Below are 110,472 nucleotides of genomic sequence, written 5' to 3' on the forward strand. Positions count from 1 at the left end.
CCTTGACCGGGTAGCCGCGCTTTTTATAGGTCTGCCAGCACTCGCGCTTGGCGGTGAGCACGTCCTGATGCTGGTTGATGATCTCGGCGACTCGCTCGAAGCGCGAGAACCACTCGGGAATGCCTGGTGCGAGGTTGAGCAGCGCCTGCACGGCGAGATCGGGGGAGGGCGGAGTCTGCCAGCCGATGGTCACCGGAATTCGGGTGTCCACCTCGACGCCAGCGGGTTCATCGCCAAGAAGCGCGTGGGGCACATAGGCGTCGGGGCGGAAGGTCCAGAGCCGCTCGTCAAGATCTCGTGCCATGGCCTCATCCTCGGCGTGGAGATGCAAGCGGTAGCCCTTGCGCTGGATGGTCTCGGCCAGCCGGCAGGCGAAGTCGAGGCGCGCCTCCAGGGTAGTATCGGGCAAGACGTAGAAGTCGATCTGAGTCATGGGATGGTGGTTATCCTCCGGCGCCCCTCGAAAGGCGAGGGGCGCGCTGGACGGTGGTTACACCAGCCGGGTCAGCCAGCCATGGGTATCTTCGGTGCGGCCGTACTGTAAATCGAGCAGCTTGGTGCGCAGACGCTTGGCGATGGGATTGCCGCTGTCCGCCTTCAGCCGGATGGCACCGTCCTCGGTGACCAGTTCGCCCACCGGGGTGATGACTGCGGCAGTGCCGCAGGCGAAGACCTCGGTGAGTTCGCCGGAGGCCGCCGCCTCGCGCCACTCGTCGATGCTGATGGGGCGCTCCTCGGGAGAGAGCCCCTCGTCGCGGGCCAGGGTCAGCACCGAGTCGCGGGTGACGCCCTCGAGGATGGTGTCGGTCAGACGCGGGGTAGCGATACGGCCATCCTTGAAGACGAAAAACAGGTTCATGCCGCCCAGTTCCTCGATCCACTTGTTCTCGACGGCATCCAGGAAGGCCACCTGGCCGCAGTCGTGGGCGCTGGCTTCCTTCTGGGCGGCCAGGGAGGCGGCATAGTTGCCGCCGCACTTGGCGAACCCGGTGCCGCCCGGCGCGGCGCGCTTGTAGTGGCTGGAGAGCCAAATGGAGACCGGTTCCACGCCGCCCTTGAAGTAGGCCGCTGCAGGCGAGGCAATCACGTAGTAGTCCACCTCGTGGGCCGGACGCACGCCGAGAAACTTCTCGCTGGCGATCATGAAGGGACGCAGATAGAGACTGCACTCGTCGGCCTCACTCCGCGGCGTGGGCACCCAGGCATGGTCCTGGGCCAGCAGCGCCTTGAGCGAACCGATGAAGTCCGCATCGGAGAGCTCCGGCAAGGCCAGACGGCGGGCACTGCGACGGAAACGCTCGGCATTCTTCTCCGGACGGAAGGTCCACACGGAGCCGTCGGCGTGACGATAGGCCTTGATGCCCTCGAAGATTTCCTGGGCGTAATGCAGCACTGCGGCGGCGGGGTCCAGGGTTAGCGGCCCGTAGGGTCGCACCTCGCGGCCGTGCCAATCCGCGTCTAGCGTCCAGCGAACATGGGCCATGTGGTCGGTAAAATACTGGCCGAAACCGGGGTTGGCGAGGGTGTCTTCACGGACAGAGTCGGCCGTGGGAGTGGAGTTGGGCAGGAGTTCAAAGCTGGCAGTCGACACGGCAAGGGGTCTCCGCTACGCCCGGAGCGTGCCTGCCCCGGGGTGATACAGGAAATTCGGGCCGGCGAGAGCCGGCCCGGGTCGTAGATTTATCGTCAACTCACATGAGAAAGGCGACGCGGGAAAAACGCAAGCCCACGCCGCTATTCCGCCTCGGTTTCTGCTTCTGTCTCCACGGAAGCGTCGCCTTCGCGGTCCAGCAGGTACTGGGTCAGCAGGCCCACCGGGCGTCCGCTGGCGCCCTTTTCCTTGCCGGAGGTCCAGGCGGTGCCGGCGATATCCAGATGCGCCCAGGGGAACGTGTCGGCGAAGCGAGAGAGGAAGCAGGCAGCGGTGATGGTGCCGGCCGGGCGGCCACCGATGTTGGCCAGGTCGGCGAAGTTGGAGTCGAGCTGCTCCTGGTACTCATCCCAAAGCGGCAGGTGCCAGGCGCGGTCCCAGGACGCCTCGCCGGCGTCGAGCAGGTCAAGTGCCAGGTCGTCGTCGTTGGCAAGCAGGGCGGTAGCGTGGTGGCCCAGGGCGATGATGCATGCGCCGGTCAGGGTGGCGATGTCCACCACGCTGGCCGGCTCGAAGCGCTCGGCGTAGGTCAGGGCGTCGCACAGCACCAGGCGTCCCTCGGCGTCGGTGTTGAGCACCTCCACGGAGAGACCCTTGAGGGTCTTGATGATGTCGCCGGGCTTGGTGGCGCGGCCATCGGGCATGTTCTCGGCGGCGGCGACAATAGCGACCAGATTGATCTTGGGTCGGATACCGAGCACCGCCTCGACGGTGCCGAACACGCTGGCCGCTCCGCACATGTCGAACTTCATCTCGTCCATGGCTTCGCCGGGCTTGAGCGAGATGCCGCCGGTGTCGAAGGTGATGCCCTTGCCCACCAGCACATGGGGAGCATCGTCAGGATCCTCGGCGCCCTGATACTTCATCACGATCAGCCGCGAGGGCTGTTCGCTGCCGCGGCCCACCGAAAGAAGGCTGTGGGCGCCCAGCGCTTCCAGGGCCTCCTCGTCGAGGATCTCCACCGTCAGCGCGCCGCGGGAGGCCTTGCCCAGCGCCTCGGCCTGCTCGGCCAGATAGCTCGGGGTGCAGACGTTGCCGGGCAGGTTGCCCAGCGTGCGAGCGGTATTCATGCCCCGGCCCACGGCGTCGCCGATGCGCGCTCCCTCGCGGGCGCTGCCGGCTTCACTGTCCTCGGTGACCAGCAGCGTCACCCGCTCCAGGCGAGGTGCGGGAGCCTTATCGGACTTGAACTGGTCGAAGCGATAGAGAGCGCGATGGGTAGCCTCGGCGACCATGCGCGTCTTCCAGTCGGCGTCCCGCTCGGCCAGGGGCACGTCGGTGAAGGTCACGGCGCAGTCGTCCACCGGCAGGTCTGCCAGGGCAGTAAAGGTGGCGTTCAGGGCCTTGACGAAGGCGCCCTCCTGGCACTTGTCGCGCTTGCCCAGGCCCACCAGCAGCAGCCGCTCGGCGGAGAGTCCTGGCGCAAAGGGGATCATCTGCACCTTGCCCAGCTTGGCGTCGAAATCGCCGCGCTCGATGAGCTGGCCGATGAGTTTCTCGCTGGCGTCGTCGAGGCGTGCAGCGGCGGGCAGCAGGTCGCCGTCCTGGTACACCGGGATGACGAGACAGGCGGTCTCGACCTTGGCGGGGTTACCCGTCTTTACTGGGAATTCCATGGCGTCTCCACAGACAAGCGTGTTGGTTGCAGGCGTTGAGGTTACAAGGGTTAGGGTTACAAGTGCAGGGGGATTCTGGATAATGCCGTCACGTCGCCGTGCCGCACCAGTGTACCCAAGGCATGGCCCCTTTGCATGGCGGGCGCCGTATGATCATCTTCCGTTACCTGACCCGCGAGATCCTGCTGACCATGGCCGCCGTCGCCGGCGTTCTGATGCTGGTGATCATGGGCAGTCGCTTTATTCGCTACTTCAGCAATGCCGCCGAAGGCGACATTCCGGCCAGCATTCTCGGCACCCTGATGCTGTTTCATCTGCCGGGATTCCTTGAGCTGATCCTGCCACTGGCCTTCTTTCTAGGGATCCTGCTCGCCTATGGGCAGTTGTACCTCAACAGCGAGATCACCGTGCTGGTGGCCTGCGGTACCAGTCCCAACCGGCTGCTGCAGGTGAGCCTGGTACCGGCCACTCTGGTGGCGATCCTGGTGGCACTGTGCAGCCTTTGGCTGACGCCTGCCGGCGCCCTGCAAAACGCTGTCATGCTCGAGGAGCAGCGCAGTCGAATCGACTTTTCGGCCCTGGCGCCGGGGCGCTTCCAGGAGTTCGGCAGCGGCCGCACCGCGTACATGGAGGGGATCAGCGATGATGGCAGCGAGATGCGCGGCGTCTTTATCAGCGAGCGCCAGCGCCGCCGAGACGGTACTCCGGATACAGCAACGACCCGTGCCGAGGGAGGGTACCAGACCCTGGATGGGGAGACCGGCAGCCGCTTCCTGGTCCTTGCCAACGGCGAGCGCTATAGCGTGGCACCGGGGCGCTTCGAGGCCGAGCGGCTCGAGTTCGACACTTACGCCGTGCGTCTCTCCCAGGCCGACGACATGCGCGAGCTCGACGCTCCCGAGTACGCCACCACGGCGGCCCTTTTCGGCGACGACTCGGCACGCGCTCAGGCTCAGCTGCAATGGCGGCTGGGCCTGCCGCTGATGGTCTTCATTCTGACTCTGCTGGCAATGCCGCTTTCTCGAGTCAACCCGCGTCAGGGGCGCTTCGCCAAGCTGCTGCCGGCGATCTTCCTTCATGTGGCCTACCTGAGCCTGCTGCTGGCCGCCCTGGACGCCATCGGTCGCGGCAGCCTTCCGGCCATGGTGGGAATGTGGCCGATCCATGGCGCCTTCCTGGCCCTCGGGTTGATCATGATGACGCGAGCCCAGCGCAAGGGGATGAGCGGATGATCGCCGATCGTTTTGACCGATATCTGGCACGCAACGTGCTGGGAGCCATCATCGTGGTGCAGGTGGTGCTGCTGGGCCTGGACCTGGTGATCACTTATATCAACGACCTGGACGATGTCGAGGGCAGCTATGGCGCCTTTCAGGTGCTGCTTTACCTGACGATGCGCCTCCCTTGGCGCTTCTATCAGTATGCCCCGGTGGGCGTGCTTATCGGCGCCCTGATCGGACTGGGCAGTATGGCCTCGAACAACGAGCTCACGGTGATGCGTGCTGCGGGACGCTCCCTGACCCGTATTCTGTGGGGGGCGATGAAACCGATTATTCTGGTGATCGTGCTGCTGCTGCTGGTGGCGGAATACGTTGCCCCGCGTACCGAGCAGTTCGCCAATGCCTGGCGTCTGGAGCGCATCCAGGGAGCCGGGGCTGTGCTCACCGAGCGAGGTGGCTGGCAGCGCGAGGGCGACAGTTTCTATCGATTCGGGGCCATCCGCGCCGACGACACTGTGCTTGATCTGACCCGCTACCGCTTTGAGGGGTCGCGCCTGTTGGAGGCCACCAGCGCCGAACGCGCCGTCTGGCGTAACGACAGCTGGCAGCTGGAGGGGGTAGAGGTCACACGCTTCCACGACGAACGCACCGAAGCCGTGCGGCACGAGGCCCTGCCCTGGGACACCAGCCTGACGCCGGAGCAGCTCAATCGATTGCTGCGGCCCATCGACAGCCAGTCGCCCAGCGAGCTCTTGGCCTATGCCCGCTATCTTCAGGCCCAGGGTCAGGCGGCGACCCAGCCCCTGCTCTATTTCTGGCAGAAGATGCTGATGCCCTTGACCATGGGGTCGCTGGTACTGGTGGCCGCTTCCTTCGTGTTCGGCCCCCTGCGCACCGTGGCGGCCGGTACCCGGGTCTTCTACGGCGTGGTGACCGGCCTGGTTTTCAAATACTTGCAGGACCTGCTGGCACCGGCCTCCATTGTGTTCGGCTTCTCGCCCGCCTGGGCGGTGCTGGCGCCGACCCTGATCTGTGCCGCCGTGGGGCTCTACCTGCTGCGGCGAACCGCTTGAGCAAGGAACTCCCATGCAACGACGTTTCGGCAACCTGGACGACGTCTACCCGGCGGGGCTTGCTCGCCGGCTGGGCGCCATGATCTATGATGCCTTTCTGGTGGCGGCCATTTGGCTACTGGTGGCCGGCTTGCACTTGCTGGCAGGAAGACATCTGCTGGGGATTCCCGCCGAGCAGGTAGGGGATAGCCCGTTCTGGGGGCTGTCGCTGCAGCTGCTGCTGCTGGCGTCGGCCTTCACCTTCTTTGCCTTTTTCTGGATGCGCGGCGGCGTGACGCTCGGTATGCAGGCATGGCGGCTTCGGATGGAGACTCCCGACGGCTATTCCATCAGCCTGGTCCAGGCGGCAGTACGCTTCCTGGTGGCTTGCTTGTCAATTGCCGCTTTCGGTCTGGGCTACCTGTGGATCCTGTTCGATGCCGAGCGGCGCAGCTGGTCGGATATCGTCTCAGGCACTCGAGTGGTCGTGCTGCCCAAGCCATCCAGGTAAGGGGAGAGGAGCAACGACAGTTGACTCTGATCAGGTATTGGTCGTTTCTCGCTTGCAAGAGCCTATGCGAATCATTTACATTTATCCTTGCAGTTGTCAGCGAGGTGATGCCGATGTATGTATGTCTCTGCAAGGGGGTCTCAGACCACCAGATTCGCCGGGCTGTCGAGGACGGGGCTCGCAGCTGGCGCGACGTCCAGCGTGAGACCGGCTGCGGCACCCAGTGCGGCAAGTGTGCCAGTCAAGGCAAGGGCATCACCCGAGACGCAGTGAAAGACGAATTGATGGTAGGCGCCGGAGACCTGGCCTACGCTACCTGATGGAATCTAGATCGTTCTCGCTTTCGTTATCAGGCAATTGATTTCATTGGTTTTTCGTCAGAAGTCGCTAGACTGGTGTGCAACGCTTGGTAATGCCGTCCTTGGCACGCCAGGCTGCAGCGACACTTTCCCGACGATAGCCACAAGGTGAATCCATGAAAGGCGACAGCAAGGTCATCGAGCATCTCAACAAGGCACTGGGCAATGAGCTGGTGGCGATCAACCAGTATTTTCTGCACGCCAAGATCTACAAGGACTGGGGCCTGCAGAAACTGGCCAAATGGGAGTACGGCGAGTCCATCGAGGAGATGCAGCACGCCGACAAGTTGATCGAGCGCATCCTCTTTCTCGAAGGCATGCCCAATCTTCAGGATCTCGGCAAGCTCAACATCGGCCAGAACGTTCGCGAGATGCTCGAGTGCGATCTCAAGATCGAGCACGAAGGGCGCAATGATTACATCGAGGCGATCACCTACTGCGAGCAGGTCAAGGACTACGTGAGCCGCGATCTCTTTCGTGACATCCTCGCCGACGAGGAAGAGCATATCGACCATATCGAGACCGAACTCGGCCTGATCGACAAGGTCGGCATCGAGAACTACATGCTCAAGCAGATGCAGGTCGCCGGCGAAGAGTAAGCCTTCGTCGCCATCTCATTTCGCACTTTCTACCGGCGCCCTTGTGGCGCCGGTTGCGTATCAGAGATCTTGCGCCTCAATTTCCGCTAATGTTCTACGCTGGTGCATAGTCCCCGACGGGGCGTCGGGCATTGCGCCCTCATGGGGCCCATGGGGATAGTGCGGCTGTTCCACCATGGCGCGTCGACCCTTACCGAGGGGTCAGGCGGCCAACCTGGCAGGCTTCCTGCATCGTCACAATTACAACGATCAGCGTGAGGGTATTTCCATGAGTCGTCATCTTTCTTATTCTGCCGGCCTGCTGGGCGGTGTGCTCGGTTTAACCCTTGCCGGCGCCACCCTCGGCAGTGCCGCCCTGGCCGACGAGACCCGTATCCGCTTCCAGCTCGACTGGCGCTTCGAGGGGCCCTCGGCACCCTTCCTGATGGCGGTGGAACGCGGCTATTTCGCCGAGGAAGGCCTCGACGTCCAGGTCGACTCCGGCAGCGGCTCGGCCGGCGCCATCAACCGCGTGGCCTCGGGGGCCTACGAGATGGGTTTCGGGGATCTCAACGCCTTGGTGGAGTTCCTGGCCGAGAACCCCGATGGCCCGGGTATCCAGGGGGTCTATGTGGTCTATGACGGCTCCCCGGCCTCGGTCTTCGCGCGCAAGGATCGCGGTATCGATTCGCCGGCGGACCTCGCAGGCAAGTCGATCGCCGCGCCGGCCTTCGACACCGGCTACCGCGCCTGGGGCATCTTCGCCGCCGCCAATGGCCTCGATGCCGATGACGTCGAGTGGCAGAACGTCGATCCGACCCTTCGCGAGACCCTGCTGGTGCGCGGCGACGTGGACGCTATCACCGGCTTCTACTTCACCAGCCTGCTCAATCTCGAGGGACGCGGTATGGGTGAGGAAGACCTGACCATCATGCCCTTCCCGGATTTCGGGGTGCCGCTCTACGGGAACGCCATCATTGCCAGCGAGTCCTTCGCCGAGGAGAACCCTGAGGCGGTAGCAGGCTTCCTGCGCGCCTTCAATCGCGCGCTGGCCGAGACATTGGCTGACCCCGAGGGGGCCATCGACTATGTAGTGGCCCGCGACGGCCTCATCGACGTGGCGATGGAGACCCGGCGGCTCAAGCTGGCCATCGAGAGCGTGATCGATACCGAAGAGGCCCGCGCCCACGGCGCCGGTGCGGTGGACGAGACGCGCCTGACGAACGCCATACAGCTGGTGGCCGACGCCTATGACTTGCCCGAGGTGCCCTCGGCGGAGCGGGTCTTCACCTCCCGCTTCCTGCCCGAGCAGGGCGAGCGCATGATCTTCCCGGGTCAGGGAGACTGAGCATGACGGCAACCGCCACGCTGGATCGAAACACCGCTGCCCCGCCCGGGGCAGCGACGCCTTTCGTGGCCTTCGACCGGGTGAGCCTGGCCTACGACGACAGCGGCAATGCCATCGAGGAGATCTCGCTCGCCATCGATGAGGGCGAGTTTGTGGCTTTCGTGGGGCCATCGGGCTGCGGCAAGTCCACTTTCATGAAGCTGTGCACCGGCCTGAACGCACCTTCCGCGGGCAGTGTGCGAGTCGACGGGGAGCCGGTAAGTGGGCCGCTGAAGATCTGCGGCATGGCTTTCCAGAGCTCCAACCTGCTGCCGTGGCGCACGACCCTGGACAACGTGTTACTGCCTCTGGAGATCGTCAAACCCTATCGCTCGCAGTTTCGCCGCCGTCGCGCCGAGTTCGAGGGCTGGGCTCGGGAGCTGTTGAGCACCGTGGGCCTGGCAGGCTACGAGGACCAGTACCCCTGGCAGCTCTCTGGGGGGATGCAGCAGCGTGCCTCCATCTGCCGGGCGCTGATCCACCGGCCGCGGCTACTGATGCTCGACGAGCCCTTCGCGGCCCTGGACGCCTTCACCCGGGAGGAGCTGTGGTGCGTGCTGCGCGACCTCTGGGAGGCCCAGCGCTTCACCGTGGTACTGGTGACCCACGACCTGCGTGAGGCGGCCTTCCTGGCCGATACCGTCTACGTGATGAGCCGTCGCCCCGGGCGGATCCTTGAGCGGCGGCGGATTGATTTCCCGCGCCCGCGGGACCTGGGAATGACCTTTGAGACGCCCTTCACCACCCTGGTGCAGGAGCTTCGCTCTCGGATCGGCGAGATCCACGGCAGCTGAGGAGTCACCATGTCCAAGCACAACCGGCTGCTCGAACGCCTGGCTCCGTGGATCGCCGTGGCGGTCCTGATCGTGATCTGGGAGGTCACGGTGCGCGCCTTCGACGTGCCGCCCTTCATCTTTCCCAGCGCCTCGGCCACCGCCCAGGCCCTGGTCACCTTTGCCGGCCCTATCGGCATGCACTCCTGGCAGACCTTCTGGACCACCATGGCGGGCTTTGGCCTGGGAGTCGCAGTGGGTCTGGTGCTGGGCTTTATTGTCGGCTCATCACGCTTTCTCTACCACGCCTGCTATCCGCTGCTGGTGGGTTTCAACGCCATCCCCAAGGTGGCCTTCGTACCGATCCTGGTGGTGTGGTTCGGCATCGGCTCGGTGCCGGCGATTCTCACCGCCTTCCTGATCTGCTTCTTTCCCATCGTGGTCAACGTGGCCACCGGCCTGGCGACCCTGGAGCCGGAACTGGAGGACGTGCTGAGGGTGCTGGGGGCGAAACGACTCGACGTGCTGCTCAAGGTGGGCCTGCCGCGCTCGCTGCCCTATTTCTTCGCCTCTCTGAAGATCGCCATCACGCTGGCCTTCGTGGGTACCGTGGTCTCGGAGACCGTGGCCTCCAACCAGGGCATCGGCTACCTGATGATGAGCGCCGGCTCCCAGATGCGCATGTCGCTGGTGTTTGCCGGGCTGATCGTGATCAGCGCCATGGCCATGGTGATGTACGAGCTGTTCGCGCTGCTGGAGAAGCGGATGACCGGATGGGCCCACCGAGGCCAGCGCTAAGGGGCGTCAGAATAAGGGCCTTAGAACGCCTTCTCGAGCTCGAAGCGTGGCACCGGCTCTTCTCGCACTTCCACCAGTTCGGTGAAGTTGTCCAGGGGGCGAACCCACAGGCCGTATTCACCGTAGAGGGCGCGGTAGACCACCAGGGGCTCCTCGGTCTCGCTGTGGTGGGCCAAGCCCAGCACCTCGTAGCGGTTGCCCTTGTAGTGGGCGTAGATGCCTGGGACGGGAAGCGGACGGGGCATGGCAGACTCCATGGGCATGATGTCAGGGGCTGAGGTCAGGGAATTGAAGAGCGAACTCAGGGCGACGAGATGTTATCGGCGGCAGCCATCGCGGCCCGTTTCGCCAGCCGGGCCAGCACCCGGGAGGCGGCGGTAAAGCCGAAGCTGCCGGTAAGGAAGGTGGCGGCGCCGAAGCCGGAGGCGCAGTCCAGACGCGTGGACTCGCCGCTGCCGGGCTTCTGTAGGCAAACTTCGCCGTCGCTGGCCGGGTAGACCAGCTGTTCGTCGGAGTAGACGCACTCCACCGAAAAGCGCCGCTTCGGGTTGCGCGAGAAGCCGAACTCGCGGCGCAGCTGGGCGCGCACCTTGGCCAGCAGGGGATCGTGCTCGGTGCGGGCCAGGTCCCCAACTCGGATGCGGGTGGGGTCGATCTGGCCGCCGGCGGCACCGGTGACGGTGATCGGCAGTTTGCGTCGCTTGCACCAGGCGATCAGCGCCACCTTGGCCACCACGCTGTCGATGGCGTCCACCACATGATCGGCATCCTCGGGGATGCGTTCGGCCAGGTTGGCGGGGGTGACGAAGGCGGTGTCGGCCACCACCTCGATGCCCGGCTGGATGGCCCGGCAGCGCTCGGCCAGCACGTCGACCTTGGGCCGGCCGATGGTGCCGTCCAGGGCATGGAGCTGACGATTGACGTTGGAGACGCAGACGTCGTCAAGATCGATCAGGGTGAGCCGACCGATGCCGGAGCGGGCCAGCGCCTCCACCGTCCAACTGCCTACGCCGCCCACGCCCACCACCACCACGTGGGCAGAGCGGAAGTGCTCGAAGGCGCGGGTGCCGTAGAGTCGGCGGATGCCGCCGAAGCGCAGGGCGTAGTCGTCCGTGTCGACGGAGTCCTGGGGGGGAATGGCAGAAGAGGCGAAGGGCAGATTGGTCATGGTGGCGTGTCGGTCAGTCGGTGGCGGCGGGTTGATGATGGGACGGGCCCTCCTGCACTGTGTCCACCGGCAGGTGGCCGGACCAGCCGAATCGCTGGAAGAGCGCCGTCATGGTGGCGTCAAGTGCGCAGTTCAAACGCAGTGGCTGCCCGGTCACCGGATGCGCGAAGGCGAGCCCGGTGGCAGCCAGCAGTAGCCGCGGGGCGTCCAGCCGCTCGGCGAAAAATCGGTTGTGGTTGCCTTTGCCGTGCTTGGCATCGCCGATGATCGGGTAGCCGCGCTGGGACAGATGGCGGCGGATCTGGTGGCGCCGACCGGTGAGTGGGCGGGCCTCCATCAGGGAATAGCGGCTGTGCGGATAGCGATCCACCTGTACCGGCAATTCTACGCTGTCCAGGCGCCTTATCTCGGTGACCGCGTCCATGGCGGGCATCTCGGCTTTGGGGCGGCTGCCATCCTCCTCGCGCAGCGGGTACTCGAGCCGATCCGCTACGGGACCGATGCCGCGCACCACCGCCAGGTAGCGTTTGGCCACCAGGCGCTCGGTGAAGGCCTCGCTGAGCCGCTTGGCGATCTCCGGCGTGAGGGCGAACAGCATCACCCCTGAGGTGGGGCGATCCAGTCGATGCACGGGATAGACCCGCCGACCGAGCTGGTCGCGCAGCCGCTGCAGCAGGAATTCGCACTCGCCCCGGGCCAGGGCGGTGCGGTGGACCAGCAGTCCCGCCGGCTTGTGAACGGCTACCAGGTGCTCGTCGAGATGCAGGATGTGCAGAAGGTTGCTCATGCCGGGGAACCGCCGAGTCAGTAGGTGGCGTCACAAAGTGGCCGGCCATTGTCACCGCCGGAAGCGACGATGTCACCCACGAGCAGACGTGACCCTGGCCGTCAGCCGTCAGCCGGCGGCAGAGGGCAGCGGCGCCAGGCGGCGAATCTCCACGTGGGAGAACCAGTCGAGGTCTGCGGCAGCGGCCTTAAGCCGGCGAGCTGTCTGCTGGCTCTCCAGCGGTGAGTGCTCGTCGAGGCAGGCCACCACCGTGACACGACCCTCCAGGTAGTGCAGCTCCAGGTCGCGCAGCTCAGGCCAGTCGGGGAGGGTGGACCAGCGCTGCTCCAGCGCCGCCTCCACCTCGTGACGCAACGGCAGGCCGGGCAGTCGGCTCGGGTCTCCCGCGCCGGCGTCATCCTCTGGGTCGATGTGGAAGGTCAGGTCGGTCAGCGCAGGAAAGGCATGACGCATTCGGCGGCTCACCTCGTTGCCGATCTCGTGGCCCTCGGAAACGCTGATGCGCGGCGATACCACCACGTGAAGATCCAGCATGGTGCGTCCTGCCGACTGGCGAGTGCGCAGATCGTGGATGCCCTCCACTCCCGGCACGTTTAGTGCCACGTCGCGCATCGCCTCCTGCTGTGACACCGGCAGGGCGGTATCCACCAGCTCCCGGCCCGCCTCCCACAGCAGGTCCCAACCTACCTTGCCGACCAGCAGTCCCACGACCACTGCGGCTAGCGTATCCAGCCAGCCGTGGCCGAACTGGGTGCCCACCAGGCCCACCAGCACCACCCCGGTGGAGAGCACGTCCGAGCGGGAGTGCCAGGCGTTGGCCGCCAGCAGCTTGGAGTCCAGGCGGCGTGCCACGCGCATGGTGATCTGGAACAAGGCCTCCTTGGCAAGCAGGGCGGCCAAGGCAATCAGCATGGCCCAGATGCCTGGCGGCGGTATCTGGGCGCCGGAGAATAGCCGTTCCATGCTCGACCAGGCGATGGCGCCTGCCACGAAGATCAGTACGCTGCCCAGGAATAGCGTGGCCAAGGTCTCGATGCGACCATGTCCATAGGGATGATCATGATCCGGCCCCTGGCTGCCATAGTGGGTGGCGGCCAGTACGAAGCCATCGGTGATCAGGTCCGAAAAGGAGTGAATGCCGTCGGCGATCAGCGCCGCCGAGCCTACCAGGGCACCGGTGATCACCTTGACCAGGCCGACGATGCCGTCGACCCAGATGGCAAGCACAGTAACGCGTCGGGTGTCGCGGGTCCTCTGCTGGTGGCTGATCTCTGGGTCGGTGTTCTGCATGGTAGCCAGGCCTTGGGCGACGCGGTTGGTGCGCACTTGACGCACTCCGGTCATGGATGTTTTGAACGATTAAATAGTACCGAAAAGGTCCTCTTTCGTGCAATGGGCCGACTTGATGTCGGCGCCTTGCTGCGCCACTGTCGTGTTGTTCACCTATTAACGAGGAGTTGTTATGCCGTCTACCGTACTGATCACCGGCGCCAATCGCGGCGTCGGTCTCGCCCTGGCGAGCCGCTACCGCGATGCCGGCTGGGAGGTGATCGGCGTCTGCCGCAGCAGCGGTGACGATACCGCCGAGCTTCGGCAGGTGGCCGGCAGGGTTATCGAGGGCGTCGATGTGACCCTTGACGAAGACGTCGCCCGCCTGGCCGTTGAGCTGGAGGGCCAGCGGCTCGACCTGCTGATCAACAACGCTGGCCTGCTCAAGGACGAGCGCCTGGGCGAGCTCGACTTCGATTCCATTCGCGAGCAAATGGAGGTCAATGCTTACGCGCCGCTGCGAGTGACCGAGGCGCTGCTCGGCTGCCTGGGAGAAGGCAGCAAGGTGGCCAACATCACCAGCCGCATGGGCTCCATCGCCGACAACGACTCCGGCGGGCGCTACGGCTATCGCGCCTCCAAGGCGGCGCTCAACGCCTTCGGCAAATCGCTGGCCATGGACCTCAAGCCCCGCGGCATCGCGGTGGTTCAGCTTCATCCCGGCTATGTGCAGACCCGCATGGTCGACTTCGGTGGCATGATCACACCGGAAGAAGCCGCTGCCGGTATCGCCGAGCGCATCGAGGCGCTCAGCCTGGCAACGACCGGCAGCTTCTGGCACAGCAACGGCGAGCCGCTGCCCTGGTAGCCTGAACTAGCGACGAACGCTGCCTTCGCTAATAGCGTTGGCGGTGGGTGAAAAATTGTGTGTAGGCTAACGGTCTTTCCCTGGATCGGAGCCATCATGTCTGAGCCTTCCTCTGCCTTCTCGTCGGCTCGACATGAAGGCTGGCGCGTGCTGGCGGCCACCACCTGGGTGCAGGTGCTGTGCAGCGGCGGCATGCTGCTGGTGCCGACCTTGGCGCCCCAGGTGGCGGCGGCTTTCGGCGTGCCGACCGGCTGGGTGGGGCTGCAGGTCAGCCTGCTCTACGGGGTGGCGATGCTCACCTCGCTGCAGTCGGCCGTGCTGGCTCGGCGCCTGGGCGGCTGTCGAGCCAGCCAGTTGGCCATAGCGCTGGTCATGGTCGGCTGTGCGCTGGCCCTGATCGGTTCGCCGCTGGCGCTGCTGGCCACCACCCTCATGCTGGGTCTCGCCTACGGGATCACCAGTCCCGCGGCCGCGGAGCTGCTCACTCGCTTCACGCCCCCTGAACGCCGCAATCTCGTATTCTCCATCAAGCAGACCGGCGTCCCCCTGGGCGGCGTGCTGGCTGGGCTCCTGGCGCCGCCGCTGGCCGCCTACTGGAACTGGCAGGCGGCCTTCCTGGCGGTGGGCGGTGCCAGCCTGGCCACGCTGCTGCTGCTTCAGCCGCGGCGCGCCCGTTGGGACGCCACCCGCGATGCCGAGGTTCGCATGCAGCGCGCCGGCAGCCTGGACGTGCTGCGGCGCGACCGAGCCATGCGCTGGCTGGGCGCCACCGGCTTTTGCCTTTCGGCGGCGCAGCTCTCGCTATTGAGCTTCGCGGTGGCCTTTATGGTCGAGGAGCTGCTGCTGACTCTGGTGATGGCTGGGGCGATCGTTTCGCTGGTGCATGTGGCCGGAGTGTCCGGCCGCTTGGCCTGGGGCGCGTTGGCCGATCGCCTGGGAGGCAGCCTGCAGGTGTTGTTCGGGTTGGCCGGTATGATCGCCACGGTATTCCTGCTGCTCGCCCTCCTTGGTACCCGGGTGCCCACCTGGCTGACGATCACACTGATGGTGGTCGCCGGCGCAACGGCGGTGGGCTGGAACGGGGTCTACCTGGCCGAGGTGGCCCGGCGCTGCCGGCCCGGAGAGGTGGGCGAGGCTACCGCCGCCGTGCTGGTGCTCACCTACATGGGAGTGCTGGTGGGGCCGGCGCTGTTCAGCCTGATCGTCTGGCTGACCGGCAGCTATGCGGTGGGCTTCCTGCTGCCGACAATGACAGGCGCCTTGGCCGTCTTCTGTCTGCTGAACTGCGTGCGCGCCGATAAGGCTTCCCAGCCCGTCTGAGTGGCCTTATGGGACGATCGAATCCTTGGTGCCTAGCGAATGCCGGAGCGCAGGAAGGACTGCACGAACTGGCGCTGGAAGAGGAGGAAGGCGATCAGCAGCGGGGCGATGCTGAGCAGCGTCGCAGCGCTGACCGTAGCCCAGTTGACGCCGGTTTCCGGCGCCGAAAAGACCCCCAGCCCGACGGTGAGCGGGCGGCTCTCCACCGAGTTGGTGACGACCAGGGGCCACAGGAAGTTGTTCCAGTGGTGGCTGATCGACACCAGCCCGTAGGCCAGGTAGGTGGGCTTGGCCAGGGGCACATAGACCTTGAGCAGGATCGCCATCCAGCCGCAGCCCTCGATTCGCGCGGCATCCTCCAGCTCGCGGGGGATGGTCTTGAAGGTCTGGCGCAGCAGGAAGATGCCGAAGGCGCTGGCCACATAGGGCAGCCCGATGCCGGTGATGGTGTCGACCAGCCCGAGAGAGCTGGCGATGCGATAGTTCTCGACGATCAGTACCTCGGGGAAGACGAACAGCTGAATCAGCACCAGCATGAACAGGAAGTCCTTGCCGGGAATCGGGAAGCGCGCAAAGGCGAAGCCGGCCAGGGTGCAGACCACGAACTGGGCGAACACGACCCCGGTGACCAGCAGGAAGGTATTGAGGTAGTAGCGGGCAAAGGGAGCCTGTGCCCAGGCGTTGGCGAAATTGTCCAGGGTCAGCGGGGCGAGCAGATCGAATCTCACCATGAAGGCCGGTGGATGGAAGGCCGCCCAGACGGCGTAGAGCAGCGGGAAGATCCAGATCAACGCCAGCAGCCAGGCGGCGATGGTCTCCAGGCCGGGAAGGCGCAGGGGCATCGGCCTGACGGCGGTCTTGGCGGTGCTGAGCTGACTCATTGGTAGTGTGTCCTGCGGTCGAGGATGGCGAACTTCACCGTAGCCACGATCGCCAGTACCAGAAGGATCACCACGGTGATGGTGGCGGCATAGGTGCGGTCGAAGAACGAGAAGGCGTTCTCGTAGACGTAGTAGAGCAGCAGGTTGGTGGCGTTGTTGGGCCCGCCCTTGGTGAGGATAAAGAGGTGGTCTACCACTCGCACCGCGTTGATCAACGCGTTGATCAGCACGAACAGCGTGGTCGGCATCAGCAGAGGAAAGGTGACCCGCCAGAAGAAGCTCCAGCGGCTGGTGCCTTCCAGGTCGGCGGCTTCCTTGAGCTCGGGCGCCATGCCCTGCAGCGCGGCGAGATAGAAGATCATGAAGAAACCAGCTTCTTTCCACACCGTCATCACGATCACCGAGGTGAGCGCGACGCCGGGGTCGCCCAGCCAGTTGACGCCTGAAAGGCCCAGGGCACCGAGCAGCTTGTTGAACAGCCCGATCTGCGGGGCGTAGAAGAACATCCAGATGTTCGCCGCGGCGATCATCGGCAAGATGGTCGGTGTGAAATAGGCCATGCGCACGACGCCGCGTCCCGGCAGGCGGGCGTTGACGAACAGCGCCATGGCCAGCGCCAGGGCAATGGAGGTGGGAATCGTCCCCAGCGCATAGATCAGGTTGTTGCGTGCCACCCGCCAGAAGGTACTGTCCTCGATCAGCAGCCGATAGTTGTCGAGCCCGACGAATTCCGTCGGCGCGCCGCGAAAGCCGGGCAGGAACAGGCTGTTGATCAGGGTCGCGATGGTCGGCAGGTAGGCAAAGGTGGAGAGCAGCACGGCGGCCGGTAGCAGCAGAAGGGCGCCATAGAGCTGCATGCGGCGATGGGCAGTCATTTCGACCATGTCGGCCATCCGTTGTCATTGGGCGCCCCGAGGCGGCAGCCGCCGCCCCGAGGGTTTGGTCATTTTTCTGGTCTCATCGCGTCAGCGGGAATAGCGCCGCAGAGCCGCTTCGGCTTCTCTCTGGGCCTGTGCCAGTGCCTCGGCGGGCGTCATCTGCCCGGTCAGGGCCGCCTGGACGGCGTTGTCCAGCGCCCGACGTATCCGGCCACCCTGATAGGTGGAGAGCTCGGCGGTACCGTGCTCCAGCTGGTCCCGGGCCACTGCAGCCGGCGGGAACTGCTCGATGTAATCGCGCAGCGCCTCGGTCTCATAGGAGGCCGGGCTAACGCCCATGTAGCCGGTCTCGATAGACCAGGCGGCGGCTCGTTCCGGGTCGGTCATCCAGCGGATGAAGGTCATGGCGGCACGCTGTTCTTCCTCGCTGGCATCCTTGAAGAGGTAGAAGTTGCCGCCCCCGGTGGGGCTGCCCCGCTGGGTCTTCATCGGCAGCATGGCGACCCCGAAATCGAAGTCGGCCTCGTTACGCACCGCGGTGAGGTTGCCGGTGGTGTGCCAGATCATCGCCGTGGACTGCTCGATGAAGTTCTGGCGTAGGGTGCCCCATTCGATGGTGCCGTCGGGCATGGCGTTGTGCTCGGTGGCCAGCGAGACCCAGTATTCCAGCGCCTCGATGGCGGCCGGATCGTCGAAATAGACCTCGGTACCATTCTCGTTCATCAGCCGGTGGCCGTTCTGGAAAGCGAAAGCCTGGAACATCCAGTAGGGGTAGCCGGTGGAGGGAACCATCACGCCCCACTGCTCGCCATTCGATGCCTCGCGCACTGCGGCCGCCATTCGCGCCATGTCGTCCCAGGTCTCCGGTGGCGTCTCCGGGTCGAGGCCAGCTTCCTCGAAGGCGTCTTTGTTCCAGTAGAGCACGATGGTCGACCGCTGGAAGGGAATGCCGTACGTCATGCCGTCCAACTGGCCATTTTCCATCAGACCGGGATAGAAGCCCTCGAGCCACTCGCGTTCCTCGTTGGTCTCGATGACCTCATCGAAGGCGATGATGGCGTCCTGCTCCAGCAGCTCGTAAAGGTCGATGGAGAAGAGCACCGAGAGCTGCGGTGCGTCACCGGCCTCGATGGCCGACATGGCGCGCACCCGGGTGTCATCGTAATTGCCGGCGTAGATGGCATCCACGACGATCTCGGAGTGCTCGGCCTCGAACTGGTCGACCAGACCGTCGATGACGTCGGTGAGGGCTCCCCCCACGGCAATGGGGTAGTACATGGTCAGCTCGACCGGGTTGTCGGCGAGGGTGGGGCCGGCAGCAAGCAGGCCCGCGGCCATGGCCGTCAGGGGGAAGGAGAGACTCGCACGCATGGGATGACTCCTGTTTTCACGAGTGAATGCCCGGGATAATGCCGGAGTGCGTAGGCGACGCGCCTTGCTCGCCTTCGCCCGAAGTGCGGCCTAAGGCCGCGGAAACTGTCAGGGGAGTGAGATCATCCCGGCGCACGCCGTCGTCACCGAACAGGTGGGCCGCTGACGGGGCCCAGCCGAGACGACAGCGCTGGCCATCGGCCAGCGTCTGCTTGCCGGGAAGACGAGCGCGCAGTACCTGGTTGCCAACGGCCAGGCGCAGAATGGTATCGGCGCCGAGATACTCGCCGTCGATCACCCTGGCAGGTAGTCCGGGTTCGTGGGGGCCCAGCACTAAGATATCCTCGGGTCGCAAGCCCAGTTGACCGTGGCTCGCCTCGGCGGGCGCGACGGCAACGCTCGGTTCGCCGTCGATCACGGCTGCGCCCCTCGCCGCTTCCAGACTCACCAGATTCATCGCCGGGCTGCCGATAAAGCTCGCGGCAAAGGCGGTGGCGGGGCGGTTGTAGAGGTCATCCGGGCTGTCGTCCTGGATGATGACGCCGTCTTGCATGAGGATCACCCGATCACCCATGCTCATCGCCTCGACCTGATCATGGGTGACATAGACCACGGTCATGCCCAGCCTGGATTGCAGCGCCTTGATCTCGCGCCGCATCTCCCCACGCAGGCGGGCATCGAGATTGGAAAGCGGTTCGTCCATCAGACAGATGGGGTGCTCGGAGATGATCGCCCTGGCCAGTGCCACCCGCTGGCGCTGGCCGCCGGAGAGCTGTGCCGGCTTGCGATCCAGGTAGGCGCCGAGATCGACCAGTTCGGCCACTCGCTGCAGGCGTTCTCGTCGCTCTGCCCTGGGCACCTTGCGACTGCGCAGGCCGAAGACGATATTGTCGGCGACATTGAGGTGGGGGAAGAGCGCATAGGACTGGAATACCATGCTGAGGCCGCGATCCCCCGGCGGAAGCCGGGTCACATCGCGCTCGCCGATGTGGATGCACCCCTTCGTGGCCTGTTCGAGGCCCGCGATCATGCGCAGCGTCGTTGACTTACCGCACCCCGAGGGGCCGAGCAGGATCACGAACTGACCGGGGTGGACATCGAACGAGATGCCATCGACGGCGCGGCTATTACCCCAATGCTTGGCAACCCCTTCAAGGCGAATGCCCTTTTCACTGTCGTGGCTCATGGAAAATCCCGAGACGGGTACAAGTTTTAAAATAAGTGGTTGCACCGGCACAATCGCTGGCAATCAATCGATTGATATATGCTCTCTCGGTCAGGTTAATGCTCGTTGACGATATTGTGTCAATTTTATTGCAGCTATTTTTTGCTGATGTCATTGTTATGTCATCTAGGCTACATAAGTTATTTGCTCGGCTTTGCCATGGTGGTAGGCATAGATTTTATGTTTGCGAAATACGGTTTTTGATAATTTCATTAGGTTCAAAAATCTGTCAGCAGTATGAAATATTATCCTGTTACGCTCTTTTCGAAATAAGAATGAAATGTACGTATAGAAGCTTCTAAATTCCAAGGATTATTCAAGGGGAAAACATGAAAAAGACACTGATGACTGCCGCCGTGGCAGCCGCTATGGCCGCAAGTGCCGCCGGTAACGCCGCCGTGGTTTATGACCAGGATGGCACCAAGCTGGACCTCTATGCCCGTATCGCCATGGGTATCGAGGGCGGTGGTCTGGAAACGCCGACTTCTGACAATGGGGAAGAGTTCGTCAATGTGGGCTCTCGCTTTCAGATTACCGGCAGCCACCAGATTACCTCGGACCTGAGTGCCTTCGCTCGCGTGCAGTGGCGCTTCAACGGTGACGAGCGCGATACCGACTCCGGATTCAGCGAGGTTCGCAACAGCTACCTGGGCCTGAAGAGCGAGCAGTTCGGTACCTTCATGGCCGGCAACTACGACAGCTTCTACAGCGACTATGTTGCCGGTCCGTTCGACGTCTACATCAACGAAGGCTTCGAGATCGGCGGCGGTGGGCTCCAGGCGCGCGGCGACTCCCTGGGCTATATCTCTCCCAACCTGGAGGGGTTCCAGGCCTTCATCTCCGCCAAGCACTACAGCAAGCGCGGTGAAGCTCCCGATGCCCCCTCCTCGGAAGTTGTCACCCAGGGTGGCATCAGCTACGAAGTCGATGGCCTGCGTTTGGCGCTAGGCTATGTGGATGACGAGGATGGCCGGGCAGGCGGGCAGGGCGAGAACATCTATGGTGCCACGGTGGCTTACGACATCAATGATGCGTTCTCGGCTCGCCTCGCCTACGAGACCCAGGATGACAACTACGATACTGTGGGCCTTGGCATGACTTATGCTATAGATTCCTGGAAGTTTCATGCCGATTATTACAACATCGATATCGAAAATGCCGGCGATCGTAATGCCTGGGCGGCAGCGGCTCATTACAAGCTTTCGAAAAGCTTCGATATGTTCCTTGAGCTGAACGATGCCGACAGTGACTACGATGCTCCCGTCGATAGCGGTATCAATGATGACCTCTACTATATCGTCGGTGCCCGCTATCATTTCTGATCAATGATGGCAGCATAGTTCCATTTGTTCGGCTTTACTGAATCGATCATTGTGCCGACAACCTCACAGGTTGTCGGCTTTTTGATGTCTGTAGGCAGCTATTTATTTCATCATGCGGCGATGTGGCGATGTCCTACCGTTTGCTGACCGGTACTAAGCCACCCTTTTGGCTCAGCGGCCGATCCACTCCACTAAACTGGTCTCTCCCAGGGCATGGCACTCATGGCGGATGCGGCAGGTGGCGGCGTAGGGCAAGTCGAAGGTCAGCAGGCGCGAGAGCGGCTGCTCGAGGACCTGGTGCAGCACGGCGTTGGTGACGAACAAGTGACAGACCACCAGCAGGTGGTGTCCGGGCGGTTCCGCCAAAAGCCCCTGCCAGGCATCGCCGACCCGGGCGTCGAAGGCCTCCATGTCTTCGCCCCCGGGCGGTGAGGTTCGGCTGGGGTCGCTCCAGAGTGCCGCCTGACGGTCCAGCTCATCGCCTTCCGCTTCGCGCACCTCGGCATGGGTCTTGCCTTCCCAGTCGCCCAGGCTCATCTCTGCCAGCCCGGGCTCGATGGTCACCGGCAGATCGTGATATTCCCCCAGCCATAGGGCGAACTCCTGGCAGCGGGCGAGCGGCGAGGTAACGATGGCGTCCCAGGGCGGCTCACCGTCCGCCATCATCTGGCTGACGGCGTTCAGCATTTGTTGCCAGCCTCGCTCGCTCAGCGGGTGGTTGATAGTGCCACGCAGCATCCGGCCGCCCACCGGCTCGCCGTGGCGCATCAGGTCCAGGGTGGTTACCTTGGCATCGGGGAAACGCATGAACAGGCTCCTGCTGGAAGGGGCTCAGATGACGGCATGCCGTACCCGTGCCGAAATCCACTCTGACGCCAGCACGGTAACGAAGATCATCAAGAAGATCACGCTGACCTGGTTCCAGGCCAGGCTGTTGATGGCGGCGTTGAGCTGCAGGCCGATGCCGCCGGCCCCCACTAGCCCCAGCACGGTGGATTCGCGGATATTGATGTCCCAGCGGTAGACGCTGATGCCGGCGAAGGCAGGCAGCACCTGGGGCAGTACCCCGTAGCTCATTACCTGCATGCGACTGGCGCCGGTCGCGCTGATCGCTTCCACCGGGGTTGGATGGATCTCCTCGATGGCTTCATACAGTAGCTTGCCGACGAAGCCGATGGAGCGAAGGGCGATGGCGATGATGCCGGCCAGCACGCCGGGCCCAAGGATGGTCACCAGCAGCATCGCCCAGATCAGAGAATTGATGGAACGCGAAGAGACGATGATCAGCAGCGCGGCACTGCGCAACAGCGGATGTGGTGAGGTGTTGCGTGCCGCGAGGAAGGCCACCGGAAACGCCATGACGATGCCCAGCAGGGTACCCAGGGTGGCGATGTTCATGGTGTCCCACATCGGTTTCCACAGGCGGTGGGCGTAGGTCCACTCCGGGGGCAACATGCGGCTGATCAGGTCGCCGCCCTGGCGACCGGCGTCCTCGACGAAGACCCACATGGTGTTGTCGGAGATCAGCTTCCAGCACAGCAGGAACAGGCATATACCGGCCAGCCAGGCCAGATAGCTCAGCCATTGGGCGCGGGGCGTGCGCAGGCGCCAGATCGGCGTGCCCTGCGTCGTCATTGAAACGGGCATGATGAGGCTCTCCGAGGCTTACTGGGTCCAGCGGCGGACGTGGCTCGAGCTGTATTCGCAGAGCAGCACGATGGCGATGATGATCAGCAGGATCGCCGCCGAGGTGTCGTACTCGTAACGGCTGATGGAGGTGTTGAGGGTGGCACCGATGCCGCCGGCCCCCACGATGCCGATCACTGCGGATTCGCGGAAGTTGATGTCCAGGCGGTACATCGAGAGCCCGATCAGCCGCGGCATTACCTGGGGCTGAACGGCGTGGTTCATGGTCTGCCACCAGCTCGCTCCGGTGGCGCGAACGGCTTCCACCTGGCGCCAGTCCAGGTCCTCGATGTCCTCGGCCAGCAGCTTGGCCATGAAGCCGATGGTGGCGAAGGCCAGGGTGACCATGCCGGCAAGGGGGCCGAAGCCGAACATCACCACGAACAGGATGGCGATAATGATCTCCTGGAAGGTGCGCGATACGGTAATGATGCCTCGGCATAAATAGTAGATGGGCCAGGGGGAAATGTTGCGCGCCGCCCCGAGTCCCACCGGAATCGCCAGGGCCACGCCAATCACCGTTGAGGTGAGCGTCATGGTCAGACTCTCCAGGATGCCGTCGATGATGTCGTCGTGGCGGCTGACGAAGTCCGGCTGAGTGAAGGCAGCCAGGAAGTTGAGGCCACGGCTGGCACCCTCTGCCACCCGTGCCCAGTTGACGTCAATGGTGGAGAGCGCCAGCAGCAGATAGACAAGAGCGCCGAGTGCCAGTCCCCAGCGTAGCCTCGGGTCCCGGATCATCGGCTGCCGTCGCCACTCTCCGCGCCGGGCCAGCGTCTGTTGGCTCATGATGCCCCTCCGCTGGCCAACGTCAGACGTGCGGCCGGCCCGTGGCCATGTGCGGTCTCTTCATCATCGGCCTGCTCTTGGGCACCCCATTCTTCTTCGCCATAAATGGTGGTAAGAGTCTCGGCATCCAGTGCTTCGGGCCGCCCGTCGAAGACGATCTCGCCGGCGCGCAGGCCGACGATGCGGTCGGCGAACTGTCGGGCCAGGGCCACGTCATGGATGTTGATGATGGCGCCAAGATCGCGCTCGGCACACAGCTCGCGGATCAGCCGCATGATTTGCCGCGAGGTCTTGGGGTCCAGACTGGCTGTGGGCTCGTCGACCAAGAGCAGCTGTGGGTCCTGCAGCAGCGCCCTGGCGATGCCAACCCGCTGGCGCTGACCGCCGGAGAGAGCGTCGGCGCGCTTGTCGATGGCATGGGGCAGGCCGACCCGTTCCAACAGGCGAAAGGCCTCGATCACGGCATCGGCAGGATAGCGGCGAAGAAAGCTGCGCCAGAAGCCTACCTGGCCCAACCGGCCTGAGAGCACGTTCTCCATCACCGTCAGGCGATCCACCAGGGCGAACTCCTGGAAGATCATGCCCATGGCGCGGCGCGCTCGGCGCAGCTCGCGGCCGGAAAGCCGAGTCAGCTCGGTGTCGCCCAGGCGGATGCTGCCCGACGTGGGCTCTACCAGGCGGTTCACGCAGCGAATCAGGGTGCTCTTGCCGGCCCCCGAGGGGCCGATCAGCGCCATCACCTGGCCCCGCGGCAGGGTCAGCTCGATGTCGGTCAGAGCGCGGTCCCCGGTGGGGTAGCGCTTGTTGACCTTGGATAGCGTCAGCATGGTGTGTCTTCCTTCACGCATACGGCCAGGAGAGTGTTGCCCTCCTGGCCGATCATTCCCATGAGTCGGTTTCGATGATGAAACAGAACCCGTGTTTACGGCACTCAGTTACAGTCGTAGGTCACGCCGTTCGCCTCATCGATGGTGCGGATTACCGCCCAGTGCTCATTGAAGGTGATGGGGATGAACTGGGATTCGCCGGAGTTGGCGAATTCGGCCTGCAGAGCGCTATCTTCCCAGTCGTAGCTGAAGAAGGCGTCCTGAACCTTTTCGACGAGCTCGGGATGCAGATTGTAGACGTGCCCGTAACTGGTAGTGGGGAAGGTCTGAGAGGTGTAGATGACGTCAAAGTCGCCTTCATTGATGACACCGCGAGCCAGCATGCGGCTGGAGACCGAGTTGGCGATGGCAGCTGATTCATAATCCTTGTTGATCACGCCCAGGATGGAGTTGTCATGCGAGCCGGAAAAGGCAGTATCGAAGTCTTCATCCGGCACCAGGCCGAACTCGCTGCCCAGCAGGGCGGAAGGCGCCTTGAAGCCAGAGTTTGAAGTGGGAGAGGTGAAGGCCATGCTGCGGCCGGCCAGGTCGGAAACGGACTCGATGCCGCTGCCCGGATAGGTGATGATCTCCATCTCATAGCCAAAGCTACCGTCTTCGCTGGCCATCATGGTGAAGGGAACGAAGCCGGCGCAGTTCACCGCGATGGGATTGGAGCCGGTATTGAAACCGGCCACGTGCAGGCGGCCGGCGCGCATGGCTTCCAACTGGGCGGCGTTGGACTGCACCGGGAAGAACTGAACGTTCTTGCCGGTGACTTCTTCCATGTGTGCGAGAAAGTCGGCCCAGACCTCGGCATAGACGGCCGGGTCTTCTACCGGGGTGTAGGCGAATACCAGGGTGCTGGGGTCGGCCCATTGGGATTCGTCGGTCGGTGCGTCGGCCACCAAGTCGCCATCGGCATCGGTGAAGCGCGACGACAGATTGGCGCTGGCCGTCAGGCTGGCAGCGGCGAAAAGGCCGGCAATTGCGCCGACCAGCAGGGTGCGATGGAAAGTCTTGGCAGTCATGATGGCTCCGTGGCGTGATGACGAAAAACTTGGATCGTAAATACATTGACGGTTGCTCATGACAGTGACGAGTCGAAGGGGTGACGATGCGATGAACAGGCGATGACCGATCGGTGTCACGGGATAACGCCGCGCCCTTGGGTCGGCAGCGGTTGCGATGAAACGCATTAGCTGGCGTTGCCTCCCGCCATGAGGCAGCGATAGAGCTCGGCGAGCTCCGCGGCCTTGGCATCTTCATGCCAGCCAGCGGCGTAGGCCTTGCCGCTTGCGGAGAGCGTCTGGCGCAGACCGTCGTCGTTCAGCAGTCGGTTGACCCTGGCGGCGAAGTCGTTGAGATCCTCCTCGGCAATCAGGCAGCCCTCTCCTTCCTCCAGCACATTGCGGGTACCCATCACCGCCGTGGACACAACGGGTGTGCCCAGCGCCATTGCCTCCAGCAGCACCAGCCCCTGGGTCTCGGTGCGCGAAGCGAAGACGAACACATCGGCGGCTCGGTAAGCAGCCTGCAGGGGGCCATCGCGGTCGAGATAACCAAGAAATATCACGGCTCCGCCCACACCGGACTGCTGAGCCTGGTCGGCCAGCTCTGCCTGGGCCGGTCCCTCGCCGGTGATGATCAGCCGCGTGGTAGGGTGCTCGGCCAGCACCAGAGGCAACATCTCGATCAGGAAACCGATGTTCTTCTCATGAGCGGCCCGGCCCACAAAGAGCAGTAGCCGTGCCTCCGAGGGGAGGCCATGGCGGTGTCGAAAGTCCTCCGCCTCTTGAGGATGAGTGAAAGTTTCCAGCGCCAGTCCGGTGGGTATCACCGCCATGGGGGTGGTCACGCCGTAGCCTGTCAGCGCCGTCTGCATCGCCTGAGAGGGAGCGATCAACACGCTGAGCTGGTGACACTGGTGCACCGAAAAACGACGCGCGGCAAGGCGCAGCCAGCGGCGCGGTAGCCAGCGCACATAGTGGTGCAGGTATTCTTCGAACAGAGTGTGGTAGGTGGCCACTACCGGCACTTCCAGCCGCCTGCCCAAGGCAATGCCGGCATAGTGGGCCACGAAGGGCGTGTGCACATGGATCAGGTCGAAGGGCTGCTCGGCGAACTCAGGGGTGAGGGCAAGCAGGCCCCGGTAGCGCATCATGCGATCCTCCGGGTCGCTTGGTACCCCGCGTGAGGGGATGCGCAGCACGCCCGGCTCATCCATCTGGCCCACCGGGTAGTCCGGGCAGGCCAGGATGACCGTGTGCCCCAGGCGCTCGAGGGCAGCTCGGAAGCTGGCGATGGAAGTAGAGACCCCGTTGATGCGCGGGAAATATACGTCCGAGAGCATCAGAATCGTCATGCTTCCCGGTAGGCGGTCGGGAGAAGACCTCGCTGTTTGCAGCGCTGCCGTTGCCGGCGCCAGTCGCGCCTTGTGCTCAGCCAGAATCTGCTGGGCCAGCGCATTGCCCCTGGCCAGCCGGATCAGGGACTCCACCTCTGCTTCGCTGAGCGCTGGGTGTGCGCGTCGAGGCATACGATAAGACTCTGTTATGATGATGGGACCCATGCTTGCGCGTGACTGTGACGTCTTCATGACCTCTCTTCGCAACCCCGTGCGAAATGGTATGACTCTCACGACGCGCGATGCTGAAAGCAGCCAAGGCATTTCACATTTCTCTAGACCCAAGGAGAACGCCCATGTTGGACCTGATCTCTCATCCGGTGGCCCATGTGGTGGCGATGAAGGCGGGGGGTATCGTGAATGGTAGTGATCTCCAGTGCGCCATCGATGCCATCGAGGCCGCCAAGCGCGATCATCCGGTGATCAGCCTGGTGGTCGAGATCGATAACCTGCGCTTGATGACCCTGACTGCGCTGCTCAAGGACATCGGCTATGGCCTGACCCAGTTAGGCGATCTCGAGCGCTACCATCGCGCTGCCGTGGTCACCGACCAGGCGTGGATCGAGCATATCGTTCATCTGGAAGAGCGACTGTTCAAGGCCGTGGAGATCCGTACCTTTCGAAGCGATGAACACGCTGATGCCATGGCCTGGGCGGCTGAATTACCCGAGGGAAGCCACGAGGATCCCGAGGAGGATGGCTATCACGGTGCCTGACCGTGCCACATCATTTCGCTACAAGACGCCAGCAGCGGCTGGCGTCTTGCCGAGAAGGTGATGCGCGTTTTCTACCAGCGATATCCACTCCGAACAATAAAGAGCCTGTATGTTATGAAAAAGGTAGAACTTTTTTTTGAACAGTTATTGTGGAAGTCTCGATTTTTGGTTCTGATTGCTGTTATTGCCAGTTTGATCGGTTCTCTTGTGTTGTTTTTGGTTGGTACTCTAGATATTTTCAAGGTTGCTTTGAAAGTGTTTTATTATTATTTGGGGCGCGGCAGTCAGGATATTCACGAATTTATCGTTACCGACATTATTGTTGCCATCGATATCTACTTGGTGGCAGTGGTTTTGCTTATTTTTGGCGCGGGGGTGTACAGGTTGTTCATATCTCCAATTGATAAATCGGAAGAAAGTGGAGCTGCACATCCATTCAATATTCAAACATTTGATGAGTTGAAGGATAAAATTGTTCGGGTTGTCGTTCTTGCGGTGATAATTGAATTTTTCAGAGCAGTCGTAGACATTCAGTTTTCAACCCCCTTGGATGCAATCTACTTGGCTTTATCGGTTTTAGCGTTGGCAGCCTCTGTCTACCTCATGAACATGAGCCATGATAAGGCTCCGGGGAAGAAAAACCTGAACCCGTGAGCCCGAAGTCGAGATCTCGCCTGTTTCTTGCACTGAGCAAAATGACCCATCACGACCCACGAGAGATCGTGGATCGCCACCGGCCTGACCGACGCCGATCAGCTCAAAAGATAGGGTTGGTGGACCGCTTACCATCATGTGAGGCTTGCTCGGCCCGGCGGCAGATCTCGGCGGTCAGACGCTTGAACAGAACCAGATGCGCGGGCTTCATCGCCGCCCAGTAGAGTTGGCCCGCGATCCCTTCCGGGTTCCAGAATGCGGTGGCCGTCACCCGAGCGCAGTCTCCTATTGGCGCGACACGGAATTCCAGCACGCCGTGCCCCGGCGCCTTCATCCCGAACTCCAGCGCCAGAAGTTCGGGCGCCGCGGCGATACTCACCCGCCAGCTGTCGATCTGGTCTCCGGCCCTGATCGGGCGTCCTTCGGGTCGCCCGCGGCGCCTGCCAGGCCCGCCAACCACCGCGTCCAGCCATTCGCGCATGGCCCAGAGGCCGTTGAGGGTGTAGTAGCGATTGTTGCCGCCGATCGCCGAGACAACCTGCCATACCGCTTCTGCCGGAGCGCGGGTGTGGGCCGTGCTACCGGCGTGAAGAGGATAGTGTCGATAGTCCTGACGTGGCGTTTCCACGGGCATAGGAGGCTCCTGCCGATTGGGATGGGCGCCGATCCGAGACATCAGCGCCAAGGCCGGGCATCTGGCCCTGCGCAAGGCTGATGTGCATTGATCCGGATCAGAATACGCTATACGTTCGAGTTTGACGCAGCGCAAAGGCACAAGGTGATGAACACATGACCCAAGCCAAAGTGGCGATCACCGGTGCGACGGGATTTCTCGGCAGACGTCTGGTGGAAAAGCTGGCGATTCGTGGCATCCCCGTCACGGTGTTGAGCCGATCTCCTTCTAAAGCTGCCGCCCGGTTCCCCAGGGACCAGTTTCCGCTGGTCACTGTGGCGGGCTACGATCCCTTTGATCCCGCGACCATCGCCCCGGGGCTGATCGACGCCACGGCGGTGGTGCATCTGGCGGGCGAGCCCATTTCGACTCGCTGGACACCCGGGGTGCGCGCCGCCATCCGCAATAGCCGCGAGACGGGCACTCGCGCACTTGTCACCGCCATCGCCGGAATGCCCAGCCGACCGGCCACGCTGATCTCGGCCTCGGCCTGCCGCTATTACGGAATCAGCGAGAGCAAGCGCTTTGCCGAGGACAGCCCCCCAGGTCCGTCCGGCGATTTCCTGACCGACACCACGCACCTGTGGGAGGCCGAGGCCCAGCGCGCCGCCGACCACGATCTGCGGGTGGTAATTCTGCGCTTTGGTATTGCGCTTGCGGTGACCGAAACCGGACGCGAAACGCTCAAGCGGCTGCGCCCGTTTCTGGGTGGTCGCGTCGGGTCGGGGCGGCAATGGGTCAGCTGGATCCATCGTGAGGATGCGATCGATATCCTTCTGCGTGTGCTGGACACTCCCGGAATGCGCGGGGCCTTCAACGCGACATCTCCTCATCCCGTGCGGATGCGCCAGGTAACCGACGCCTTTGGCCGTGTGTCACGCAGCTTCTTGCGCGTGCCGGTGCCCGCGATGGTGATTCGTCAGCTGCTGGGCGATGGTGCCACCGTGGTGCTTGATGGCCAACGCGTGCATCCCGACCGGTTGCTGGCCGACGGATTCCGCTTTCGCTTCCCGCAGATCGAAACGGCGGTCTACGACATCCTCTCCTGAGCCGCAGCCCGCGCCAGTCCGCGCAGGGAGGCGCGCAGCACTACCGCATGTGCCGGCCAGAGCATAAACCAGTAGAGCAGCCCCCACACTCCGGCCGGATGCCAATGCAACACCAGTGCGATTCGTGATCCGCCTGTCGCGCTGGGCTCGACCGTGATCTCCATTCCGCCCTCGCCTGGCGCGCGCAGGCCCGAAAGCAGTATCAGCCCCGCGCCGGGCCGCACTCGGTGCACGCGCCAGAAATCGAAGGTCTCGCCTTCGGCGAAGGGGCCGGCGTGCTGGCGCGGTCCAGCGTTCGCTCCGCCCATCCAACGGTCTACTGCCGCCCGCAGACGCCAGACCGGGTTGAGGGCGAAATAGCCTGCCGCCCGTGTGGCGAGCCCCTCAAGTGTCCGCCACAGCGCCGCCGACGGTGCCGCGCAGTCCCGCTCCAGTGTCATGCGTTTGCCGTAGAAGCTGATGTCATGGCGATACCCGCGCAGGTCGAAGGCCCCCTCGCGCCAGCGGTCGCCGGACAGCATGTTGCGCTCGGCTGCGAGCGCTTTCTCCACGGCAGCGTCGAAACCCAGACAGTCGCGCGGCACCAACGCCCGCAGGGCGTTGTCATCGGCACTCAGGTCATGGCGCAGCCCGCCGATCAGGGCTCGCGCTAACGGGGCGGGCACGCCAGTCACGAGATCCATCCAGTAGCTTGACAGTTTCGGGGTCAGCAACGGCACGGGTACGATCACCGGCGCGCGCCGCCCCAGAGCGAGCGCCACCCCGCGCATCATCGCTTCATAGGTCAGCCGCTCGGGACCGCCGGTCTCGAACACGCGGCCTGCGGCCTCGGGCCGCGTCGCCAGCGCTACCAGGTCGGCCAGCAGGTCGGCCAGTGCGATCGGCGGAGATGACACGCGCACCCAGCGTGGCGTCACCATCACTGGCAGATGCCCCACCAGATCACGCATCACCTCGAAGGCGGCCGATCCCGGCCCGATGATGATGCCCGCACGAAGTTCGACCACCGGCACCGAACCTGCTCGAAGCATTGTGCCGGTTTCGACCCGAGAGGCCAGATGTTCGGTATCAGCCCGGTCCGGCGCGAGCCCGCCCAGATAGACGATGCGATGGACTCCGGCCTCCTCGGCGGCCCGGGCGAAATTGCGAGCCGCCTCTCGGTCGCGCGCGGGAAAGCCGCGCCCTCCACCCATGGAGTGCACCAGATAGAAGGCGACCTCGACCCCTGCAAGCGCCGGGGCCAGCGTGGCCGGGTCAAGCGCATCCGCGCACACCTGATCGACTCCCTGCCAGCCTTCGGCTTCCAACGTCGAGAGCCGCCGCGCGGCGGCGCGCACTCGCCGCCCCTGTGCCACGAGATGCGGCACGACATTGCGTCCGACATAGCCGCTTGCCCCAAACACAAGCCAGAGGGGTTCAGCGGCCCTCATGTGAGGTTGTCAGAGCTGTTTGCCAGGCCGTTAGGAAAATGATCGGTCATTCTGCGAGCTCCTTCTTTGCCGTTCTATCAGTGTGCATGGGACGTGGCACGCGTCATCTCGAGGCGTTACCCATGGGCAGGAGTTCCTGCATACCATGACGCTGAAGCTGTTGGCCAATGATGGTGGCTATTCAATTCCATTTAGACACCAGGCCTTGCCGTCGACGTTGTCCCGCTACCCTGTTGCCGGGCCGCTGGGTCGACATTCAGCTAGGTTGAAGGGAGTACCCACCAGCACTCGATACGGGAGGAGATGCCGATACCCAGGCCTGCATGGCCGGTGCCATGGCCGAGGCCTACCACGGTGGTCTGCCGGAGGCGCTGCGGCGTGAGACCCTCGCTCGACTTCCTCAGGATCTGCGCCAGGTGGTGGAGGCTTTTCGGACGCGCTTTGCCCTGGCCTAGGAGAGTGTCATCCCGGTTTCATGGTCGTGAGGCAGAGTGTATTCCGCCTCGTGCCCTGATCTCTGGAGACTGTCGTGCGCCTAGCCCTATTCGACCTTGACGATACCCTGCTGGATGGCGACTGCAGCGCGCTGTGGAATGACTGGATGGTGGAGCGGGACTGGATCGTCGCGCCGGGTCACTTTCTGGACAGCGCTCAGAAGATGAATGCCGCCTATCATGCCGGTCGGCTGAGGCTGGAAGAGTACCTGGCCCTGACGCTGTCCCCCTTGGCGGGGCGCCATAGGGACGAGGTGGCTAAAGAGGTGGAGGCCTTCGTGGCAGCCCGTGTCGTTCCTCGGCTATTTGCTCAGGGGCACGAGTTGATTGCCCAGCACCGTCAGCAGGGCGATCTTCCATTGTTGATCTCCGCTTCCTCGCGGCACCTGGTGGCGCCGGTGGCGGCTTCGCTGGGCATCCAGGAGGTGATCGCCGTGGAGCCGGCCTTCGACGGTCAGTATTTTACCGGCCACACCACCGGCGTGCTCTCCTACCGCAGCGGCAAGGTCGCTCGCATCGACGCCTGGCTGTCGGAGCAGGGTGTTGCAGCCACCCACCTGAGTTTCTATTCCGATTCCCAGAACGATCTGCCGCTGCTCAACCGTGCCGATCGTCCCGTGGCGGTAAACCCCGATCCGGTGCTGGCCGAGGTGGCCAGGTATGAGGGATGGGAGCGTCTCGACTGGCGGAGCCCGGCAAGGCACCCTGAGATGCCCAGCCCGGTGGCCAGTGAATGAACGAAGCCTACTATCTGCGTCTGACCGATCGCCTGCGTGAACTGCTCCGTGAGCCTGAGGCTAGCGAAGAGGGACGCCTGCCTGCGGAACGCGTCCTGGCAGAACGCTTCCAGACGACTCGCGGCACGCTTCGTCAGGCGTTGGCGCAACTAGAGGCGGAAGGGATCATTCATCGCAGTAATCGGCGGGGGTGGTTTGTCTCTCCGCCTCGGCTTGTCTATGACCCCACTCGGGATGCCGGCTTCAATGACTATGTTCGTGCCCAAGGGCGTCGGCCACGCACCGAGGTGCTCAAGGTGGAAACACGCCCTCACCTGCCGGCTGCCGAGGCCCTGGAGCTTCCGGCACCTACGCTTTTCTACCATATCCGTCGCCGTCGTTACGTGGATGATCGGGCCGTGCTGGCCGAGTCGCTGTGGGTGGTGTCAGATCGCGTCCCTGGGCTGCTCCAGGAGCGTTTCGATCACTCGTTGTGGGGGCTGTTGCGCGACCGCTGGCATATCAATCTGGCGCACCGGTCAATTCGTATGTTCTCGGAGGCCCTGGGATCCTGTGATGCCCGTGAGCTGGGAGTCATGCCTGGAACTGCGGGGCTGGGTGTGCGTCGCGCGATTTTTGACGCCGAGCGCCGCCCCGTTGAGTTCGATGAAGAGCACTGGCTCCACGATGCGCTTTGCATCGCAGTAGATATCTGACTCTGCGGCACGACATTCTTTCTCTGCATTCTTCAACAAGGCGTCAAGTAATCGTCACTTGGCTGTCATTCGGGCGGGCGAGACTTTTGGTCTATACCAAGGACGGTAAGTCGAATACTGAGCTGTTTACCAAGTTCCCTCAGCCACTCGTCCGGAGCATTCCATGACCCGCCCGATCCGTTCACTGCTGGCCACTGCCATCGGTCTGGCTCTTGCCGGTACCGCAACTGCCGCCACGCAGCTTACCGTCTACACCGCCGTCGAGTCCGACGATCTTCAGAAGTACGCCGAGCGCTTCAATGAGGCGCATCCGGACATCGAGATTCGTTGGGTGCGCGACTCAACGGGGGTTATCACCGCCCGCTTGCTGGCCGAGAAGGATAATCCTCAGGCTGACGTGATCTGGGGCCTGGCGGCTACCAGCCTGCTGCTGCTCGACGGCGAAGAAATGCTGGAGCCCTATGCTCCGGCTGGACTCGAGCGCCTGGATCCCAAGTTCGTCGATGCCGCCTACTCCAGAGACGGCGAGGATCCAGCCTGGGTTGGGATGGACGCCTGGGTCGCCGCCATCTGCTACAACACCGTCGAAGGCGAGCGCATGGGGGTTCCCCAGCCGACCTCTTGGGAAGACCTCACCCGGCCCGAATTCCAGGGACATGTGATTATGCCCAATCCCAACTCCTCCGGGACCGGCTACCTGGATGTGGCCAGCTGGATGCAGCTGTGGGGTGAAGAGCAAGGCTGGGATTACATGGACCGCCTGCACGACAACATCTCCCGCTATACCCACTCCGGCTCGGCGCCCTGCAGCCTGGCGGCAACGGGCGAAACGGTGGTGGGCGTCTCATTCGCTTTCCGTGGCGCGCGACTCAAGTCTCAGGGGGCGCCCATTGAGCTGGTCTTCCCTGATGAGGGGTTGGGCTGGGATATGGAGGCCGCAGCCATCGTCGCTGGCACTGACAAGCGAGAGGCCGCCGAGACTCTGCTGGACTGGGCCGTCTCCAGGGAGGCCAACGAGCTCTATAACGAAGGCTATGCCGTAGTGGCCTATCCCGGTGTTGCACAGCCGATCGAGAACTACCCCGAGGATATCGTCGAGCGAATGATCGATGCTGACTTCCAGTGGGCGGCGGTGAATCGGGAGCGAATTCTCGATGAGTGGCAGCGCCGCTATGACGGCAAGTCCGAGAGCCGCTGAGTCTTAGTCGGCTCATCTGACCCGCCGTTGCACATCCCGGGGCCATGGCGGCCCCGGGGTGAGGAGTGAACCATGCAATCTTTTACGACTTCCCTGTCGCCTGGCGTTTTCGAAACGCTGGTCGATACCCGAACCCACCTCGAGATCGCCGGATTGACCAAGCGATTTGGTAATTTTACTGCCCTGCAGTCAATTGACCTGTCCATTGAGGAGGGAGAGTTTGTCTGCTTTCTCGGCCCCTCCGGCTGCGGCAAGACCACCCTGCTGCGGGCGATTGCCGGCCTGGCCCTGCAGAGCGAGGGGCGCATCGTGCAGCGCGGGCAGGATATCTCCGCGCTGCCGCCCCAGGACCGGGACTTCGGTATCGTCTTCCAATCCTATGCGCTCTTTCCCAATCTGACGGTATTCAACAACGTCGCCTACGGGCTGCGCAACCGACGAGAAGACCGTCACAGGGTTCGTGAACGCGTCGAGGAACTGCTCGCCCTGGTCGACCTTTCTGGCAGCGAAGGCAAGTACCCCGCGGCGCTATCCGGCGGTCAGCAGCAGCGAGTGGCCGTGGCCCGCGCCCTGGCCACCGAACCCGCCTTGCTGCTGCTCGATGAGCCGCTGTCGGCACTGGATGCTCGGGTCCGGGTTCATCTGCGTGGCCAGATCAAGGCGCTGCAGCATCGCCTCGGGGTGACCACCATCATGGTCACCCACGACCAGGAAGAGGCGTTGACCATGGCCGACCGCATCGTGGTGATGAATCAAGGAGTCATCGAGCAGGTGGGTACACCGGCCGAGATCTATCATCATCCGGCCAGTGCCTTTGTGGCCGAGTTCATCGGCCAAATGAATTTCCTCGATGTCAAAGCCGACGACGAGGCGGCAGTCCATCTAGGCCGCCGACGCCTGGAGAACATCCCCCATACCTGTGCGGCCGGTGAGTCGGCGAGGATCTCGATCCGCCCCGAGTCGGTCGAACTTACTCACGACACCTCAGGAATGAGCGCAAGGGTCGAGGACGTCGAGTTCCTGGGACCCTTCCTGCGAGTCAGCCTGACCCTCCAGGATGACGGTCAGGGCTTGATGGCGGACGTGCCGGTGCGCGATGCCCAATCGCTGGCGCTGGTGGCCGGTCAGCGGGTCGGCGTGCATCTGCCCGGTGACGCCCTGCGGGTCTATCCGTGCCGGGAGGCCAGTAGATGACGTCCAATGTCGTGGCCGTCCTTACGGGGGGCCGCTCCATGGAGAGGCCGTTGCGCCTGCTGATCTTGCTGCTGGCGCTGTCCTTCCTGACGGTCGGTCTGCTGTTCCCGCTGGTGACCATGCTGGTCAAGAGCCTGCAGGATCGCAGCGGCGACTTTATCGGGCTGGCCAACTTCGTCCGCTACTTCCAGACGCCTGCGCTGGCTGGCTCGATCGTCAACTCCCTGGCGGTGGCGCTTTCGAGCACTGTCATCGTGGTCGGGCTGGCGTTCGTGTGTGCCTACGGCATCACCCGTACCTGTATGCCCGGTAAGCGAGTGTTCCGGATGCTGGCCATCCTGCCTATCCTGGCGCCCTCGTTGTTACCGGCGATCAGTCTTGTCTATCTGTTCGGCAACCAAGGCTGGTTTCGCGACGCGCTGATGGGGCAGAGCATTTATGGTCCGATCGGAATCATCATGGGCATGTGCTTCTGGATCTTTCCCCATGCGCTTATGATCCTGACCACGGCGCTTTCCAACAGTGATGCCCGACTCTACGAGGCGGCCGAGGCACTGGGCACGCCAGCCTGGCGAAGTTTTCTAACCATCACCCTTCCCGGGGTGCGTTATGGACTGATCTCCTGTTCCTTCGTGGTCTTTACCCTGGCGATTACCGACTTCGGCGTGCCCAAGATCATTGGCGGTCAGTTCAGCGTTCTGGCCACCGACATCTACCGCCAGGTGGTGGGCCAGCAGAACTTCCAGATGGGAGCGGTGGTGAGCGTGATTCTTCTACTGCCTGCTCTGGTCTCCTTTGGCGTCGATCGGATCATCCATCGCCGCCAGGTGGCACAGCTCTCGGCTCGGGCGGTGCCCTGGCGACCCACGCCGCACCGGCTGCGCGACTGGACCTTCGTGGTTCTGTGTTATTTGGTCGGGGCCATAATCCTCGTGGTCATCGGGACCGCCATCTATGCCTCGTTGGTGCAGTTCTGGCCCTACAACCTTTCGCTGACCCTCAAACACTATGCCTTCGACGGTCTCGCCGGCGGCGGCTGGCCGGCGTGGCTCAACTCGCTGAAGCTGGCCTTGTCGGTGGCAGTGATCGGCACTCTAGTGGTGTTCATCAATGCCTGGCTGATCGAAAAGACCGATGGTTACGCTCCCTTGCGTCAGGCACTGCACTTCATGGCCATGCTGCCCATGGCGGTGCCGGGCATGGTGCTGGGGCTTGCCTATATCTTCTTCTTCAATCAGGCCGGTAATCCGCTGAACTGGCTCTACGGCACCCTGGCAATCTTGGTTCTCAATACTCTGGTGCATTTCTACACCGTCTGCCATCTCACCTCGGTGACCGCGCTCAAGCAGCTCGATCCAGAGTTCGAGGCGGTCGGCGCCTCGCTTAAGGTACCGTTCTGGACCACCTTCCGCCGGGTGACTCTCCCGGTGTCGCTGCCGGCGATACTCGACATCTCGGTGTATCTGTTCGTCAACGCGATGACCACGGTGTCGGCGGTGGTGTTTCTCTACACATCCGACACGAGGCTGGCCTCGGTGGCAGTGTTGCATCTGGATGAGGCCGGCTACTTCGCTAGCGCTGCGGCGATGGCGGTATTGATTTTCTTCACTTCCCTCGTGGTCAAGCTGCTGCATGCGGCCATCAGCCATCTGTTGCTGACTCGCGCTCAGCGCTGGCGTCAGGTGGGGTAGTGTGACTCCAGGCATCCAGCCTGTTGTTAGGGAGGAGACATGCAAAACCTGTCCTTACCGGTAGCTTTCGACGAGGCGCTGCCTCCTGCTGGGGCGAGTGCCGCGGAGGTCATTGCGGCATTGGAGCAGCTATATGTTGCAGCCGGTGATGCCTTCTACGGGGAAGAGGTCACACAGCTCGAGCATGCCATTCAGTGCGCGGGTCTGGCGCGTCGAAGAGGGGGCAGCGACGAGCTTGTGGTGGCGGCGCTTCTTCATGACATCGGCCACCTCATCGGCTCAGTGGATTGGCGTGACGCCAACCGGCATGACGAGATTGGGGCGGAGCTTGCGAGTATTCACTTCGGCGAGGGGGTCTGTGCCCCTATCAGGCTGCATGCAGCCGCAAAACGCTACCTGTGTCGAGTTGACCCGAATTACGAAGCCTCTCTCTCCGCCGCCTCGCGTCACTCACTGGCCCATCAGGGTGGACGGATGACGGACGACGAGTGTCGCGCCTTTGAAAACCATGAGCATTTTTCCGCGGCGGTTAAGCTACGTCGCTGGGACGATGCAGGCAAGCAAACCGACCTGAGCCATCTGGCCTTCCGTGACTTTCTCCCGGAGTTGCTGAGGGTGTTGCAACGCCTGACCTGATATCGAAACCACCCATATTTTTTTGCTCATGTTGCCTGGTATAGACCAATGAAAACGCACCGATCCGATCCTTTCTTACTGACTCCCGGACCTCTTACCACCAGTGCTACCGTCAAGGCGGCCATGCAGCGCGATTGGGGCTCCTGGGATGATGAGTTCAACGCCATGACCGCGGAGATGTGCCGACGGCTGCTGGGCCATGCCAATGCCACAGGAAGTCATGTCTGTGTGCCTATCCAGGGCAGCGGCACCTTCGCCGTCGAGGCGGCCCTGGGCTCCCTGATCGACCCGGCCCTCACCACGCTGGTCCTGGTCAACGGCGCCTATGGCAAGCGGCTGGTCAGCCTGCTCGAGCGCATGAGGCGCCCCTATGAGGTGTTGGACACCGGGGATGCAGCCCCGCCGAGCCCTGCGACTGTGACGGAAAGACTTCAGGCCGATCCGTCGATTGGCTACGTTGCCCTGATTCATTGCGAGACCAGCTCCGGCATCCTCAACCCCTTGGAGGCGATCGCTGAAGAGGTGGCGGCTCAGGAACGCGAGTTGATTGTGGACTCCATGAGCGCCTTTGGCGGTTTACCAGTGGATGCTCAGCGCACGCCGTTCCTGGCGCTGATCTCCTCGGCCAACAAGTGCTTCGAGGGGGTGCCTGGATTCGGTTTCGTGATCGTGCGCCGTGATGCGCTGGAGGCCGCAGAGGGGCGCTGCCACTCCCTCTCCCTGGATCTTCACGATCAGTGGCGCTATCTGCAGCGCACCGGCCAGTGGCGATACACCCCTCCCACCCATGTGGTGGCGGCCTTTCTTCAGGCCCTCGATGAGCATGACGCTGAGGGTGGCGTAAAGGCTCGGCTGGCGCGTTACACCCGCAACCGGGAGTGCCTGGTGACCGGCATGCGCCGCAGGGGATTTATCACCTTGCTGGAGGATCGCTGGCTGTCGCCGATCATCACTACCTTTCTCAGCCCCGCCCACTCTGCCTTCGATTTCGCCCGCTTCTACGCCGAGCTCAAGGCCAGCGGTTTCATCATCTATCCCGGCAAGCTCACTGAGATGGAGAGCTTTCGCATCGGCAGCATCGGACACCTCGACGTGGCCGTGATGGAGCGATTGCTGAACGCGGTGGATGAGGCCCTGGCCGCCATGGGCGTGGACGATTGCCGTCCGGCCGCTTGATATCCCGACTGGAGTTTGATTTCCCAACTGGAGAGAGTGTCATGAAATACCGTACCCCGGAGCGGCTCGAAGCCGCCATCCTCGACTGGGCCGGCACCGTGGTGGACTTTGGTTCATTCGCGCCTACACAGATCTTCGTTGAGGCCTTTGACGAAGTGAAGGTGGCGATCAGTCTGGCAGAGGCTCGCGGCCCCATGGGCGTGGGGAAGTGGGATCACATTCGCGCGCTCTGCGATGACCCGGCGATCGCCGCCCGTTTCGAACAGGCTGCCGGTCATATCCCTACCGATGACGACGTTACAGCGCTGTATGAGCGCTTCATGCCACTTCAGATCGCCAAGATCGGCGAGCACTCGGCGCTGATCCCCGGAGCCCTGGAGGCCATCGCCGCCCTGCGCCAGCAGGGCATGAAGATCGGCTCTTGCTCGGGCTATCCCGCAGTGGTGATGGAGCAAGTAGTAACACGGGCCCAAGAGCAAGGGTTCGAAGCCGACCATGTGGTAGCCAGCGATGAGGTGCCCAACGGGCGACCCCATCCGGCTCAGGCGCTGGCCAACGTGATTGCCCTAGGCATTACGGATGTCGCCGCCTGCGTCAAGGTGGACGACACCGTCCCCGGCATTCTCGAGGGGCGTCGGGCCGGCATGTGGACGGTAGGGCTGACCTGTTCCGGTAACGCTCTTGGGTTCAGTTACGCCGAGTTTCGTGACATGCCTGCCGCTTTGTTGGCGGAAAAGCGCTCGAGTATCGAGAGTCAGTTTGCGCCCGCCCAGCCACACTTTCTGATCGACACCATTGCCGATCTTCCATCGGTAATTGATGAGATCAATGCCCGGTTGTCACGAGGGGAGCGGCCTTAAGGGCTGAATTTGTGATAGCTGGGCATGACACTTGGGTGACAGTTTGGCGTTGAGCTATGCCGTATGTTTTCTAAGGCGTTGTTTTGTATGAGCCCTGTTCTTGAGATAGGCAAAAGGTGGGCTCAGTAAGGCGTTTTTTTTCACAACAATGAAATCATCTAGACAAGTTGCCTTCATCTCTGGCGCGTATTCTATGTGACATGCAACCACCGCATGACGCCACATGACGTGGCAGGAGGGTAGGGCAATGCTACGTGTGGATAATGTCAGCAAAAGTTACGGAAAATCTCGAGTCATTCATGATCTTAGCTTCGAGATACCAGAAGGGCAGATGGTTGGTGTTATTGGCCGATCTGGGGCAGGGAAGTCAACGCTCCTTCGCATGGTGAATCGGCTTACAGATGTTTCTGAAGGGCGTATCAACTTTGGTGGTGAGCCAGTAAGCCAGCTGAAAGGGAAAGCCCTACGACAGTGGCGGGGACAAACTGCCATGATCTTTCAGCAGTTCAATCTGATTCCTCGTCTGGATGTCATCACTAACGTGTTGATGGGGCGAATAGCCCACCATGGCAGCTTACCCTCCATGTTCAAGCTGTTCAGTCGCGAGGAAAAGGCGCAGGCCATCCAGGCACTTGAGCAGCTGGACCTGGCGGACAAGGCGCTGCAACGTGCGGGCAATCTGTCGGGCGGTCAGCAGCAGCGCGTAGCGATTGCCCGAGCCATGATGCAGTCCCCTCGTATTATGCTGGCCGATGAGCCAATTGCCTCTTTGGATCCCCGTAGTGCAGCAATGGTGATGGACGCACTGAAAGAGATTAATCAGTCCAGGGGTATCACGGTGATGTGTAACCTTCACTCGCTGGAAACAGCTCGCCAGTACTGTGACCGTGTCATCGGCATGCTCCATGGTGAGATGGTTTTTGATGGTTCTCCCTCTCAGCTAGATCACGATACGGTCCAGCGTATATACGGCGTTGGTGATGACGAAAAGGCAGTCAATGAAACAGTAACGTCTGGAGAAATATGGTCGAAACAACCACCAGCTGCCTCTGCTTTTGCTTGACAAACTAAACCAAACTTCCATCCAGTATACGGTGATAAAGATCATGGCTCGTACCACACTCAAGTGCGTTGTTGCTTCGGCTCTCCTGTGCCCTCTCGCAGTGACAGCTGCTCACGCCGACTGGCGTGATGATTATCCTGTTGTCACTATCGGTGCTACAACGGTGGAAAACCAAGCTGCCACTATCGATCGGTTCCAGCCCCTGGCCGACTATTTTGAAGAACAGCTTGGCGTCAAGATGCAAATCCAGCAGGCCAACGACTATGCAGCCGTAGTTCAGGCACTTACGGCGGGACATATCCACTTGGCACGACTGGGAGGATCTTCCTATGCTGCGGGTTGGATCGATAGCGAAGGTGAAATCGAACCACTTGTTGTCCCTGCAGAGTTGGATGGTGAGCTCGGCTATCATTCAGTGCTTATTGTTCGCGCTGACAGCGACTATGAAAGTCTTGACGACCTCCAGGGAAAGTCCCTTGCCTGGGCTGACCCGAACTCTACCTCTGGCTATTTGGTGCCTATGGTCAGCTTGCGTGAAGATGGTATAGAGCCTAACGACTACTTTGGACATACCGTGTTCTCAGGCGGGCATGAGCAGAGTGTCATCGGTGTGCTAAACGGTTCTTTGGACTCTGCCTTTACTTGGACATCCAAGGGCGATAATACCGGGCAGCTGCGCATGATGATGGACCGCGGCATGCTGGATCGTGATGATATTCGTGTGATCTGGGAGTCTCCGCTGATTCCCAATCCGCTCTATGCCGTACCCAGCGAGTTGCCGGAGGATATGAAGCAGGACATCACCGACTTCTTTCTTAGTCTCCATGAGGAGCGTCCTGACCTGGCCGATGCTGCCGCATCGGGCCGCACGTCAGGCTTCGTTCTGGCAACCCACGAGATGTATCAGCCGATTCTCTCTGCTGTTCAGGAGCTTCGCGACACACGACGCCAGCGCTGAGAGAACCTAACGCTTGTGGGTAGTCCGGCCGCCTTCAGGCGGCCGGACAGAGGAATTTAATGATGTCGTCACACAATGATCACGCAGGCTCTGATGCCTGGCAGTTTTTTTGCGCCCTGCAGCAGCAAGCGCGGATCGAGAAGTACCGAGTCTGGATCCTTGGCGGGGTAGTGTTTCTCACTTTATTTCTGACCTCCGCTTATCTCAGCCACTTTAGCCCTGGACGAATCGTCGCAGGGTTGCCGAAAGTCCATGAGTACATCGCTAAGATCCTACCGGAACTTGGTGTTGCGACCTTCCGCGAGGACATGGCGTATTGGTTCTATGCCTTTCCCGATTGGATGGCACTACTCGGTGAGACGCTGTTGATGGCCTACGTCGCCACATTGCTTGGTACCCTCGGCGCTATCGTTCTTGGCTTTGTCGCGGCGGGAAATGTGGGACCTAATCGCTGGTTGACGATTATGGCTCGTCGCCTCTTGGAAGTCGCTCGTACAGTCCCTGATCTCGTCTACGCACTGATCTTTGTATTTGCCTTCGGACTCGGTCCTCTGGCCGGCATTCTTGCGATAGCTATTCACTCCATGGGTGCGTCAGGAAAGCTTTTCTCTGAAGCTATCGAGAACATCGACTTGAAGCCACTGGATGGTCTCAAAGCGGCAGGAGCCAACTGGGTTCAGGGTATGCGCTTCGCGGTCTTCCCTCTGGTGGCTCCGTCATTGGTTTCTTATAGCCTGTGGCGCTTCGAAATCAATGTGCGTACCGCCACGGTGATGGGCATTGTCGGTGCCGGCGGCATTGGCCAGGAACTGATCACCGCCATTCGCATGCTCTATTACGAGGACGTCAGCGCCCTGATTCTGCTGATTGTTATCACCGTATCGCTGACGGACATGCTCTGCGAGCGTATTCGTCACGGTTTCATCGGCAAGGAGAACCTGTCATGACGTCTGTTCTTTGCGAAGAACTTTCGGTGGCTCAAGCCGAACAGCGTTACCCCGATATATTTGTTATCAGCTGGCGTCGTCGATTGAGTCAGGGGCTGGTATTGGGGTTGTCGCTGGCCACATTGATCTATGGCCTTGTGATTTTCGATTTTTCGCCGATGCGAATCTGGGATGGTCTTGGGCAACTGGGCATGCTGGTGCGCTTTATGGTGCCACCGGCTACCGAGCCCACGGTAGTCTGGGAGTTCATGAAGGCGATTTTTGAAACGCTTGCGATGGCTTTCATTGGCACACTGTTCGCCGCCTTGCTGGCGGTCCCTTTTGCATTCCTGTCAGCTCGCAACGTCTTTCGATTCCGTCTTGGGCGCTTTGGTATACGTCGCAGCATGGACTTTCTGCGTGGTGTGGATCAGCTGGTCTGGGCGCTGGTTTTTGTCCGCGCCGTGGGCTTGGGCCCCTTGGCAGGTGTGATGGCGATCATCATTTCGGATATTGGCACTCTGGCCAAGCTCTTTTCTGAGGCGGTGGAGGGGTGCGACCGACACCCAAGCGAGGGGGTCGCGGCAAGCGGCGGTACCACCCTGCAGTGCACGCGTTTCGGGATACTGCCCCAGGTCCTGCCGATGTTCATCTCGTCAACGCTCTATATCTTCGAGTCCAACGTCCGTAGCGCCACGATTCTTGGCATCGTCGGTGCCGGCGGTATTGGCTATCAGCTGTCAGAGCGCATTCGCGGCCATCACTGGGAAGAAGTTGCCACCATCCTGATCCTGATACTGGTCACCGTCTACGTGATCGATTGGGTGTCCGGAAAAATTCGTGGTCGTCTGATCGAGGGGTCATGACTCTTGAAGGCCCCTTACTTCCATGGAGGTGTTTTTATAAACATGTCTAGACAAAAAGAGCTGCCCATTTATCGCCAATTGGCTGACACGCTTTCCGATCAGGTACGCAATGAATTTGCCGCGGGTGATCTGCTGCCCTCTGAGAGCGAGCTTGCCGTTCGCTTCGGCGTCAATCGCCATACGGTGCGTCGTGCCTTGGATGAGCTAGTGACAGCAGGGTTGGTGACTCGTCATCAGGGGCGCGGCACTCAAGTAGTCGATCGTCGGCTCGATTACCGGCTCAGTGCGGGTAGCAAGGTCACCCACAACTTGGCTGAGCTGGGGATGGCCACCGATACACGTTGCCTTACCCAGTGCCTGGACACTCCTCCTGCCGCAATCGCCCAGCGCTTCGCTTTGCCGGATCGCGGGGTCCTGCTGCGTGTGGACACCCTGCGCTATGTGGAGGGGGCACCCTTGGTGTGGATCTGCCACTGGTTCGATTCGCAGCGGGTGCCGAGTTGGCTTGAGCGTTATCGGGGCGGCTCTACGCGTGCATTTCTGGATCAGCACTACGGGTTGCGCCTCAGACGTCGCCAGGCGCGCATCGAGGCGGGAAGTGCTACCGCTGCCGACGCACGATGGCTGCAGTGTGCACTGAATGCCCCGCTGCTTCAGATCATAAGCGACAACATCGACTCGACAGGCGCCTTGGTCGAGGTCTCGGTCAGCCGGGCTCGGGCTGACAGTCTCTCCTACCACATCGATTTCAGTGAGTTCTCGGACCACTGCTCATCCCTTCACTCTGACGAGGTGATGTCATGACTGATGCTCGACGCCGCCAGCGCATTCTGGCGCTGAGCCCAGGCGACCGCGTGGAACAAGCCTGGAACCGTCTGGGTATAGCGCCCCCATACCGATGTGTGAGAGGTCCCGAAACAGGCATGGCCATGGTGCGTGGTCGTATGGGGGGAACTGGCAACGTCTTTAACCTGGGCGAGATGACCCTGACCCGAGTCAGTGTGGCGCTTGAGGATGGCACCTTGGGTCATGGCTGGGTCAAGGGTCGGGATCATCGTCATGCCGAGCTGATTGCCCTGACGGATGCCTGCGCCCGGCGCCCCGAGTGGGAGGCGAGCATGGAAGAAGGCTTGATCGCTCCACTGGAGGCGCTGCTCGTGGAAGAGCACGAAACACAGGCCAAAGTCGCTGCGGCGACCCGGGTCGATTTTTTCACCATGGTCCGGGGGGAGTGATGATGCAGTGGAGTGCGTTTGATGCCCCCGTTCATGATGCACAGCGCCACTTCCGGCGCATTCTGGCCGCCATGGCGGAGCCAGGCACCCTTCATTTATGTGATGGACCGCCGCCCCCGCCGGGGGCGGTGATCGGCTCGGCCCTGTGGGCCACGCTGCTATCCCTTTGTGATCTGGATACGCGCGTTTGGGTGGCGCCTTGCCTGGCAGGCCAAGGCCTTTGTGAGGCTTTGGCATTTCATACAGGAGCCCGTTTTACCCGAGTCCCCGAGGAGGCCCACTTTGCCGTCGTGACGCCAGATGTGCTGATGGATTCCGCACTCGTGTTTGGCGAGGGCTGTGAGGCCTATCCGGATCGCAGCACCACCCTGGTTGTCGCTCTGGAGCGCCTTGACGATGACGGAAATTGGCAGCTGAGCGGGCCTGGTATAGCCGAGCATCGCCGGCTCGATGTGGGCGAGGCAATCCCGCTGATGTCACGCCTGACAACCAATCGCAGCCGATTCCCCCGTGGGCTGGATGCCGTCCTCACCTGCGGCGAGCGGCTCGCCGCGATTCCTCGAAGCACGCGGATTGTCTCGGTACCGACCAGGGAGGCCGGCGCATGTATGTCGCAGTGAAAGGAGGAGAGCAGGCCATCGCCAATGCTCACCGTTGGCTGGCCGACCGCCGGCGCGGGGAGCGTGAGCAGGCTGAGCTCTCGGTGTCTCAGATTCAGGGCCAGCTCCGTCTGGTGGTGGATCGAGTGATGGCTGAAGCCTCTCTCTATGATCCCGAGCTGGCGGCGCTTGCCTTCAAGCAAGCAAGCGGCGACCTGGTGGAGGCGGTTTTTCTGCTTCGGGCCTATCGCACCACGCTGCCGCGTCTGGCCGAGAGTGTGCCGCTTGACACGGCATCGATGCGTATCGAACGTCGCATCAGTGCCGCCTACAAGGACATTCCAGGCGGTCAGGTGCTGGGACCTACCTACGATTACACACATCGCCTGCTGGACTTCATACAACTGGCCGGGGGCGAAGTACCCGAGCCGGCAAGTACTGATGCGGCGCTGGCGTCATGTCCGCAGATCCTCGAGTTGCTGGATGCCGAAGGCTTGATGGAGCGTGAGGCGGACGATGGCAGCGATCCCTTCGACATTACTCGCGACCCCCCCGATTTTCCGGTAGATCGCGCGACGCGTCTTCAGATGCTGGCACGCGGTGATGAAGGATATCTACTGGCGCTGGGCTACTCGACCCAGCGGGGCTATGGGCGCAACCATCCTTTTGCCGGGGAGATTCGCCAGGGCTATGTGGAAGTAGAGATCATCGTCGATGAGTGCGATGAGCCGGTGTGCATCGGCGAGATTGCGCTGAGCGAGTGCCAGATGATCAACCAATTTGGTGGTACCCGTGAAGCGGCTCCTCAGTTCACCCGCGGCTACGGCTTGGCCTTTGGTTACAACGAGCGCAAGACCATGGCCATGGCGCTGGTGGATCGCGCCCTTCGTGCCGAGGAACTGGGTGAACCCATCATTGGGCCTGCCCAGGAGGCCGAGTTCGTGCTGGCACACGCTGATAGCGTCGAGGCGTCCGGATTCGTGTCACATCTCAAACTGCCGCACTACGTCGACTTCCAGTCCGAACTGGAGCTATTACGGCGCCTGCGACGCGAGCACGCCGCAACACAGCTCGCCGACAACAACATGCAAGCGCAGTCGGAGGCTCAGCAGTCATGAACGGTTACAACTTTGCCTATCTGGACGAGCAAACAAAGCGAATGATCCGACGCGGGCTACTCAAGGCCGTGGCGATCCCTGGTTACCAAGTGCCGTTCGGGGGGCGTGAGATGCCAATGCCTTATGGCTGGGGAACCGGCGGGATGCAGCTGACGGCGAGCATTCTGGGACAGGACGACGTTCTCAAGGTGATAGACCAGGGAGCTGACGACACCACCAACGCCGTCAGTATCCGGGCCTTCTTCGAGCGCGTCGCTGATGTCGCCACCACTACAAGCACGGCTGACGCCAGCGTCATTCAGACCCGACACCGAATACCCGAGACGTCATTAGCCCCGGGCCAGATTGTGGTCTTTCAGGTACCGATACCCGAGCCTCTGCGCTTCATCGAGCCAAGTGAAACAGAGACTCGGCTTATGCATGCCCTGGAAGAATACGGGGTCATGCACGTCAAGCTCTATGAGGACATCGCGCGGCACGGGCACATCGCCACGACCTATGCCTACCCGGTCAAGGTAGATGGACGCTATGTGACAGATCCATCGCCGATTCCAAAGTTCGACAACCCCAAGCTGCATATGTCCGGTGCCTTGATGTTGTTCGGCGCAGGGCGTGAGAAACGGCTCTATGCCATTCCGCCTTATACCCGCGTTGAGAGCCTGGACTTCCAAGATCATCCCTTCGAGGTGCAGCGCTGGGAGATGCCATGCGCCCTGTGTGGATCGCAGGAAAGTTTCTTGGATGAGGTGATCACCGACGATGCCGGTGGGCGCATGTTCGTCTGCTCGGATACCGACTATTGCCGTCAGCGCTACGAGGAGGTGGCATGAAGCGTCCTCAACTGGAACGTCCAGCGCTGTTGGAGGCGAGGGAGGTGTGTCGCCTGTATGGCCCGGGCAAAGGCTGCCAGGAGATCGACATTACTCTTCACCGAGGCGAAGTGCTCGGCATCGTCGGTGAGTCGGGCTCCGGCAAGTCGACCCTACTGAGACTGTTGTCCGGCCTGGAGCGCCCCGATGGAGGCCAGGTGGTGTATCACGCCCACGATGGAGCGCTGGATCTCTACGCCATCGGCGAGGCCAGGCGTCGTGCGCTGCTGCGCATGGAGTGGGGGCTGGTGCACCAGAATCCTCGCGACGGCCTTCGTCTAGGCGTTTCCGCCGGTGCCAACATCGGTGAGCGGCTGATGGCTTTGGGCGAGCGCCACTATGGCCAGCTGCGAGCCGCGGGTCAGGACTGGATGGGCAGAGTGGAGCTGGACCCCGAGCGCATTGACGATGCGCCCAGTGCCTTCTCCGGAGGCATGCAACAACGTCTACAGATTGCCCGCACGCTGGTGACGCGGCCACAGCTGGTGTTCATGGATGAGCCTACTGGCGGCCTGGATGTCTCGGTTCAGGCACGACTTCTGGACATGCTGCGCACCCTGGTTCGCGAACTCGGACTGTCCGTCATTCTCGTCACCCACGACTTGGCTGTCGCACGACTACTGGCGCATCGGCTGGTGGTCATGCGCCGTGGGCTGATAGTGGAGGCCGGTCTGACGGACCAGATTCTAGATGATCCCCAGCATGCTTATAGCCAGTTGCTGGTGTCGTCAGTGCTGACGCCGTGAGGAGAGGGGAAATGAGTGCAATGACGAGACCACTGTTACGTGTCAAGGGGCTGGGAAAGACCTTCGTGCTGCATGGCCAGGGTGGCCTATCACTCGATGTGATGCAGGATCTGTCACTGACGCTGAGCCCAGGTGAGTGCCAGGTATTGGTGGGTCGCAGCGGCATCGGCAAGAGCACGCTGCTCAAGATGCTCTATGGCAGCTACCGAATAACCCGAGGGCATGTGTGCCTGCATTTTGATGATGGCGATTTAGACCTGGCCGAGCTGCCTGCTCATGCCTGGCATGCGCTGCGCCGCGATGTAATCGGCTATGTCAGCCAGTTCCTGAGGTGCGTGCCACGGGTGCCCGCTGTGGAGGTGGTCATGGAGCCGCTGTTGATGCGTGGCAGCGATCCTGAAGAGGCGCGCTGCAAGGCCGAGGGACTGCTGGAGCGCCTCAACCTCCCGCAGCGCTTGTGGGAGCTGCCGCCAGGCACCTTCTCGGGGGGCGAGCAACAGCGTGTGAACATTGCCCGTGGTTTCATCGGCGAGCACCCGCTGCTTCTCCTCGACGAGCCTACGGCGTCACTCGATGCCACCAACCGTGAAGTTGTCGTGGAGCTGATCCAAGCAGCCAAATCCCGCGGAGTCGCGATGTTGGGGATCTTCCACGACGAGGATGTCAGGGAGAGGGTGGCCGACCGTTTATTACCGCTCGATGACTACATGCCGAGACCCGACATGAACCACTGCGAGATGCACCGCGGGGAGGCAAGCCAATGACGATGCAAGCCGAACAGGTATTGAATCGTGTCCGCCTGGTACTGGATGACGAGGTGGTGGAGGGCAGTCTGGTGATTCGTGAAGGACATATTGCGGACATGGACACTTGCTCCAGCCAGCTTCCCGGCGCTGTTGACTGTGAAGGAGATTACCTGCTTCCGGGCATGATTGAGCTGCACACCGACAACATGGAAAAGTACTTCCAGCCGCGTCCCAAGGTGGCCTGGCCCTCGCGTCAAGCGGCTCTTGCACACGATGCTCAGATGGCTGCAAGTGGCATCACCACCGTGTTCGATTCGCTTTCAATTGGCACAGTGGAAATGAATAGCATGCGGACACAGGCGTTGGAAAAGATGCATGATGCCCTGCTGGACATGCAACAGCATGGACTGGCCCGGGTCGACCATCGGCTGCACCTGCGCTGCGAAGTGAGCCATCCCGAAACGCTAGCGACGTTCGAGAAGATGGCGGAGTCGCCGCTGCTGGGTCTGGTGTCGCTGATGGATCATGCGCCGGGGCAGCGGCAGTTTGTCAGCCTGGAGATGTACCGAACCTATTACCAGGGAAAGTTTGGCTTTTCCGACCCTGAGATGGCGATCTTCATCGAGCAGCAGAAAGAGAACAGCACCCGCTACAGCAGTGAGCAGCGACGTGTCATCGCTGCCAGATGTCAGTCTCGTGGTTTGGCCCTGGCCAGCCATGATGACGCCACCTTGGAGCATGTTGTCGAGAGCCGGGAATATGGCATTCGAGTTGCCGAGTTCCCCACCACCCTGGAAGCTGCCGAGGCCTCTCATCGTTCCGGTATGGCGGTATTGATGGGGGCGCCCAATGTCGTCCGAGGTGGTTCCCACTCTGGCAATATCGCTGCAGCGGAACTGGTCCGGCGCGGTGTGCTGGATGTGTTGTCGTCCGACTATTATCCGGCTTCGATGCTGGATGCGGTTTTCCGCATTTCACACATGGATGATGGTTACAGCTTGCCTCAGGCGGTAGCGGCAGCCACCCGCCATCCCGCCCAGGCCGTCGGGCTGACAGATCGTGGTCGCCTGGTACCGGGTCTTCGTGCGGACCTTCTCAGGGTGAGGCTGCTGGATGGCCATCCCTTGGTGCAGCGTGTCTGGTGCGCCGGCAGGCAGGTACACTGATGGCCCGACTCGTTTACTTGATGGGGGCCAGCGGTGTGGGCAAGGACACGTTGCTCGGAGAGGCTCGCCGTCGACATCCCGAGTGGCTGGTGGCGCATCGCTATGTCACCCGTGAGAGCGGTTCCAGCGAGAACAGTGTCGCCTTGACCCACGATGAATTTGCTGTTCGACAGAGCACGGGGCTTTTTTGTCTCAGTTGGGAAGCCCATGATCTTAGGTATGGGTTGGGCATAGAGCTGGAGGCCTGGCTGTGTCGTGATGCGACCGTACTGGTCAATGGCAGCCGACGGGCATTGCCCGATGCGCAGTGTCGCTTTGGCGACTGGCTGCTGCCTGTCTTAGTGACCGCGCCGGAAGACCTGTTGCGTCAGCGACTGATGAACCGTGGAAGGGAAACCCAAGAAGCGATCGAAGAGCGGCTGCTGCGCCATCGGCAGTTGGCTGCATCGCTTCCTGATGTGGCGCATATCGACAACGCGGGCACCCCTCAAGCGAGCCTCGATGAACTGTCCCGGCTGATTGAGGCGAGGTGTTCCGCATGAAATTTCGCTTCGTGGGAACGGGCGATAGTGCGCAGACGCCATGCTTCGGCTGCGACTGTCAGGCCTGTGCGCGGGCGAGGGTCATATCGAGCTCCCGGCACGGTCCATGCAGTGCTGAGTTCTGGGTAAATGATAAACGCTATCTGCTGGATGCCGGTCGTATGGATCTAGTGGAAAGCTGCGAGCGGGAACGTCCTGCGGCAATCTTCCTGACTCACTACCATGCAGATCATGTTCAGGGGTTGTTGCACCTTCGCTGGGGGCTTGGTGAGAGCATTCCGGTTTTTGGTCCGAAGGACTCACACGGCTGCGCAGATCTCTATCGCAATCCTGGTATTCTCGATTTCCGTGCGGGTCTCAAGCCTTTTCATCCCATGCATCTGGACGGAATGACTGTCACCCCCGTTCCCCTTCTGCACAGCAAGCCGACGCTCGGCTACTGTCTGGATGACGGTGGGGCGAAGCTGGCGTATCTGACCGACACGCTGGGCTTGCCGCAGGAGACTGAACGTTTCCTTCGGGATTGGGTGCCTGATGTTGTCGTTCTGGATGCTACCTATCCTGCATCTCACATGGCGCCGCGGAATCACAACAGCTTGCCGATGGCCATACAGATCATTGAAAGGTTGGGCTGTCCCAGGGCTTTCCTGACCCATATGAGTCATGAGCTTGTGGCTGACCTGCTGTGCGATCCCGGCCAACTGCCGCCTCATGTGCAGCTTGCCAGGGATGATGAAGAGATTTGGCTGAACATGAGTTTGGGGACGTCCGAGCCGGCTTGTTTCGAATCGCTCATCGCTCAGGATGGTCCACTATGCTGACAGCCCGACCAGGCCGCCAGGTTCGGCTGACGATGGTGCTTGGCGTAACGCAGACACTGGCCTGGGCATCGAGTTACTACCTGCCGGCTATTCTCGCCACCCCGATAGCCAATGATCTCGGCATAGCGCGTCACTGGGTGTTTGCGGCCTTCTCGTTATCACTGTTGATAACCGCAGCCTTTGGTCCCTGGGTGGGTCAGCGCATCGACCGTTTCGGGGGGCGGACGATGCTTGGCCTTTCGAGTCTGGTGCTGGCGGCAGGGCTTGGGCTGTTGGCACTTGCCCAGGGCCCTGTCGGCCTGGCGCTCAGCTGGGCCATCATCGGTGTCGGGATGGCGATGGGTCTCTACGATGCCGCCTTTGCTACCCTGACCCGAGCTTTTGGTCGAGATGCGCGGCGCGCCATCACCGGCGTCACACTGATGGCGGGTTTCGCCAGTACACTCGGTTGGCCGCTGACTGCCTGGTTGAACAGTGCCTTTGGTTGGAGAGAGGCCTGTCTATTCTGGGCTGTGATTCATTTGCTGGTCTGCCTGCCGCTGCATCGCTGCTTACCGGGTGAGGAAGAGGACAGGGCGGTTTCGACTGACGCCCCCATGGATGCCCAAAGGGATGAGGCTGATGGAGTGAGGCGTTGGACGATGGCGGGTCTGGCCTATGTGTTCGCGGCCGGCTGGTTTGTGTCCACAGCGATGGCGGCTCACCTGCCGGGGCTGCTTCAGGAAACGGGGGTGTCCTTGGCTACGGCAGTGGCCGCTGGGGCGCTGGTGGGGCCTGCTCAGGTTGGGGCACGGTTTGCGGAATTCACGCTGATGCGACATGCACACCCTCTGGTTGCGGCCAGAGTGGCAACCTGCCTGCATCCATTGGGGGCGGCGCTGATGGTAGCGTTCGGCATGCCTGCGGCTGGCTTTGCCATGTTGCATGGTGCCGGCAATGGTCTTCTGACCATCGCCGCAGGCACCTTGCCACTGAGCCTCTTTGGTGCTCAAGGTTATGGTTTACGCCAGGGCTGGATCATTGCCCCGGCGAGAGTTGCTCAGGCCTTTTCTCCTTGGCTGTTTGGAGTGATGCTGACGGCATGGGGAGCGGGGGCGCTATGGCTGACATCTAGCCTGCTGTTTGGCGCGCTGGCGGTGCTGCTGTTGATTCGAGCCCGCCCGGCGTCATGATGACCTGTCTGGTCACCACTCAAAGTGGTGTGTGTACTGTCCCGGATTGAATCTCATGTCGTCTTTGTCGCTCCACGGGACTGTCTGCTTGGCAGCAGTGGCCCGGGCCTAAGCTGTCGTGCAGAAGGTGGGTTTCCCGCAGTTGGAAGGGCTCAGCAGCGTTTCTTTGGCACCGGCGACGCTGTCACGGTGTTGTAATTTGATGAGGGTAGCGTTATAGGGCTCATGCTCACTGGAGACTGACTCATGTCGAAGCGCCCTGTGGTATCTGCTCTTGCTACTGTTGCTATAGCGGGTTTTTCCCTTTCTGCCCAGGTAGCAGCGAGCGACACACTAACCCTTTATACCAGCCAGCCCAATAGCGATGCGCAACAGACCGTTGATGCTTTTCAAGCGGCTTATCCGGATATCGAGGTGGAGTGGGTGCGCGACGGTACGACACGCTTAATGACGCGGCTTCGCTCAGAGCTTTCAGCCGGAGTGAGCAACCCCGATGTGCTGCTGATTGCCGACAGCATGACCATGGAGTCGCTCAAGCAGCAGGGCCACCTTCAGGCTTATTTAAGCGATGAGCGCCAAGCCTATGATGCTGACCTGTATGACCCGGAAGGCTACTACTACGGCACCAAGCTGATCACTACCGGCATCGTGTATAACACTGGCGCGGAGCATCGGCCGCAGACCTGGCAGGATCTATTGGGGCCTGACTACGAAGGAATGGTAACCATGCCCAGCCCGCTCTACTCCGGGGCAGCGCTGATTCATATGGCGGCGATTTCTGCCAATCCTGAACTTGGAATGGCCTATTACGAGGCGCTCAAAGCCAACCGTACCGAGGCCCAGGGTGGTAATGGCGGTGTATTTAACGCCGTGGCAGCAGGCACCAAGCCCTACGGCATCGTGGTGGATTTCTTGCCGATTCGTGAAGCCGCCAAAGGCTCGCCGGTAGCGTTTGTATTTCCGGAAGAGGGAGTGAGCGCGGTTACCGAGCCGGTCGCTATCATGCAGGGCGCAGAGAATGTGGAGGCGGCGCAGAAGTTTGTTGATTTTGTGCTCTCCCGGCAGGGCCAGGAACTGGTGAGCCAGCAGGGGTATCTGCCTGCCCACAACGATATTGCCTCGCCAGAAGGCTTCCCCGAGCGCGATAGCATTGCCCTGATGCCCCTAGATACTGAGCAGGCACTGGCGCAGGAAGCCTAGCTCAAGCAGCGATTCAGCGATCTATTCGGCGGGTAAGCATGACGCCTTCCCTGACCGGTAGCAGTCAGCATCGCTGGCTGCTATCAAGCCTGCTGATCGCGATCGTATTGCTGAGCCTGGCGCCCAGCGTGCGACTTTTAATAGAAGCGTTGAGCGATCTTGGTCAGGGTCGCCAATCACCGCTTGGGCAGGTGCTCAACAGTGCGAGCACCTGGCGAGCGCTCTGGCAGAGCCTGTATACCTCGGGGCTCGGCATGCTGATTGCCCTGGTGCTCGGCAGTTTGTTCGCTTTTTCCATCACCCTCACCAATGTGCGCGGCAAGACGTGGCTGGTGTTCTGCTTCATGCTGCCGATGATGATCCCGCCCCAGGTCACTGCCTTAAGCTGGTTACAGCTATTTGGCCCGGCCAGCCCATTGTTAAAAAGCATTGGCATGGCGCCGCCGCTGGGTAGTCCGCAGCCGCTCTACTCCGCAGAAGGTATCGCTTTACTGCTGGGTATCCAAGGCGCCCCGCTGGTGTTTTTGGCCCTGCGCACCAGCCTGCTTTCCCTGCCGCGTGAACTTATCGAGGCCGCCCGAATCAGCGGTGCCCGGCAAACCCAGGTGTGGGGCCACATTATTCTGCCCGTGACCCGCAGCGGCTTGATCGCCGGAGGTGCGATGGCGTTTATCTCCAGCCTGGGCAACTTCGGTATTCCCGCCATGCTGGGGATACCCGCGGGCTACTTCGTGCTGCCTACGCTGATCTATCAGCGTATGGCCAACTTCGGCACGGGCGTGTTGGCGGAAATGGCGGCCCTGTCGCTACTGATTGGATTACTGGCCCTTGCCGGGGTGGCGCTGCAGCAACATCTCATGCGCCACAGCCTCTTTGGGCTGGGTGGCCACAGCGGCCGCTCTCACGATTTTACCCTTGGCCGCTGGCGCACGCCGGTGACTGCCACGCTGGTTGGCATCTTGCTGATCATTCTTGTCGCACCGCTGCTCGCCCTGATCATCAGTTCGCTGGTGCCCGCCATGGGCGTGCCATTAAACGCCGAGACCGCCACTCTGAACGCTTACGCCGAAGTGATGGGTCGCCAGGGCGCAACGTGGCGGGCGGCACACAACAGTCTGTGGCTGGCGGGCAGCGCGGCGGTGGTGCTGATGCTGCTGAGCCTACCGCTGGCATATCGGTTACAGCGTCTACCGGATCGCTGGCGCGGCGTGGTGCTCAGCGCCATTGAAATTCCCTATGCGCTCCCCGGCGTGGTGTTGGCGATCGCTTGTATTCTTCTGTTTGTTCGCCCGCTGCCAATTATCCATGTGGCGCTCTACGGTACCCTGGGGCTGATTTTCATTGCCTATCTGGCGCGCTTTTTGGTGGTTTGCGTCAAACCCGTTGCGGCTAGTTTGGCGCAGTTGGATGCTTCCCTTGAAGAGGCGGCACAGCTGGCGGGCGCAGGCCCATTGCGGCGACTCGGCGGCATCATCCTACCCCTGGTGGCACCCGCGTTGTTTGCAGGCGGGCTGCTGGTGTTCTTGCTGGCGGTCAATGAACTCACCGTGTCAGCGCTGCTATGGAGCGCCGGTAACGAAACCCTCGGCGTGCTGATTTTCAACCTCGACGAAGGCGGCGAAAGCGTGTTGGCCTCCGCCGTTTCAGTGCTAGTGGTGATCATGGTCGCTTCGTTAATGCTGTCCCTCAGTCTTTTGGCGTCGCGGCTACCCAAAGGGGTCATCCCATGGCAGGGCTAGTATGACAGGGCTAACGATTGATCGCGTTACCAAACGCTTTGGCGAACATGCCGCCGTGGATGCGCTGTCGCTATCCATCAATCCGGGTGAGTTTGTTGCCCTCCTTGGTCCTAGCGGATGCGGTAAAACCACCATGCTGCGAATGCTGGCGGGCTTTGAATCGGTCAACGCGGGCAGTATTCAGTTGGGCGACCGCACCCTGGCAAGCGCCGATACCCATGTGCCCCCCGAGCAGCGCAATATGGCGATGGTGTTTCAATCCTATGCACTGTGGCCGCATATGAGCGTCGCCGACAATGTAGGCTACCCGGTCAAGCTGAGGGGGCTGCGCGGGGCGACGTATCAGCAAAAGGTGCAGCAGGCACTGGCGTTGGTGGAACTTGACGCCTATGCCGAGCGCATGCCCCAGGCGCTTAGCGGCGGGCAGCGTCAACGCGTGGCCTTGGCGCGCTGCCTGGTCAGCGACCCCTCGGTTGTGCTGCTGGATGAACCACTGGCCAATCTTGACCGCCACCTGCGCGCCACCATGGAGCACAGCTTCCGCGATTTTCACCGTCGCACCCAGGCCACCTTGGTGTATGTCACTCATGATCAGAGCGAGGCCATGGCTCTGGCAAGCCGAATCGCGGTGATGCGTGAGGGCCGGCTGGAGCAGTGGGCCACGCCGGAAACGCTTTACCGTCAGCCGCGAACTGCCTGGGTGGCCAGCTTCATCGGCCAGGGTAGCCAATTGAAGGTGGCTGCTGGGAGGCCGGGCCAGCGCTTGGAGGAGGCTGCGCTGATGCGCGGCCTTGCGGCCATTGCCACCGAGCGTACCCAGGCGGTACTGGTGCGCCCGGAGCACGTAACAGTGGTGCCTGAACCCCCTCCACTTCACGACCTGCGAGCGCAAGTGGAAGGTGTGATCTTTCGCGGCGAGCGTTATGAGATGCACCTGCGCCTTGCCAGTGGAGAAGCGCTGCTGGCCTATCATCACGCGGCGCTTGTCGAAGGGCAGCAAGTCGGGCTGATCCTTCATGAAGGGTGGAGTCTGGAACCCGAGGCATGAGGTTGCGCGTCGAGGCGCTAAGCGGGCATGTTGAACTTCTGGAAGGCGCAGTCGATGCGCTGGCGCAGCGGCCTTAGCTGACGACGCGATGCCGACGACAGGTCGACGTCCGTTAGGCTGAGGCGCCCCGAGGTGGGGCGCCCAGGTACTTGTCGCGCTCACCCGGGGCGAGGATGGCCTGCAGCAGGCCATCGGGGTCATTCATGAAAGTCTCCTGCATCTCGGTGATGCATTCGGCGGATATGTGCGGGCCGGCTACCATGACGTCCCAATGACGTAGCAGTGAACCGAACGAAACAGTCCCCTTCTGGCCGCGCCTGGGCTGCAAGTGGTAATTTCTAGTGCCTGGCAAGTGGGCGTGACGTGCGGGGCGAGAGAGCAATAGGCGAGAGGTGGTGAATGGCGGAGCAGCGGGCGCCACACCTGGTGGTGTTCACCGGGGCGGGCATCAGTGCCGAGAGTGGTATCCAGACCTTTCGGGCCGAAGATGGTCTGTGGGCCAATCACCCGGTTGAGGAGGTAGCCACGCCCCGCGCATGGCGGCGCGATCCTGCAAAGGTGCTGGAATTCTACAACCAGCGCCGCGACCAGGTGCGCCGTGCCCGCCCCAATGCCGCCCACAAGGCGCTGGCTGCGCTGGAAAAGCAGGGCTTTCGGGTGAGCATCATCACCCAGAACATCGACGACCTCCATGAGCGAGCTGGCTCCCGCCAGGTGCTGCACCTGCACGGTGAGATCCTCAAGGCGCGCTCCACGGTAGACCGCCGCATGCAATACCCCCTGCCCCGTGGTGGCATCGAACTGGGCGACATCTGTGACAAGGGTAGCCAGCTTCGGCCTGACGTGGTCTGGTTCGGCGAGGAGGTGCCCCACTTCGCTGATGCCTGCGAGCTGGTCGGTGAAGCGGACCTGCTGCTGGTGGTGGGTACGTCGCTTGCTGTGATGCCGGCCGCGTCGCTGCTTCAGTATGCGCCATTGGATGCTCCTTGCGTGCTGGTTGACCCGGAGGCAGAGCTGCTGGCGCCGCCGGGCGTGACCAGGCTCAGCGAGCCCGCCGGCAGGGGGGTGCCGGCGCTGGTGCGTCATTGGAGTCGTGAAGGGCGGCTCTGGCTGCCGGAGACAGTGGCCGCCTCCTGAACGGTGTCTGCGGAGGTGTTAGAATGCTGCGCCATCTCCGACGCGGTTGCCGCTATGCAGCACGATACGCCCGACACCTGTGCCGATCACCACGCCGATGAGGCGCACTTGTATGACCCTGGGCGCGAGTCTGCTCAAGCCCCCCAAGCCGGACTTTCTCAAGCCCCCCAAGCCGGACTTTCTCAAGCCCCCGAAGCCGGACTTTCTCAAGCCCCCGAAGCCGGTCTTGCTCATGACCCCGCTACCGGTCATCCGCGCCCGCCGCGGCGTGAGTTCAAGTCCCGCGGGAGCTTTGTGGAGCGCTGCCCCGGCTGCAACCTGCCCGAGCTGAACTGCCTCTGCCCTTATGCGGTGAAGGCAGAAAGCGAGGCACGAGTGTGGCTGATCACCCACCCCATGGAACATCACAAGCCCACCAACACTGGGCGGCTGATCAGCGACGTACTGCCGGACACCGAGGTCTTTACCTGGTATCGCACCGCGCCGGACGAACGGCTGCTGGCGTTGCTGGAAGACAAGCGCTATGCGCCCTTCGTGATCTTTCCCGACGACCAGCCCGACTACGCCGAGCGCGTGGTGGGCGTCGACGCCGTCGAGGAGGTGAAACGGGAGGGGAGGATTTCAGTGCTGATCCTGTTGGACGGGACCTGGCGCCAGGCCCGACGCATCTTCCGTAAGAGCCTCTATCTCGACCGGCTTCCGGTACTACCCCTGCGCACTGAGCGGCTGACCCGCTACCGACTGCGAAAACCCGCCTCCGCCGAGCATCTATGCACCGCCGAGGTGGCCGCCGAGCTGCTGCGTCAGGGGGGCGACGCCGACGCCGCCCAGGCCCTGGACGACTACTTCGACGCCTTCAACGATAGCTATGCCGCCAGCCGGGGCTTCGTGAAGATCGAAGCGCCGACGGCGGCGATGGAGCGCCTGCTGGCACGTAAGACCCAGTTGCCCAACCTGCCGCTCGAACAGCCTGGCCTTTCTGTGAAGGGCTGACGCGAACGGATGACTTCAGGGGGTGCTGGTGCCGAACAGGGCGCCGGCAATGCGAAAGCCGGCGATCCAGGTGCCGGCAGCGGAGCCCAGGGTGGCCAGCATGAATACCAGCAGAGTGCGCGAGACCCGGTTTCGCCACCAGCCCGCAAGCGAAGTGACGTCGTGTCGTAGCGTGGAGAAGTCGCGCACCTTGGGTTTGCGCAGATAGAGCTCCACTCCGGCAGCCACGAAGCCGGCGCCAATGGTGGGGTTCAGCGAGGTGAGTGGGGCGGCGAAGAAGGTCGCCGTCACCGTCAGCGGATGGGCCAGGGCCACCAGGGTGGCGGCCGCCGAGAGCACGCCGTTGATCAGGAACCACTCGCCCACCAGTTGCCAGCCAAGCTCTGTGTTACGCGAGAAGCCGATGGCGAAGCCGGTCAAGACCAGCACGGTGATCAGCCAGGGCAGCGTCTTCCACAGCTTCGATGGCGGCGGGGTGGCCTCCAGCGCCTCGCGCTCCTGCCTTGGGGCCTCGGGCAGGGGGGCCTCGAACTCCTCGGCCATCCCCTTCATGTGACCGGCACCGATCACCACCAGCACATGGCGGTAGCGTCCCGGAGGCGCATCTTCCGCCAGGCGCAGCACCATGTAGCGGTCGCGTTCGCTGATCAGCGGCGTGAAGAGGGTTTCGGACTCTGCGGCGAACTCGCTGAAGGTCGACTCCAGCACATCGCCCTCCTTGAGCCGCTCGATCTCCTCGGCTGTGACGTCCTGGCGTGACAGCACGCTGCCCAGCAGGCCCGAGAACAGCGAGAACCGCTGCCACCATGGCACGTTGTGGTAGATGCGCTTGAGGGTGACGCCGACATCGCGATCGATCAGCAGCAGCGGCAAGCCGGCATCGCGACTCTCTTCCAGAGCGGCGCGCATCTCGGCGCCGGGCTCGATGCCGGACTGCTCGGCCACGCGCTGCTGGAAGGCGCCCAGCGCCAGGCTCGCGGCCACCATTCCCGCCTTGCCCTGGCGGAAGATCTCGAACAGGTCCTGATTGTGCATGGCGTCCGGATTGGCGAGGCTCTGGTGGCGTGAGTCGCACAGCTCGATGGCCACGGCGTCGAACTCGCCTGAGCGGATCAGGGCGCGCACGTCCTCGGCACTTTCGGCGGAGACGTGGGCGGTGCCCAGCAGGGTGTAGCGGGTCTCGCCCACCTGGATGACGCGGCGCGGGCCGGTGACGCCGGTCGTCGAGTCGGTAGGCATCGCGGTGTCCTGGGAGTCGGTCATGGACGCTCGGTATGAAGGAGTGAGAAGAAGGGATTATCCACGATGGACACGGGCGGGCCAAATCAGCTCAGCGCCGCCAGAAGGCGGGGGTGAACAGCACCAGCACGGTGAAGATCTCCAGGCGGCCGAGCAGCATGGCCATCACAAGGATCCACTTGGCAAGGTTCGGCAGGTCGCCGTAGTTGCCGGAAGCCTCACCCAGCGCCGGCCCCAGATTGTTGAGCGCCGAGGCGACGCTGGACCAGGCGGTGACCTGGTCGACGCCGGTGGCCATCACCCCCACCAGCATCAGGAAGAACAGCATCACGTAGACCGAAAAGAAGCCCCACACCGCCTGGGCGATGCCGTCCGGCACGCTCACCCTGCCCACTTTCACCGCGATCACCGCGTTGGGGTGGATCAGGCGCATCACCTCGCGCATGCCCTGCTTGAGAATCAGGATGATGCGGATCACCTTCATGCCGCCGCCGGTAGAGCCCGAGCATCCGCCGACGAAGGCCGCCATGAACAGCAGGAAGGGCAAGGCACCCGGCCAGGCCGAAAAGTCGGCCACGCCGAAGCCGGCGGTGGTTGCCACCGAGACTACCTGAAAGATGCCGTGGCGCAGGCCGCGCTGGGTGTCGTAGGTATTGGTGAGCCACAGCGAAACCACGGTGATCACCGCTAAACCCAGGAGGAAGAGCAAGAGGAAGCGCGCCTCGGGGTCCTGAAAGTAGTGCGTCACGCTTCGCTCTCGCCAGGCGACGAAGTGCAGACTAAAGCTCACTGCGGAAACGATCAGGAAGAATACGCAGATCATTTCGATCACGGCGCTATCGAAGTGGCCAATGCTGGCGTCGTAGGTGGAAAAGCCGCCGATGGCCACGGTGGAGAAGCTGTGGCCCAGGGCGTCGAACCAGTTCATGCCGGCGGCCATGTAGGCCAGCATGCAGGTCACCGTGAGAGAGGCGTAGATGTACCACAGCGCCTTGGCGGTCTCGGTGATGCGGGGAGTGAGCTTGGAATCCTTGAGCGGGCCCGGGATCTCGGTGCGGTAGAGCGCCATGCCGCCGACGCCGAGGGTCGGCAGGATCGCGACCGCCAGCACCACGATCCCCATGCCCCCCAGCCACTGCAACTGCTGGCGGTAGTAGAGGATCGACTCGGGCAGGGTCTCGATGCCGGTAATCACCGTGGCCCCGGTGGTAGTCAAGCCCGAGAAGGACTCGAAGACTGCGTCGGTGATCGAGAGCGCCGACTCGCTGGCGAGCATGAGCGGCAGCGAACCGAACAGTGCCAGCACGCTCCAGAACAGCGCGGCGATCAGAAAACCATCGCGGGTGCGCAGTTCCTTGCGGGCGCGGCGGTTGGGCAGGAACATCAGCGCGCCGGTCACCACCGTGATGGCAATGGCGATGGCGAAAGCCTCCCACTGGCCGTCGCCGAACAGCAGCGAGATCAGGATCGGCGGCATCATGGTCAGGCTGAACAGCATCAGCAGCAGCCCCAGGATGCGCAGGATCATGCGCAGGCTCATCGCGCGAGATTCCCCATGGTTGTCTGGCTAGAAGAAGGTCAGGCCGACCTGGAACAAGCGTTCCACGTCGCGCAGGCGGCGCTTGTCGATCACGAACAGGATGACGTGATCGCCGGACTCCACCATGACGTCGTCGTGGGCAATCATCACCTCCTTGCCGCGCACGATGGCGCCGATGGTGGTGCCCCGCGGCAGATCGATCTCACCGATGGCGCGGCCCACCACCTTCGACGACTGGGTGTCGCCGTGGGCGATCGCCTCGATGGCCTCCGCCGCGCCGCGGCGCAGCGAGTGCACGTTGACGATATCGCCGCGGCGCACATGGGTCAGAAGGCTGCCGATGGTGGCCTGCTGGGGCGAGATGGCGATGTCGATCTCGCCGCCCTGAACCAGGTCCACGTAGGCGGCGTTGTTGATCAGCGTCAGCACCTTCTTGGCGCCCATGCGCTTGGCCAGCATCGACGACATGATATTGACCTCGTCGTCGTTGGTCAGCGCGCAGAAGATGTCGCACTCCTCGATGTTTTCCTCTTCGAGCAGCCGCTTGCTGGTAGCGCTGCCGTGGAGCACCACGGTGCGATCGAGGCGTTCGGAAAGCACCGTGCAGCGCTCCAGATTGTGCTCGATGATCTTCACCTGATGGCTGTGCTCCAGGTGCTCGGCGAGGCGCTCGCCGATGTTGCCGCCGCCGGCGATCACGACCCGGCGGAAGTTGCGGTCGAGGCGGCGCAGTTCGCTCATCACCGCGCGAATGTCGCGGCGAGCGGCGATGAAGAACACCTCGTCGTCGGCCTCGATCACGGTGTCGCCGCGCGGGATGATCGGCCGGTCGCGGCGGTAGATGGCGGCGACCCGGGTATCCACGCTGGGCATGTGGCGGCGCAGGAAGGCCAGATCCTGGCCCACCAGCGGGCCGCCGTAGACCGCCTTGACGGCCACCAGCTGTACCAGGCCGCCGGCGAACTCCAGCACCTGCAGGGCGCCGGGGTGTTCAATCAGCCGACGGATGTGGTCGGTGACCACCTGCTCGGGGCTGATCAGCACGTCGATGGGCACCGCCTCGTGGGCGAACAGCCCCTTGCGGGTCAGGTAGGCGGTGGCGCGCACCCGGGCGATCTTGGTGGGGGTGCGGAACAAGGTATGGGCGACCTGGCAGGCGATCATGTTGACTTCGTCCTGACTGGTCACCGCGATCAGCATGTCGGCGTCTTCGCAGCCCGCCTGGCGCAACACCATGGGGTAGGAGCCGGGGCCGACCACGGTGCGAATATCGAGCTTGGTGTGAAGTTCGCGCAGCTTGTCGCCGTTGGTGTCCACCACCGTGATGTCGTTCTCCTCCCGGGCCAGGTGTTCGGCCAGGGTGCCACCGACCTGGCCGGCGCCGAGAATGATGATCTTCATGGATGTCGATGTCCGCTGTCAGCGAGCACGGCGCAACTTGTGCGCCGCAACAAAGTGGCAGCAAGCCTAAACCAGCCGCCGGGAGAAGAACAGCGCGGCATCAGTCCAGGGTGAAGCCGACCTTGATGGTGACCTGCCAGTGGGCCACGCGGCCGTGTTCCAGGTGCCCCCGAGTGTCGGTGACCTCGAACCAGCGCATGCCGTGCAGGCTCTCGCTAGCCTTGGTGATGGCATTCTGAACGGCTGCCTCGATGCTCTCCTCGGAGGAGCCGGTCAGCTCGATATGCTTGTAGGTATGGTTGCTCATGCGGACTCCTGTCTCTCGCGATAAAATCATCTCGGATGGGGAGATGGCTCAGCCCAACCGCTTTTTCAGTCTGGCATAGAAGAAGCCATCGTGGCTGTCGATCTCCGGCAGCAGCTGGCGGCCGGGGCCCGCCTGCCGCCCCCATGCCACGTCACCGGGAGTGGTGATCTCGGCCTCCGGGGTGCGCGACAGAAAGGCGGCAATCTGTTCGCTGTTCTCCTCCGGCAGCACCGAGCAGGTGGCGTATAGCAGGGTACCGCCGGGGCGCAGCAGTGGCCAGAGGTTGTCGAGCAGGCGCGTTTGCAGAGTCGCAAGGACCGGGATGTCACTGGGGCGGCGCAGGCGCTTGATGTCGGGGTGGCGGCGAATCACCCCGCTGCCTGAGCAGGGAGCATCGAGCAGGATGGCATCATAGGGAGCGCCGTCCCACCAGTCCCGGGCGGTGGCGTCTCCGTGGGCCAGGCGCGCCGCCAGCCCGAGCCGGCCCAGGGCGTCTTCGACCCGAGCCAGGCGCTCGGCATCGCTGTCCACTGCATGCACCTCGATGTCGAAAAGCTCCAGCAGGTGACCGGTCTTGCCCCCCGGGGCGCAGCAGGCGTCCAGCACCCGGGCGCCGGGGCGGGGTGCCAGCGTAGGGCCGAGCAACACGCTGGTCAGCTGGGCGGCCTCGTCCTGGACGCTGACGTCGCCGTTGGCGAATCCGGGAAGAAGCTGGACATCGCAGGGAGTCTCCAGGGTGACACCGTCCGGGGCGTGCAGGCAGAGTCGCGCCTGAATGCCGGCGGCGGCCAGCCTGTCCAGGTAAGCCTCGCGGTCGCCGTGGCGGCGGTTGATGCGCAGGGTCATGGGGCCTGGCGTGTTATTGGCATCACAGATGGCGCGCCATTCATCGGGCCACGCCTGTTGCAGCACCTTGAGCAGCCACTTGGGATGCAGCAGGGCCACCGCCGGGTCCTGGTCCACTTCAGCCTGCAGTTCGGCGGCTTCCCGCTGCAGGCGGCGGAGACAGCCGTTTAGCACCCGCGTCGCCCACTCCTTGCCCAGCAGGCGGGCCGCGCCGGCGGTCTCGCCCACCGCGGCATGGGCTGGTATGCGCAGGTAGAGCAGCTGGTGGATGCCCAGCAGCAGCAGCGCCTGGACGTCGGCATCGCGCACCTTGAAGGGTTTGACCAGCAGCTTCGCTGCCAGCGCCTCGAGGCGTGGCAGGGTGCGACAGGCACCGTAGCAGAGCGCCTTGAACAGGGCACGGTCACGGGCCACGACCTGGTGGTCATCGAGGCCGGTGAGCGAGCCTTTGCCGGTGATGACCGGCACCAGGGCACGGGCGGCAGCGGCTCGGACAGCCAGGCCGCCATCGTTCTCCAGGCCCCGCTTGCGTTGACGCGGTTCGCGTGGCTGATGTTCGGGGGGCTGGTTCATGCGGAGGCCTCTTCGTCGTGACGGCCCAGGCGCAGGCCAATCGTGAATCTCTCGGCCCGGGCGCGCAGCAGGTCACTCACCGGGAGCGCCTTGCCGCCGGGCAGCTGAGCTTGAGTCACCCGGAGCACCTCGCGGCCCTCATGGCCGCAGGCGATGCGCAGCGCCTCACCGTCGTGGTCGAGCAGGGTGCCGGGGGCAGAGTGGGCCTCACCAGCGGCTAGCTCGCTCGCGTCGGCCATCAGCAGACGCAGGCGATCGTCGTCGAAGGTACACCAGGCGACGGGCCAGGGGTTGAAGGCACGCACTCGGGCCGCCAGGGCCGCGGCGGGCTCATGAAAGTTCAACTCGGCTTCAGCCTTGGATAGCTTGGCGGCATAGGTGATGCCAGTCTCGGGCTGGGGCGTGGCGGGCAGTCCCTCGCCGGCAAGGGCGTCCAGCGCCTCGACGATTGCCTCACCGCCAAGCTTAGCCAGGATGGCGTGCAGGTCACCGCTGGTCATGGTCGCGGTAATCGGGGTGCGCCGCACCAGCAGCATGGCACCAGTGTCGAGTCCCTCATCCATCTGCATGATGGTGACCCCGCTTTCGGTGTCGCCGGCTTCGATGGCGCGTTGGATGGGCGCCGCGCCGCGCCAGCGCGGCAGCAGCGAGGCATGAACATTGAGGCAGCCCCGCCGCGGGACACCCAGCACTGCCTTCGGCAGGATCAGCCCGTAGGCCACCACTACCATGATGTCTGCGTCAAGGGCGAGCAGTTCAGCCTGAGCCTCGGGCGCCCTGAGCGTTTCCGGTTGATAAACAGAGATCCCATGCTCGAGGGCAAGACGCTTGACTGGGCTCGGTGCCAGCTTGCGTCCGCGCCCTGCGGGGCGGTCCGGCTGGGTGTGCACGGCAATGACGCGGTGGCGGCTGTCCAGTAGCGCCTGCAGGCTCTCGGCGGCGAAGTCGGGCGTGCCGGCAAAGATGACGTTGAGGGGTCGGGGCATGGTTCGGACCTGGCCGGGGAGTGGATGAGCTCAATGATAACGGAGCCGGCCGGAAACGACGAAGGCCGACGCATTAACGTCGGCCTTCATGTTGGGTCGTGGCGGATTCAGGCGGGCTGCGTCAACTTGTGGCGCTTCTGCATCTTCTTCAGGATCCGGTCTCGCTTTAGTGGTGACAGGTAGTCAACGAACAGGACACCTTCGAGATGGTCATGCTCGTGCTGGATACAGTGTGCCAGCAGCCCGTCTGCCTCGAGTTCGTAGGGTTTTCCATCACGATCCAGGGCCTTGAGATGCACCCTGAGCGCCCGAGGCACTTCGGCGTAGTATTCGGGAATTGAGAGACAGCCCTCAGACATGAGATCGCGTTCAGTTCCCAGGGGGGTGAATTCTGGATTGATAAGCACCAGCGGGCGAGACTGGTTGTCACTGACGTCCATCACGATCACTCGGCGGTGAACGTCCACTTGGGTAGCGGCCAACCCAATGCCACTGGCGTCGTACATGGTCTCGAGCATGTCATCGACCAGCTGGCGGACCTCATCGTCGACCGAGTCAACCGCGGCTGCTTTTGTACGAAGCCGCTCGTCGGGGAATTCGAGGATCGGTAATTTGGCCATGGCGTTAGTTCCACCGTTATGCTGTCATTTACAGAATGACACTATCCTAAAGAGACGACGTCGGTAGAGAAACCGCCGAACGCGTATTGCATCCATAACTTCAGACTATAGCATGCCGGTCAGGTTCGATGAGAGCGACCTAGTCCAGGCCATACGACCCGGGGAGAGCAGGGATGAAGCAGACGAACGAGGGCAAGGTGCAGCGCCGCTGGCGGCCCAGGGCAGTGGTCCTGTTGAGCGTGGCGGTGGCCCTGGGTGGTCTGGCTAGTGGCGCCCTGGCCCAGGGGCTCAGCTGGGCGGATGGCCTGAGGGGAGACGCTCCGGACCGCTACACGGTCGTGCGTGGCGACACCCTGTGGGATATCTCGGGCCGCTTCCTGAGTCATCCCTGGCAGTGGCCCGAGGTGTGGCAGGTCAACCCCCAGATCCGCAACCCGCACCTGATCTACCCTGGCGACGTCGTCTACCTCTATGACTGCAACGGCCGCCCCTGTCTGGGGCTTGAGCGCGGCCAGGGCCAGGTGCGGCTCTCTCCGGAAATGCGCACCATTCCCCACCGCGAGGCGATCGAGCCGATTCCCCTGGAGGCGGTTCGCCACTTCCTTCGCGATCACCGCATCATTGACGATCCCGAGTCTCTCGATGAGATGGCCTATGTGGTCGGCGGCGATGACCGCCGGTTGATGAGCGGCGTGGGTGACCGTCTCTATGCTCGCGGCGAGGTGGAAGGCAGCGGCCGGGTCGGGTTCTACCGAGTCGGCGAGCGCTTCCTGGATCCGGCCAGCGGCGAGATGCTGGGCCTGGAACTGGAGAGCGTCGGCCAGGCGCGTCGAGAGCGTCAGGAGGGCGAGATCGTGGTGATGGAGGTGACCTCTTCGCGCCAGGAGGTCCGCAATGACGATATCGTGCTGCCGCTGGAGGTCCGCGACCTGGTCACCGAGTTCTATCCTCGCGCCCCGGAGCGCGAGGTGCAGGGAACGATCCTGTCGGTGCCCGGGGGTGTTCAGTTCATCGGCCGCCTCCAGGTGGTGGCACTCGATCGCGGCCGCCGTGACGGCCTGGAACCGGGGCACGTGTTGATGGTCGAGCAACGTGGCGAACTGGTCAGCGACCCGCGCACTGGCGAATCCCTGCGTCTGCCCGGCGAGGATGCCGGCCTGGTGATGGTCTTTCGGCCTTATGAGAAGATGAGCTACGCCTTGGTGATGAAGGCTAGCCGTTCGCTCTCGGTGGGCGACCGCGTGCATACCCCCGAGCGCGCTCTGGGCGCCGCTTTGCGCTGAGGCAACGCGATGACCTCCCAGCGGCTCGGTGCACGGGAGTGGTTGGCCCTCTCCAGGCTGCCTGGCCTGCGAGCGTCGCAGCTGACCGAACTGGCTGCCACTGCCACGGCATGGCCCGACGGTTGGCTGGCGCTGCTGCCCCGGGAAGCTGCCACGTTGCTGCGGCTGTGGCTGGACCACCCCGGGCGCAGCCCGCTGAGTGACGAGATTGCCCGGGCCGAGGCGTGGCTCGCCGAGGCGCCCGATCGCCACCTGCTCTACCCCGGCCACCCCAGTTGGCCGACTCTGCTCGCTGAGATCCCTGACCCACCTCCGCTGCTGTGGGCCTGGGGCGATCTCGCCGCCCTCGCACCGCCCAGGCTAGCCATGGTGGGTGCGAGGAGAGCCACTCGTGAAGGGTTGACCAACGCTGCCACCTTTGCCCGCGAACTGGCGGGTCGCGGCTGGTGCGTAGTGAGTGGCATGGCGTTGGGCATCGACGCCGCCGCTCAGCAGGCGGCACTGGACGCCGGCGGCCCCAGCGTGGCAGTGCTCGGCTGCGGCGTTGATGTGGCCTACCCGCCGCGGCATCATCGGCTGCACGCTCGGCTACGCGAGCCCGGCGGTCTGCTGCTTGCCGAGCACCCGCCAGGCACCCCGGCACGGCCGGGATTTTTTCCTCGGCGCAATCGCATCGTCACCGGTCTCTCCTTCGGCGTGCTGGTGGTGGAGGCGGCCGAGCGCAGCGGTTCCCTGGTCAGCGCCCGTCTAGCCGGAGAGCAGGGGCGTGAGGTGTTCGCATTGCCGGGTTCCATTCACAATCCCCAAGCTTCGGGCTGCTTGCGGTTGATCCGTGACGGTGCCGTACTGGTACGTGATGTGGACGATATCGTTGCCGAGCTGACCCAGTGGCTGCCTGCGTTAAGCCCCCTGACGCTTCCCGGCCAGGCTCCTGCCGAAGGTGAGGCCTTGCCCAGCGATCCTCTGCTGCGCTGGCTGAGCGGCAATCCGACCCCGGTGGATACCCTGGTGGGGCTATCGGGACTGGGCATTGCCGAGTGCCAGCGACGCCTGCTGGAGCTGGAACTTGAGGGGCGGGTGGCCCACGCCGCTGGCGGCTGGGTGCGGCTTTCTGGGGCATGATAGAATCCGGCCATTCAAGCACTCAGCTGTGTCCATCGCCGAGGAGTCCCCATGAGTCAGGCTAGCCAGATCGCCCACGCCGTTGCCGCCCTGCGCCGTGGCGGAGTGATCGCTTACCCCACTGAAGCGGTATGGGGTCTTGGCTGCGACCCGGACAACGACGAGGCCCTGACTCGGCTGCTGCGGCTCAAGCAGCGCGACCCGGCCAAGGGGGTGATCCTGGTAGCCGGCAGCATCAGTCAGTTCGCGCCCTGGCTGGCGGGGCTGCCCCTCGAACTGCATGCGCCTCTGGCGGCCAGTTGGCCGGGGCCCAACACCTGGCTGGTACCCGACAACGGTCGCAGCCACGGCCTGGTCCGCGGCGGCCACGCCAGGGTGGCGTTGCGGGTCAGTGCTCATCCTTGGGTGGCAGCCTTATGTGATGCCTTTGGCGGGCCCATCGTCTCCACCTCGGCCAACAAGGCTAGCGAGCCGCCGGCCATGAGCGCCGATCAGGTTCGCCGCGTCTTTGACGACGAACTCGATGCCATCGTCGAGGGCGATCTCGGTGGCCTCAAGCGTCCCAGTACCATCCGCGATCTGGTCACCGGCCAGCTGATGCGCCCCTGATTCCTGTCAATCAACTGCCTTGCCCCAGGAGAACGCCTTGTCTCCCGACCGACTCGATGACGTCAAGACCTACCTGCTCGACCTTCAGGACCGCCTCTGTGCGGGCCTTGCCGCCGAGGACGGTGGCGAAGGCTTCCGCGAGGAAGCCTGGGACCGCCCAGAAGGCGGTGGTGGTCGCTCACGAGTGATCGAGGGCGGCCGGGTGTTCGAGAAGGGCGGGGTCAACTTCTCCCACGTCTACGGCGAGCGGCTGCCGCCTTCGGCCACGGCCGCCCGGCCTGAGCTCGCTGGGCGCAGTTTTCATGCGGTGGGCGTCTCCTGGGTGCTGCATCCAGAAAATCCCCATGTGCCCACGAGCCATGGCAACGTGCGCTTTTTCATCGCCGAGAAGGAAGGAGAGGAGCCCATCTGGTGGTTCGGCGGGGGCTTCGACCTGACCCCCTTCTACCCGATCCTCGATGACGTGGTGCACTGGCATCGGGTAGCATGCGATGCCTGTGCGCCCTTCGGTGCGGATGTCTACCCGCGCTACAAGGCGTGGTGCGACGACTATTTTTACCTCAAGCACCGCGACGAGACCCGCGGTGTGGGTGGCCTGTTCTTCGACGACCTCAACGAGGGCGGCTTCGAGACGTGCTTCGCCTTTCAGCGCGCCGTGGGCGATGCCTTTCTCGAGGCCTACCTGCCCATTGTGCGACGTCGCCGCGAGACCCCCTGGGGCGAGCGCGAGCGAGATTTCCAGCTCTACCGCCGGGGCCGCTACGTGGAGTTCAACCTGGTGTGGGACCGCGGCACCCTGTTTGGGCTGCAGAGCGGCGGTCGCACCGAGTCGATTCTGATGTCGATGCCGCCCCTGGCCCGCTGGGAGTACGCCTGGACGCCGGCGCCTGGCAGCCCTGAGACCGAACTTTACGCAAATTACCTGCGCCCCCGCGACTGGCTTGGCGAAGGGGAGGCTCGCTCATGATCGACCGCTACTGTGTCTTCGGCCATCCCGTGACCCATTCGAAGTCGCCGGCCATCCACGCTGCCTTTGCTGAGCAGACCGGCGAGGCGATCGAGTACACCGCCATCGAGGCACCGCTTGAAGACTTCGCCGGCGCCTGGCGTCGCTTCGTGGCCGAGGGTGGGCGCGGCGCCAACGTCACCGTGCCTTTCAAGGAAGAGGCCTTCCGCCTCTGCGATACGCTGAGCCTGCGCGCCCGACGGGCCGGGGCGGTGAATACCCTGATCCTGGGTGGCAACGGCCTGAGCAACGAACTCAAGATCTATGGCGATACCACTGACGGGGTGGGGCTGGTGCGCGACCTCAAACGCCACGGCGTGACCCTGGCCGGCGCCCGGTTACTGGTGCTGGGCGCCGGCGGCGCGGTTCGCGGAGTGCTTGAGCCGCTGCTGGCCGAGGAACCGGCGAGTCTGCTGGTGGCCAACCGCACGGCGGCCAAGGCCGAGGCCCTGGCCGCCGACTTCCGTGAGCTGGGTGAGATCGCTGGTGGCGGATTCGACGCCGTGGTGGGTCAGTTCGATGCGGTGATCAACGGCACCAGCGCCAGTCTCGCCGGCGACTTGCCGCCATTGCCCGAGGGCCTCTTCGCCCCTGAGGCCACCGCCTACGATATGATGTACGGTGCTGAGCCTACGGTATTCCTGCGTTGGGCCGTTGAGCATGGCGCGCAACCGGTGGATGGCCTTGGCATGCTGGTGGAGCAGGCGGCGGAATCGTTCTTCCAATGGCGCGGCAAGTGCCCAGACACTGGCCCGGTGCTGAAAGCGCTGCGACATTCGCTGTGAGAGTGTCGGCCTGGCCCCAAAGAGCGGATCAGGCCTGTGACAGGAGCCCCTCAATGACAGATCACCTTCGCCACTCCAGCCTGGGGATCGTCTCCCTGCTGATAGCGCTTTTCGGCGCCGTGTTCCTGGCGGGGCTGGTAATAGCGTCCTCGATCATCGCGACCAGCGCCCCGGTAGAAAGCGAGGGTGCATCGCAAGGCATCAGCCTGGTCGGCGTGGAACTGCTGTTCCTGATTGCCCTGCAGCTGGTCGCGGCGGGCATGGGAATCGCTTCATTGCGCCGGCCAAGCGAGCGTCGATTGTTAGGCCTCTTGGGCGCCATCACATCAACTATTGTCGTCGCCCTGGCCATGGTGCTGGCGCTGGCTGGGTACTTCGTGTGATTGATGCGTCTTAGCGTCGCTTGACGTAAAGCCCTACCACGCAAAACGCAATGCCGACCACCGAGAGAAGCATGCCGCCATTGACCAGCCAGGGATGGCGCTCCAGCCATGACACGAAGGGCTGAGGTGTGTCGCGGCACACCCCCTCCAGGTAATCCCAGTAGCCGCCGGCATAGGTGCATTCGCGCACGTCCGACAGCTCCCAGAAGTAGACCCCCATCAGCAGCAGGATGGGGGCGATCAGCAGCAGCATTCCAAGTTTTAGCATTGAACTTCCATCGGGAGCGGGTGTTCGTTACGGACGCGGGCAGTTGGGCGTGCGGCCTGCCTGGCGGGCCCGCTCGAATCGCGCTACCGCCTCGGGCATGTTGGCCTGGAGGCCGGCCATGCGCTGACCCTGGCTCGGGTGGGTGGACATCCAGGCCGGGGGGCGAGTGCCGCCGGCGGCTTCCATGTTCTGCCACAGCGCGACGCTGGCGCGCGGGTCGAAGCCGGCATCGGCCATCAGCCACAGACCGATCACATCCGCTTCGCTTTCGTGGCGTCGCGAGAAGGGCAGCAACACCCCGTACTGGGCGCCGAGACCCAGCGCTCCCATCATCTGCTGCCCTCCTGAACCCTGCATGCCTGAGACCGAGGAGAGCACGGAGAGGCCAATCTGGGTGGCGGTCTGGGTGGAGACCCGTTCGTTGGCGTGACGAGCCAGCACGTGGCCGATCTCATGGCCGATCACCGCGGCCAGCTGATCCTGAGTACGGGCAACGTTCAGCAGTCCCGTGTTGATACCCATGTAGCCGCCCGGGAGGGCGAAAGCGTTGGCTTGCTCCGACTCGAAGACGCGGATCTGCCAGTCCTGGGCTCGCTGCTGTTCTGCCGGCAACGCGCTGACAATGGCCTCAGCCACGCACTGCGCGTAGCGGTGAGTGGCACCACCCACGGTGGGCAGGTCCTGCTGATACTGGTCGAAGGCCTGGGCGCCCATCTGATTGAGCTGGGCATCGGACGCTAGGGTGAACTGCTGTCGTCCGGTGGGCGAGGTAGTGCAGGCGGTGAGGGTAAGGCTCAGTGCGCCGACAGCGAGGAAGTGGAACCAACGCATGGGGGTCTCTCCTGTGACCTGTCTTGCTCGTTTCAGTGCAATATGACGCTGGACGGCGCAACAAGGTTCGCCACAAGATACCCTTAATGCCTGCAACGTCAACCGCTCGACTAGGATAAGGAGCCCCGATGGACGCCGAGCTGACGCGCCGATTGATGAACCTGCTGGACCATGTGGAGCACTGGTTGCCGCCGCCTCCAAAGGAGGTCGACTGGGGCCGCGATGTGGCCGCCCTGTGGCAGCGTCACAGCCTGGGTGGACGGTTGCTGCCGGTGCCACCCCGCGACGCCCTGAGTCTGGATGACCTGCTGGGCATCGAGCGTCAGAAACTGGCGCTGGTCGACAACACACGCGCCTTCCTGCAGGGTCTTCCGGCCAACCATGCCCTTCTGTGGGGCTCCCGGGGTAGCGGCAAGTCGTCGCTGATCCGTGCGCTGCTCAACTCCCTGGCCCCGGATGGCTTGCGCCTGGTACAGGTGGATCGTCATGACCTCGCCGGCTTGCCGATGCTGGTGGAGCAGCTTCGCCACCACGATCAGCGCTTCGTGGTCTACTGCGACGACCTTTCTTTCGAAGGCCACGACGACGCCTACAAGGCGCTTAAGAGCGTGCTGGACGGTGCCCTGACCGGCCCGCCGCCCAACGTGCTGCTCTACGCGACGTCCAACCGTCGCCACCTGCTGCCGGAATCAATGAGCGACAACGAGGGCTCGCGGCTGGTGGGCGACGAGCTCCACCACGGCGACGCCGTGGAGGAGAAGATCTCACTCTCTGATCGATTCGGTCTTTGGCTGGGGTTCCATCCGTTCAATCAGGATATCTACCTGGAGGCCTGCTGCCACTGGGTCACTCAACTGGGCAGCGCGACGGATTGGAACGCTGATGCGCGCGCCGAGGCGATTCGTTTCGCCACCCTGCGCGGCGGTCGCAGTGGCCGGGGCGCCTGGCAATTCGCCACCCAGTGGGTGGGACGTCGGCGCCTGCATGGCAAAATGCGATGAACCACAAGTAAGCCTCAGCGGCGGCGGCTATTGCGGGCCTCCTGGGTGCGACCCAGTTCGCGCTTCTTGGCCTTCTCGCGGTCGCTGGCATCGGCCATCGGGTCGAAGGGGTTCTTGCCCGACCGGAACTCGAAGCGCATCGGCGTACCGCGTACCTTGAGCACCTTGCGGAAGGTGTTGGTCAGATAGCGTCGATAGGCCTCGGGGAGGGAATCGGTCTGATTGCCATGTACCACAATGATGGGAGGATTGGCGCCCCCCTGGTGGGCCATGCGCAGCTTTATTCGCCGGCCATGCACCAGGGGGGGCTGATGGGATTCCACCGCGTCCTGGAGGATGGTGGTCAGGCGGTTGGTGGACCAGTGGGCATTGGCCGAAGCAAAGGCACGCTCCAGCGACGGGTAGAGATCACCCACACCCGTGCCGTGCAGCGCCGAGATGAAATGCAGGTCGGCATAGTCGGTGAAGCCCAGGCGCCGCTTGATCTCCGCCCGCATCTTCTCCTTGGCCTCGTGCTCCAGTCCATCCCACTTGTTGATCGCCAGCACCAGGGCTCGGCCAGTGGTCAGCACATAGTCGAGCAGGTGCAGGTCCTGTTCCACCAGGCCCGAGCGACCATCCAGCACCACGATGGCGACATGGCACTCCTTGATCGCCTCCAGGGTCTTGATGATCGAGAACTTCTCGGCGATTTCATGGACATTCTTGCGTCGTCTGACTCCGGCAGTATCGATCAGCACGTAGGGCTTGCCGCGGCGCTCGAAGGGGATCTCGATGGAGTCGCGCGTGGTGCCGGCCTCGTCGAAGACCACCACGCGTTCCTCACCGAGCAGGCGGTTGACCAGGGTCGACTTGCCTACGTTGGGGCGACCGATCACGCCGATGCGGATACCTTTGGTGCCGGTGTCCGCTGGGATACTCTCGTCACGTTCGGGAAAGGGTGCGAGCACCTCGTCGATCAGCGAGGTGACGTTTCGGCCATGGGCGGCGGCGATGGCTCGCGGCTCGCCCAAGCCCAGCTCCCAGAATTCGGCGGTGGCGGTGGCCTCGTCCAGGCCGTCAGTCTTGTTGACCACCAGCCAGGTCTTCTTCTGGTTGACCCGCAGATGGTTGGCGATGGCCTGGTCGGCCGGGCTGAGTCCATCCCGGGCGTCCACCAGAAACAGCACGATGTCGGCCTCGTCGATGGCGGCCAGAGACTGCTCGGCCATGGCCGCATCGATACCGTCCTCGTCGCCGCTGATGCCACCGGTATCGATCACCGTGTAGGTCTTGTCGCCGAGCAGGCCGTTGCCGTACTTGCGGTCGCGGGTCAGGCCCGGAAAGTCTGCCACGAGGGCATCACGGGAGCGGGTCAGGCGGTTGAACAGGGTTGACTTACCCACATTGGGGCGGCCGACCAGGGCGATCACGGGTGTCATTGAATGTCCAGGGTCTCTAGGCTGCCGTCGTCGGCAAGCACATGTATGCGGCGGCCCTCGGTGATCGGGCGCACGCTGATGCCGGAGTGGTCGACCCGGTGACGGCCGACGATTTCGCCGCTGCGAGCGTTGATCAGGTGCAGATAACCCTCGAAGTCGCCGAACACCAGGTTGCCGTCGGCGAAGGCGGGGGAGGTGATGCTGCGTCCTTCGAGGGCGGTATTGCGCCAGATCTCGCTACCGTTGTTGGCGTCCAGGGCGTGGATGTGTCCCGCCTCGTTAACGGCGAACAGGAAGTCACCGACCAGCACCGGGGTGTGGTAGCTGGAGTAGTCGATGGCCCACAGCGGCTCACCGCGAGTGGCTTCAAGGGAAGCCAGGCGGCCGTTGAAGCTGGTAATGAACAGACGGCCATCCGGGGCCAGCACCGGCTGAGCGGCCAGGTCTACCAGGCGCTCGATGTCGCTGCGGCCCTGAGCAATGGCAATGCGCCGTTCCCATAGCGGTTGGCCGCTACGGTTGTCCAGGGTCACCAGGCGTCCGTTGGCAAAGCCGGCGAAGGTCACCGGGTCGATCACCGTAGGGGTGCCGGTGCCGCGTAGCGTCAGGGACGGGCGGTTGGCGCTGTAGCTCCAGCGTTCTTCTCCGCTGGCGCGATCCAGCGCGGTCACGCTGCCGTCGACGCTCTGCACCACCAGCAGCTGCTGGTTAGGCTGCGGGGCGGCTAGGATCTCGCTGGGGACGCGGGCACGCCAGCGCACGCTACCGTCACGCTGGTTGAGGGCCAGCACTTCGCCATTTCGCGTGCCCAGGTAGATATCGCCGGCCACGGCGGTCAGGGCGCTGGAGACGGGTACGTCGAGGTCTACCTGCCACTGGCGATCGCCGTCGTCCGCATTGAAGGCTGCCAGGCGGCCGCGCTCGTCAGCAGCAAAGAGGGTGTCCCCGTCGCGGGAGGGCGCGATCGGATAGTTGGCGCGACCCAGGCCGTGGCCCACTCGCTGGCTCCAGACGCTGGCGAGCTCAGCTCGCTCCTCGAAGTTGCTGAGCGCCTTGGGCGGATACTGTGGCTCCACCTTGTTACCGGCGCAGCCGGCCAACAGGGCCAGGCCGGCCATGGCGGCGATCAGGAAAGTTGTTTTCATGAGTCCAGCTCCTGGTTATCGAGGCCTGAGTTGTAAAGGCCTAAGTTGTCGAGCTTGAGCTGCACACCGAAGAGCGGCTGGTTACGAGACTCGGCCAGATCCAACGCTTCACGCCAGGCCGCACCAGCCTCGCTTTCGCGGCCCAGGGCGTGATGGGCGTCACCGCGGACCTCGGCGCGTTGGGCTGCCAGGGCGTCCGGCACGCCGGTATCGAGGGTAGCCAGTGCGGCCTCGGCATCGCCGTCGGCGACCTGCAGGCGAGCCAGGCGCAGGCGAGCCAGGCCCTTGACATAGTCGCGGTCGCTGGCATCAATCACCGTTTCCAGGGCGGCGCGAGCGTCGGACGGATTCCCTTGGGCCACCGCCAGACGGGCATCGATAAGCCTGGCCAGATCGGCATAGAGGGTCTTGCCGTGGTTGTCGATGATCTCGATCACCAGTTCGCGAGCCCCTCCTACATTATCGGCGTTGTCGAGCTGGTTGCCAGCCGTCAGATTGATCAGTTGCTGATAGCGAGCGGAAGCGGCGCTGGCCTGATTCTCCTGGTAGCTCTGCCAGGCGTTCCACCCGAACACGCCGGCGGCAGCGATGGCCACCCCGGCAATCAGCGAGACGCCGTTCTCCTTCCACCAGCGCTTGAGCGCATCGACCTGTTCTTCTTCGCTTCTCAGCTCCGCCACGGGCGGTCTCCTTATAGTTGGGTGAGGCGCGCTTTACTAGAACGTGCCCCTGGGCATGTCGGCCGGCGGCAGACGTCCGGATGATCAGTTATCCCGGTGGCCCAGCAGTTCAACGAGGGCTTCGCCCAGGGCGTTCTGGGTGAGGGTCTGCTGCTCGCGATCCTCGCGCATGAACTTCAGGGTAGCCGTGCTGTGGGTCAGCTCGTCCTCACCCAGCAGCAGTGCCAGCCGTGCGCCGCTCTTGTCGGCTTTCTTGATACGGCTCTTGAAGCTGCCGCCGCCGCAGTGCAGCTGGGCGCGCAGGCCGGGCAGCTCGTCTCGAAGCCTTTCGCAGAGCAGCAGGGCGCTGGCGGTGGCGGCATCATCCATGGGGAGAATGTAGAGATCCAGTTGGCTCCGAGCGGCATCCGGCACCAGCGCAAGAGTCTCGAGCAGCAGGATCAGCCGTTCGATGCCCATGGCGAAGCCCACCGCCGGTGTCGGCTTGCCGCCCAGCTGTTCTACCAGGCCGTCATAGCGGCCGCCAGCGCATACCGTGCCCTGGCTACCCAGCGCGGTGGTAGTCCATTCGAAGACAGTGCGGCCGTAATAATCCAGGCCACGCACCAGCCGCGGGTTGATCACATAGGCGATGCCGGCGGCATCGAGCATGGCGCAGAGCGTCTCGAAGTGCTCGCGGGACTCGTCGTCCAGATGGTCGATCAGCTTCGGCGCCTCGGCAAGCATCGGCGCCATCTCGGGATTCTTGGAATCCAGGATGCGCAGCGGGTTGCTGGACATACGCCGCCGGGAGTCCTCATCGAGCTGGTCATGGTGCTGCTCGAAGTAGGCCACCAGGGTGTCGCGATAGGCAGCACGCGCTTCACTGGAGCCCAAGGAGTTGAGCTCCAGAGTGACATGTTCCATTAGGCCGAGCTCACGCCACAGCCGGGCGGAGAGCAGAATCACCTCGGCGTCGATGTCCGGGCCCTCCAGGCCGAAGGCCTCCACGCCGACCTGATGAAATTGACGATAGCGGCCCTTCTGGGGGCGCTCATGGCGGAACATCGGACCCTGGTACCAGAGCCTCTGGGTCTGGTTGTGCAGCAGACCGTGCTCCATGGCGGCGCGCACGCAGCTCGCCGTGCCCTCGGGGCGCAGGGTCAGACTGTCACCGTTACGGTCCTCGAAGGTGTACATCTCCTTTTCGACGATATCGGTAACCTCGCCGATGGACCGCTTGAACAGCGCGGTCTGCTCGACGATGGGCGTGCGGATCTCGGCATAGCCGTAGCGGGCCAGCAGACTCCGCATCTTGCCCTCGAAGTACTGCCAGAGCGGGGATTGCTCCGGCAGCAGGTCGTTCATGCCGCGGATGGCCTGGATCTTCTTCTTGCTCAACGCTTGCTCCTTGATGAATCGCCGGGGGCTATTCGGAGGATTATGCCCCGCGGGCGATCACGTCCTGTTCGGCCTTTTCCTTCTCGCGCACCTTGTCGCGAATAAGGCGCTCGAGGTCGTCGACCAGGTGGTCGTTGCTCAGCTTGGTGGCCGGCTTGCCGTCGATGTAGACAAGGTTGGCCGGCGTGCCGCCTGTGAGGCCAATGTCGCTCTCCTTGGCTTCGCCGGGGCCGTTGACCACGCAGCCGATCACCGAGACGTCGAGCGGCGTCATGATGTCCTCGAGTCGTTCCTCCAGGGCGTTCATGGTGCCGATGACATCGAAGTTCTGGCGCGAGCAGCTAGGGCAGGCAATGAAATTGATGCCCTTGGCGCGCAGGCGAAGGCTCTTGAGCATATCGAAGCCGACCTTGATCTCCTCGACGGGGTCGGCGGCAAGCGACACGCGGATAGTGTCGCCAATGCCATCCATCAGCAGCAGGCCCAGGCCGATAGACGACTTGACCGTGCCCGAGCGCAGCCCGCCCGCCTCGGTGATGCCCAGGTGCAGGGGCTGTTCGATCAAACCCGCCAGCTTGCGATAGGCTGCCACCGCCATGAAGACGTCGGAGGCCTTGACGCTGACCTTGTACTCCTGAAAGTCGAGGCGGTCGAGATGGTCGATATGGCGCATAGCGGACTCGACCAGGGCATCCGGAGTAGGCTCGCCGTACTTCTTCTGCAGGTCCTTTTCCAAGGAGCCGGCGTTGACGCCGATGCGAATCGGAATGCCGTTGTCGCGGGCGGCCGAGACCACGGCGCGGACCCGGTCCTCGCGGCCGATGTTGCCGGGGTTGATGCGCAGACAGTCGACCCCGAGCTCTGCCACGCGCAGGGCAATCTTGTAGTCGAAGTGAATGTCCGCTACCAGCGGTACGGCCACCTCACGCTTGATCCTGCCAAAGGCCTCGGCGGCGTCCATATCGGGCACCGAGACACGCACGATGTCGGCGCCGGCACTCTCGAGCTGTCGGATCTGAGCGACGGTGGCGGCCACGTCCAGGGTGTTGGTGTTGGTCATGCTCTGCACGGAAATGGGGGCATCTCCCCCGACCGGCACCTGGCCGACGTGGATCTGACGAGACTTGCGACGAATGATCGTGGATGGAGCATGCATGATGACGAATCAATCTCCCAGGGTGAAGCGAGCGACGTTGTTGGCACCGGCGCGGGCACGGAGGTCGACGCTGTCGCCTGCCCACAGCAATTCCACTCCGGTGGCGTTGCCTACGGTCAGGCGGAAGGGCGGTTCACCTTCGACGCTGGCGGTGGTGCCGGGTTCCTGCAGGCCGACGAAGATGCGCTGGTTGTTGGCATCGAAGATCTCGGTCCAGGATTGCTCGTTGAAGGTCAGCTCAAGCTGGCGTCGGCTGGCGGAGGTCTCGGCGACTTCTTCCTCGACAGCGGCTTGCTCACTGGCGGCTTCGTCGGCCGTCTCGGGTTCGCCATCGGCCAGTGCCAGGGCACCGTCGGTGTTGATCTCGGCGGGCTCTTCGGCCAGGGCACTGGGGTCTTCCACCAGGCCCAGGTTCTCACTCTCTTGGGGCAGCGGGGGCAGGCTCTCGGCGGGAGCCTCTCCCACCACGGGGGCCTCAGGCTCAGTGATGGTGGTGGTGGTGCCGTCCAGACCGTCTACAGCCACTGGGCTGCTGTCACCAATGCCGGGTGGCTCGTTGCCGCCACGGCTCTGCCACCACATCAGTGTCAGACCGATCAGACCGGCGATCACCAGCAGGGTGACCAGCCGGAAGAGCCAGGCACCGATGCGCGATGGCGGCCTGGCGATCTGCACGGGAGTGACGCGACGTTCAACCTCCTCGCCGCCGAAACGGGCGCGGTAGGCGTCGAGAACCGGTTTGTCCTCGATGCCCAGCAAGTGGGCATAGGCGCGTAGGTAGCCGCGCCGATAGGCGGCGACCGGCACCTCCTCGTAGCTGTCTTCCTCCAGCCCGCGAATCACCGCCGGGCGCAGGTTGAGTCCACCGGCCACCTCGGTGACCGAGAGACCCTGGGACTCCCGCTCACTTCTGAGCTGCTCGCCCGGTGAGGCCGAGAAGGCGGTATCCGCTGTGTCCGGTGTCTGGGTGTCGCTCATGGCTGAGCATCCTTCGTCAAAAGTCTTGGATCAGGGCGTGCCGGGACGGCCGTCCAGCTGTTCGGAATAGAAGGCCGCGCTGGCCGGGTCGCCGCGAGCCTCAGCAATCTGCCGAGCCAGGCGCAGCGCCTCTGGGCGGGCCCCGGCCAGTCGGATGAATGAGTTGATCTGCTGTTGGGCAAGATCATGGTTGCCAGCGGCGTACTCGAGCTCGGCCCGAGCGTAGTAGCTGCGCGGGTCGCGTGGGTCGATGTTCTGGGCCCGTTCGAGACTGCTTCGGGCTGCCGCAAGGTCGCCCAGTTCACGCTGACACTGTCCCAGGTTGGCGAACAGCTGGGAGCGGGCCGGATACTGAGCATCATCGGAGGCAAGTTCGAGCTGTTCGCAGGCCTCGCGAATACGCCCCTGGTCGTAAAGAAAGGCCGCATAGTTGTTGCGTCCCCGAGTGAAATTGCGATCTTCAGACAGGGCGCGCTGGAAGGCCTCATCGGCCAGTGCGCGCTCACCCTGACGATGGTAGACCATGGCCATGGCCTGCAGCGCCTCGGGGTCGTTAGGGGCAATCGATAGCGCTCTGTCCAGAGCGCCCATAGCGCGCTGCAAATTGTTGCGCTCCAGATAGGCCACCCCCAACTGGGTATAGGCGTCCGCCGGACTTGCCTCGCGCTCGCCGCCGCCGAGCCCCTGTGGCTGGCTGGCACAGCCAGCCAGCCACAGGCTACCCAGCAGAAGAACCAGAGTGGGCAGTCGCGAGGTGCCGGACAGGCGTGTACGGCGCGTCATGGTGTTCTCCCAGCGGTCGACACAGGGCCCCAGCCGGATGCGGCTTGCAGGCGGGATGATCAAGAGCCTGACCATCAAAGCGTCGTGCCCAGTTGAAGTCAAGGCGGCTTGTCCGCTCAGTCGGCGTCGATCTGGATCGACTTGATGTAGCGCTCGTGTCGCTTGGTACGATCCTTGACCCTGCCCACCAGTTGGCCGCAAGCGGCATCAATGTCTTCACCGCGAGTCGTGCGGATTGGGGCCGTGTAGCCCAACTCATAGAGCCATTGCTGGAAACGCACGCACTGGTTGCGCGAGGGTTTCTCGTAACCCGAATGGGGAAAAGGATTAAAGGGAATCAGGTTGATCTTGCTTGGCAGTTCCCTGAGCAGAGCGGCGAGTTGTTCGGCATGGATCTGCTGGTCGTTAACATCCTTTATCAGGGTGTACTCGATGGTGATCATGCGGGTGTCATCACACTTGGCCAGGTAACGGTGACAGGCATCGAGTAGAGAGCGAATGTTGTACTTGCGGTTGATTGGCACCAGTTCGGTGCGCAACTCATCGGTGGCGGCGTGCAGCGAGATGGCCAGGCTGACGTCGATCTCGTCACCGAGCTTGTCGATCATCGGCACCACGCCGGAGGTGGAGAGGGTGACTCGACGCTTGGAGAGGCCGTAGCCGTCGTCGTCGAGCATCAGTTTCATCGCAGGCACCACATTGTCGTAGTTCATCAGCGGCTCGCCCATGCCCATCATCACGACATTGGTGACCGGGCGATTGGCGGTGTCCTTGCGCGGCCCCACGCTGCGCTGGGCGACCCACACCTGACCGATGATCTCGGCGGCAGTGAGGTTGCGCTGGAAGCCCTGCTTGCCGGTAGAGCAGAAGCTGCAGTCCAGCGAGCAGCCCACCTGGGAGGAGACGCACAGGGTGCGACGCTTGCCGTTATCGGCAGGAATCAGAACCGTTTCGACGTAGCTGCCGTCCTCCACCTCGAGGACCCACTTGCGTGTGCCGTCGCTGGAGGTGCCCTCGTAGACGACCCCGGGGCCGCGAATCTCGGCCACTTCGGCCAGCTTGACGCGTAGCGCCTTGGAAATATTGGTCATGGCCGCGAAGTCGTCACAGCCCTCGTGGTGGATCCACTTCATTACCTGGGCGGCACGGAACTTCTTCTCGCCGACGGAGAGGAAAAAGGCTTCCATCTCCTCGCGGGACATGCCGAGCAGGTTGGTCTTCTGGGGTGCGATATCAGCGGTCATGGCGATCAGCGGGTCTGGAAATGAGGAGCAGGAGAGGCGGAGGCATGGCCCCCGCCCGGGGGTGACGCAATCAGCGCGAGCAGATCTCGTCGGCGCCGAAGAAGTACGCAATCTCGCGCTCGGCGGACTCGGGGGAGTCGGAGCCATGCACGGCGTTGGCGTCGATGGTCTCGGCGAAGTCGGCGCGGATGGTGCCCGGCGCGGCTTCCTTGGGGTTGGTGGCGCCCATCAGCTCACGGTTCTTGGCGATGGCGTCTTGTCCCTCCAGCACCTGCACGACCACCGGGCCGGAGGTCATGAAGCCGACCAGATCCTTGAAGAACGGACGCTCCTTGTGCTCGGCATAGAAGCCGCCGGCCTTGTCGTCGTCGAGCTTGAGCATCTTGGCGGCAACAACCTGAAGGCCGGCCTTCTCAAAGCGGGCGATGATATCGCCGATGGCATTCTTGGCGACGGCGTCGGGCTTGATGATGGACAGGGTGCGCTGGGTAGCCATGGGGGTGTCTCCATTAGGGGGGTGGCGGATGTATAGTGATAACGCCGCGCCGCCCTTAGCTCCCGGGTCGGAAGCGAGGGCGGCGCGTTGGAGCGGTTGAATCGGTCCGGCGGCTTGATGAAGACGCCATAAAGTCGGGTATTGTAACGCCCCGGAGCCGAGTTGAACAATTGTCGCTAAGCGAGGGGCGCGACCCGCGCCAATGCCCAAGCCTAGACGGTGAAGCTCTCTCCGCAGCCGCACTGATCCTTTACGTTGGGGTTGTTGAACCGGAAGAAACGGTTGAGCCCCTCGTTAACATAGTCCACTTCGCTACCGTCGAGCATCTCAAGCGCTTCAGGGGCAACGAAGACCTGCACGCCGTGTTCCTCGAAGCAGATGTCGTCGTCGGCAGCCGCGTCGGCGAAGTCAAGGACGTAGCTGTAGCCGGAGCAGCCGCTGGGCTTGACCGAGACGCGCAGGCCGAGGCCTTCTCCGCGCTCGTCGAGCACGTGGCGGATCTGGTTGGCGGCGTCGGTGGTGATGGTCAGGTGCGCCATGGGTCTCTCCTTGATTCGGTGGGTGGGCCTGAAGTCGATGATATCTGACGTACTGGCTCAGATTGCCTGACGGCGCAAACCCTTGAGGGCGTGGCGTAAGGCAGATAGCGCCGTGTCGATATCGGCGTCGGTGGTGAAGCGCCCGAAGCTGAAGCGTAACGAGGCAAGCGCGAGCTCGCGCGGCAAGCCGATGGCCTTCAATACATAGGACGGCTCGACGCTCGCCGAGTTGCAGGCGGAGCCAGTAGAGAGGGCCACGTCGCGTAGCGCCATCAACAGCGATTCGCCATCGACCCCCTCGAAGGCCAGATTGAGGATGTTGGGCACCGCCGCGTCGATCGTGGTATTGCGATGGATGCCGTTGAAATCTGATAAGCCGTCTAGAAGCCGATCACGTAGCATGGCGATACGAGCCTGGTCGGCCTCGCCTTCGGCGCCGGCCAGGGCGAAGGCCTCTCCCATGCCGACGATTTGATGAGTGGGCAGGGTGCCAGAACGCATGCCCCGCTCGTGACCGCCGCCGTGGATCAACGCCTCGATTCGGACGTCCGGGTGGCGCTTCACATAAAGGGCACCGACGCCCTTGGGGCCGTAGGCCTTGTGGCCGGAGAGCGACATCAGGTCGATGCCAAGACGCTTGACGTCAAGGTTTATGCGTCCCACCGCCTGGGCGGCGTCAACGTGGAAGATGGCACCGCCAGCGTGTGCCACCTCGGAAAGCGCCGCCAAATCGTGAATGACGCCCAACTCGTTATTCACCGCCATCAGCGACACCAGCACGGTGTTTTCGCGCATGGCCTCGCGCAATTGCTCCGGCGCCACACGCCCGTCGCGCCCCGGGGGTAGCCAGGTAACCTCGAAGCCCTCGGCCTCGAGCGCCATGGCCGTGTCCACTACTGCCTTGTGCTCGGCCACGGAGGTGATCAGGTGACGACCACGGTGTCGATTGGCACGCAAGTAGCCGATCAACGCCAAATTGTCTGCCTCGGTAGCGCCGCTGGTCCAGACGATTTCGCGCGGGTCGGCATGGATCAGGTCGGCGACCTGGCGGCGGGCGTTTTCCACTGCCTGTTCGGCTTGCCAGCCCGGCATATGACTGCGCGACGCCGGGTTGGCGAAGATGCCGTCGAGGGTCAAGTGGCGACCCATCAGCTCGGCGACGCGAGGGTCGACGGGCGTGGTGGCGGCGTAGTCGAGATAGACGGGTGTGGTCATGGACTCGTGTGCCGTAAGGCTTTGTTGGGCGCCATCACGGCGCCGAGGCGAAAATATCGATGCCGTCCAGGCGGTCGCGCTGGCGGTTGGCGATCTGCTGAACCTGTTGGCGATCGGCCAGCTGCCCGAGGGTGATGCCTTCCAGAAAGCCGTGAATCTGCTCGGAGAGCTCGCACCATAGATGGTGGGTCAAGCAGGTGTCGCCTTGCTGGCAGTCGGAGAGGCCGCCACAGCGGGTTGCATCCACCGACTCGTCTACCGCGTCGATCACCCGGGCCACCGAGATGGTGTCTGGCGCGCAGGCTAGCAGGTAGCCGCCGCCAGGGCCGCGAACGCTCTCCACCAGTTCGGCTCGACGCAGGCGAGCGAAGAGCTGCTCCAGATAGGAGAGCGATATCTCCTGGCGCTTCGAGATGTCGGCCAGACAGATCGGCCCCGACTTGGCATGCATGGCCAGATCGAGCATGGCGGTGACGGCATAGCGTCCCTTGGTGGTCAGGCGCATTGCAACCTCGGCGCCGAACGGATCGGCGGTCGGTGAACGGGCACTCCGCAGGGAAGCGCGATCAGATAGACATTATGGTAAAGACCTAGCGTGGCGGTCAACCATTAGCCCCGCGACCGTCGTCATCATTTCCTGTGGCAGATGCGGTTTTTGGCGCCGGCGCCTTCTCTGGCATGGCGCAGGCGTCGGCATCGTCGAGGATGTCGGCGAAGTCCTCGTCGCGTAATTCCGGCAGCCGACCGTCACGGTAGCTGGCGTCGACCTTGCGCAGTGTCTGACACATGCGCTCGATGCGTTCGTCCACGGCGTGCATGTGGTCGAGCATCGCCTGGATGGAGCGTGCCACCGGGTCGGGCATGTCCTCGCTGATGCCGTAGGCGTCGAAGCCGAACTTGCGACGCATGGCTTCGCGGCGTTCGGGGTCTACTTCCAGCACCTCCGCATCGTCGGGCTCGGCGCGCTTGACGATCTTGCCAGGAATGCCGACCACGGTAGCGCCGGCGGGAACCTCCTTGGTGACCACGGCGTTGGAGCCGATCTTGGCCCCGGCGCCAACGCTGAAAGGGCCGAGAATCTTGGCGCCGGCGCCAACGATGACGCCGTCTTCCAGGGTAGGGTGGCGTTTGCCCTTGTTCCAGCTGGTGCCTCCCAGGGTCACCCCCTGGTAGAGAGTGACGTCGTCTCCCACCTCGGCGGTCTCACCGATCACTACGCCCATGCCGTGGTCGATGAAGAAGCGCCGCCCGATGCTTGCCCCGGGGTGTATCTCGACACCGGTCATCCAGCGCGAAACGCTGGAGATAGTGCGGGCCAACCACTTGAGATTCTTTCGCCACAGCCAATGGCTGAGGCGATGAATCAGCAGGGCATGCAGGCCCGGATAGTTGGTCAGTACTTCCAGAAAATTGCGGGCCGCAGGGTCGCGGTCAAAAACGCTGTTGATGTCCTCGCGTAGGCGTTGAAACATGCAGCGGTCCTTGGCTGGGGTGGCAGGAGGGAGAGCGGAGCCTTAGGCCGTCGATCACCGGAGTAACGCTTATTAGTGGGGGCGCGGAGCGCCACCTTCAAGGCAAAGCAATGCGGTTACCCGGTCAGGCCACGGTCCGCGTCTCGTTTACCTCTCGTGATGCTGGCCCTTGTCGCTGTTGCGCTCCGGCGTGAGCTTATCGGTATCGGAGAGTATGCCGCGCAGGATATTCAGCTCTATGCGCTCGGGGCGCGCCCTGAGGGTAAAACGGCGCAGTCGGGCCATCAACTGACGCGGCATGGCAGGGTCATGGAAGCCGATGGCGACCAGAGTACGCTCCAGGTGGGCGAAGTAGTGCTCCAGCTCCCCATGGGTGGCCAAGGCCTGGTGAGTCTCTTCGGGTGGGAGTTCCTGCAGGTCCAGCCAGGCCAGGCGGCATTCATAGGCCAGCACCTGGACAGCGGCGGCCAAGTTCAGAGAACTGAAATCCGGGTTGGTGGGGATATGCACGTGGGCATGGCAGCGCTGCAGTTCGGCGTTGGTCAGGCCGCTGTCCTCGCGGCCGAATACCAGCGCCACCCGCGCTTCCCGGCCGGCCAGTTCCATCGGCAGGCGGACTCCCAGGTCGCGGGGAGTGATCATCGGCCAGGGCAGGGTGCGTGAGCGGGCGCTGGCGCCCACCACTAGAGTGCAGTCGGCCACCGCCTGGTCCAGGGTCTCCATGACCGTGGCGCCGTTAACCAGGTGATCGGCCCCGGAGGCCCGCGAGACGCTGTCGGCGGTAACGGCTGTACAGCGTGGCGCTACCAGCGCCAGGTCGGAAAGCCCCATGTTATGCATGGCGCGGGCGGCGCCGCCAATATTGCCGGGGTGGCTGGTGCCAATCAGGACGATACGGATGCGGTCGAGCATGGTGAGCTTCCTGGGGCGAAACAAGACGAGGCGAAATAAATCGGACCGATGAATCTGGGCCAGGAGTCTAGCATGTTGGCTGTGGCCTGCCTCCTGATCAGTCTCGATCCGGCGTGGCGGAATTGGGCAGGGTCTGCTAGCATTCGCGCCCATTGTTTGAACGAATATGTTCCAACGAAAAGTTTCCGTGAACACCCCGTTCTTTAACACCACCGACTCCTCAAGGCCCGATCATGCATCCGATGGTCCAATATGCTCTGCGCGCCACGCGCAGCGCCGGCGAACAGTTTTTGCGCATTCGCGAGCGTATCGAGAATGCCCACGAAGAGAGCAGCCTCGACCGACTGCTTGAGGACGCCGCCCGTAACGCCGAGACGCTGATCGTTCGTCAACTTTCGCGTGGCTATCCCCAGCACGGTGTCGTTGGACGCTTCACTCCCCATCGTGTCGGAGAGGGAGACGGCGCCGACACGCTCTGGAAGATCGAACCCTTTCACGGCTACTCCAATCTTGGCGTGGCCGCATCGGGCTTTGCCTTGTCGGTGGTCTGCCTGGTCAAGGGCCGTCCAGAGCATGCGGTGGTGGTCTGCCCCTTCAGCGACGACGAGTACCTGGCCAGCCGCGGCCGCGGTGCCCAGCATAATGACAAGCGCATTCGCGTGCCCAAGACCTTGGCGGTGGACGGTGCGCGCATCGCCATGGGGCTGCCCGAGACCTGGCTGCGCACGCGTCACCTGCCGTCCTACCTGACGCTGGTGCAGCAGCTCGGCCCGGTAATCGAAGTGCAGTGCGCCACGGGCAGCGGCCTGTTAGATCTGGCAGAGCTGGCCGCCGGTCGTGCCGATGCCGCCTTTGTGCTGGGCCTGGAGGAGCAGGACATGCATGTTGGCAGCCTGCTGCTGAAGGAAGCGGGTGCACTGATGGGCACCCCCGACGGACAGCCCAAGGTTGAAGTGGAAGGTAGGCTGATGGCCGCGGGCCCGCGCCTCTACAAGAGTCTGGTGCAGCAGCTCAAGCCGCACTTCTGAGCCTTCGGCCTCGAGATTCGCATTACCAACGGCTAGTAACGGCGTCGACAGTAACGATAAACCCCCGCAGGGTATTCCCTGCGGGGGTTTTTTCATTGGGGTTCAGTGAAGATGCCCTGGCAGCCCGCTGCAGTCAGGGCAGCTCCTCCTCGGCCTCGGCATCTTCTTTCTTGGGTGGCATAAGATCGGCGCGCTGCAGTTTCACGGCGATCAGCAGGGCCGCGGCCACGTAGATGGAGGAAAAGGTGCCGACCACTACGCCGATAATCAGGGCGATCGAGAACTGGTGAATCATATCCCCGCCCAGGAGCAGCAGCGCAAGCAGCACCAGCAGGGTGGTGCCGGAAGTCGCCAGGGTGCGCGACAGGGTCATGTTGATCGCTTCGTTGAAGATCGCTGGCATATCGTCGAGGCGTGACTTGCGTATGGTCTCGCGAATGCGGTCATAGACCACAATGGTGTCGTTAAGCGAGTAGCCGATCACCGCCAGCAGCGCCGCGAGCACGGTGAGGTCGAAGTCGAGCTGGAACATCGAGAAGATGCCAACCACGATGACCACGTCATGCATCAGGGCCAGCAAGGCACCGATGGCGAACTTGTACTGAAAGCGAAACGCCACGTAGAGCATCACAATGCCCAGTGCCACCAGCAGGCCCAGACCACTTTGATCGCGCAGCTGTTCGCCCACCTGGGCGCCAACGAACTCGGCGCGCACCAGTTCGACGCCTTCACCGCTGTCACGCAGCAGGGCCACCACTTGGTCGCCCACTTGCGCATCGAAGGCCTGCTGCAGGCGAATCAGCACCTCGGTGGAAGCGCCAAAGGTCTGCACCGAGACGTCGCGGAAATCAGCGTTTTCCAGGGTCTGACGCACGGCTTCGAGAGAAGGTGCCACAGCGTAGCGTACCTCCACCAGGGTGCCGCCAGTGAAGTCCAGCCCCAGGTTGAGCTGCTGAAACAGCAGCGAGACGATCGACGCCAGGATCAACAGGCCGGAAATCGCGAAGGCGATCCGCCGCTTGCCCATGAAGTCGAACTGTCGGTTGATGAGGGCTTTCATGACCACCTCTTATATCCAGAGCTTTTTGACCGGCTTTCCGCCGTAGACGAGGTTCACCATCGCGCGAGTCACCAGCAGGGCGGTGAACAGCGAGGTGATGATTCCCAACGACAGAGTCACCGCGAAGCCCTTGACCGGCCCGGTGCCGATCGAGAACAGGATCACCGCCACCAGCAGGGTGGTGACATTGGCGTCGACGATAGAGGTGAAAGCGCGCTCGTAGCCGGCGTGGATCGCCTGCTGCACCGACAGCCCTTCGCGCAGCTCCTCGCGTATGCGTTCGAATATCAAGACGTTGGCGTCCACCGCCATGCCCAGCGTCAGCACGATGCCGGCGATGCCGGGCAGGGTAAGAGTGGCGCCGAGCATCGACATGGCCGCCATCAACAGCGTCAGGTTGAGGGCCAGCGCCACGTTGGCGATGATGCCGAACACCTTGTAGCGGATCAGCATGAACAGCACCACCAGCAGCAGGCCGATCTGCACGGACATCACGCCGCGCTTGATGTTCTCGGCGCCCAGGCTCGGCCCGATGGTACGCTCCTGCACGAAGTAGATGGGCGCGGCCAGCGAGCCCGAGCGTAGCAGCAAAGAGAGCTCGGCGGCTTCCGTGGGCGAGTCGAGCCCGGTGATGCGGAAGCTGTTTCCCAGTGCACTCTGGATGGTGGCCAGGCTGATCAGGCCGCGCTCGGTGTAGGGCTCGCGGACAATGACCTCTTCGCCATCGACCACTTCCACGCTGTCGCGGGTCTTGTGCTCAATGAACAGCACCGCCATGTTGCGGCCAATGTTGGTGCGAGTGGCGCGGTTCATCAGGGTGCCGCCGGTGCCATCCAGATTGATGTTGACCTGGGGGCGACCGTTCTCGTCGAAGCTGCGGCTGGCGTTGGAGACGCTGTCGCCGGTGATGATCACGTCGCGCATCAGGTCGGCGCTGCGCGCCTCGGCGTTGCGAAACGAGAAGGTCTCGGTCTCGGCGTTCGGGGTGTCCGGACGCGCCTCGAGGCGGAACTCCAGGTTGGCGGTAGCGCCTACCACCCGCTTGGCGGCAACGGTGTCCTGTACGCCCGGCAGCTCCACCACGATGCGATCAGGGCCCTGACGCTGCACCATCGGCTCGGCCACGCCCAGTTCGTTCACCCGGTTGCGCAACGTGGTGAGGTTCTGGTTGATGGCATAGTCCTGAATCTCATTGACCGCCTGGTCGGTGAGGGTCATGGCCAGGGACGCGCCGCGGCCGTCACCGATGTTCTGGTAGTCGAACTCGCCGAACTCACGGCTGATCAGGCGCCGGGCCGCGTCGCGGTCCTCCTCGTTGGTGAAGGTCAACGTCAAGGTGCGGTCGTCGATCTCCGTGCCGCGGTAGCGGATGCGCTCGCTGCGCAGCTGTTCGCGCATGGCGCTGGCGTTGACCTCCAGGCGCTGAGTCACCGCGGCGTCCATGTCCACCTCCAGAAGGAAGTGCACGCCGCCACGCAGATCGAGGCCCAGTGTCATTGGCGAGGCGGAAAGCGCCTGCAGCCACCCCGGGGTGGACTCGGCGAGATTCAGTGCCACCACGAAGTCGTCGTCGAGCATGGCGACGATGCGGTCGCGGGCCTGGAGCTGCTCGTCGGCGTCGCCGAGGCGAATCAGTACGCTGTTCTCGCTGCTTTCCACGGCCTTGATGGTGATGCCTGCCTCGCGCAGGGAGTCCTGGATGCGTTCGAGCTGGCGTTGATCGAGGGTGGCATCACCTCGGCCGCTGCTTATCTGTACCGCCGGATCCTCTGGATAGAGGTTGGGCAGCGAATAGACCAGGCCGATGGCGAGGACGATCAGTATCAGCAGATACTTCCACATTGGGTAACGGTTGAGCATGCGAGCCCTGCCCTCAGGTTGCTGACAACGTTTGCTGACAACGTGTGTTGCGGACGTTAGGAAGATGACGTTTAAACGTCATGATCGCCACGGGGTTGCCGTGGCGATCAAAAACGGCCCCGCCGATGGGCGGGGCCGGAAGGACATGATTCAGATGGCCTTGATGGTGCCCTTGGGCAGCACCGCTGCCACTGCGTTCTTCTGCACGTTGACCTGTGTGCCCTCGGCGATCTCCAGAGTCAGGAACTCGCTGTCGTCGCTCACCTTGGTGATGCGACCCAGGACGCCACCGCCGATGACGATCTCGTCGCCCTTGGAGAGCCCGCCGATCAGCTGCTTGTGTTGCTTGGCGCGCTTGGCCTGGGGACGCCACAGCAGAAAGTAGAAGATCAGTACAAAGCCGAGCAGCATGACGATCTGGGCGATGCCGCCACCGGCAGCGCCGGCGTCCTGGGCCATGGCCGAGGAAATAAAGAAGTCCAGCATTTATGACAATCTCCTAGGTAATGAAAGTAGAAAGTTTTTCGGCCGGCCATGGGGCCGACCGCGAGTTAATTCGGGGTGGGAGGCATCGGTAAACCACGCCTTGCATAGAAGCCTTCCACGAAGTTCGCCAATGTACCCGCTTCGATGGCACCGCGCAAACCGGCCATCAGACGCTGATAGTGGCGCAAGTTGTGGATAGTGTTGAGCATCGAGCCGAGCATTTCGCCACAGCGATCCAGGTGGTGCAGGTAGGCTCGGGAGAAGTGCTGACAGGTGTAGCAGTCGCACCCCGTCTCCAGCGGGCCGGTATCGTGGCGGTGCTTGGCGTTGCGGATCTTCACCGTCCCTTCGGCGGTGAACAGGTGGCCGTTTCTGGCGTTGCGAGTGGGCATCACGCAATCGAACATGTCGATACCCCGCCGCACGCCTTCTACCAGATCCTCGGGCTTGCCTACGCCCATCAGATAGCGGGGCTTGTCATCCGGCATCCAGGTGGGCAGGTAATTCAGCACCTGGATCATCTCTTCCTTGGGCTCGCCCACCGATAGGCCTCCGATGGCCAGGCCGTCGAAACCGATCTCCATGAGACCCGCCAGCGAGGCCTTGCGTAGCTGTGGGTGCATGCCACCCTGAATGATGCCGAACAGCGCCGAGGGTGAGATCCCATGGGCGTCACGGGAGCGCTGTGCCCAGCGCAGCGAGCGCTCCATGGAGAGGCGCGCCTCCTTCTCGCTAGCCGGGTAGGGCGTGCACTCGTCGAAGATCATCACCACGTCGGACCCCAGCGAACGCTGCACGGCCATGGACTCCTCGGGCCCCATGAACACCTTGTCGCCGTCCACGGGCGAACGAAAGTGCACGCCCTGCTCGGTGATCTTGCGCATGGCGCCGAGCGAGAAGACCTGAAAGCCACCCGAGTCGGTGAGGATTGGTTTTTGCCATTGAGCAAAGTCGTGCAGGTCGCCGTGGGCCTCGATCACCTCCATGCCGGGCCGCAGCCACAGATGGAAGGTGTTGCCGAGGATGATATCGGCGCCGATCTCCTCCACGGAGCCCGGGGTCATTCCCTTGACGGTGCCGTAGGTGCCCACCGGCATGAAGGCAGGGGTTTCCACGGTGCCGCGCGGGAAGGTGAGGCGGCCACGGCGCGCCCGGCCATCGCTGGCCAGTCGCTCGAAGGTCATGAAGCATTCATTACGCATGAGAATCTCGAGTCAGGAACGCCGGCGAGTGAGAAACATCGCATCGCCATAGCTGAAGAAAGCGTAGCGTTCGGCCACCGCCTCGCGGTAGGCCGCCAGGGTGGTATCAAAGCCAGCGAAGGAGGCCACCAGCATCAGCAGGGTGGATTCTGGCAGATGAAAGTTGGTGATCAGGGCATCGACGCAGCGCCACGCGTAGCCCGGGTAGATAAAAATGTCGGTCTCGCCGCTGTAGGGGGCGATCTCGCCACACTCGCTATTGGCGCAGGCGCTCTCCAGACAGCGCACGCTGGTGGTACCTACGGCGATGACGCGTTTGCCACGGGCCCGGGCGGTGCGTACCTGCTCGCAGGTAGCCTCGTTCACCTCTAGCCACTCGCTGTGCATGACATGCTCGCGGATGTCGTCGACGCGGACAGGTTGGAAGGTGCCGGCGCCCACATGGAGGGTGACGAAGGCGCGCTCCACGCCTTTGGCGGCCAGCGCCTCGAGCAGGGGCTCGTCGAAGTGCAGCCCGGCGGTAGGAGCGGCGACGGCTCCGTCGCGGCGCGCGTAAACTGTCTGGTAGCGCTCACGGTCGCTGCGCTCGTCGGCCCGGTCGATGTAGGGCGGCAGCGGCATATGGCCATGCTGCTCCAGCAGCTCGATTAACGGCGTCTCGCCAAGGAAGCGCAGCTCGAACAGGGCGTCGCGACGTCTCTCGACCACGGCGCGCACGTCGCCCTCGAAGATCAGCTCGGTGCCGGGTTTAGGTGACTTGCTCGAGCGCAGGTGGGCCAGGCCACGGTGGGCGTCCAGGGGGCGCTCCAGCAGCATCTCCACCCGGCCACCGCTGGCCTTGTGGCCGAGCAGTCGCGCCGGGATCACTCGGGTATCATTGAACACCAGCAGGTCGCCAGGCTCCAGCAGTGAGAGCAGGTCTGGAAACCGGCGGTGGGTCAACTCGCTAGTCTCGCCGTCGACGCAGAGCAGTCGGCAGTCGGTGCGCTGCTCGGAGGGATAGCGGGCGATCAGCTCGTCGGGGAGCTCGAAGGAAAAGTCGGCGCGCTGCATGGTCGGTATCGGGATCCGGTAGCTCGGGGCAAGCCGCTTAGGATACCGGCTCGATGGCGCGAAGTCAGGTATGAGATTGACCTGCTGCCAAGCCCACGTATAATACGCCTCGCGTTGCCGGCGTGGCGGAATTGGTAGACGCAGTGGATTCAAAATCCACCGGGGGCAACCCCTTGCCGGTTCGAGTCCGGCCGCCGGTACCAAGCAACCTATGAACCTGGATGGCATTCGGGTTCAACGGGTTAGAGGCCTAGATCAGATTCTAAGGTGTGTCACTCCGGTGATCCACTCCCGAGGTCTGACATGCCTTAGTGAACCTACCTAACGCGCAGGCGTCACCGCACGAACTGGTATGCACGTATTGTCATTCCCCATGACCTCCGCTTTGCCTACGCCCAACGTCGCGAAATCCGCAAGACCCTCTATACACCCTGCAAGGTGACTGCTCGTCGTCGTGCCATGCTTCTGTGGCTGGCGTATCACCAGGTGTCCGAGTCTCCACGTAACGGTCACGCATGAGGCATTGCCCCTGACTGGCATGCCTTGGTCTCACTGGCGTCTACACCCCCTGGTCAAGGGGTAGGCCTTACTCCCAAAGCAAGCCTGGCGTCATTTGCTCGCCACTGCGCCGAGCGTGCAAGTTTGCCGGCATCGTCAAGCGTGACCGCTGGGCGATGGAGACGTTAAGCGCAAAGGCCAGCGCCAGCGCCAGCGCCCTGCTGGCGGCCACTCATAGTGAAGCAGAACGCGGCAAGACGCAGGTCATCAATGACCTGATCATTTTTTCACTGGTCGCGATTGGTTCCCCGATGTTGGAGCAACTGCTGCATCATCCTGGCGGGGAAACCTTCAATCTCACCATGTTGACGCCTATCCTGATGATCACTGTGGCGCTGATGAGCTGGCATAAAAAGCCGGTCAGAAAACGCACAGCGTCAGTGCCTGAAACGCGTCATCTAGGAAACTTTAATTTGTAATGAAGCTGTCATGGGTAATTCGTAGTGTCTGGTTTTAATTAATAAATTAATCACCATCCTGCCTATTGCCAATGGAGTTCACGTCATGAAAAAGCCCATGTTGTTCAACCGAACCCTACTTGTCCTTGCGATCGGTGGTTCATTGACAGCCAATGTGGCGATGGCCAGCCCCGCTGACAGCTGCCCTTCTCCTCTGAAAATGGCGGATACCGGCATTGAAGGCATGGGCTCACTGGAAGAAGCCTTTGCTCCTTTTGCCGAAACCTTTGAAACCCTGACAGGCGTGGAGCTCGAGCTTTACTCACTGGCTAACCGCACCGCTGCCGGCACCGCCCTGCAGTTCGATGAAGTGGATATGGTCTTCGCTGGGCCGTCTGAGTTTGTGCTATTTGAAACTCTCACTGAACTCGACTTTCTCTTTTCAGTTGTCCGCCCTAACTACGGCTCCAGTTTTGTGGTCAAGGCAGATAGCGGTATCGAAAGCCTCAGTGATCTGGCCGACAAGCGTGTTGCGCTGAAGGATGTTGGTTCCACATCAGGCCACATTTTCCCGATGAAACTGCTCTCCGAAGCTGGGCTCAACCCGGATGAAATGGACATCGTCATGGCCGGCGACGCCCGCATTCAGGTGCTGATCAACGATGACGTAGCAGCCATGGGTGGCGGCAACAAGGACTGGGATGCTGTTCGCAAGCAAGACCCCGATACCGAATATCGCCTGCTCGCCCAAACTGACACCCTTCCCGGTGATCCGGTGATCATGCGTGCCTCCTTGCCCCAGGAATGCCGCGATGCATTGCGCAGCACCCTGGTCGATCACAGCGATCAAGTCTGGGATTCCCTGACCTCGACTGAACGCAACGCAGACAAGTTCATTGAGCGTGACGCCTACCTGTCGTTTGAAACGGATCCGGCCATCTACCAGCAGGTTCGCGAAGCTTACGAAATCGCCGGCATCCCGCTCGACGAGTGATCTTCAGGGTCAGGCAATCGCTATGGCCTGACCGCGCATTATCCCAAGCTACTCCGGTCATCGGGGTAGCTTTTTTGCTGTTTTCACTTGAAGGAATAACCATGCGTGATAGCTCTCCCTCGCCATCAGTGCATCCCGTCAGCGTTCAATCGGTGCACCTTCGCTATGGCGCCCTGGAAGTGCTGCGCGGCGTGTCACTTGATATCCATGCCGCTGAAGGGGTTGTTCTGCTGGGTGCCAATGGGTCCGGAAAATCGACTTTGATGCGCACCCTGAACCGGCTCGCCCGCCCGCAAAGCGGCGACATCCTGATTAACGGCGACTCAGTGGTCAAGGCACGAACGCCAGCGCTTCGTAAAATACGCCGACACATGGGATATGTATTTCAGCAGTTCAACCTGGTCAGTCAACTCAGCGTGTTCCAGAACGTCCTGATGGGCAAGATGGGTGCTCACCGGTTCGGGTTACTTAACTGCATTGCGTCCACCGCATCGCACGCCGATCGCGAATACGCCATGGCGTGCCTCGAGCGGGTCGGCATGGCAGAACGCGCCGCGCAGCGGCCGACGGAACTCTCTGGGGGGCAGCAGCAGCGGGTCGCAATTGCCAGGATGCTGATGCAGTCGCCTTCACTGGTGATTGCTGATGAACCGATTGCCAGCCTGGACCCTCGCGGCGGACGTGAAGTCCTTGATCTGCTGTGGGAAATTGTCCGCGAAAATAATCTGGCCATGCTTTGCACCCTGCACCAGTTGGACCTGGCGCGTCACTACGCTGACCGTATCGTGGGCATCAAAAACGGAGTGACCGTTCTCGATGCCACCGTCGAGAAGATCAATGACGCCGACCTGAGCCATCTGTATGACGACTCGACAACTGCCTTGACCTCATCGGATACCCCCACATCATGACAACCGACAACAAGCACATGCCCAAGCGCTGGCGTAGCCCCTCCCCCCTTGTCTGGATACTCGGGGTTGGATTTATGGCCTTTTTCATTCAGGGCGTCATCGCCGCCGAGATTACTATTGACCGCCTGGTGCGCGGAGCAAGCAACATTGTCCGCTTTCTCGGCCAGGCACTGCCTCCCGATTTCAGCAGAACCGGCAGCATCGGATGGTCAATGCTTGAAACCCTCAACATCGCCGTGGTTGGGGTGACGGTTGGCTGCATCTTATCGGTGCCGCTGGCCCTGCTCGCTGCCCGCAACACCTCGCCCAACCGCCTGGTTCATGTGGTGGCACGGTTTATCATTTCAGTATCACGCACCATTCCTGACTTGATCTGGGCGCTTATTTTTGTGGTCACCGTCGGCCTTGGGCCGCTCGCTGGCATACTTGCCATCATCATGGACACCATTGGCTTTGCTGCGCGCTTCTTTTCAGAACGTTTTGAAGAAGTCAGCGATGGCCCATCCAACGCTCTGACCGCCACCGGTGCAGGACGCCTATCGGTCATATTCGGGGCGATTATTCCGGAAAGCTTTGCTTCGATGACGGCGGTGTCGTTGTTCAGCGTCGAAAAGGCGATTCGCTCAGCCGTTACCCTTGGCTTGGTGGGCGCGGGCGGCATCGGTGTCGAGCTGTCAACCGCCATGCGCCTGTTCCGCTACGACGATGCAGCCGCTATCATCCTGATTATCCTGGTGGCCGTGATTGGCTTTGAACAAATTTCATCGGCGATTCGCCGGCGCATCATAGGCGACCAGAACCCAGTCGGGTAAATGACCGGTATTCAGCGTTTCAGCCGCGAAGCGGTAGGTCAACGGCCTCTTGTTCTTCGAGTACCTGCCGTTCGTGTTCGAGTCACTGCCGACGCTGGGTGCGGATGACAATCTGGCTAGACTGTTAGTGCAAACCGAATGGCCTGAGCCCTTTTCCCCAAGGGCAACCCGACCTTGCGGACCATGACCTCTGTGATTAAAGCGACCGGCATTCACTTCCTCGACCTGACGCATCACGCCCCCTGGGTGATCCGGAAAGCCTGGTAAGGCTTAGCATCTTCAGCCCCTCTTGCCGGACGGCGTTGAGTGGCCGGGGCTCGAAGCTCTTGGCATAGCGGGGTATGGTGCTCACTCACACTTATCAAGGAGTCATCATGAGCGAAGAAAACGCCTACGTTCCGCCCCGGATCTGGCAGTGGGAGCAGCCCAGCGGCGGTGCCTTTGCCAGTATCAACCGTCCCGTCTCCGGCCCCACCCACGACGCGGCGCTGCCGGTCGGCAAGCATCCGCTGCAGCTCTATTCCATGGGCACACCCAACGGCGTCAAGGTCACGGTGATGCTGGAGGAACTGCTGGCCCTGGGCCACACCGCCGCTGAGTACGATGCCTGGCTGATTCGCATCAGCGAGGGGGATCAGTTCGGAAGCGGCTTCGTTAAGGCGAACCCCAATTCCAAGATTCCCGCGCTGATGGATCACGCCACCTCGCCGCCCACTCGGGTGTTCGAATCGGGGGCGATCCTGTTTTATCTGGCGGAAAGGTTCGGTGAGTTGTTGCCAAGCGACCACGTCGAGCGCACCGAGGCCCTCAATTGGCTGTTCTGGCAGATGGGTAGCGCTCCGTATCTGGGCGGCGGGTTCGGGCATTTCTATGCCTATGCGCCAGAAAAACTTGAATACCCCATCAATCGCTTCGCCATGGAGGTCAAGCGTCAACTTGACGTGTTGGACCGCCGGCTAGCCGAGAGTCGCTATCTTGGAGGCGGGGATTACACCATCGCCGATATCGCCAACTGGGCCTGGTACGGTCAGCTGGCACTAGGCAGGCTATACGACGCCGGTGAGTTTCTTCAGGTGCAGGAGTATCGACACGTGCAGCGCTGGGCCAGCGAGATAGATGCTCGCCCGGCGGTTGAGCGCGGACGCATGGTCAACCGCACCTTTGGCGAGCCGGAGACTCAGCTTCATGAGCGCCATGACGCGCGTGACTTTGAGACGCAGACCCAGGACAAGATCGATCCCGCAAGAACTGAGTAGATTGAGCTCAGTTGATGGCAGTGATGATCACCGGGGCCAGGCCCCGGTTAAGGATGCCCAGCTCACGGGCGGCGCGCTTGGACAGATCGATGATGCGCCCCTTCACGAAGGGACCGCGGTCGTTGATCACGACGGTCACCTCGTGACCGGTGTCCGGTCGAGTCACCACTACCTCGGTGCCGAAGGGTAGTTCGGGGTGGGCGGCGGTCAGCTGGTTCTGGTCGAAGGGCTCGCCGCTGGCGGTGGTACGGCCATGAAACTTGTCGTGGTAGAAGGAAGCGATGCCTTTCTGAGTCTCTGCCTCATGGGCCATGACTGCCTGGGTACCGAGAATCATTGCGCCTGACAGGCAGCAGGCAAAAAACAATTTCGACAGGGTTCCCATGGGGTTACCTCACAGTTAACGTAATGCGGATCATGCATGTTGCAATGCAATAAGATGCCATTGTTTTGCATGGTACCCGGCCGTTGAACCGGCGGCAACCCCTGGCTGACGATCGACGAAGATCGGTGCAAGATCGCGATAATTCTCTAATAGAGCATTGCCATCGCCGCGATGGGACCCCGCAAGTCAGCGATACTCATCCCATTACCGTCAAACGAGAGCCTTCGATAACGCCGGTGGCCCCGTAGCGCCAGGGGCGATTTTGCAGGCCATGGCCCACCGGTAGGCCGTGGTAGAGCTGTACTCCCAGGGGGGCCAGGGTCTCGGCGATGATCGCCTCCAGCGGCGTGTCATCGAAGGCGCGACAACCCTCGAAGGTGCCCAGGCATACGGCACCGGCCTCATCCAGGGCACCGGCCTCGACCAGCTGCCAGAGGGCGCGCTCTAGGCGGTAGTAGGGCTCGCCGATATCCTCGAGGATCACTAGCGCGCCAGCCGGTGCCCGAAAGGCAAGTGGGGTGCCAGCCAGGCTGGCCAGGGTAACGAGATTCCCGCCCACCAGCGGCCCCTCCTGCCGCCCCGGGACTGCGCCCAGGGGGACAAGGGGATAATCGAGGCGTGTTGGGCCGCGGATCAGGGCGAGGGTCTCATCGAACTGGGCGCGCACGATGTTGCTCTCCTCCGAGGGGGGCTGGAGCAGCTGTCCGGCGGCCTTGGCCACGGGGCCGTGGATCGCCGGCAGCCCCCGAAGATGGTATTGATGAAGTAGAGCGGTAAGATCGGAGTAGCCGATCAGCGGTTTGGGGCGGTGAGCCAGTCGCGCCCAGTCGATATGCTCCGCTAACTGTGCACAGCCGAAGCCGCCGCGCACTGCCCACACCGCTTGGGTGTCGGGATCTTCGTGGGCCGCATGAAGCTGGGCCAGGCGCCATTCTCGATCGCCCGCCAGATAGCGGGTCCGTCGTTGCAGCAGCGCAGGCCGGCGCACCTCGACGCCCAGCGACTCGAGCCCTTGCACACCCTGCTCGATGGCGTCTTCCGGAGTGAAGGAGGAGGGGGTAATCAGGCTGATGGTGAGAGGCATGGCGTCACGATCCTGTGGCGAGCGAAGGCCCCAAGGATGGCATGCCGCGCCACCGCGCGCATCCGGCGGGGCATTAACAAAGACGCCCCGTCCGGTAAGCCGGACGGGGCGTGGGGGGATGGCACGCGGCTGCGACGGCGCGTGTCAGTGCCGCTGGTATTCCTCTTCCGCAAACAGCTCGGCCTTGGCATTGCGCATGACGTCCTCGCAGGCGGCCTGTTGGGCCAACTGGGTAAGCAGGTTCTGTGTCACGGCAAAGCCCTTGCCCATGCAGGTATCTATCTCGTCCCGACTTACTGCGGGTGAGACGTCGCAGTCGATCTTCAGGGTCCTGCCGCCGCCGTCGAGCCGGTTGGCGAACTCTCTCAGCTGCCAGGCGATTCGCTCTTTCCAGCTGGCTGATTCATCCGCGCCTTCGTTTACGCTAAACGTGCACCGCCATTCAGGTTTGTAGACCTTCATGTGAACCTCCGTGCTGGCTTGGAATGAATGATCGATCGTGTATTCTGCTCCGTACTGAGGGTATTGCGCCTTCAGCATACCGGTTTCGCCCCGCCACTGCAGTTATTGCGCAGTGACTTTTCGTCCCCACTGTCAGGAGAGTGTCCATGGCAAGTATCTTCAGTCGTATCATGCGGGGAGAGATCCCGGGCCATTTCGTCCATGAAGACGATCAGTGCGTGGTTATCATGACCATTCAGCCGATGAAGCCCGGTCATGTGCTGGTGATTCCCCGCGACGAGATCGACCACTGGGATGACCTTCCCGAGGCTCTCTACGTTCACCTGATGGGCGTCTCTCGGTGGATGGCCAAAGCGATCAAGCGCGCTTTCCCCTGCAAGCGGGTAGGGATGCTGGTGGTAGGGCTGGAGGTTCCCCATGTGCATATTCATCTGACGCCGCTCGATACGATGGAGGATATTCGGGTGTTAGGGCTCGAGATGGCACCTGCCGAGGAGTTGGCCTCCGCCGCCGAGAAGATTCGCGCGGTCCTAAAATGAGCGCGTCGGGTTATGCCGGATGCGTCAAAATACGCAAACGGGAGGCGGGATGAGAGGATGCGCTGAGAATAAACGGGCAGTCCGGACGGGACGTTTGGTGCTGGCGGCGGGGCTGAGCCTGCTGGTAAGCGGCTGCGCGATGATGGCGCCGTCGCCCCCGCAAGACCAGAGCAATATCTGCGAGATCTTCCGCGAACAACCGAAGTGGTATGACTACGCCCGGGCATCCGAGCAGGCGTGGGGCACGCCTATCGCCACCCAATTGGCTTTCATCCAGCAGGAATCTTCCTTCCAGAGCCACGTGCGCCCGCCGCGAAAAAGGTACCTGGGATTCATCCCGGGGCCGAGGCCCTCCTCGGCGCGGGGCTATGCCCAGGCGCTGGATCCGGTGTGGGGAGAGTATCGCGATGACGCCGGCAGTATGCTGGCCCGGCGGTCCCACATGAAGCATGCCACCGACTTCATCGGCTGGTACAACGAGCGCACGCATCGGCAGACGGGCATCTCCCTGCATAATCCGGAGCATCTCTACCTGGCCTACCATGAGGGGGCTGGCGGCTATCAGCGGGGGACCTGGCGCAGCAAGCCCGCCGTGCAGCGGGTGGCCAGCCGGGTCGCTGCCCGTACCAGCCGCTACCAGTCACAGCTGTCGTCCTGCGAGGCCGAGTTCCAGTGCCGGCGCTTTTACCAGTTCGGGCCCTTCTGCGGGACCTGACGAGTCGGCCAGGCCGTTATGTCCGTTAACGTACAGATAACCCTTCCGTCCTGTCTTCATACTGTGGATAGCGCATGCGTCCGGCGATTTCCGTGAACGTCTTGTGGGCCTCTATGCCCGGGCTATCCATCATCCAACAGGACCGACCACATGGTACAGAAACCCAAACCCGTTAATCTTGCCCTCCAGGGTGGCGGTGCGCATGGCGCTTTCACCTGGGGAGTTCTGGATCGCATTCTTGAAGACGGGCGCTTGCGAATCGCCGGGGTGTCGGGCACGTCGGCGGGGGCGATGAACGCGGTGGCGATGGCCGATGGTTTCACACGGGATGGCCCCGAGGGCGGGCGCGCGGCCCTTGAGAATTTTTGGCGATGTATGGGTGATGGTGCGAAGAATAGCCCGCTGAAACGCATGCCCTATGACGTTCTGATCGGCAACTGGGGGCTGGAGAACAATCCTCTTTATCACGCGTTGGATGCGCTTTCCCGCGTGGCTTCGCCCTATCAGCTGAACCCCATGAATATGAACCCATTGCGCGACATGGTGGAGAAATGCATCGATTTTGACATGGTGCGTAAATGCACGGCGTTCAAACTTTTCGTTTCGGCCACCAACGTGGAGAGCGGCAACGTCAAGGTCTTCCCGCGAGAGGAAATGACGGTGGATATGCTGATGGCCTCGGCCTGTCTGCCCCATCTCTACCAAGCGGTCGAGATCGACGGCGTGCCCTATTGGGACGGCGGCTATATGGGGAATCCGGCGCTGTTTCCCTTTCATGCCGAGAACGATACCAATGATATCGTGGTGATTCAGATCAATCCGATCGAGCGCAAGGGGGCGCCACGGAATTCTCAGGACATACAGAATCGGATGAACGAGATCAGTTTCAACAGCAGCCTGCTCAAGGAACTGCGCGGTATCGACTTCGTCGACCGGCTTATCCGCCAGGGTAAGCTATCGGCCGATGAATACCGTCAAGTGCGGGTGCACGTCGTGGAAAACCAGGCGGAGCTGAAACCGCTTGGGGCTTCATCGAAGATGAATGTCGAATGGGAGTTTCTTACCAAGCTTCGCGATCTCGGTCGCGATACCGTCACAGGCTGGCTGGATGAGAACTTTGCCGCCATCGGCGAGCGTTCAACGGTTGACCTTCGTCAGATGTTTCAGGGTCTCGGTGCCCAGCACCAGGGTTAGGGATTCCTGCTGCCTAAGTCGATCGAGGCACTGATCACGTCTCGATAGTTGCGGATCCGCTGCACGAAGTGCACCGGCTCGTAGCCGCGCGCGTAGCCGTAGCGGGTGCGGGGGTAGTAGCGCTTGTCCGCTTTCAGCGGCAGAATTTCCTGCATGTCCTCCCAGGAGTCCGGGTTCTTGCCGAGTTCCCGGGCCAGCTCCCGGGCGTCCAGCACATGGCCGCGGCCGATGTTGTAGCTGGCCAGGGCCAGGAAGGTGCGGTCGGGCTCGGGGATCGCCTCGGGCAGCCGCTGATGGCGGTCGGCCAGGTAGCGCGCCCCGGCATCGATTGCCTGGGTTGGGTCCAGGCGGTCCGATACTCCCAGCGACGAGGCGGTGTTACGGGTCAGCATCATGATGCCACGCACGCCGGTGGGCGAGACCGCCTGGGGGTTCCAGTGGGACTCCTGGTAGGACAGTGCTGCCAGCAGGTCGGCGGGAATGCCAGTGGAGCGTTCCGCCATGAGGAAGAGCTCCAGGAAGTCGGGCAGCCGCTCATCGATGCGTTGGTTGAGCGCCCGCAGGTCAACAAAATCGAACTCGTCGATATAGCCGTAGTAGCGGTTCTCCACGGCCTCGATAGTCGCTTCTGCCTCTGCGGTGCTGCGCCACTCATGGGTCTGCTCGGCCAGGGCACTCTGGTCGGCGGCAAGATACCAGCCCAGCCAATCACCGCTGGTCAGGTTCAGAGCGACCTCCAGGGAGGGATAGTGGCGTCGCACGACCTGCACGATGTTGGAATCGGCCAGTGTGCAGTCGAGTTCCTGCTCGGCCACGGCGGCCAGCAGCATCTCGGTGGTACGTGGGTCTTCCTCGAAGGTGATGCCGCTGTGGTCGTTGACCAGCGAAGTGAGCTTATCGGCATAGCTGGAGTCCGCCGTGACGCGAATCTCCACCTCGGCCATCTGCTCCACGCTACGCGGCAGCGGCCGTGCCTCCCGGTGGCAGACCAGCTGCTCGACAATGGCGGAGTGCGCCGGCCCCGGCAGGAAGCGCTCGCTGCGGGAAGGCAGGTGGGTCAGGCCGGCGGCGGCCATGTGGACTTCACCCTCTTCCAGCGCCTGGAGCACCTCGGCGACGGCATCATGCACTATCCACTCGACCTGCCAGCCCCGCGACTCGGCGAAGTGGCTCACCAGATCGTGCTCGGGGCCAGTGGGGGCCTCGTCACGATCCAGGTACCAGGTGGTGGCCGCGTTGCGCGTGGCGACCTTGAGCGTGCCGCTCTCCCCGGGAGGGGCGAGACGTGGTGCTTCCTGGCCGCAGCCGGCGAGCAGCAGGCCGGCCAGACCGAGAGAAGAGAACAACAGGGTCAGGGATGTCTTGGCATCTCGCATGGACAAGGTTGAGTCTCCTGCGGGGTTATAAAATCACCCTACCAGCTCGATGGCAGCGCTCTTCAACGCAACCTGTCGGTGAGCCGCGTCCCTCCGAGGCTCATCTGCCCTGCACGGTGGCATCTAGCGTCACTTGATCTCTCGCCACCCCTCGTGGGCGCAGCTGCCGCAGCGATAGAACGCTTCAAAGCCGCCATCGGCACTTTCGCGGATCGAGCCCTTCTGGAAATTGAAGCTGCGCAGCGAGCAGACCGGACAGCGTTCAACGTCGTCTCGCGGGGCCCGTGGGGCCTGGCTGGGCTTGTCGGCATGGGGGTCGGGCCGCGCTGGGCGCTCCGCCATAAGCCGATCGAGATCGGTAGAGAGTTCGGCGGCGAGGCCGCGAGCTTCTCCCTCCCTGTCCCTGCCGGCCATGTCGGCCATGTCGGCCAGCTCGGTGATTCGTGCCTTGAGGGATGTCAGCCGTGACGTGGTGTCGGCCATCGCGGGCCCTCCCGAAGGTCGTTCGTGGTTATCCCCTTGAGCATAGTCCCAAGCGGCTCAGAGCATGGCATCGGCCTGGATAGCCATTATGATCGTCAACTGATCCCGCAGTTCGTCGGCCACCGGCTCAGCCTGTTCCAGAATCTCGTGGATACGATTGAAGTGAAGCAGGCGCACGCCCTCGGCTTCGGGCTTGAGGTAGAGGTGTGGGCGCCGATGTTCCAGCGCCTGACGGATCAGCGACTGCTGCATGATGCTGAAGGTCTTGAACAACAGATCGGTGATGCCGGGTTCGGACTCGGGGTCCGGATGGCGGCTGCCCGAGACATCTACCGCGATCACCAGATCCATGTCGTCGAGCAGCAGATTATAGGGCAGGGGGTTCGAGGTGCCACCGTCGATCAGCAGCTGCTCGTCGCGGTGCACCGGCGAGAATAGCCCCGGTACGGCTATGCTGGCCTCGATGGCCGGGAAGAGTTGGCCATCGTTGATCGCTACGCTGTCGCCTGTCCAGTAGTCGGTGGTCACCACTGTCAGCGGGATATTGAGTTCGTCGAATCGGCTCACCTCGGTATGGCCTGCCAGGAAGCGCAGGAAGCCACCTGAATCCAGCAGCCCGCCATTGCTAAGGTCGACCTGTAGCAGGTCGACCAGGCCCAGTTCCGTGCCGGCAAGCCCCGAGAGAGCGTCGAGCGGAGAGCCGGCAACGTCGTCGAAGATATCAAGAATTTCCTCGGCGGAGAGTCCCGCTGCGTAGAGCCAACCGATCACTGCGCCGATGCTGGTGCCGACGATGTGATCGGGAACAATATCAAGCTCGTCGAAGACCTGCAGCATGGCGATATGGGCCAGGCCATTGGCCCCGCCGGAGCCCAGTACCAGACCGATGGTCGGTCGCGGCGCGGATTCCTCGGCGGACAGCGGGATGGGCAGCAGCAGGGCAAGGCACAGGAACAAGGCGGCCAGCGGCCGGGTGGCGGCAGGTGGCGAAGGGATCATCAAACTCTCCTGATGGCAGGGTGGCTGGTCGATACTATGTCACAGCCACGGGGCGTCGCCCACGCTTTGCCAGGGCGCGGCCTTGCCAGAGCGGGGGCTCGGAGCCATGGTTGTTGAAGAGCCCCCTCACCTCGAGTCTGCCATGGCCGTTCCTACTCCTCGTACTCCGCCGCCTGAGCCTGGCCCCGATCCCCGGCAGCCGCCGACCAACGGGCAGGAACCTCCCTCTGGAAACCCTCGCCAGCAGTGGCTGCTGTTCGTGTGGATGGCCTTTGTGATTCTGGTGATGTTTCAGTACCTGGATGGCACCCAGCGGCAGGCTCGAGTCGAGCTGACCTATTCCGATTTCCTCGAAGCGGTGGACGCCGGGCACGTCGACGAAGTGACGCTGCGCGGCCAGTCCCTCGAGGGGCGGTTCAGTGATTCCGGCCGGCTGGACCTCGACCTTGGCGAGGCCGAGGCCTTCTCGACCACCCGTCCGGACGTCGAGAGTGAACGCCTGCTGGAGCGACTGGAGAGTCACGGGGTGCGGATCGCGGCGCGGCCAACGGATCCCGTCATGTGGCAGCGGCTGCTGGCCGGCGTGGTGCCCTGGCTGCTGATGCTCGCGCTGCTGTTCTGGTTCTGGAACCGCATGCAGGAGCGCCTCGGCTCAGGGGGCGGCACCTTTGGTATGGGGAGGTCCCGGGCCCGCTTGGTGGAGCCCGAGAAGAGCCAGGTGAGGCTGGCCGACGTGGCAGGCTCCGAGAATGCCAAGCGCGATATCCTTGAGGTGATCGAGTTTCTCAAGGAGCCCGCGCGTTTCCAGGCGCTGGGTGCGCGCATTCCGAGGGGCATCCTGATGATGGGTCCGCCGGGCACCGGCAAGACCCTGATGGCCAGGGCGGTGGCTGGCGAAGCCGGGGTGCCCTTCTTCAGCATTAGCGGCTCCGAGTTCATCGAGATGTTCGTGGGCGTGGGCGCCTCCCGGGTACGCGACCTGTTCCGCCAGGCCAAGGAGAAGGCGCCTTCGGTGGTGTTCATCGACGAGATTGACTCCATTGGCCGCACTCGAGGCACCGGGGTGGGGGGAGGCCACGACGAGCGTGAGCAGACCCTCAACCAGATCCTCGCCGAACTGGACGGTTTCGAAGGCCACGAGTCGGTGGTGGTGCTGGCCGCCACCAACCGTCCCGACGTGTTGGACCCGGCGCTGCTGCGTCCGGGCCGCTTTGACCGCAAGGTCACTCTGGAGAATCCCCACCGCCAGGCCCGCGAGGCGATCCTCAAGGTGCATACCCGGCGCATGCCGTTGGCCGCCGACGTCGACCTGGCGCGGCTGGCTGAGATCACCATCGGCTTCTCGGGCGCGGACCTGGCCAACCTGGCCAACGAGTCGGCGCTGCTGGCCGGACGGCGCGGCCGGGCCGATCTGGATTGGCGCTGCTTCGTCGACGCCAGGGATAGGGTGATGCTGGGCGAAGAGCGCGACATGGGGCTCTCCGAGTGGCAGCGACACGTGGTTGCCTATCACGAGGCGGGCCATGCGCTGCTGGCCCACCTGCTGCCCTACGCCGACCGCCTGGAGAAGGTCTCGGTACTACCCCGGGGACGCACCCTGGGCGTTACCGCCCAGGTGCCCGACGAAGAGCGCGTCAACTATACCGAGTCCTACCTGCATGACCGTCTGACGGTGATGTTTGGTGGCCGACTGGCCGAGTCGATCGTTTTTGGTGAGGTGAGCAGCGGGGCGGAAAACGATCTGGAGCAGGCGACTCATTTGGCGCGGCGCATGGTGGCGCGCTGGGGCATGAGTGAGCGCATCGGGCCGGTAGCGCTCTCCCAGGGCCAGGAACATGCCTTCCTGGGACGCGAGATGACCCAGATGCGCGAGCATAGCGAAGCAACTGCCAGCCTGGTAGACGCAGAGATTCGCCGGCTGCTCGGCGAGATGGAAGTTCGGGGCCGCCGGCTGTTGGAGCAGCACCGGATAGCGCTGGACAGCCTCGCCGAGGCGCTGGAAGCGCACGAGACCCTGGAGGGCGAGGCGATCCGCGAGGTGCTCGAGGCCTCCGATGCCCCTCGGCTGCCGATGCGGGTCTGAGAGGCGAGGACGCCCTTCATGAGAATGCCCGGACGCAAGCGCCGGGCATTCATTATCAGGAGGCGGGCTCATCCGCCCAGCCAACGCTCTCGTTAGTCGCCCGGCCCACACTCCATGCAGCGTTCGGTGATCGCCGGGCCCAGCTGTAGGCTGGCGTTGAGGTCGCGCAGGCCGCTGCGCAGGCCTTCCTCCAGCACCGGGTGGTACCAGGGCATGGAAAGCATCTGGTTGACGCTGAGCTTTTGTTCCAGGGCCCAGGACAGCAGGTGTGCCATATGCTCCATTCGCGGGCCGAACAGCTCGGCGCCGAGGAACTGACCGGAGCCGTGCTCAGCGTAGAGCCGCATCAGGCCGCGGTTCTGACGCATCACTACGGCGCGTCCCTGGTCCTCGAAGGAAGCCTCGCCAACGGCCAGGCAATCGCAGCCGCCCAGACGTTTCTCCAGCTCGGCATAACCGTCGCCCACGGTGGCCATCTGGGGGTCGGTGAAGACGATGGCCAGCGGCACATTGCGCTGCCCGGCGCGCAGCTCGGGGAAGCGCCCGGCGTTGTCACCGGCGATGCGTCCTTCGCTGTTCGCCTCGTGCAATAGCGGTAGTTCCAGGTTGGCATCGCCGGCGATGAACACATGGCTGGGGCGGTCATCGTCGTTGCGACACTGCAGGGTGAAACGGTTGAAGCGCGGAACGCCCTTGTCATCCAGCGCCAGGCCCGAGTGCTCCAAGCCCAGCCGGTCCACATTGGGGCGCCTGCCGGTGGCGGCCAGCAGATAGTCGAAGCGCTCGGTGAGCGTGCGGCCGCTATCGCGTTCGACGAAAGTTATCACCACGGCGTCCCCGTCGCGGTCGATGTGTTCTACCTTGGCGTCCGGGTCGACGTAAAACTCCTCGTTGAAGGTAGCGTCGGCGCTGTCGCGCACTGTCGCGTCCTTGAAGGGCCCCAGGGCGCCGCCTACGCCGAATACTCGCAGCCGCACGCCCAGGCGATGCAAGGCCTGGCCCAACTCCAGGCCGATCACCCCGGGGCCGAACACCGCGACCGATTCGGGCAGCTCGTCCCACTCGAAGACGTCGTCGTTGGTTACCAGCCGCTCGCCGGCGGCATCGAACATGCTGGGCCAGGTGGGGCGCGAGCCGGTGGAAATAACGATAGTGCGCGCCGTTACCCAGGTGTGGTCGCCCACTGTCAGGGTGTTGGGGGTCTCGAATCGGGCGTGGCCCGTAATGCGGTCTTCCTCGGGGATGCGCTGCATTGACTTGAGCACCCTGCTCACGAAGCTATCGCGCTCCTGCTTGACCCGCGCCATTACTGCGGCGCCATCGACAACGACCCCGCTTATCTTGATGCCGAAGCCGCCGGCGTCGCGGGCCTGGTGGGCGGCCTCGGCGGCGGCGATCAGCAGCTTGGAGGGCATGCAGCCCACCCGAGCACAGGTGGTGCCGTACTCACCCCCCTCGATCAGTACCACGCTGTCGCTGTGCTTGCGGGCGGCGTGCCAGGCACTCAGGCCAGCGCTGCCGGCGCCGATGATGGCGATATCGACCTCACGTTGCTGCATCAGGCTCTCCTCTCTGCGTCATCATTTCGTCTCGGTGCATCCACTATGGCACAGGGTGGGGTTGTGCCGAGGATACGCAACGGTGGCGTCTTGACGCAGGACAAGCCGGGCTGGGGTCAAGCGGCCAGGCGCAGGCCAAAGCCGATCAACAGTGAGCCGAAGGTCCAACGCTGCAGCCTCGCTTTCAGGGGGCTGCCCGTGACCCAGCGCTGCAGGGCGGCGCCAAGGGTGGCGTAACCGGCATCGAATAGCAGACCCATGGCCACCAGCAGGGTCCCGAGGAGGGCGAACTGCAGCAGCACGGGGCCCTGGGCCGGTTGGACGAACTGTGGCAACAGCACCGAGCAGAACAGCAGCGACTTGGGGTTGAGCAGGTTGGTGAGAAGCCCTCGACGCCAAGCCAGCCGGTGGCTTGTCGATAGTGGCACTTCCCGGCCCGGGGCGTCTGGTGTCCGCCCTGGGGGTGTGCGCAGCAACTGCAGGCCGATCCAGCTCAGGTAGGCGGCCCCCGCGTAGCGCACGACGTCAAACGTCCAGGGGGCGGTGACGAACAGCGTGGCCAGCCCCAAGGCCGCCAGGACCACATGTAGCCCTCTTGCCACGGCAAGGCCGACGGCGGTGGCCAGCGCCCTGGAGCGTCCCTGGAGGCTGCCGGTCTGCAGCACCAGCAGCATGTCTGGGCCTGGCAGCAGGTAGACCGCGGCCAGGGCAGCGATAAATAGCCAAAGCTCCATGGGATGCCTCCTGCCGTAGAACGGCGTGTGAGAGATGGCGCGTAAGTCGTGGCATCATTTTAGCGCCGCAATCACGGGCAGGTCCTTGCAA

The 110,472-nt window shown here is 63.0% G+C and carries 115 protein-coding genes, 1 tRNA gene and 1 pseudogene (1 of these 117 only partly in view); 62 read left to right on the forward strand and 55 right to left on the reverse strand.

What is annotated here, in order from left to right; translation table 11 throughout:
* The 3 genes from ACFODV_RS03040 to ACFODV_RS03050 form a co-directional block, all read right to left on the reverse strand.
* Window positions 1-433 carry the 5' portion of a DNA polymerase III subunit chi gene (locus tag ACFODV_RS03040; RefSeq protein WP_379754475.1) on the reverse strand. It extends 29 nt beyond the left edge of the window, so 433 of the gene's 462 nt are visible here — the first part of the coding sequence; its start codon is at window positions 431-433; its stop codon lies off the left edge, out of view.
* A gap of 57 nt (window positions 434-490) precedes the next feature.
* The gene (locus tag ACFODV_RS03045; protein WP_379754478.1) at window positions 491-1,591 is read right to left on the reverse strand and encodes a branched-chain amino acid aminotransferase; all 1,101 of its coding nucleotides are present in this window, start codon (window positions 1,589-1,591) and stop codon (window positions 491-493) included.
* Between the two features lie 143 nt (window positions 1,592-1,734).
* Entirely contained in the window at window positions 1,735-3,267 is a 1,533-nt protein-coding gene (locus ACFODV_RS03050) for a leucyl aminopeptidase (RefSeq protein ID WP_379754480.1), read from the reverse strand.
* Between the two features lie 149 nt (window positions 3,268-3,416).
* On the opposite strand from ACFODV_RS03050, the gene lptF reads away from it, so the two are divergent.
* From lptF to ACFODV_RS03090, 8 genes are all read left to right on the forward strand, one after another.
* Complete coding sequence (gene lptF / locus ACFODV_RS03055; protein ID WP_379754483.1) at window positions 3,417-4,499, forward strand: LPS export ABC transporter permease LptF; 1,083 nt, start codon at window positions 3,417-3,419, stop codon at window positions 4,497-4,499.
* The gene (gene lptG / locus ACFODV_RS03060; RefSeq protein ID WP_379754486.1) at window positions 4,496-5,560 is read left to right on the forward strand and encodes an LPS export ABC transporter permease LptG; all 1,065 of its coding nucleotides are present in this window, start codon (window positions 4,496-4,498) and stop codon (window positions 5,558-5,560) included. The genes lptF and lptG overlap by 4 nt, the downstream gene beginning before the upstream one ends.
* Window positions 5,561-5,573: 13 nt before the next feature.
* Window positions 5,574-6,050, forward strand: a complete 477-nt coding sequence (locus ACFODV_RS03065) for an RDD family protein (RefSeq protein WP_379754489.1) — start codon at window positions 5,574-5,576, stop codon at window positions 6,048-6,050.
* 113 nt (window positions 6,051-6,163) lie between these two features.
* Window positions 6,164-6,370 (forward strand): (2Fe-2S)-binding protein, encoded by a 207-nt coding sequence (locus ACFODV_RS03070; protein WP_379754492.1) that lies wholly within the window; start codon window positions 6,164-6,166, stop codon window positions 6,368-6,370.
* Window positions 6,371-6,525: 155 nt separating this feature from the next.
* On the forward strand, window positions 6,526-7,008 hold the full coding sequence (bfr, locus tag ACFODV_RS03075; RefSeq protein ID WP_379754495.1) for a bacterioferritin: 483 nt from the start codon (window positions 6,526-6,528) through the stop codon (window positions 7,006-7,008).
* A gap of 268 nt (window positions 7,009-7,276) precedes the next feature.
* On the forward strand, window positions 7,277-8,335 hold the full coding sequence (locus ACFODV_RS03080) for an ABC transporter substrate-binding protein (RefSeq protein ID WP_379754498.1): 1,059 nt from the start codon (window positions 7,277-7,279) through the stop codon (window positions 8,333-8,335).
* A 2-nt stretch (window positions 8,336-8,337) separates the two neighbouring features.
* Window positions 8,338-9,168: an ABC transporter ATP-binding protein gene (locus tag ACFODV_RS03085; protein ID WP_379754501.1), complete on the forward strand. Its 831-nt coding sequence runs from the start codon at window positions 8,338-8,340 to the stop codon at window positions 9,166-9,168.
* 9 nt (window positions 9,169-9,177) lie between these two features.
* A complete protein-coding gene (locus tag ACFODV_RS03090) occupies window positions 9,178-9,945 on the forward strand; it encodes an ABC transporter permease (RefSeq protein WP_379754504.1) in 768 nt (255 codons plus the stop codon).
* 20 nt (window positions 9,946-9,965) lie between these two features.
* Here ACFODV_RS03090 and ACFODV_RS03095 read toward each other — a convergent pair whose 3' ends face one another.
* The 4 genes from ACFODV_RS03095 to ACFODV_RS03110 all read right to left on the reverse strand — a co-directional run bounded on the left by ACFODV_RS03095 (window position 9,966) and on the right by ACFODV_RS03110 (window position 13,190).
* Window positions 9,966-10,190, reverse strand: coding sequence for a DUF1653 domain-containing protein (locus ACFODV_RS03095; RefSeq protein WP_379754508.1), 225 nt, complete (start codon window positions 10,188-10,190; stop codon window positions 9,966-9,968).
* Between the two features lie 56 nt (window positions 10,191-10,246).
* Complete coding sequence (gene tcdA / locus ACFODV_RS03100) at window positions 10,247-11,113, reverse strand: tRNA cyclic N6-threonylcarbamoyladenosine(37) synthase TcdA (RefSeq protein WP_379754511.1); 867 nt, start codon at window positions 11,111-11,113, stop codon at window positions 10,247-10,249.
* 13 nt (window positions 11,114-11,126) lie between these two features.
* Window positions 11,127-11,900: a pseudouridine synthase gene (locus tag ACFODV_RS03105; protein WP_379754514.1), complete on the reverse strand. Its 774-nt coding sequence runs from the start codon at window positions 11,898-11,900 to the stop codon at window positions 11,127-11,129.
* A 108-nt stretch (window positions 11,901-12,008) separates the two neighbouring features.
* Complete coding sequence (locus ACFODV_RS03110) at window positions 12,009-13,190, reverse strand: cation diffusion facilitator family transporter (RefSeq protein WP_379755570.1); 1,182 nt, start codon at window positions 13,188-13,190, stop codon at window positions 12,009-12,011.
* Window positions 13,191-13,362: 172 nt separating this feature from the next.
* On the opposite strand from ACFODV_RS03110, the gene ACFODV_RS03115 reads away from it, so the two are divergent.
* The gene (locus ACFODV_RS03115; RefSeq protein ID WP_379754517.1) at window positions 13,363-14,037 is read left to right on the forward strand and encodes an SDR family oxidoreductase; all 675 of its coding nucleotides are present in this window, start codon (window positions 13,363-13,365) and stop codon (window positions 14,035-14,037) included.
* 96 nt (window positions 14,038-14,133) lie between these two features.
* Window positions 14,134-15,357: an MFS transporter gene (locus ACFODV_RS03120; protein ID WP_379754520.1), complete on the forward strand. Its 1,224-nt coding sequence runs from the start codon at window positions 14,134-14,136 to the stop codon at window positions 15,355-15,357.
* Window positions 15,358-15,389: 32 nt separating this feature from the next.
* Here the strand turns inward: ACFODV_RS03120 and ACFODV_RS03125 are convergent, their stop codons facing one another.
* From ACFODV_RS03125 to ACFODV_RS03140, 4 genes are all read right to left on the reverse strand, one after another.
* A complete protein-coding gene (locus ACFODV_RS03125; RefSeq protein WP_379754523.1) occupies window positions 15,390-16,238 on the reverse strand; it encodes a carbohydrate ABC transporter permease in 849 nt (282 codons plus the stop codon).
* Window positions 16,235-17,122, reverse strand: coding sequence for a carbohydrate ABC transporter permease (locus ACFODV_RS03130; RefSeq protein WP_379754526.1), 888 nt, complete (start codon window positions 17,120-17,122; stop codon window positions 16,235-16,237). Before ACFODV_RS03130 ends, ACFODV_RS03125 begins: the two co-directional genes overlap by 4 nt.
* Before the next feature lie 81 nt (window positions 17,123-17,203).
* Window positions 17,204-18,487, reverse strand: a complete 1,284-nt coding sequence (locus tag ACFODV_RS03135; protein ID WP_379754529.1) for an ABC transporter substrate-binding protein — start codon at window positions 18,485-18,487, stop codon at window positions 17,204-17,206.
* Window positions 18,488-18,503: 16 nt separating this feature from the next.
* Window positions 18,504-19,673, reverse strand: a complete 1,170-nt coding sequence (locus tag ACFODV_RS03140) for an ABC transporter ATP-binding protein (protein WP_379754532.1) — start codon at window positions 19,671-19,673, stop codon at window positions 18,504-18,506.
* Between the two features lie 368 nt (window positions 19,674-20,041).
* Here ACFODV_RS03140 and ACFODV_RS03145 point away from each other — a divergent pair, with 368 nt between their 5' ends.
* Entirely contained in the window at window positions 20,042-21,034 is a 993-nt protein-coding gene (locus tag ACFODV_RS03145; protein ID WP_379754535.1) for a porin, read from the forward strand.
* A gap of 171 nt (window positions 21,035-21,205) precedes the next feature.
* On the opposite strand, the gene ACFODV_RS03150 is transcribed toward ACFODV_RS03145, so the two are convergent.
* From ACFODV_RS03150 to ACFODV_RS03175, 6 genes are all read right to left on the reverse strand, one after another.
* Window positions 21,206-21,841 carry a histidine phosphatase family protein gene (locus ACFODV_RS03150; RefSeq protein ID WP_379754538.1) on the reverse strand — a complete coding sequence of 212 codons (636 nt, stop codon included), beginning with the start codon at window positions 21,839-21,841 and terminating at the stop codon, window positions 21,206-21,208.
* 24 nt (window positions 21,842-21,865) lie between these two features.
* On the reverse strand, window positions 21,866-22,681 hold the full coding sequence (phnE, locus tag ACFODV_RS03155) for a phosphonate ABC transporter, permease protein PhnE (protein ID WP_379754541.1): 816 nt from the start codon (window positions 22,679-22,681) through the stop codon (window positions 21,866-21,868).
* Window positions 22,682-22,699: 18 nt separating this feature from the next.
* Window positions 22,700-23,509: a phosphonate ABC transporter, permease protein PhnE gene (phnE, locus tag ACFODV_RS03160; RefSeq protein WP_379754544.1), complete on the reverse strand. Its 810-nt coding sequence runs from the start codon at window positions 23,507-23,509 to the stop codon at window positions 22,700-22,702.
* Window positions 23,506-24,336, reverse strand: coding sequence for a phosphonate ABC transporter ATP-binding protein (gene phnC, locus ACFODV_RS03165; RefSeq protein ID WP_379754547.1), 831 nt, complete (start codon window positions 24,334-24,336; stop codon window positions 23,506-23,508). Before phnC (ACFODV_RS03165) ends, phnE (ACFODV_RS03160) begins: the two co-directional genes overlap by 4 nt.
* A 104-nt stretch (window positions 24,337-24,440) precedes the next feature.
* Window positions 24,441-25,406, reverse strand: coding sequence for a phosphate/phosphite/phosphonate ABC transporter substrate-binding protein (gene phnD / locus ACFODV_RS03170; RefSeq protein ID WP_379754550.1), 966 nt, complete (start codon window positions 25,404-25,406; stop codon window positions 24,441-24,443).
* Between the two features lie 167 nt (window positions 25,407-25,573).
* Window positions 25,574-26,914: a glycosyltransferase gene (locus tag ACFODV_RS03175; RefSeq protein WP_379754553.1), complete on the reverse strand. Its 1,341-nt coding sequence runs from the start codon at window positions 26,912-26,914 to the stop codon at window positions 25,574-25,576.
* A 164-nt stretch (window positions 26,915-27,078) separates the two neighbouring features.
* Here ACFODV_RS03175 and ACFODV_RS03180 point away from each other — a divergent pair, with 164 nt between their 5' ends.
* Both ACFODV_RS03180 and ACFODV_RS03185 read left to right on the forward strand, forming a co-directional pair.
* Entirely contained in the window at window positions 27,079-27,498 is a 420-nt protein-coding gene (locus ACFODV_RS03180; RefSeq protein ID WP_379754556.1) for a SpoIIAA family protein, read from the forward strand.
* Window positions 27,499-27,612: 114 nt separating this feature from the next.
* Window positions 27,613-28,152, forward strand: coding sequence for a YqhA family protein (locus tag ACFODV_RS03185; RefSeq protein ID WP_379754559.1), 540 nt, complete (start codon window positions 27,613-27,615; stop codon window positions 28,150-28,152).
* Window positions 28,153-28,255: 103 nt separating this feature from the next.
* On the opposite strand, the gene ACFODV_RS03190 is transcribed toward ACFODV_RS03185, so the two are convergent.
* Entirely contained in the window at window positions 28,256-28,786 is a 531-nt protein-coding gene (locus ACFODV_RS03190) for a DUF2867 domain-containing protein (RefSeq protein WP_379754562.1), read from the reverse strand.
* Window positions 28,787-28,941: 155 nt separating this feature from the next.
* On the opposite strand from ACFODV_RS03190, the gene ACFODV_RS03195 reads away from it, so the two are divergent.
* A complete protein-coding gene (locus tag ACFODV_RS03195; RefSeq protein ID WP_379754565.1) occupies window positions 28,942-29,874 on the forward strand; it encodes a TIGR01777 family oxidoreductase in 933 nt (310 codons plus the stop codon).
* Here ACFODV_RS03195 and ACFODV_RS03200 read toward each other — a convergent pair.
* Entirely contained in the window at window positions 29,856-31,304 is a 1,449-nt protein-coding gene (locus ACFODV_RS03200) for a DUF2867 domain-containing protein (protein WP_379754568.1), read from the reverse strand. The two genes, ACFODV_RS03195 and ACFODV_RS03200, sit on opposite strands and share 19 nt — an antisense overlap.
* 323 nt (window positions 31,305-31,627) lie before the next feature.
* Between ACFODV_RS03200 and ACFODV_RS03205 the strand changes: the two genes are divergently transcribed.
* From ACFODV_RS03205 to ACFODV_RS03345, 29 genes are all read left to right on the forward strand, one after another.
* The gene (locus ACFODV_RS03205; RefSeq protein ID WP_379754571.1) at window positions 31,628-31,759 is read left to right on the forward strand and encodes a hypothetical protein; all 132 of its coding nucleotides are present in this window, start codon (window positions 31,628-31,630) and stop codon (window positions 31,757-31,759) included.
* A gap of 74 nt (window positions 31,760-31,833) precedes the next feature.
* Window positions 31,834-32,535 carry an HAD family hydrolase gene (locus tag ACFODV_RS03210; protein WP_379754574.1) on the forward strand — a complete coding sequence of 234 codons (702 nt, stop codon included), beginning with the start codon at window positions 31,834-31,836 and terminating at the stop codon, window positions 32,533-32,535.
* Window positions 32,532-33,230 (forward strand): UTRA domain-containing protein, encoded by a 699-nt coding sequence (locus ACFODV_RS03215; RefSeq protein ID WP_379754578.1) that lies wholly within the window; start codon window positions 32,532-32,534, stop codon window positions 33,228-33,230. Before ACFODV_RS03210 ends, ACFODV_RS03215 begins: the two co-directional genes overlap by 4 nt.
* 163 nt (window positions 33,231-33,393) lie before the next feature.
* Window positions 33,394-34,428 (forward strand): putative 2-aminoethylphosphonate ABC transporter substrate-binding protein, encoded by a 1,035-nt coding sequence (locus tag ACFODV_RS03220; protein ID WP_379754581.1) that lies wholly within the window; start codon window positions 33,394-33,396, stop codon window positions 34,426-34,428.
* A 72-nt stretch (window positions 34,429-34,500) separates the two neighbouring features.
* Window positions 34,501-35,622: a putative 2-aminoethylphosphonate ABC transporter ATP-binding protein gene (locus ACFODV_RS03225; protein ID WP_379754584.1), complete on the forward strand. Its 1,122-nt coding sequence runs from the start codon at window positions 34,501-34,503 to the stop codon at window positions 35,620-35,622.
* On the forward strand, window positions 35,619-37,313 hold the full coding sequence (locus ACFODV_RS03230) for a putative 2-aminoethylphosphonate ABC transporter permease subunit (protein ID WP_379754587.1): 1,695 nt from the start codon (window positions 35,619-35,621) through the stop codon (window positions 37,311-37,313). The genes ACFODV_RS03225 and ACFODV_RS03230 overlap by 4 nt, the downstream gene beginning before the upstream one ends.
* 39 nt (window positions 37,314-37,352) lie before the next feature.
* Window positions 37,353-37,949, forward strand: a complete 597-nt coding sequence (locus ACFODV_RS03235) for an HD domain-containing protein (protein WP_379754590.1) — start codon at window positions 37,353-37,355, stop codon at window positions 37,947-37,949.
* 48 nt (window positions 37,950-37,997) lie between these two features.
* Window positions 37,998-39,125, forward strand: a complete 1,128-nt coding sequence (locus tag ACFODV_RS03240; RefSeq protein WP_379754593.1) for a 2-aminoethylphosphonate--pyruvate transaminase — start codon at window positions 37,998-38,000, stop codon at window positions 39,123-39,125.
* A gap of 41 nt (window positions 39,126-39,166) precedes the next feature.
* Window positions 39,167-39,985, forward strand: coding sequence for a phosphonoacetaldehyde hydrolase (gene phnX / locus ACFODV_RS03245; RefSeq protein ID WP_379754596.1), 819 nt, complete (start codon window positions 39,167-39,169; stop codon window positions 39,983-39,985).
* A gap of 247 nt (window positions 39,986-40,232) precedes the next feature.
* On the forward strand, window positions 40,233-41,048 hold the full coding sequence (phnC, locus tag ACFODV_RS03250; RefSeq protein ID WP_379754599.1) for a phosphonate ABC transporter ATP-binding protein: 816 nt from the start codon (window positions 40,233-40,235) through the stop codon (window positions 41,046-41,048).
* Window positions 41,049-41,091: 43 nt separating this feature from the next.
* A complete protein-coding gene (gene phnD, locus ACFODV_RS03255) occupies window positions 41,092-42,006 on the forward strand; it encodes a phosphonate ABC transporter substrate-binding protein (RefSeq protein ID WP_379754602.1) in 915 nt (304 codons plus the stop codon).
* 62 nt (window positions 42,007-42,068) lie between these two features.
* Entirely contained in the window at window positions 42,069-42,953 is an 885-nt protein-coding gene (gene phnE / locus ACFODV_RS03260) for a phosphonate ABC transporter, permease protein PhnE (RefSeq protein ID WP_379754605.1), read from the forward strand.
* Window positions 42,950-43,798, forward strand: a complete 849-nt coding sequence (gene phnE / locus ACFODV_RS03265) for a phosphonate ABC transporter, permease protein PhnE (RefSeq protein WP_379754608.1) — start codon at window positions 42,950-42,952, stop codon at window positions 43,796-43,798. Before phnE (ACFODV_RS03260) ends, phnE (ACFODV_RS03265) begins: the two co-directional genes overlap by 4 nt.
* Before the next feature lie 42 nt (window positions 43,799-43,840).
* On the forward strand, window positions 43,841-44,602 hold the full coding sequence (phnF, locus tag ACFODV_RS03270) for a phosphonate metabolism transcriptional regulator PhnF (protein WP_379754610.1): 762 nt from the start codon (window positions 43,841-43,843) through the stop codon (window positions 44,600-44,602).
* A complete protein-coding gene (phnG, locus tag ACFODV_RS03275) occupies window positions 44,599-45,033 on the forward strand; it encodes a phosphonate C-P lyase system protein PhnG (RefSeq protein ID WP_379754613.1) in 435 nt (144 codons plus the stop codon). Before phnF ends, phnG begins: the two co-directional genes overlap by 4 nt.
* A 2-nt stretch (window positions 45,034-45,035) precedes the next feature.
* Window positions 45,036-45,653 carry a phosphonate C-P lyase system protein PhnH gene (gene phnH, locus ACFODV_RS03280; RefSeq protein ID WP_379754617.1) on the forward strand — a complete coding sequence of 206 codons (618 nt, stop codon included), beginning with the start codon at window positions 45,036-45,038 and terminating at the stop codon, window positions 45,651-45,653.
* Complete coding sequence (locus ACFODV_RS03285) at window positions 45,638-46,750, forward strand: carbon-phosphorus lyase complex subunit PhnI (protein WP_379754620.1); 1,113 nt, start codon at window positions 45,638-45,640, stop codon at window positions 46,748-46,750. The genes phnH and ACFODV_RS03285 overlap by 16 nt, the downstream gene beginning before the upstream one ends.
* Window positions 46,747-47,580 (forward strand): alpha-D-ribose 1-methylphosphonate 5-phosphate C-P-lyase PhnJ, encoded by an 834-nt coding sequence (locus ACFODV_RS03290; RefSeq protein ID WP_379754623.1) that lies wholly within the window; start codon window positions 46,747-46,749, stop codon window positions 47,578-47,580. The genes ACFODV_RS03285 and ACFODV_RS03290 overlap by 4 nt, the downstream gene beginning before the upstream one ends.
* Window positions 47,577-48,365, forward strand: a complete 789-nt coding sequence (gene phnK / locus ACFODV_RS03295; protein WP_379754626.1) for a phosphonate C-P lyase system protein PhnK — start codon at window positions 47,577-47,579, stop codon at window positions 48,363-48,365. Before ACFODV_RS03290 ends, phnK begins: the two co-directional genes overlap by 4 nt.
* 20 nt (window positions 48,366-48,385) lie before the next feature.
* Entirely contained in the window at window positions 48,386-49,129 is a 744-nt protein-coding gene (phnL, locus tag ACFODV_RS03300; RefSeq protein WP_379754629.1) for a phosphonate C-P lyase system protein PhnL, read from the forward strand.
* A 2-nt stretch (window positions 49,130-49,131) separates the two neighbouring features.
* On the forward strand, window positions 49,132-50,277 hold the full coding sequence (locus ACFODV_RS03305) for an alpha-D-ribose 1-methylphosphonate 5-triphosphate diphosphatase (RefSeq protein ID WP_379754633.1): 1,146 nt from the start codon (window positions 49,132-49,134) through the stop codon (window positions 50,275-50,277).
* Complete coding sequence (phnN, locus tag ACFODV_RS03310; RefSeq protein WP_379754636.1) at window positions 50,277-50,819, forward strand: ribose 1,5-bisphosphokinase; 543 nt, start codon at window positions 50,277-50,279, stop codon at window positions 50,817-50,819. The genes ACFODV_RS03305 and phnN overlap by 1 nt, the downstream gene beginning before the upstream one ends.
* On the forward strand, window positions 50,816-51,640 hold the full coding sequence (phnP, locus tag ACFODV_RS03315) for a phosphonate metabolism protein PhnP (protein ID WP_379754639.1): 825 nt from the start codon (window positions 50,816-50,818) through the stop codon (window positions 51,638-51,640). Before phnN ends, phnP begins: the two co-directional genes overlap by 4 nt.
* The gene (locus ACFODV_RS03320; RefSeq protein WP_379754642.1) at window positions 51,634-52,812 is read left to right on the forward strand and encodes an MFS transporter; all 1,179 of its coding nucleotides are present in this window, start codon (window positions 51,634-51,636) and stop codon (window positions 52,810-52,812) included. Before phnP ends, ACFODV_RS03320 begins: the two co-directional genes overlap by 7 nt.
* 246 nt (window positions 52,813-53,058) lie before the next feature.
* Window positions 53,059-54,012 carry an ABC transporter substrate-binding protein gene (locus ACFODV_RS03325; protein ID WP_379754645.1) on the forward strand — a complete coding sequence of 318 codons (954 nt, stop codon included), beginning with the start codon at window positions 53,059-53,061 and terminating at the stop codon, window positions 54,010-54,012.
* 38 nt (window positions 54,013-54,050) lie between these two features.
* Window positions 54,051-55,751 (forward strand): ABC transporter permease, encoded by a 1,701-nt coding sequence (locus ACFODV_RS03330; protein WP_379754648.1) that lies wholly within the window; start codon window positions 54,051-54,053, stop codon window positions 55,749-55,751.
* 1 nt (window position 55,752) lies between these two features.
* A complete protein-coding gene (locus tag ACFODV_RS03335) occupies window positions 55,753-56,799 on the forward strand; it encodes an ABC transporter ATP-binding protein (protein ID WP_379754651.1) in 1,047 nt (348 codons plus the stop codon).
* A 399-nt stretch (window positions 56,800-57,198) separates the two neighbouring features.
* Window positions 57,199-57,936, forward strand: coding sequence for an SIR2 family NAD-dependent protein deacylase (locus ACFODV_RS03340; RefSeq protein ID WP_379754654.1), 738 nt, complete (start codon window positions 57,199-57,201; stop codon window positions 57,934-57,936).
* Between the two features lie 108 nt (window positions 57,937-58,044).
* Window positions 58,045-58,929, forward strand: coding sequence for a tRNA-uridine aminocarboxypropyltransferase (locus tag ACFODV_RS03345; RefSeq protein WP_379755573.1), 885 nt, complete (start codon window positions 58,045-58,047; stop codon window positions 58,927-58,929).
* 15 nt (window positions 58,930-58,944) lie between these two features.
* Here the strand turns inward: ACFODV_RS03345 and ACFODV_RS03350 are convergent, their stop codons facing one another.
* The 7 genes from ACFODV_RS03350 to def form a co-directional block, all read right to left on the reverse strand.
* Window positions 58,945-60,192, reverse strand: coding sequence for a TraB/GumN family protein (locus ACFODV_RS03350; protein WP_379754657.1), 1,248 nt, complete (start codon window positions 60,190-60,192; stop codon window positions 58,945-58,947).
* A gap of 67 nt (window positions 60,193-60,259) precedes the next feature.
* Window positions 60,260-61,708, reverse strand: coding sequence for a TrkH family potassium uptake protein (locus tag ACFODV_RS03355; protein ID WP_379754660.1), 1,449 nt, complete (start codon window positions 61,706-61,708; stop codon window positions 60,260-60,262).
* Between the two features lie 27 nt (window positions 61,709-61,735).
* Window positions 61,736-63,109, reverse strand: a complete 1,374-nt coding sequence (gene trkA / locus ACFODV_RS03360; RefSeq protein WP_379754663.1) for a Trk system potassium transporter TrkA — start codon at window positions 63,107-63,109, stop codon at window positions 61,736-61,738.
* A 100-nt stretch (window positions 63,110-63,209) separates the two neighbouring features.
* A complete protein-coding gene (locus ACFODV_RS03365) occupies window positions 63,210-63,416 on the reverse strand; it encodes a dodecin (protein ID WP_379754666.1) in 207 nt (68 codons plus the stop codon).
* Between the two features lie 48 nt (window positions 63,417-63,464).
* Entirely contained in the window at window positions 63,465-64,835 is a 1,371-nt protein-coding gene (gene rsmB / locus ACFODV_RS03370; protein WP_379754669.1) for a 16S rRNA (cytosine(967)-C(5))-methyltransferase RsmB, read from the reverse strand.
* The gene (gene fmt, locus ACFODV_RS03375) at window positions 64,832-65,821 is read right to left on the reverse strand and encodes a methionyl-tRNA formyltransferase (protein WP_379754672.1); all 990 of its coding nucleotides are present in this window, start codon (window positions 65,819-65,821) and stop codon (window positions 64,832-64,834) included. The genes rsmB and fmt overlap by 4 nt, the downstream gene beginning before the upstream one ends.
* A gap of 107 nt (window positions 65,822-65,928) precedes the next feature.
* Complete coding sequence (gene def / locus ACFODV_RS03380) at window positions 65,929-66,441, reverse strand: peptide deformylase (RefSeq protein ID WP_379754675.1); 513 nt, start codon at window positions 66,439-66,441, stop codon at window positions 65,929-65,931.
* A 173-nt stretch (window positions 66,442-66,614) separates the two neighbouring features.
* Here def and ACFODV_RS03385 point away from each other — a divergent pair, with 173 nt between their 5' ends.
* From ACFODV_RS03385 to ACFODV_RS03410, 6 genes are read left to right on the forward strand one after another with little or no spacing between them, the layout of a single operon-like run.
* Window positions 66,615-67,724, forward strand: coding sequence for a LysM peptidoglycan-binding domain-containing protein (locus ACFODV_RS03385; RefSeq protein WP_379754678.1), 1,110 nt, complete (start codon window positions 66,615-66,617; stop codon window positions 67,722-67,724).
* Between the two features lie 9 nt (window positions 67,725-67,733).
* The gene (dprA, locus tag ACFODV_RS03390; RefSeq protein ID WP_379754681.1) at window positions 67,734-68,846 is read left to right on the forward strand and encodes a DNA-processing protein DprA; all 1,113 of its coding nucleotides are present in this window, start codon (window positions 67,734-67,736) and stop codon (window positions 68,844-68,846) included.
* 51 nt (window positions 68,847-68,897) lie between these two features.
* Window positions 68,898-69,455 (forward strand): L-threonylcarbamoyladenylate synthase, encoded by a 558-nt coding sequence (locus ACFODV_RS03395; RefSeq protein WP_379754684.1) that lies wholly within the window; start codon window positions 68,898-68,900, stop codon window positions 69,453-69,455.
* A 37-nt stretch (window positions 69,456-69,492) separates the two neighbouring features.
* Complete coding sequence (gene hemF / locus ACFODV_RS03400) at window positions 69,493-70,422, forward strand: oxygen-dependent coproporphyrinogen oxidase (RefSeq protein ID WP_379754686.1); 930 nt, start codon at window positions 69,493-69,495, stop codon at window positions 70,420-70,422.
* Window positions 70,419-71,246 carry a shikimate dehydrogenase gene (gene aroE / locus ACFODV_RS03405; RefSeq protein ID WP_379754688.1) on the forward strand — a complete coding sequence of 276 codons (828 nt, stop codon included), beginning with the start codon at window positions 70,419-70,421 and terminating at the stop codon, window positions 71,244-71,246. Before hemF ends, aroE begins: the two co-directional genes overlap by 4 nt.
* Before the next feature lie 53 nt (window positions 71,247-71,299).
* On the forward strand, window positions 71,300-71,629 hold the full coding sequence (locus tag ACFODV_RS03410) for a hypothetical protein (protein ID WP_379754691.1): 330 nt from the start codon (window positions 71,300-71,302) through the stop codon (window positions 71,627-71,629).
* Between the two features lie 10 nt (window positions 71,630-71,639).
* On the opposite strand, the gene ACFODV_RS03415 is transcribed toward ACFODV_RS03410, so the two are convergent.
* A complete protein-coding gene (locus ACFODV_RS03415; RefSeq protein ID WP_379754694.1) occupies window positions 71,640-71,897 on the reverse strand; it encodes a hypothetical protein in 258 nt (85 codons plus the stop codon).
* A 27-nt stretch (window positions 71,898-71,924) separates the two neighbouring features.
* The gene (locus tag ACFODV_RS03420; RefSeq protein WP_379754697.1) at window positions 71,925-72,728 is read right to left on the reverse strand and encodes a M48 family metallopeptidase; all 804 of its coding nucleotides are present in this window, start codon (window positions 72,726-72,728) and stop codon (window positions 71,925-71,927) included.
* A gap of 128 nt (window positions 72,729-72,856) precedes the next feature.
* On the opposite strand from ACFODV_RS03420, the gene ACFODV_RS03425 reads away from it, so the two are divergent.
* Window positions 72,857-73,729, forward strand: a complete 873-nt coding sequence (locus tag ACFODV_RS03425) for an ATP-binding protein (RefSeq protein ID WP_379754700.1) — start codon at window positions 72,857-72,859, stop codon at window positions 73,727-73,729.
* Between the two features lie 14 nt (window positions 73,730-73,743).
* Here ACFODV_RS03425 and der read toward each other — a convergent pair whose 3' ends face one another.
* The 14 genes from der to trmJ all read right to left on the reverse strand — a co-directional run bounded on the left by der (window position 73,744) and on the right by trmJ (window position 87,150).
* Complete coding sequence (der, locus tag ACFODV_RS03430; RefSeq protein ID WP_379754703.1) at window positions 73,744-75,150, reverse strand: ribosome biogenesis GTPase Der; 1,407 nt, start codon at window positions 75,148-75,150, stop codon at window positions 73,744-73,746.
* The gene (bamB, locus tag ACFODV_RS03435; protein ID WP_379754706.1) at window positions 75,147-76,295 is read right to left on the reverse strand and encodes an outer membrane protein assembly factor BamB; all 1,149 of its coding nucleotides are present in this window, start codon (window positions 76,293-76,295) and stop codon (window positions 75,147-75,149) included. Before bamB ends, der begins: the two co-directional genes overlap by 4 nt.
* Window positions 76,292-76,975 carry a YfgM family protein gene (locus ACFODV_RS03440; protein WP_379754709.1) on the reverse strand — a complete coding sequence of 228 codons (684 nt, stop codon included), beginning with the start codon at window positions 76,973-76,975 and terminating at the stop codon, window positions 76,292-76,294. The genes bamB and ACFODV_RS03440 overlap by 4 nt, the downstream gene beginning before the upstream one ends.
* 84 nt (window positions 76,976-77,059) lie before the next feature.
* On the reverse strand, window positions 77,060-78,355 hold the full coding sequence (gene hisS / locus ACFODV_RS03445; RefSeq protein ID WP_379754712.1) for a histidine--tRNA ligase: 1,296 nt from the start codon (window positions 78,353-78,355) through the stop codon (window positions 77,060-77,062).
* Between the two features lie 40 nt (window positions 78,356-78,395).
* Complete coding sequence (gene ispG, locus ACFODV_RS03450; RefSeq protein WP_379754714.1) at window positions 78,396-79,511, reverse strand: flavodoxin-dependent (E)-4-hydroxy-3-methylbut-2-enyl-diphosphate synthase; 1,116 nt, start codon at window positions 79,509-79,511, stop codon at window positions 78,396-78,398.
* Window positions 79,512-79,520: 9 nt separating this feature from the next.
* Window positions 79,521-80,489, reverse strand: a complete 969-nt coding sequence (locus ACFODV_RS03455; protein WP_379754717.1) for a RodZ domain-containing protein — start codon at window positions 80,487-80,489, stop codon at window positions 79,521-79,523.
* A gap of 30 nt (window positions 80,490-80,519) precedes the next feature.
* Window positions 80,520-81,272 (reverse strand): type IV pilus biogenesis/stability protein PilW, encoded by a 753-nt coding sequence (pilW, locus tag ACFODV_RS03460; protein WP_379754720.1) that lies wholly within the window; start codon window positions 81,270-81,272, stop codon window positions 80,520-80,522.
* Window positions 81,273-81,388: 116 nt separating this feature from the next.
* Window positions 81,389-82,516, reverse strand: coding sequence for a 23S rRNA (adenine(2503)-C(2))-methyltransferase RlmN (gene rlmN / locus ACFODV_RS03465; protein WP_379754723.1), 1,128 nt, complete (start codon window positions 82,514-82,516; stop codon window positions 81,389-81,391).
* Window positions 82,517-82,586: 70 nt separating this feature from the next.
* Window positions 82,587-83,012, reverse strand: coding sequence for a nucleoside-diphosphate kinase (gene ndk, locus ACFODV_RS03470; protein ID WP_379754726.1), 426 nt, complete (start codon window positions 83,010-83,012; stop codon window positions 82,587-82,589).
* 212 nt (window positions 83,013-83,224) lie between these two features.
* Entirely contained in the window at window positions 83,225-83,551 is a 327-nt protein-coding gene (locus ACFODV_RS03475) for a HesB/IscA family protein (RefSeq protein ID WP_379754729.1), read from the reverse strand.
* A gap of 57 nt (window positions 83,552-83,608) precedes the next feature.
* Complete coding sequence (locus ACFODV_RS03480) at window positions 83,609-84,766, reverse strand: IscS subfamily cysteine desulfurase (protein ID WP_379754732.1); 1,158 nt, start codon at window positions 84,764-84,766, stop codon at window positions 83,609-83,611.
* Between the two features lie 34 nt (window positions 84,767-84,800).
* Entirely contained in the window at window positions 84,801-85,271 is a 471-nt protein-coding gene (gene iscR / locus ACFODV_RS03485; protein WP_379754735.1) for a Fe-S cluster assembly transcriptional regulator IscR, read from the reverse strand.
* Window positions 85,272-85,368: 97 nt separating this feature from the next.
* Entirely contained in the window at window positions 85,369-86,238 is an 870-nt protein-coding gene (gene cysE / locus ACFODV_RS03490) for a serine O-acetyltransferase (RefSeq protein ID WP_379754738.1), read from the reverse strand.
* 147 nt (window positions 86,239-86,385) lie between these two features.
* Window positions 86,386-87,150 carry a tRNA (cytosine(32)/uridine(32)-2'-O)-methyltransferase TrmJ gene (trmJ, locus tag ACFODV_RS03495; RefSeq protein WP_379754741.1) on the reverse strand — a complete coding sequence of 255 codons (765 nt, stop codon included), beginning with the start codon at window positions 87,148-87,150 and terminating at the stop codon, window positions 86,386-86,388.
* A gap of 233 nt (window positions 87,151-87,383) precedes the next feature.
* Between trmJ and ACFODV_RS03500 the strand changes: the two genes are divergently transcribed.
* Window positions 87,384-88,178, forward strand: coding sequence for an inositol monophosphatase family protein (locus ACFODV_RS03500; protein WP_379754744.1), 795 nt, complete (start codon window positions 87,384-87,386; stop codon window positions 88,176-88,178).
* 133 nt (window positions 88,179-88,311) lie between these two features.
* Here ACFODV_RS03500 and secF read toward each other — a convergent pair whose 3' ends face one another.
* From secF to queA, 5 genes are all read right to left on the reverse strand, one after another.
* Complete coding sequence (secF, locus tag ACFODV_RS03505) at window positions 88,312-89,238, reverse strand: protein translocase subunit SecF (RefSeq protein WP_379754747.1); 927 nt, start codon at window positions 89,236-89,238, stop codon at window positions 88,312-88,314.
* 9 nt (window positions 89,239-89,247) lie between these two features.
* Window positions 89,248-91,098 (reverse strand): protein translocase subunit SecD, encoded by a 1,851-nt coding sequence (gene secD, locus ACFODV_RS03510; RefSeq protein WP_379754750.1) that lies wholly within the window; start codon window positions 91,096-91,098, stop codon window positions 89,248-89,250.
* A gap of 150 nt (window positions 91,099-91,248) precedes the next feature.
* Complete coding sequence (yajC, locus tag ACFODV_RS03515; protein ID WP_379754753.1) at window positions 91,249-91,584, reverse strand: preprotein translocase subunit YajC; 336 nt, start codon at window positions 91,582-91,584, stop codon at window positions 91,249-91,251.
* A gap of 65 nt (window positions 91,585-91,649) precedes the next feature.
* Window positions 91,650-92,768, reverse strand: coding sequence for a tRNA guanosine(34) transglycosylase Tgt (gene tgt, locus ACFODV_RS03520; protein ID WP_449271882.1), 1,119 nt, complete (start codon window positions 92,766-92,768; stop codon window positions 91,650-91,652).
* A 30-nt stretch (window positions 92,769-92,798) separates the two neighbouring features.
* Window positions 92,799-93,839, reverse strand: a complete 1,041-nt coding sequence (queA, locus tag ACFODV_RS03525) for a tRNA preQ1(34) S-adenosylmethionine ribosyltransferase-isomerase QueA (protein ID WP_379754759.1) — start codon at window positions 93,837-93,839, stop codon at window positions 92,799-92,801.
* 116 nt (window positions 93,840-93,955) lie between these two features.
* Between queA and ACFODV_RS03530 the strand changes: the two genes are divergently transcribed.
* The 7 genes and pseudogenes from ACFODV_RS03530 to yghU all read left to right on the forward strand — a co-directional run bounded on the left by ACFODV_RS03530 (window position 93,956) and on the right by yghU (window position 98,768).
* Window positions 93,956-94,042, forward strand: a tRNA-Leu gene (locus tag ACFODV_RS03530).
* Window positions 94,043-94,169: 127 nt separating this feature from the next.
* Window positions 94,170-94,358, forward strand: a pseudogene (locus ACFODV_RS03535) (DUF6538 domain-containing protein); the annotation flags it as partial.
* Between the two features lie 155 nt (window positions 94,359-94,513).
* A complete protein-coding gene (locus ACFODV_RS03540) occupies window positions 94,514-94,816 on the forward strand; it encodes a hypothetical protein (RefSeq protein WP_379754761.1) in 303 nt (100 codons plus the stop codon).
* Window positions 94,817-94,901: 85 nt separating this feature from the next.
* Complete coding sequence (locus tag ACFODV_RS03545) at window positions 94,902-95,789, forward strand: phosphate/phosphite/phosphonate ABC transporter substrate-binding protein (RefSeq protein ID WP_379754764.1); 888 nt, start codon at window positions 94,902-94,904, stop codon at window positions 95,787-95,789.
* Between the two features lie 101 nt (window positions 95,790-95,890).
* On the forward strand, window positions 95,891-96,700 hold the full coding sequence (phnC, locus tag ACFODV_RS03550; RefSeq protein WP_379754767.1) for a phosphonate ABC transporter ATP-binding protein: 810 nt from the start codon (window positions 95,891-95,893) through the stop codon (window positions 96,698-96,700).
* The gene (gene phnE, locus ACFODV_RS03555; protein WP_379754771.1) at window positions 96,697-97,512 is read left to right on the forward strand and encodes a phosphonate ABC transporter, permease protein PhnE; all 816 of its coding nucleotides are present in this window, start codon (window positions 96,697-96,699) and stop codon (window positions 97,510-97,512) included. Before phnC (ACFODV_RS03550) ends, phnE (ACFODV_RS03555) begins: the two co-directional genes overlap by 4 nt.
* Before the next feature lie 374 nt (window positions 97,513-97,886).
* The gene (yghU, locus tag ACFODV_RS03560) at window positions 97,887-98,768 is read left to right on the forward strand and encodes a glutathione-dependent disulfide-bond oxidoreductase (RefSeq protein WP_379754775.1); all 882 of its coding nucleotides are present in this window, start codon (window positions 97,887-97,889) and stop codon (window positions 98,766-98,768) included.
* Window positions 98,769-98,775: 7 nt separating this feature from the next.
* Here the strand turns inward: yghU and ACFODV_RS03565 are convergent, their stop codons facing one another.
* The 3 genes from ACFODV_RS03565 to ACFODV_RS03575 form a co-directional block, all read right to left on the reverse strand.
* Window positions 98,776-99,105 (reverse strand): septal ring lytic transglycosylase RlpA family protein, encoded by a 330-nt coding sequence (locus ACFODV_RS03565; RefSeq protein WP_379755576.1) that lies wholly within the window; start codon window positions 99,103-99,105, stop codon window positions 98,776-98,778.
* A 244-nt stretch (window positions 99,106-99,349) separates the two neighbouring features.
* Window positions 99,350-100,237, reverse strand: coding sequence for a S66 peptidase family protein (locus ACFODV_RS03570; protein WP_379754778.1), 888 nt, complete (start codon window positions 100,235-100,237; stop codon window positions 99,350-99,352).
* A gap of 144 nt (window positions 100,238-100,381) precedes the next feature.
* On the reverse strand, window positions 100,382-100,699 hold the full coding sequence (locus tag ACFODV_RS03575) for a hypothetical protein (RefSeq protein ID WP_379755579.1): 318 nt from the start codon (window positions 100,697-100,699) through the stop codon (window positions 100,382-100,384).
* A gap of 146 nt (window positions 100,700-100,845) precedes the next feature.
* Between ACFODV_RS03575 and ACFODV_RS03580 the strand changes: the two genes are divergently transcribed.
* The 3 genes from ACFODV_RS03580 to ACFODV_RS03590 all read left to right on the forward strand — a co-directional run bounded on the left by ACFODV_RS03580 (window position 100,846) and on the right by ACFODV_RS03590 (window position 103,147).
* Window positions 100,846-101,238, forward strand: coding sequence for an HIT family protein (locus tag ACFODV_RS03580; protein ID WP_379754781.1), 393 nt, complete (start codon window positions 100,846-100,848; stop codon window positions 101,236-101,238).
* 49 nt (window positions 101,239-101,287) lie between these two features.
* A complete protein-coding gene (locus ACFODV_RS03585; protein ID WP_379754784.1) occupies window positions 101,288-101,953 on the forward strand; it encodes a transglycosylase SLT domain-containing protein in 666 nt (221 codons plus the stop codon).
* Window positions 101,954-102,103: 150 nt separating this feature from the next.
* Window positions 102,104-103,147 carry a patatin-like phospholipase family protein gene (locus ACFODV_RS03590; RefSeq protein ID WP_379754787.1) on the forward strand — a complete coding sequence of 348 codons (1,044 nt, stop codon included), beginning with the start codon at window positions 102,104-102,106 and terminating at the stop codon, window positions 103,145-103,147.
* Here the strand turns inward: ACFODV_RS03590 and mltF are convergent.
* From mltF to ACFODV_RS03605, 3 genes are all read right to left on the reverse strand, one after another.
* A complete protein-coding gene (mltF, locus tag ACFODV_RS03595; RefSeq protein ID WP_379755582.1) occupies window positions 103,144-104,523 on the reverse strand; it encodes a membrane-bound lytic murein transglycosylase MltF in 1,380 nt (459 codons plus the stop codon). The genes ACFODV_RS03590 and mltF overlap by 4 nt on opposite strands.
* A 129-nt stretch (window positions 104,524-104,652) precedes the next feature.
* Window positions 104,653-105,006, reverse strand: a complete 354-nt coding sequence (locus ACFODV_RS03600; protein WP_379754790.1) for a hypothetical protein — start codon at window positions 105,004-105,006, stop codon at window positions 104,653-104,655.
* A gap of 57 nt (window positions 105,007-105,063) precedes the next feature.
* Window positions 105,064-106,005 (reverse strand): patatin-like phospholipase family protein, encoded by a 942-nt coding sequence (locus ACFODV_RS03605; RefSeq protein ID WP_379754793.1) that lies wholly within the window; start codon window positions 106,003-106,005, stop codon window positions 105,064-105,066.
* A gap of 142 nt (window positions 106,006-106,147) precedes the next feature.
* On the opposite strand from ACFODV_RS03605, the gene ftsH reads away from it, so the two are divergent.
* Window positions 106,148-108,088, forward strand: a complete 1,941-nt coding sequence (ftsH, locus tag ACFODV_RS03610) for an ATP-dependent zinc metalloprotease FtsH (RefSeq protein WP_379754796.1) — start codon at window positions 106,148-106,150, stop codon at window positions 108,086-108,088.
* 92 nt (window positions 108,089-108,180) lie between these two features.
* On the opposite strand, the gene ACFODV_RS03615 is transcribed toward ftsH, so the two are convergent.
* Together ACFODV_RS03615 and ACFODV_RS03620 are read right to left on the reverse strand one after the other, a co-directional pair.
* The gene (locus ACFODV_RS03615; RefSeq protein ID WP_379754799.1) at window positions 108,181-109,647 is read right to left on the reverse strand and encodes a dihydrolipoyl dehydrogenase; all 1,467 of its coding nucleotides are present in this window, start codon (window positions 109,645-109,647) and stop codon (window positions 108,181-108,183) included.
* A 116-nt stretch (window positions 109,648-109,763) separates the two neighbouring features.
* Window positions 109,764-110,381 (reverse strand): LysE family translocator, encoded by a 618-nt coding sequence (locus ACFODV_RS03620; RefSeq protein WP_379754801.1) that lies wholly within the window; start codon window positions 110,379-110,381, stop codon window positions 109,764-109,766.
* Between the last annotated feature and the right edge of the window lie 91 nt (window positions 110,382-110,472).

Source organism: Halomonas tibetensis (assembly GCF_042643535.1).
In the GTDB taxonomy this organism is placed as follows: domain Bacteria; phylum Pseudomonadota; class Gammaproteobacteria; order Pseudomonadales; family Halomonadaceae; genus Halomonas; species Halomonas tibetensis.

Bases quoted from the DNA above. Each gene is read 5' to 3' on its own strand.
- ACFODV_RS03050 (WP_379754480.1), bottom strand. From the start codon at position 3,267: ATGGAATTCCCAGTAAAGACGGGTAACCCCGCCAAGGTCGAGACCGCC.
- lptF (WP_379754483.1), top strand. From the start codon at position 3,417: ATGATCATCTTCCGTTACCTGACCCGCGAGATCCTGCTGACCATGGCC.
- lptG (WP_379754486.1), top strand. From the start codon at position 4,496: ATGATCGCCGATCGTTTTGACCGATATCTGGCACGCAACGTGCTGGGA.
- ACFODV_RS03065 (WP_379754489.1), top strand. From the start codon at position 5,574: ATGCAACGACGTTTCGGCAACCTGGACGACGTCTACCCGGCGGGGCTT.
- ACFODV_RS03070 (WP_379754492.1), top strand. From the start codon at position 6,164: ATGTATGTATGTCTCTGCAAGGGGGTCTCAGACCACCAGATTCGCCGG.
- bfr (WP_379754495.1), top strand. From the start codon at position 6,526: ATGAAAGGCGACAGCAAGGTCATCGAGCATCTCAACAAGGCACTGGGC.
- ACFODV_RS03080 (WP_379754498.1), top strand. From the start codon at position 7,277: ATGAGTCGTCATCTTTCTTATTCTGCCGGCCTGCTGGGCGGTGTGCTC.
- ACFODV_RS03085 (WP_379754501.1), top strand. From the start codon at position 8,338: ATGACGGCAACCGCCACGCTGGATCGAAACACCGCTGCCCCGCCCGGG.
- ACFODV_RS03090 (WP_379754504.1), top strand. From the start codon at position 9,178: ATGTCCAAGCACAACCGGCTGCTCGAACGCCTGGCTCCGTGGATCGCC.
- ACFODV_RS03095 (WP_379754508.1), bottom strand. From the start codon at position 10,190: ATGCCCCGTCCGCTTCCCGTCCCAGGCATCTACGCCCACTACAAGGGC.
- tcdA (WP_379754511.1), bottom strand. From the start codon at position 11,113: ATGACCAATCTGCCCTTCGCCTCTTCTGCCATTCCCCCCCAGGACTCC.
- ACFODV_RS03105 (WP_379754514.1), bottom strand. From the start codon at position 11,900: ATGAGCAACCTTCTGCACATCCTGCATCTCGACGAGCACCTGGTAGCC.
- ACFODV_RS03110 (WP_379755570.1), bottom strand. From the start codon at position 13,190: ATGCAGAACACCGACCCAGAGATCAGCCACCAGCAGAGGACCCGCGAC.
- ACFODV_RS03115 (WP_379754517.1), top strand. From the start codon at position 13,363: ATGCCGTCTACCGTACTGATCACCGGCGCCAATCGCGGCGTCGGTCTC.
- ACFODV_RS03120 (WP_379754520.1), top strand. From the start codon at position 14,134: ATGTCTGAGCCTTCCTCTGCCTTCTCGTCGGCTCGACATGAAGGCTGG.
- ACFODV_RS03125 (WP_379754523.1), bottom strand. From the start codon at position 16,238: ATGAGTCAGCTCAGCACCGCCAAGACCGCCGTCAGGCCGATGCCCCTG.
- ACFODV_RS03130 (WP_379754526.1), bottom strand. From the start codon at position 17,122: ATGGTCGAAATGACTGCCCATCGCCGCATGCAGCTCTATGGCGCCCTT.
- ACFODV_RS03135 (WP_379754529.1), bottom strand. From the start codon at position 18,487: ATGCGTGCGAGTCTCTCCTTCCCCCTGACGGCCATGGCCGCGGGCCTG.
- ACFODV_RS03140 (WP_379754532.1), bottom strand. From the start codon at position 19,673: ATGAGCCACGACAGTGAAAAGGGCATTCGCCTTGAAGGGGTTGCCAAG.
- ACFODV_RS03145 (WP_379754535.1), top strand. From the start codon at position 20,042: ATGAAAAAGACACTGATGACTGCCGCCGTGGCAGCCGCTATGGCCGCA.
- ACFODV_RS03150 (WP_379754538.1), bottom strand. From the start codon at position 21,841: ATGCGTTTCCCCGATGCCAAGGTAACCACCCTGGACCTGATGCGCCAC.
- phnE (WP_379754541.1), bottom strand. From the start codon at position 22,681: ATGCCCGTTTCAATGACGACGCAGGGCACGCCGATCTGGCGCCTGCGC.
- phnE (WP_379754544.1), bottom strand. From the start codon at position 23,509: ATGAGCCAACAGACGCTGGCCCGGCGCGGAGAGTGGCGACGGCAGCCG.
- phnC (WP_379754547.1), bottom strand. From the start codon at position 24,336: ATGCTGACGCTATCCAAGGTCAACAAGCGCTACCCCACCGGGGACCGC.
- phnD (WP_379754550.1), bottom strand. From the start codon at position 25,406: ATGACTGCCAAGACTTTCCATCGCACCCTGCTGGTCGGCGCAATTGCC.
- ACFODV_RS03175 (WP_379754553.1), bottom strand. From the start codon at position 26,914: ATGCCTCGACGCGCACACCCAGCGCTCAGCGAAGCAGAGGTGGAGTCC.
- ACFODV_RS03180 (WP_379754556.1), top strand. From the start codon at position 27,079: ATGTTGGACCTGATCTCTCATCCGGTGGCCCATGTGGTGGCGATGAAG.
- ACFODV_RS03185 (WP_379754559.1), top strand. From the start codon at position 27,613: ATGAAAAAGGTAGAACTTTTTTTTGAACAGTTATTGTGGAAGTCTCGA.
- ACFODV_RS03190 (WP_379754562.1), bottom strand. From the start codon at position 28,786: ATGCCCGTGGAAACGCCACGTCAGGACTATCGACACTATCCTCTTCAC.
- ACFODV_RS03195 (WP_379754565.1), top strand. From the start codon at position 28,942: ATGACCCAAGCCAAAGTGGCGATCACCGGTGCGACGGGATTTCTCGGC.
- ACFODV_RS03200 (WP_379754568.1), bottom strand. From the start codon at position 31,304: ATGAGGGCCGCTGAACCCCTCTGGCTTGTGTTTGGGGCAAGCGGCTAT.
- ACFODV_RS03205 (WP_379754571.1), top strand. From the start codon at position 31,628: ATGGCCGGTGCCATGGCCGAGGCCTACCACGGTGGTCTGCCGGAGGCG.
- ACFODV_RS03215 (WP_379754578.1), top strand. From the start codon at position 32,532: ATGAACGAAGCCTACTATCTGCGTCTGACCGATCGCCTGCGTGAACTG.
- ACFODV_RS03220 (WP_379754581.1), top strand. From the start codon at position 33,394: ATGACCCGCCCGATCCGTTCACTGCTGGCCACTGCCATCGGTCTGGCT.
- ACFODV_RS03225 (WP_379754584.1), top strand. From the start codon at position 34,501: ATGCAATCTTTTACGACTTCCCTGTCGCCTGGCGTTTTCGAAACGCTG.
- ACFODV_RS03230 (WP_379754587.1), top strand. From the start codon at position 35,619: ATGACGTCCAATGTCGTGGCCGTCCTTACGGGGGGCCGCTCCATGGAG.
- ACFODV_RS03235 (WP_379754590.1), top strand. From the start codon at position 37,353: ATGCAAAACCTGTCCTTACCGGTAGCTTTCGACGAGGCGCTGCCTCCT.
- ACFODV_RS03240 (WP_379754593.1), top strand. From the start codon at position 37,998: ATGAAAACGCACCGATCCGATCCTTTCTTACTGACTCCCGGACCTCTT.
- phnX (WP_379754596.1), top strand. From the start codon at position 39,167: ATGAAATACCGTACCCCGGAGCGGCTCGAAGCCGCCATCCTCGACTGG.
- phnC (WP_379754599.1), top strand. From the start codon at position 40,233: ATGCTACGTGTGGATAATGTCAGCAAAAGTTACGGAAAATCTCGAGTC.
- phnD (WP_379754602.1), top strand. From the start codon at position 41,092: ATGGCTCGTACCACACTCAAGTGCGTTGTTGCTTCGGCTCTCCTGTGC.
- phnE (WP_379754605.1), top strand. From the start codon at position 42,069: ATGTCGTCACACAATGATCACGCAGGCTCTGATGCCTGGCAGTTTTTT.
- phnE (WP_379754608.1), top strand. From the start codon at position 42,950: ATGACGTCTGTTCTTTGCGAAGAACTTTCGGTGGCTCAAGCCGAACAG.
- phnF (WP_379754610.1), top strand. From the start codon at position 43,841: ATGTCTAGACAAAAAGAGCTGCCCATTTATCGCCAATTGGCTGACACG.
- phnG (WP_379754613.1), top strand. From the start codon at position 44,599: ATGACTGATGCTCGACGCCGCCAGCGCATTCTGGCGCTGAGCCCAGGC.
- phnH (WP_379754617.1), top strand. From the start codon at position 45,036: ATGCAGTGGAGTGCGTTTGATGCCCCCGTTCATGATGCACAGCGCCAC.
- ACFODV_RS03285 (WP_379754620.1), top strand. From the start codon at position 45,638: ATGTATGTCGCAGTGAAAGGAGGAGAGCAGGCCATCGCCAATGCTCAC.
- ACFODV_RS03290 (WP_379754623.1), top strand. From the start codon at position 46,747: ATGAACGGTTACAACTTTGCCTATCTGGACGAGCAAACAAAGCGAATG.
- phnK (WP_379754626.1), top strand. From the start codon at position 47,577: ATGAAGCGTCCTCAACTGGAACGTCCAGCGCTGTTGGAGGCGAGGGAG.
- phnL (WP_379754629.1), top strand. From the start codon at position 48,386: ATGACGAGACCACTGTTACGTGTCAAGGGGCTGGGAAAGACCTTCGTG.
- ACFODV_RS03305 (WP_379754633.1), top strand. From the start codon at position 49,132: ATGCAAGCCGAACAGGTATTGAATCGTGTCCGCCTGGTACTGGATGAC.
- phnN (WP_379754636.1), top strand. From the start codon at position 50,277: ATGGCCCGACTCGTTTACTTGATGGGGGCCAGCGGTGTGGGCAAGGAC.
- phnP (WP_379754639.1), top strand. From the start codon at position 50,816: ATGAAATTTCGCTTCGTGGGAACGGGCGATAGTGCGCAGACGCCATGC.
- ACFODV_RS03320 (WP_379754642.1), top strand. From the start codon at position 51,634: ATGCTGACAGCCCGACCAGGCCGCCAGGTTCGGCTGACGATGGTGCTT.
- ACFODV_RS03325 (WP_379754645.1), top strand. From the start codon at position 53,059: ATGTCGAAGCGCCCTGTGGTATCTGCTCTTGCTACTGTTGCTATAGCG.
- ACFODV_RS03330 (WP_379754648.1), top strand. From the start codon at position 54,051: ATGACGCCTTCCCTGACCGGTAGCAGTCAGCATCGCTGGCTGCTATCA.
- ACFODV_RS03335 (WP_379754651.1), top strand. From the start codon at position 55,753: ATGACAGGGCTAACGATTGATCGCGTTACCAAACGCTTTGGCGAACAT.
- ACFODV_RS03340 (WP_379754654.1), top strand. From the start codon at position 57,199: ATGGCGGAGCAGCGGGCGCCACACCTGGTGGTGTTCACCGGGGCGGGC.
- ACFODV_RS03350 (WP_379754657.1), bottom strand. From the start codon at position 60,192: ATGACCGACTCCCAGGACACCGCGATGCCTACCGACTCGACGACCGGC.
- ACFODV_RS03355 (WP_379754660.1), bottom strand. From the start codon at position 61,708: ATGAGCCTGCGCATGATCCTGCGCATCCTGGGGCTGCTGCTGATGCTG.
- trkA (WP_379754663.1), bottom strand. From the start codon at position 63,109: ATGAAGATCATCATTCTCGGCGCCGGCCAGGTCGGTGGCACCCTGGCC.
- ACFODV_RS03365 (WP_379754666.1), bottom strand. From the start codon at position 63,416: ATGAGCAACCATACCTACAAGCATATCGAGCTGACCGGCTCCTCCGAG.
- rsmB (WP_379754669.1), bottom strand. From the start codon at position 64,835: ATGAACCAGCCCCCCGAACATCAGCCACGCGAACCGCGTCAACGCAAG.
- fmt (WP_379754672.1), bottom strand. From the start codon at position 65,821: ATGCCCCGACCCCTCAACGTCATCTTTGCCGGCACGCCCGACTTCGCC.
- def (WP_379754675.1), bottom strand. From the start codon at position 66,441: ATGGCCAAATTACCGATCCTCGAATTCCCCGACGAGCGGCTTCGTACA.
- ACFODV_RS03385 (WP_379754678.1), top strand. From the start codon at position 66,615: ATGAAGCAGACGAACGAGGGCAAGGTGCAGCGCCGCTGGCGGCCCAGG.
- dprA (WP_379754681.1), top strand. From the start codon at position 67,734: ATGACCTCCCAGCGGCTCGGTGCACGGGAGTGGTTGGCCCTCTCCAGG.
- ACFODV_RS03395 (WP_379754684.1), top strand. From the start codon at position 68,898: ATGAGTCAGGCTAGCCAGATCGCCCACGCCGTTGCCGCCCTGCGCCGT.
- aroE (WP_379754688.1), top strand. From the start codon at position 70,419: ATGATCGACCGCTACTGTGTCTTCGGCCATCCCGTGACCCATTCGAAG.
- ACFODV_RS03410 (WP_379754691.1), top strand. From the start codon at position 71,300: ATGACAGATCACCTTCGCCACTCCAGCCTGGGGATCGTCTCCCTGCTG.
- ACFODV_RS03415 (WP_379754694.1), bottom strand. From the start codon at position 71,897: ATGCTAAAACTTGGAATGCTGCTGCTGATCGCCCCCATCCTGCTGCTG.
- ACFODV_RS03420 (WP_379754697.1), bottom strand. From the start codon at position 72,728: ATGCGTTGGTTCCACTTCCTCGCTGTCGGCGCACTGAGCCTTACCCTC.
- ACFODV_RS03425 (WP_379754700.1), top strand. From the start codon at position 72,857: ATGGACGCCGAGCTGACGCGCCGATTGATGAACCTGCTGGACCATGTG.
- der (WP_379754703.1), bottom strand. From the start codon at position 75,150: ATGACACCCGTGATCGCCCTGGTCGGCCGCCCCAATGTGGGTAAGTCA.
- bamB (WP_379754706.1), bottom strand. From the start codon at position 76,295: ATGAAAACAACTTTCCTGATCGCCGCCATGGCCGGCCTGGCCCTGTTG.
- ispG (WP_379754714.1), bottom strand. From the start codon at position 79,511: ATGCATGCTCCATCCACGATCATTCGTCGCAAGTCTCGTCAGATCCAC.
- ACFODV_RS03455 (WP_379754717.1), bottom strand. From the start codon at position 80,489: ATGAGCGACACCCAGACACCGGACACAGCGGATACCGCCTTCTCGGCC.
- pilW (WP_379754720.1), bottom strand. From the start codon at position 81,272: ATGACGCGCCGTACACGCCTGTCCGGCACCTCGCGACTGCCCACTCTG.
- rlmN (WP_379754723.1), bottom strand. From the start codon at position 82,516: ATGACCGCTGATATCGCACCCCAGAAGACCAACCTGCTCGGCATGTCC.
- ndk (WP_379754726.1), bottom strand. From the start codon at position 83,012: ATGGCTACCCAGCGCACCCTGTCCATCATCAAGCCCGACGCCGTCGCC.
- ACFODV_RS03475 (WP_379754729.1), bottom strand. From the start codon at position 83,551: ATGGCGCACCTGACCATCACCACCGACGCCGCCAACCAGATCCGCCAC.
- ACFODV_RS03480 (WP_379754732.1), bottom strand. From the start codon at position 84,766: ATGACCACACCCGTCTATCTCGACTACGCCGCCACCACGCCCGTCGAC.
- iscR (WP_379754735.1), bottom strand. From the start codon at position 85,271: ATGCGCCTGACCACCAAGGGACGCTATGCCGTCACCGCCATGCTCGAT.
- cysE (WP_379754738.1), bottom strand. From the start codon at position 86,238: ATGTTTCAACGCCTACGCGAGGACATCAACAGCGTTTTTGACCGCGAC.
- trmJ (WP_379754741.1), bottom strand. From the start codon at position 87,150: ATGCTCGACCGCATCCGTATCGTCCTGATTGGCACCAGCCACCCCGGC.
- ACFODV_RS03500 (WP_379754744.1), top strand. From the start codon at position 87,384: ATGCATCCGATGGTCCAATATGCTCTGCGCGCCACGCGCAGCGCCGGC.
- secF (WP_379754747.1), bottom strand. From the start codon at position 89,238: ATGAAAGCCCTCATCAACCGACAGTTCGACTTCATGGGCAAGCGGCGG.
- secD (WP_379754750.1), bottom strand. From the start codon at position 91,098: ATGCTCAACCGTTACCCAATGTGGAAGTATCTGCTGATACTGATCGTC.
- yajC (WP_379754753.1), bottom strand. From the start codon at position 91,584: ATGCTGGACTTCTTTATTTCCTCGGCCATGGCCCAGGACGCCGGCGCT.
- tgt (WP_449271882.1), bottom strand. From the start codon at position 92,768: ATGACCTTCGAGCGACTGGCCAGCGATGGCCGGGCGCGCCGTGGCCGC.
- queA (WP_379754759.1), bottom strand. From the start codon at position 93,839: ATGCAGCGCGCCGACTTTTCCTTCGAGCTCCCCGACGAGCTGATCGCC.
- ACFODV_RS03540 (WP_379754761.1), top strand. From the start codon at position 94,514: ATGGAGACGTTAAGCGCAAAGGCCAGCGCCAGCGCCAGCGCCCTGCTG.
- ACFODV_RS03545 (WP_379754764.1), top strand. From the start codon at position 94,902: ATGAAAAAGCCCATGTTGTTCAACCGAACCCTACTTGTCCTTGCGATC.
- phnC (WP_379754767.1), top strand. From the start codon at position 95,891: ATGCGTGATAGCTCTCCCTCGCCATCAGTGCATCCCGTCAGCGTTCAA.
- phnE (WP_379754771.1), top strand. From the start codon at position 96,697: ATGACAACCGACAACAAGCACATGCCCAAGCGCTGGCGTAGCCCCTCC.
- yghU (WP_379754775.1), top strand. From the start codon at position 97,887: ATGAGCGAAGAAAACGCCTACGTTCCGCCCCGGATCTGGCAGTGGGAG.
- ACFODV_RS03565 (WP_379755576.1), bottom strand. From the start codon at position 99,105: ATGATTCTCGGTACCCAGGCAGTCATGGCCCATGAGGCAGAGACTCAG.
- ACFODV_RS03570 (WP_379754778.1), bottom strand. From the start codon at position 100,237: ATGCCTCTCACCATCAGCCTGATTACCCCCTCCTCCTTCACTCCGGAA.
- ACFODV_RS03575 (WP_379755579.1), bottom strand. From the start codon at position 100,699: ATGAAGGTCTACAAACCTGAATGGCGGTGCACGTTTAGCGTAAACGAA.
- ACFODV_RS03580 (WP_379754781.1), top strand. From the start codon at position 100,846: ATGGCAAGTATCTTCAGTCGTATCATGCGGGGAGAGATCCCGGGCCAT.
- ACFODV_RS03585 (WP_379754784.1), top strand. From the start codon at position 101,288: ATGAGAGGATGCGCTGAGAATAAACGGGCAGTCCGGACGGGACGTTTG.
- ACFODV_RS03590 (WP_379754787.1), top strand. From the start codon at position 102,104: ATGGTACAGAAACCCAAACCCGTTAATCTTGCCCTCCAGGGTGGCGGT.
- mltF (WP_379755582.1), bottom strand. From the start codon at position 104,523: ATGCGAGATGCCAAGACATCCCTGACCCTGTTGTTCTCTTCTCTCGGT.
- ACFODV_RS03600 (WP_379754790.1), bottom strand. From the start codon at position 105,006: ATGGCCGACACCACGTCACGGCTGACATCCCTCAAGGCACGAATCACC.
- ACFODV_RS03605 (WP_379754793.1), bottom strand. From the start codon at position 106,005: ATGATCCCTTCGCCACCTGCCGCCACCCGGCCGCTGGCCGCCTTGTTC.
- ftsH (WP_379754796.1), top strand. From the start codon at position 106,148: ATGGCCGTTCCTACTCCTCGTACTCCGCCGCCTGAGCCTGGCCCCGAT.
- ACFODV_RS03615 (WP_379754799.1), bottom strand. From the start codon at position 109,647: ATGCAGCAACGTGAGGTCGATATCGCCATCATCGGCGCCGGCAGCGCT.
- ACFODV_RS03620 (WP_379754801.1), bottom strand. From the start codon at position 110,381: ATGGAGCTTTGGCTATTTATCGCTGCCCTGGCCGCGGTCTACCTGCTG.